The organism is Streptococcus sp. Marseille-Q8145 (genome assembly GCF_965112035.1).
The window spans coordinates 114,291-228,908 of sequence record NZ_CBCOPQ010000004.1 but is presented as its reverse complement, the minus strand read 5'-3'; the positions used below and the strand labels follow the sequence as shown (position 1 = coordinate 228,908).

The 114,618-nt window shown below is 42.5% G+C and carries 119 protein-coding genes, 1 tRNA gene, 3 pseudogenes and 1 riboswitch (2 of these 124 running past the window's edge); of the genes and pseudogenes, 20 read left to right on the top strand and 103 right to left on the bottom strand.

Going from position 1 to position 114,618, the window contains the following annotated elements:
* Window positions 1-680: the 3' portion of an amino acid ABC transporter ATP-binding protein gene (locus ACWPVL_RS09470; RefSeq protein ID WP_454388501.1), read on the top strand. 61 nt of this gene lie to the left of the window's left edge; only the last 680 of its 741 coding nucleotides appear in the window; its start codon lies beyond the left edge, outside the window; it ends in the stop codon at window positions 678-680.
* A gap of 93 nt (window positions 681-773) precedes the next feature.
* On the opposite strand, the gene ACWPVL_RS09465 is transcribed toward ACWPVL_RS09470, so the two are convergent.
* From ACWPVL_RS09465 to ACWPVL_RS09385, 17 genes are all read right to left on the bottom strand, one after another.
* A complete protein-coding gene (locus ACWPVL_RS09465) occupies window positions 774-989 on the bottom strand; it encodes a capsule biosynthesis transcriptional regulator (RefSeq protein ID WP_001130035.1) in 216 nt (71 codons plus the stop codon).
* A 110-nt stretch (window positions 990-1,099) separates the two neighbouring features.
* On the bottom strand, window positions 1,100-1,996 hold the full coding sequence (locus tag ACWPVL_RS09460) for an SPFH domain-containing protein (RefSeq protein ID WP_005591760.1): 897 nt from the start codon (window positions 1,994-1,996) through the stop codon (window positions 1,100-1,102).
* A gap of 93 nt (window positions 1,997-2,089) precedes the next feature.
* A complete protein-coding gene (ilvA, locus tag ACWPVL_RS09455; protein ID WP_062005023.1) occupies window positions 2,090-3,340 on the bottom strand; it encodes a threonine ammonia-lyase IlvA in 1,251 nt (416 codons plus the stop codon).
* A gap of 66 nt (window positions 3,341-3,406) precedes the next feature.
* Complete coding sequence (ilvC, locus tag ACWPVL_RS09450; protein WP_005591758.1) at window positions 3,407-4,429, bottom strand: ketol-acid reductoisomerase; 1,023 nt, start codon at window positions 4,427-4,429, stop codon at window positions 3,407-3,409.
* Window positions 4,430-4,493: 64 nt separating this feature from the next.
* On the bottom strand, window positions 4,494-4,970 hold the full coding sequence (gene ilvN / locus ACWPVL_RS09445; protein WP_005591757.1) for an acetolactate synthase small subunit: 477 nt from the start codon (window positions 4,968-4,970) through the stop codon (window positions 4,494-4,496).
* Entirely contained in the window at window positions 4,963-6,663 is a 1,701-nt protein-coding gene (locus ACWPVL_RS09440) for an acetolactate synthase large subunit (RefSeq protein ID WP_048766450.1), read from the bottom strand. The genes ilvN and ACWPVL_RS09440 overlap by 8 nt, the downstream gene beginning before the upstream one ends.
* A 161-nt stretch (window positions 6,664-6,824) precedes the next feature.
* On the bottom strand, window positions 6,825-7,424 hold the full coding sequence (locus ACWPVL_RS09435; protein ID WP_454388497.1) for a response regulator: 600 nt from the start codon (window positions 7,422-7,424) through the stop codon (window positions 6,825-6,827).
* Window positions 7,421-8,527, bottom strand: coding sequence for a sensor histidine kinase (locus ACWPVL_RS09430; protein ID WP_454388495.1), 1,107 nt, complete (start codon window positions 8,525-8,527; stop codon window positions 7,421-7,423). The genes ACWPVL_RS09435 and ACWPVL_RS09430 overlap by 4 nt, the downstream gene beginning before the upstream one ends.
* Before the next feature lie 4 nt (window positions 8,528-8,531).
* Window positions 8,532-9,266: an ABC transporter permease gene (locus ACWPVL_RS09425; protein WP_454388493.1), complete on the bottom strand. Its 735-nt coding sequence runs from the start codon at window positions 9,264-9,266 to the stop codon at window positions 8,532-8,534.
* Window positions 9,267-9,278: 12 nt separating this feature from the next.
* Complete coding sequence (locus tag ACWPVL_RS09420) at window positions 9,279-10,154, bottom strand: ABC transporter ATP-binding protein (protein WP_454388491.1); 876 nt, start codon at window positions 10,152-10,154, stop codon at window positions 9,279-9,281.
* A 183-nt stretch (window positions 10,155-10,337) separates the two neighbouring features.
* On the bottom strand, window positions 10,338-10,514 hold the full coding sequence (locus ACWPVL_RS09415) for a hypothetical protein (RefSeq protein WP_454388489.1): 177 nt from the start codon (window positions 10,512-10,514) through the stop codon (window positions 10,338-10,340).
* A 147-nt stretch (window positions 10,515-10,661) separates the two neighbouring features.
* Window positions 10,662-11,252, bottom strand: a complete 591-nt coding sequence (locus tag ACWPVL_RS09410; RefSeq protein ID WP_454388487.1) for an SP0191 family lipoprotein — start codon at window positions 11,250-11,252, stop codon at window positions 10,662-10,664.
* 264 nt (window positions 11,253-11,516) lie between these two features.
* Entirely contained in the window at window positions 11,517-13,181 is a 1,665-nt protein-coding gene (locus ACWPVL_RS09405) for a DAK2 domain-containing protein (protein ID WP_125372506.1), read from the bottom strand.
* 2 nt (window positions 13,182-13,183) lie between these two features.
* Window positions 13,184-13,549 (bottom strand): Asp23/Gls24 family envelope stress response protein, encoded by a 366-nt coding sequence (locus ACWPVL_RS09400; RefSeq protein WP_005591747.1) that lies wholly within the window; start codon window positions 13,547-13,549, stop codon window positions 13,184-13,186.
* A 145-nt stretch (window positions 13,550-13,694) separates the two neighbouring features.
* On the bottom strand, window positions 13,695-13,883 hold the full coding sequence (gene rpmB, locus ACWPVL_RS09395) for a 50S ribosomal protein L28 (protein ID WP_001140948.1): 189 nt from the start codon (window positions 13,881-13,883) through the stop codon (window positions 13,695-13,697).
* Window positions 13,884-14,018: 135 nt separating this feature from the next.
* Window positions 14,019-14,684, bottom strand: a complete 666-nt coding sequence (locus ACWPVL_RS09390) for a LiaF transmembrane domain-containing protein (RefSeq protein WP_062123570.1) — start codon at window positions 14,682-14,684, stop codon at window positions 14,019-14,021.
* A 5-nt stretch (window positions 14,685-14,689) separates the two neighbouring features.
* A complete protein-coding gene (locus tag ACWPVL_RS09385; RefSeq protein ID WP_015605723.1) occupies window positions 14,690-15,136 on the bottom strand; it encodes a LytTR family DNA-binding domain-containing protein in 447 nt (148 codons plus the stop codon).
* A 404-nt stretch (window positions 15,137-15,540) separates the two neighbouring features.
* Between ACWPVL_RS09385 and ACWPVL_RS09380 the strand changes: the two genes are divergently transcribed.
* Window positions 15,541-15,804 (top strand): SemiSWEET family transporter, encoded by a 264-nt coding sequence (locus tag ACWPVL_RS09380; protein ID WP_005591744.1) that lies wholly within the window; start codon window positions 15,541-15,543, stop codon window positions 15,802-15,804.
* Between the two features lie 53 nt (window positions 15,805-15,857).
* Here the strand turns inward: ACWPVL_RS09380 and ACWPVL_RS09375 are convergent.
* Window positions 15,858-15,930: transfer RNA gene (locus tag ACWPVL_RS09375), tRNA-Thr, on the bottom strand.
* Between the two features lie 213 nt (window positions 15,931-16,143).
* Here ACWPVL_RS09375 and ACWPVL_RS09370 point away from each other — a divergent pair.
* The 3 genes from ACWPVL_RS09370 (at window position 16,144) to ACWPVL_RS09360 (ending at window position 17,565) form a co-directional block, all read left to right on the top strand.
* A complete protein-coding gene (locus tag ACWPVL_RS09370) occupies window positions 16,144-16,596 on the top strand; it encodes a DUF3290 family protein (RefSeq protein ID WP_061910633.1) in 453 nt (150 codons plus the stop codon).
* Window positions 16,596-17,225: a DUF421 domain-containing protein gene (locus ACWPVL_RS09365; RefSeq protein ID WP_454388483.1), complete on the top strand. Its 630-nt coding sequence runs from the start codon at window positions 16,596-16,598 to the stop codon at window positions 17,223-17,225. The genes ACWPVL_RS09370 and ACWPVL_RS09365 overlap by 1 nt, the downstream gene beginning before the upstream one ends.
* Before the next feature lie 136 nt (window positions 17,226-17,361).
* On the top strand, window positions 17,362-17,565 hold the full coding sequence (locus ACWPVL_RS09360) for a CsbD family protein (RefSeq protein WP_148877744.1): 204 nt from the start codon (window positions 17,362-17,364) through the stop codon (window positions 17,563-17,565).
* Between the two features lie 338 nt (window positions 17,566-17,903).
* Here ACWPVL_RS09360 and ACWPVL_RS09355 read toward each other — a convergent pair whose 3' ends face one another.
* The 21 genes and pseudogenes from ACWPVL_RS09355 to ACWPVL_RS09255 all read right to left on the bottom strand — a co-directional run bounded on the left by ACWPVL_RS09355 (window position 17,904) and on the right by ACWPVL_RS09255 (window position 34,523).
* Window positions 17,904-18,416 (bottom strand): GNAT family N-acetyltransferase, encoded by a 513-nt coding sequence (locus ACWPVL_RS09355; protein ID WP_454388481.1) that lies wholly within the window; start codon window positions 18,414-18,416, stop codon window positions 17,904-17,906.
* 777 nt (window positions 18,417-19,193) lie between these two features.
* A complete protein-coding gene (locus tag ACWPVL_RS09350) occupies window positions 19,194-20,243 on the bottom strand; it encodes a DUF389 domain-containing protein (protein ID WP_454388479.1) in 1,050 nt (349 codons plus the stop codon).
* Window positions 20,244-20,519: 276 nt separating this feature from the next.
* Window positions 20,520-20,825 (bottom strand): annotated as a pseudogene (locus ACWPVL_RS09345) (DUF898 family protein).
* A gap of 58 nt (window positions 20,826-20,883) precedes the next feature.
* Window positions 20,884-21,324: pseudogene (locus ACWPVL_RS09340) on the bottom strand (FtsX-like permease family protein); the annotation flags it as partial.
* A gap of 558 nt (window positions 21,325-21,882) precedes the next feature.
* Window positions 21,883-22,464 carry a TMEM175 family protein gene (locus tag ACWPVL_RS09335; protein ID WP_014633791.1) on the bottom strand — a complete coding sequence of 194 codons (582 nt, stop codon included), beginning with the start codon at window positions 22,462-22,464 and terminating at the stop codon, window positions 21,883-21,885.
* A gap of 219 nt (window positions 22,465-22,683) precedes the next feature.
* Complete coding sequence (locus tag ACWPVL_RS09330) at window positions 22,684-22,818, bottom strand: hypothetical protein (RefSeq protein ID WP_000667627.1); 135 nt, start codon at window positions 22,816-22,818, stop codon at window positions 22,684-22,686.
* A 43-nt stretch (window positions 22,819-22,861) separates the two neighbouring features.
* A complete protein-coding gene (gene cadX / locus ACWPVL_RS09325) occupies window positions 22,862-23,200 on the bottom strand; it encodes a Cd(II)/Zn(II)-sensing metalloregulatory transcriptional regulator CadX (RefSeq protein WP_002889640.1) in 339 nt (112 codons plus the stop codon).
* An 11-nt stretch (window positions 23,201-23,211) separates the two neighbouring features.
* Entirely contained in the window at window positions 23,212-23,826 is a 615-nt protein-coding gene (locus tag ACWPVL_RS09320) for a CadD family cadmium resistance transporter (protein ID WP_002911684.1), read from the bottom strand.
* Window positions 23,827-24,125: 299 nt separating this feature from the next.
* Complete coding sequence (locus ACWPVL_RS09315; protein ID WP_002893754.1) at window positions 24,126-26,189, bottom strand: heavy metal translocating P-type ATPase; 2,064 nt, start codon at window positions 26,187-26,189, stop codon at window positions 24,126-24,128.
* 1 nt (window position 26,190) lies between these two features.
* Window positions 26,191-26,469, bottom strand: coding sequence for a DUF6110 family protein (locus tag ACWPVL_RS09310; RefSeq protein ID WP_002902306.1), 279 nt, complete (start codon window positions 26,467-26,469; stop codon window positions 26,191-26,193).
* Between the two features lie 180 nt (window positions 26,470-26,649).
* Window positions 26,650-27,240, bottom strand: a pseudogene (locus ACWPVL_RS09305) (IS256 family transposase); the annotation flags it as partial.
* A gap of 489 nt (window positions 27,241-27,729) precedes the next feature.
* On the bottom strand, window positions 27,730-28,779 hold the full coding sequence (locus ACWPVL_RS09300) for a DUF389 domain-containing protein (RefSeq protein ID WP_000126416.1): 1,050 nt from the start codon (window positions 28,777-28,779) through the stop codon (window positions 27,730-27,732).
* Window positions 28,776-29,099, bottom strand: coding sequence for a potassium channel family protein (locus ACWPVL_RS09295; protein ID WP_000825751.1), 324 nt, complete (start codon window positions 29,097-29,099; stop codon window positions 28,776-28,778). The genes ACWPVL_RS09300 and ACWPVL_RS09295 overlap by 4 nt, the downstream gene beginning before the upstream one ends.
* Window positions 29,096-29,455 carry a hypothetical protein gene (locus ACWPVL_RS09290; RefSeq protein WP_000397555.1) on the bottom strand — a complete coding sequence of 120 codons (360 nt, stop codon included), beginning with the start codon at window positions 29,453-29,455 and terminating at the stop codon, window positions 29,096-29,098. Before ACWPVL_RS09290 ends, ACWPVL_RS09295 begins: the two co-directional genes overlap by 4 nt.
* A complete protein-coding gene (locus tag ACWPVL_RS09285; RefSeq protein WP_006151097.1) occupies window positions 29,380-29,682 on the bottom strand; it encodes a TMEM175 family protein in 303 nt (100 codons plus the stop codon). Before ACWPVL_RS09285 ends, ACWPVL_RS09290 begins: the two co-directional genes overlap by 76 nt.
* A 353-nt stretch (window positions 29,683-30,035) precedes the next feature.
* Window positions 30,036-30,428, bottom strand: coding sequence for a 30S ribosomal protein S9 (gene rpsI / locus ACWPVL_RS09280; protein WP_002902303.1), 393 nt, complete (start codon window positions 30,426-30,428; stop codon window positions 30,036-30,038).
* A gap of 18 nt (window positions 30,429-30,446) precedes the next feature.
* The gene (gene rplM / locus ACWPVL_RS09275; protein WP_048763282.1) at window positions 30,447-30,893 is read right to left on the bottom strand and encodes a 50S ribosomal protein L13; all 447 of its coding nucleotides are present in this window, start codon (window positions 30,891-30,893) and stop codon (window positions 30,447-30,449) included.
* Window positions 30,894-31,076: 183 nt separating this feature from the next.
* Window positions 31,077-31,940, bottom strand: coding sequence for a DegV family protein (locus tag ACWPVL_RS09270; protein WP_454388475.1), 864 nt, complete (start codon window positions 31,938-31,940; stop codon window positions 31,077-31,079).
* Window positions 31,941-32,082: 142 nt separating this feature from the next.
* Complete coding sequence (locus ACWPVL_RS09265; protein WP_454388473.1) at window positions 32,083-32,727, bottom strand: hypothetical protein; 645 nt, start codon at window positions 32,725-32,727, stop codon at window positions 32,083-32,085.
* Entirely contained in the window at window positions 32,727-33,458 is a 732-nt protein-coding gene (rlmB, locus tag ACWPVL_RS09260) for a 23S rRNA (guanosine(2251)-2'-O)-methyltransferase RlmB (RefSeq protein ID WP_454388471.1), read from the bottom strand. Before rlmB ends, ACWPVL_RS09265 begins: the two co-directional genes overlap by 1 nt.
* 696 nt (window positions 33,459-34,154) lie before the next feature.
* The gene (locus tag ACWPVL_RS09255) at window positions 34,155-34,523 is read right to left on the bottom strand and encodes a hypothetical protein (RefSeq protein WP_454388469.1); all 369 of its coding nucleotides are present in this window, start codon (window positions 34,521-34,523) and stop codon (window positions 34,155-34,157) included.
* 212 nt (window positions 34,524-34,735) lie between these two features.
* On the opposite strand from ACWPVL_RS09255, the gene ACWPVL_RS09250 reads away from it, so the two are divergent.
* A complete protein-coding gene (locus ACWPVL_RS09250; RefSeq protein WP_454388467.1) occupies window positions 34,736-35,626 on the top strand; it encodes a helix-turn-helix domain-containing protein in 891 nt (296 codons plus the stop codon).
* Window positions 35,627-35,799: 173 nt separating this feature from the next.
* Here ACWPVL_RS09250 and tig read toward each other — a convergent pair whose 3' ends face one another.
* The 5 genes from tig to truA form a co-directional block, all read right to left on the bottom strand.
* On the bottom strand, window positions 35,800-37,083 hold the full coding sequence (gene tig, locus ACWPVL_RS09245) for a trigger factor (RefSeq protein ID WP_125371121.1): 1,284 nt from the start codon (window positions 37,081-37,083) through the stop codon (window positions 35,800-35,802).
* Window positions 37,084-37,508: 425 nt separating this feature from the next.
* Window positions 37,509-38,072: a TIGR01440 family protein gene (locus ACWPVL_RS09240; protein ID WP_454388465.1), complete on the bottom strand. Its 564-nt coding sequence runs from the start codon at window positions 38,070-38,072 to the stop codon at window positions 37,509-37,511.
* Window positions 38,073-38,084: 12 nt separating this feature from the next.
* Window positions 38,085-38,567 (bottom strand): ECF transporter S component, encoded by a 483-nt coding sequence (locus tag ACWPVL_RS09235; RefSeq protein ID WP_454388463.1) that lies wholly within the window; start codon window positions 38,565-38,567, stop codon window positions 38,085-38,087.
* Window positions 38,557-39,318: a bifunctional hydroxymethylpyrimidine kinase/phosphomethylpyrimidine kinase gene (locus ACWPVL_RS09230; protein ID WP_454388461.1), complete on the bottom strand. Its 762-nt coding sequence runs from the start codon at window positions 39,316-39,318 to the stop codon at window positions 38,557-38,559. Before ACWPVL_RS09230 ends, ACWPVL_RS09235 begins: the two co-directional genes overlap by 11 nt.
* A complete protein-coding gene (gene truA / locus ACWPVL_RS09225) occupies window positions 39,308-40,057 on the bottom strand; it encodes a tRNA pseudouridine(38-40) synthase TruA (RefSeq protein WP_454388459.1) in 750 nt (249 codons plus the stop codon). The genes ACWPVL_RS09230 and truA overlap by 11 nt, the downstream gene beginning before the upstream one ends.
* A gap of 121 nt (window positions 40,058-40,178) precedes the next feature.
* On the opposite strand from truA, the gene ACWPVL_RS09220 reads away from it, so the two are divergent.
* Window positions 40,179-40,706 carry an NUDIX hydrolase gene (locus ACWPVL_RS09220; RefSeq protein WP_454388457.1) on the top strand — a complete coding sequence of 176 codons (528 nt, stop codon included), beginning with the start codon at window positions 40,179-40,181 and terminating at the stop codon, window positions 40,704-40,706.
* Window positions 40,707-40,817: 111 nt separating this feature from the next.
* Here the strand turns inward: ACWPVL_RS09220 and ACWPVL_RS09215 are convergent, their stop codons facing one another.
* The 7 genes from ACWPVL_RS09215 to ACWPVL_RS09185 form a co-directional block, all read right to left on the bottom strand.
* A complete protein-coding gene (locus tag ACWPVL_RS09215; protein ID WP_454388455.1) occupies window positions 40,818-41,969 on the bottom strand; it encodes an FtsX-like permease family protein in 1,152 nt (383 codons plus the stop codon).
* Between the two features lie 3 nt (window positions 41,970-41,972).
* Window positions 41,973-42,653: an ABC transporter ATP-binding protein gene (locus ACWPVL_RS09210; RefSeq protein ID WP_454388453.1), complete on the bottom strand. Its 681-nt coding sequence runs from the start codon at window positions 42,651-42,653 to the stop codon at window positions 41,973-41,975.
* Window positions 42,650-43,228, bottom strand: coding sequence for a TetR/AcrR family transcriptional regulator (locus ACWPVL_RS09205; RefSeq protein WP_454388451.1), 579 nt, complete (start codon window positions 43,226-43,228; stop codon window positions 42,650-42,652). The genes ACWPVL_RS09210 and ACWPVL_RS09205 overlap by 4 nt, the downstream gene beginning before the upstream one ends.
* A gap of 227 nt (window positions 43,229-43,455) precedes the next feature.
* Window positions 43,456-44,811, bottom strand: a complete 1,356-nt coding sequence (locus ACWPVL_RS09200) for a bacteriocin secretion accessory protein (protein WP_454388449.1) — start codon at window positions 44,809-44,811, stop codon at window positions 43,456-43,458.
* A gap of 14 nt (window positions 44,812-44,825) precedes the next feature.
* Window positions 44,826-46,979, bottom strand: a complete 2,154-nt coding sequence (comA, locus tag ACWPVL_RS09195; RefSeq protein WP_005591091.1) for a peptide cleavage/export ABC transporter ComA — start codon at window positions 46,977-46,979, stop codon at window positions 44,826-44,828.
* Window positions 46,980-47,346: 367 nt separating this feature from the next.
* Window positions 47,347-47,607 (bottom strand): hypothetical protein, encoded by a 261-nt coding sequence (locus ACWPVL_RS09190; RefSeq protein WP_062122586.1) that lies wholly within the window; start codon window positions 47,605-47,607, stop codon window positions 47,347-47,349.
* A gap of 32 nt (window positions 47,608-47,639) precedes the next feature.
* Window positions 47,640-47,813, bottom strand: a complete 174-nt coding sequence (locus ACWPVL_RS09185; protein ID WP_454388446.1) for a Blp family class II bacteriocin — start codon at window positions 47,811-47,813, stop codon at window positions 47,640-47,642.
* A 226-nt stretch (window positions 47,814-48,039) separates the two neighbouring features.
* On the opposite strand from ACWPVL_RS09185, the gene rnhC reads away from it, so the two are divergent.
* From rnhC to ACWPVL_RS09165, 4 genes are all read left to right on the top strand, one after another.
* Complete coding sequence (gene rnhC / locus ACWPVL_RS09180; protein ID WP_454388444.1) at window positions 48,040-48,924, top strand: ribonuclease HIII; 885 nt, start codon at window positions 48,040-48,042, stop codon at window positions 48,922-48,924.
* A 3-nt stretch (window positions 48,925-48,927) separates the two neighbouring features.
* A complete protein-coding gene (lepB, locus tag ACWPVL_RS09175; RefSeq protein WP_454388442.1) occupies window positions 48,928-49,557 on the top strand; it encodes a signal peptidase I in 630 nt (209 codons plus the stop codon).
* Window positions 49,558-49,632: 75 nt separating this feature from the next.
* Entirely contained in the window at window positions 49,633-51,990 is a 2,358-nt protein-coding gene (gene recD2 / locus ACWPVL_RS09170) for an SF1B family DNA helicase RecD2 (protein WP_454388440.1), read from the top strand.
* Window positions 51,991-52,082: 92 nt separating this feature from the next.
* Window positions 52,083-52,685 (top strand): hypothetical protein, encoded by a 603-nt coding sequence (locus ACWPVL_RS09165; RefSeq protein WP_454388438.1) that lies wholly within the window; start codon window positions 52,083-52,085, stop codon window positions 52,683-52,685.
* 441 nt (window positions 52,686-53,126) lie between these two features.
* On the opposite strand, the gene dinB is transcribed toward ACWPVL_RS09165, so the two are convergent.
* On the bottom strand, window positions 53,127-54,191 hold the full coding sequence (gene dinB, locus ACWPVL_RS09160; protein WP_454388436.1) for a DNA polymerase IV: 1,065 nt from the start codon (window positions 54,189-54,191) through the stop codon (window positions 53,127-53,129).
* 393 nt (window positions 54,192-54,584) lie between these two features.
* On the opposite strand from dinB, the gene pflB reads away from it, so the two are divergent.
* From pflB to ACWPVL_RS09145, 3 genes are all read left to right on the top strand, one after another.
* Window positions 54,585-56,900, top strand: a complete 2,316-nt coding sequence (gene pflB, locus ACWPVL_RS09155) for a formate C-acetyltransferase (protein ID WP_045498517.1) — start codon at window positions 54,585-54,587, stop codon at window positions 56,898-56,900.
* A gap of 117 nt (window positions 56,901-57,017) precedes the next feature.
* Window positions 57,018-57,791 (top strand): threonine/serine exporter family protein, encoded by a 774-nt coding sequence (locus ACWPVL_RS09150; protein WP_045498516.1) that lies wholly within the window; start codon window positions 57,018-57,020, stop codon window positions 57,789-57,791.
* A 4-nt stretch (window positions 57,792-57,795) separates the two neighbouring features.
* Window positions 57,796-58,254 (top strand): threonine/serine exporter family protein, encoded by a 459-nt coding sequence (locus ACWPVL_RS09145; protein ID WP_045498515.1) that lies wholly within the window; start codon window positions 57,796-57,798, stop codon window positions 58,252-58,254.
* A 171-nt stretch (window positions 58,255-58,425) separates the two neighbouring features.
* On the opposite strand, the gene ACWPVL_RS09140 is transcribed toward ACWPVL_RS09145, so the two are convergent.
* From ACWPVL_RS09140 to fabM, 22 genes are all read right to left on the bottom strand, one after another.
* Window positions 58,426-59,706 carry a hydroxymethylglutaryl-CoA reductase, degradative gene (locus ACWPVL_RS09140; RefSeq protein WP_454388433.1) on the bottom strand — a complete coding sequence of 427 codons (1,281 nt, stop codon included), beginning with the start codon at window positions 59,704-59,706 and terminating at the stop codon, window positions 58,426-58,428.
* Window positions 59,703-60,881, bottom strand: coding sequence for a hydroxymethylglutaryl-CoA synthase (locus tag ACWPVL_RS09135; protein WP_454388622.1), 1,179 nt, complete (start codon window positions 60,879-60,881; stop codon window positions 59,703-59,705). The genes ACWPVL_RS09140 and ACWPVL_RS09135 overlap by 4 nt, the downstream gene beginning before the upstream one ends.
* Window positions 60,882-61,170: 289 nt before the next feature.
* A complete protein-coding gene (der, locus tag ACWPVL_RS09130; RefSeq protein ID WP_048765864.1) occupies window positions 61,171-62,481 on the bottom strand; it encodes a ribosome biogenesis GTPase Der in 1,311 nt (436 codons plus the stop codon).
* Window positions 62,482-62,523: 42 nt separating this feature from the next.
* The gene (locus tag ACWPVL_RS09125; protein ID WP_454388431.1) at window positions 62,524-63,240 is read right to left on the bottom strand and encodes an NADPH-dependent oxidoreductase; all 717 of its coding nucleotides are present in this window, start codon (window positions 63,238-63,240) and stop codon (window positions 62,524-62,526) included.
* The gene (gene dnaI / locus ACWPVL_RS09120) at window positions 63,237-64,136 is read right to left on the bottom strand and encodes a primosomal protein DnaI (RefSeq protein WP_454388429.1); all 900 of its coding nucleotides are present in this window, start codon (window positions 64,134-64,136) and stop codon (window positions 63,237-63,239) included. Before dnaI ends, ACWPVL_RS09125 begins: the two co-directional genes overlap by 4 nt.
* Window positions 64,137-65,291: a DNA helicase gene (locus ACWPVL_RS09115; protein WP_454388427.1), complete on the bottom strand. Its 1,155-nt coding sequence runs from the start codon at window positions 65,289-65,291 to the stop codon at window positions 64,137-64,139. It lies immediately after the preceding gene.
* Window positions 65,292-65,297: 6 nt separating this feature from the next.
* The gene (gene nrdR / locus ACWPVL_RS09110) at window positions 65,298-65,771 is read right to left on the bottom strand and encodes a transcriptional regulator NrdR (RefSeq protein ID WP_005591110.1); all 474 of its coding nucleotides are present in this window, start codon (window positions 65,769-65,771) and stop codon (window positions 65,298-65,300) included.
* 148 nt (window positions 65,772-65,919) lie between these two features.
* Window positions 65,920-67,251: an alanine/glycine:cation symporter family protein gene (locus ACWPVL_RS09105; RefSeq protein ID WP_454388424.1), complete on the bottom strand. Its 1,332-nt coding sequence runs from the start codon at window positions 67,249-67,251 to the stop codon at window positions 65,920-65,922.
* Between the two features lie 90 nt (window positions 67,252-67,341).
* Window positions 67,342-67,431, bottom strand: a riboswitch (glycine riboswitch).
* A 429-nt stretch (window positions 67,432-67,860) separates the two neighbouring features.
* Entirely contained in the window at window positions 67,861-68,409 is a 549-nt protein-coding gene (locus ACWPVL_RS09100; RefSeq protein ID WP_032911848.1) for a carboxymuconolactone decarboxylase family protein, read from the bottom strand.
* A 182-nt stretch (window positions 68,410-68,591) separates the two neighbouring features.
* On the bottom strand, window positions 68,592-69,362 hold the full coding sequence (locus ACWPVL_RS09095) for an acetyl-CoA carboxylase carboxyl transferase subunit alpha (protein ID WP_045500627.1): 771 nt from the start codon (window positions 69,360-69,362) through the stop codon (window positions 68,592-68,594).
* Window positions 69,359-70,222: an acetyl-CoA carboxylase, carboxyltransferase subunit beta gene (accD, locus tag ACWPVL_RS09090; RefSeq protein ID WP_454388422.1), complete on the bottom strand. Its 864-nt coding sequence runs from the start codon at window positions 70,220-70,222 to the stop codon at window positions 69,359-69,361. Before accD ends, ACWPVL_RS09095 begins: the two co-directional genes overlap by 4 nt.
* 65 nt (window positions 70,223-70,287) lie before the next feature.
* On the bottom strand, window positions 70,288-71,655 hold the full coding sequence (locus ACWPVL_RS09085) for an acetyl-CoA carboxylase biotin carboxylase subunit (RefSeq protein ID WP_061908780.1): 1,368 nt from the start codon (window positions 71,653-71,655) through the stop codon (window positions 70,288-70,290).
* A gap of 18 nt (window positions 71,656-71,673) precedes the next feature.
* The gene (gene fabZ / locus ACWPVL_RS09080) at window positions 71,674-72,096 is read right to left on the bottom strand and encodes a 3-hydroxyacyl-ACP dehydratase FabZ (RefSeq protein ID WP_008809611.1); all 423 of its coding nucleotides are present in this window, start codon (window positions 72,094-72,096) and stop codon (window positions 71,674-71,676) included.
* Complete coding sequence (gene accB, locus ACWPVL_RS09075) at window positions 72,093-72,590, bottom strand: acetyl-CoA carboxylase biotin carboxyl carrier protein (protein ID WP_454388419.1); 498 nt, start codon at window positions 72,588-72,590, stop codon at window positions 72,093-72,095. Before accB ends, fabZ begins: the two co-directional genes overlap by 4 nt.
* Complete coding sequence (gene fabF, locus ACWPVL_RS09070; RefSeq protein ID WP_454388417.1) at window positions 72,591-73,823, bottom strand: beta-ketoacyl-ACP synthase II; 1,233 nt, start codon at window positions 73,821-73,823, stop codon at window positions 72,591-72,593.
* 51 nt (window positions 73,824-73,874) lie between these two features.
* Window positions 73,875-74,609 carry a 3-oxoacyl-[acyl-carrier-protein] reductase gene (fabG, locus tag ACWPVL_RS09065; RefSeq protein WP_454388415.1) on the bottom strand — a complete coding sequence of 245 codons (735 nt, stop codon included), beginning with the start codon at window positions 74,607-74,609 and terminating at the stop codon, window positions 73,875-73,877.
* 12 nt (window positions 74,610-74,621) lie between these two features.
* Window positions 74,622-75,542: an ACP S-malonyltransferase gene (gene fabD, locus ACWPVL_RS09060; protein ID WP_454388413.1), complete on the bottom strand. Its 921-nt coding sequence runs from the start codon at window positions 75,540-75,542 to the stop codon at window positions 74,622-74,624.
* Window positions 75,535-76,509: an enoyl-[acyl-carrier-protein] reductase FabK gene (gene fabK / locus ACWPVL_RS09055; protein ID WP_005591707.1), complete on the bottom strand. Its 975-nt coding sequence runs from the start codon at window positions 76,507-76,509 to the stop codon at window positions 75,535-75,537. Before fabK ends, fabD begins: the two co-directional genes overlap by 8 nt.
* Before the next feature lie 130 nt (window positions 76,510-76,639).
* Window positions 76,640-76,864 carry an acyl carrier protein gene (locus ACWPVL_RS09050; protein ID WP_005591706.1) on the bottom strand — a complete coding sequence of 75 codons (225 nt, stop codon included), beginning with the start codon at window positions 76,862-76,864 and terminating at the stop codon, window positions 76,640-76,642.
* A 54-nt stretch (window positions 76,865-76,918) separates the two neighbouring features.
* Window positions 76,919-77,893 (bottom strand): beta-ketoacyl-ACP synthase III, encoded by a 975-nt coding sequence (locus tag ACWPVL_RS09045; protein WP_454388410.1) that lies wholly within the window; start codon window positions 77,891-77,893, stop codon window positions 76,919-76,921.
* Window positions 77,893-78,327 (bottom strand): fatty acid biosynthesis transcriptional regulator FabT, encoded by a 435-nt coding sequence (gene fabT / locus ACWPVL_RS09040; RefSeq protein ID WP_005591704.1) that lies wholly within the window; start codon window positions 78,325-78,327, stop codon window positions 77,893-77,895. The genes ACWPVL_RS09045 and fabT overlap by 1 nt, the downstream gene beginning before the upstream one ends.
* A gap of 122 nt (window positions 78,328-78,449) precedes the next feature.
* Entirely contained in the window at window positions 78,450-79,241 is a 792-nt protein-coding gene (gene fabM, locus ACWPVL_RS09035) for a trans-2-decenoyl-ACP isomerase (protein ID WP_454388408.1), read from the bottom strand.
* A gap of 246 nt (window positions 79,242-79,487) precedes the next feature.
* Between fabM and ACWPVL_RS09030 the strand changes: the two genes are divergently transcribed.
* The gene (locus ACWPVL_RS09030) at window positions 79,488-80,855 is read left to right on the top strand and encodes an aspartate kinase (protein WP_454388406.1); all 1,368 of its coding nucleotides are present in this window, start codon (window positions 79,488-79,490) and stop codon (window positions 80,853-80,855) included.
* 66 nt (window positions 80,856-80,921) lie between these two features.
* On the opposite strand, the gene ACWPVL_RS09025 is transcribed toward ACWPVL_RS09030, so the two are convergent.
* From ACWPVL_RS09025 to ACWPVL_RS08980, 10 genes are all read right to left on the bottom strand, one after another.
* Window positions 80,922-81,833, bottom strand: coding sequence for a DMT family transporter (locus tag ACWPVL_RS09025; protein WP_454388404.1), 912 nt, complete (start codon window positions 81,831-81,833; stop codon window positions 80,922-80,924).
* 103 nt (window positions 81,834-81,936) lie between these two features.
* Window positions 81,937-82,230, bottom strand: coding sequence for a hypothetical protein (locus tag ACWPVL_RS09020; RefSeq protein ID WP_454388402.1), 294 nt, complete (start codon window positions 82,228-82,230; stop codon window positions 81,937-81,939).
* Window positions 82,231-82,278: 48 nt separating this feature from the next.
* Window positions 82,279-82,635 (bottom strand): hypothetical protein, encoded by a 357-nt coding sequence (locus tag ACWPVL_RS09015; RefSeq protein WP_148877780.1) that lies wholly within the window; start codon window positions 82,633-82,635, stop codon window positions 82,279-82,281.
* A 90-nt stretch (window positions 82,636-82,725) separates the two neighbouring features.
* Complete coding sequence (gene gatB, locus ACWPVL_RS09010; protein WP_125371155.1) at window positions 82,726-84,159, bottom strand: Asp-tRNA(Asn)/Glu-tRNA(Gln) amidotransferase subunit GatB; 1,434 nt, start codon at window positions 84,157-84,159, stop codon at window positions 82,726-82,728.
* A complete protein-coding gene (gene gatA / locus ACWPVL_RS09005) occupies window positions 84,159-85,625 on the bottom strand; it encodes an Asp-tRNA(Asn)/Glu-tRNA(Gln) amidotransferase subunit GatA (RefSeq protein ID WP_061908755.1) in 1,467 nt (488 codons plus the stop codon). Before gatA ends, gatB begins: the two co-directional genes overlap by 1 nt.
* Window positions 85,625-85,927 carry an Asp-tRNA(Asn)/Glu-tRNA(Gln) amidotransferase subunit GatC gene (gene gatC / locus ACWPVL_RS09000; protein ID WP_048763476.1) on the bottom strand — a complete coding sequence of 101 codons (303 nt, stop codon included), beginning with the start codon at window positions 85,925-85,927 and terminating at the stop codon, window positions 85,625-85,627. The genes gatA and gatC overlap by 1 nt, the downstream gene beginning before the upstream one ends.
* 202 nt (window positions 85,928-86,129) lie before the next feature.
* Window positions 86,130-87,866 carry an aspartate--tRNA ligase gene (gene aspS, locus ACWPVL_RS08995; RefSeq protein ID WP_454388399.1) on the bottom strand — a complete coding sequence of 579 codons (1,737 nt, stop codon included), beginning with the start codon at window positions 87,864-87,866 and terminating at the stop codon, window positions 86,130-86,132.
* Between the two features lie 310 nt (window positions 87,867-88,176).
* Window positions 88,177-88,734 carry a cysteine hydrolase family protein gene (locus ACWPVL_RS08990; RefSeq protein ID WP_454388397.1) on the bottom strand — a complete coding sequence of 186 codons (558 nt, stop codon included), beginning with the start codon at window positions 88,732-88,734 and terminating at the stop codon, window positions 88,177-88,179.
* Window positions 88,734-89,522: a GTP-sensing pleiotropic transcriptional regulator CodY gene (gene codY / locus ACWPVL_RS08985; protein WP_005591692.1), complete on the bottom strand. Its 789-nt coding sequence runs from the start codon at window positions 89,520-89,522 to the stop codon at window positions 88,734-88,736. The genes ACWPVL_RS08990 and codY overlap by 1 nt, the downstream gene beginning before the upstream one ends.
* Window positions 89,523-89,734: 212 nt before the next feature.
* Window positions 89,735-90,949 carry a pyridoxal phosphate-dependent aminotransferase gene (locus ACWPVL_RS08980; RefSeq protein ID WP_048763466.1) on the bottom strand — a complete coding sequence of 405 codons (1,215 nt, stop codon included), beginning with the start codon at window positions 90,947-90,949 and terminating at the stop codon, window positions 89,735-89,737.
* A 257-nt stretch (window positions 90,950-91,206) separates the two neighbouring features.
* Here ACWPVL_RS08980 and ACWPVL_RS08975 point away from each other — a divergent pair, with 257 nt between their 5' ends.
* A complete protein-coding gene (locus tag ACWPVL_RS08975) occupies window positions 91,207-91,662 on the top strand; it encodes a universal stress protein (RefSeq protein WP_005591690.1) in 456 nt (151 codons plus the stop codon).
* Window positions 91,663-91,776: 114 nt separating this feature from the next.
* Here the strand turns inward: ACWPVL_RS08975 and uvrA are convergent, their stop codons facing one another.
* The gene (uvrA, locus tag ACWPVL_RS08970) at window positions 91,777-94,602 is read right to left on the bottom strand and encodes an excinuclease ABC subunit UvrA (RefSeq protein WP_454388394.1); all 2,826 of its coding nucleotides are present in this window, start codon (window positions 94,600-94,602) and stop codon (window positions 91,777-91,779) included.
* 122 nt (window positions 94,603-94,724) lie between these two features.
* On the opposite strand from uvrA, the gene ACWPVL_RS08965 reads away from it, so the two are divergent.
* Together ACWPVL_RS08965 and ACWPVL_RS08960 are read left to right on the top strand one after the other, a co-directional pair.
* Window positions 94,725-95,669 carry a magnesium transporter CorA family protein gene (locus tag ACWPVL_RS08965; RefSeq protein WP_045500579.1) on the top strand — a complete coding sequence of 315 codons (945 nt, stop codon included), beginning with the start codon at window positions 94,725-94,727 and terminating at the stop codon, window positions 95,667-95,669.
* An 18-nt stretch (window positions 95,670-95,687) separates the two neighbouring features.
* Window positions 95,688-96,362 carry a DUF1129 domain-containing protein gene (locus ACWPVL_RS08960; protein ID WP_149555887.1) on the top strand — a complete coding sequence of 225 codons (675 nt, stop codon included), beginning with the start codon at window positions 95,688-95,690 and terminating at the stop codon, window positions 96,360-96,362.
* Between the two features lie 32 nt (window positions 96,363-96,394).
* Here ACWPVL_RS08960 and ACWPVL_RS08955 read toward each other — a convergent pair whose 3' ends face one another.
* The 11 genes from ACWPVL_RS08955 to gla all read right to left on the bottom strand — a co-directional run bounded on the left by ACWPVL_RS08955 (window position 96,395) and on the right by gla (window position 104,994).
* On the bottom strand, window positions 96,395-96,904 hold the full coding sequence (locus ACWPVL_RS08955; RefSeq protein WP_454388391.1) for a GNAT family N-acetyltransferase: 510 nt from the start codon (window positions 96,902-96,904) through the stop codon (window positions 96,395-96,397).
* 97 nt (window positions 96,905-97,001) lie between these two features.
* Window positions 97,002-97,241 (bottom strand): 30S ribosomal protein S18, encoded by a 240-nt coding sequence (rpsR, locus tag ACWPVL_RS08950; protein WP_000068664.1) that lies wholly within the window; start codon window positions 97,239-97,241, stop codon window positions 97,002-97,004.
* Between the two features lie 40 nt (window positions 97,242-97,281).
* Window positions 97,282-97,776, bottom strand: coding sequence for a single-stranded DNA-binding protein (locus ACWPVL_RS08945; protein WP_005591685.1), 495 nt, complete (start codon window positions 97,774-97,776; stop codon window positions 97,282-97,284).
* A gap of 11 nt (window positions 97,777-97,787) precedes the next feature.
* Window positions 97,788-98,078: a 30S ribosomal protein S6 gene (gene rpsF / locus ACWPVL_RS08940; RefSeq protein ID WP_454388388.1), complete on the bottom strand. Its 291-nt coding sequence runs from the start codon at window positions 98,076-98,078 to the stop codon at window positions 97,788-97,790.
* 176 nt (window positions 98,079-98,254) lie between these two features.
* Complete coding sequence (gene fni / locus ACWPVL_RS08935; protein ID WP_454388386.1) at window positions 98,255-99,259, bottom strand: type 2 isopentenyl-diphosphate Delta-isomerase; 1,005 nt, start codon at window positions 99,257-99,259, stop codon at window positions 98,255-98,257.
* On the bottom strand, window positions 99,243-100,262 hold the full coding sequence (locus ACWPVL_RS08930) for a phosphomevalonate kinase (RefSeq protein ID WP_454388384.1): 1,020 nt from the start codon (window positions 100,260-100,262) through the stop codon (window positions 99,243-99,245). The genes fni and ACWPVL_RS08930 overlap by 17 nt, the downstream gene beginning before the upstream one ends.
* On the bottom strand, window positions 100,252-101,199 hold the full coding sequence (gene mvaD / locus ACWPVL_RS08925; RefSeq protein ID WP_454388382.1) for a diphosphomevalonate decarboxylase: 948 nt from the start codon (window positions 101,197-101,199) through the stop codon (window positions 100,252-100,254). Before mvaD ends, ACWPVL_RS08930 begins: the two co-directional genes overlap by 11 nt.
* Entirely contained in the window at window positions 101,181-102,059 is an 879-nt protein-coding gene (gene mvk, locus ACWPVL_RS08920) for a mevalonate kinase (RefSeq protein ID WP_005591680.1), read from the bottom strand. Before mvk ends, mvaD begins: the two co-directional genes overlap by 19 nt.
* 179 nt (window positions 102,060-102,238) lie before the next feature.
* Window positions 102,239-103,171, bottom strand: coding sequence for a serine hydrolase domain-containing protein (locus tag ACWPVL_RS08915; RefSeq protein ID WP_454388380.1), 933 nt, complete (start codon window positions 103,169-103,171; stop codon window positions 102,239-102,241).
* Window positions 103,168-103,905, bottom strand: a complete 738-nt coding sequence (locus ACWPVL_RS08910) for a CppA N-terminal domain-containing protein (RefSeq protein WP_454388378.1) — start codon at window positions 103,903-103,905, stop codon at window positions 103,168-103,170. Before ACWPVL_RS08910 ends, ACWPVL_RS08915 begins: the two co-directional genes overlap by 4 nt.
* A 192-nt stretch (window positions 103,906-104,097) precedes the next feature.
* Window positions 104,098-104,994: an aquaglyceroporin Gla gene (gene gla / locus ACWPVL_RS08905; protein ID WP_045500550.1), complete on the bottom strand. Its 897-nt coding sequence runs from the start codon at window positions 104,992-104,994 to the stop codon at window positions 104,098-104,100.
* 102 nt (window positions 104,995-105,096) lie between these two features.
* Here gla and ACWPVL_RS08900 point away from each other — a divergent pair, with 102 nt between their 5' ends.
* Complete coding sequence (locus tag ACWPVL_RS08900; protein ID WP_454388376.1) at window positions 105,097-107,388, top strand: Xaa-Pro dipeptidyl-peptidase; 2,292 nt, start codon at window positions 105,097-105,099, stop codon at window positions 107,386-107,388.
* A 36-nt stretch (window positions 107,389-107,424) separates the two neighbouring features.
* On the opposite strand, the gene ACWPVL_RS08895 is transcribed toward ACWPVL_RS08900, so the two are convergent.
* The gene (locus tag ACWPVL_RS08895) at window positions 107,425-107,838 is read right to left on the bottom strand and encodes a glycosyltransferase (RefSeq protein WP_454388374.1); all 414 of its coding nucleotides are present in this window, start codon (window positions 107,836-107,838) and stop codon (window positions 107,425-107,427) included.
* 168 nt (window positions 107,839-108,006) lie between these two features.
* On the opposite strand from ACWPVL_RS08895, the gene ACWPVL_RS08890 reads away from it, so the two are divergent.
* Window positions 108,007-108,306, top strand: a complete 300-nt coding sequence (locus tag ACWPVL_RS08890; RefSeq protein WP_045500544.1) for a YbaB/EbfC family nucleoid-associated protein — start codon at window positions 108,007-108,009, stop codon at window positions 108,304-108,306.
* 118 nt (window positions 108,307-108,424) lie between these two features.
* Here ACWPVL_RS08890 and purH read toward each other — a convergent pair whose 3' ends face one another.
* From purH to ACWPVL_RS08860, 6 genes are all read right to left on the bottom strand, one after another.
* Window positions 108,425-109,972: a bifunctional phosphoribosylaminoimidazolecarboxamide formyltransferase/IMP cyclohydrolase gene (gene purH / locus ACWPVL_RS08885; protein ID WP_454388372.1), complete on the bottom strand. Its 1,548-nt coding sequence runs from the start codon at window positions 109,970-109,972 to the stop codon at window positions 108,425-108,427.
* Window positions 109,965-110,711, bottom strand: coding sequence for a hypothetical protein (locus ACWPVL_RS08880; protein ID WP_454388370.1), 747 nt, complete (start codon window positions 110,709-110,711; stop codon window positions 109,965-109,967). The genes purH and ACWPVL_RS08880 overlap by 8 nt, the downstream gene beginning before the upstream one ends.
* Window positions 110,711-111,265, bottom strand: coding sequence for a phosphoribosylglycinamide formyltransferase (purN, locus tag ACWPVL_RS08875; protein ID WP_454388368.1), 555 nt, complete (start codon window positions 111,263-111,265; stop codon window positions 110,711-110,713). The genes ACWPVL_RS08880 and purN overlap by 1 nt, the downstream gene beginning before the upstream one ends.
* The gene (gene purM, locus ACWPVL_RS08870; RefSeq protein WP_454388366.1) at window positions 111,262-112,284 is read right to left on the bottom strand and encodes a phosphoribosylformylglycinamidine cyclo-ligase; all 1,023 of its coding nucleotides are present in this window, start codon (window positions 112,282-112,284) and stop codon (window positions 111,262-111,264) included. Before purM ends, purN begins: the two co-directional genes overlap by 4 nt.
* A 39-nt stretch (window positions 112,285-112,323) precedes the next feature.
* The gene (purF, locus tag ACWPVL_RS08865) at window positions 112,324-113,766 is read right to left on the bottom strand and encodes an amidophosphoribosyltransferase (RefSeq protein WP_454388364.1); all 1,443 of its coding nucleotides are present in this window, start codon (window positions 113,764-113,766) and stop codon (window positions 112,324-112,326) included.
* A 93-nt stretch (window positions 113,767-113,859) separates the two neighbouring features.
* Window positions 113,860-114,618: the final stretch of a phosphoribosylformylglycinamidine synthase gene (locus ACWPVL_RS08860; protein WP_454388362.1), read on the bottom strand. The gene runs 2,967 nt beyond the window's last position; only the last 759 of its 3,726 coding nucleotides appear in the window; its start codon lies beyond the right edge, outside the window; the stop codon is at window positions 113,860-113,862.

The window sequence follows — 114,618 nt, the reverse complement described above, 5'->3', positions numbered from 1 at the left end:
TAAAAGACATTTCTCTGACTGTCCACAAAGGCGAAGTTATCTCCATTATCGGAAGTTCAGGTAGCGGAAAATCAACCTTTCTCCGCTCCATCAACCTCCTAGAAACACCTACTGCTGGCGAAATTCTCTACCGTGGAAAAAATGTCTTGGACGAAAACTACGACCTGACTCACTACCGCGAAAAATTGGGTATGGTGTTCCAAAGTTTCAATCTTTTTGAAAATCTCAATGTGCTGGAAAACACCATCGTAGCTCAGACAACCGTGCTCAAAAGAGAGCGCGCTGAAGCAGAAAAGATTGCCAAAGAAAATCTGGAAAAGGTCGGTATGGGTGAGCTCTACTGGCAAGCCAAGCCTAAACAACTCTCAGGTGGACAGAAGCAGCGGGTTGCTATTGCGCGTGCGCTTTCTATGAACCCTGATGCCATCCTTTTCGATGAACCAACTTCAGCTCTTGACCCAGAAATGGTCGGCGAAGTCCTGAAAATCATGAGGGAATTGGCTAAAGAAGGCCTGACCATGATTGTCGTGACCCATGAAATGGAATTTGCCCGTGATGTTTCCAGCCGTGTTATCTTTATGGATAAGGGCGTCATCGCAGAAGAAGGCACTCCACAAGAATTCTTTACCAATCCTAAAGAAGAACGAACCAAGGAATTCCTACATCGCTTCTTGAAATAAACAACCAAGCAAACAAACAAGACGGAAAAAGATACATCCGCCTTGTTTTTTTATTCGCAAAATAAAAAAGCGGGTTTCCCCACTTTCCGAAGATTAGTCTTCAAACTTTTCATGATTCTTATCGTAGAAATCAATCAAGCCAAGAGCTGTTTCAAAAGAAATATTCTTTACTTTTGCACGTCCTTGAGCAAGAGCAATAATTGACATTTCACGCGCGTTTGTTTCTTTACTAATACGGTAACCTGTAATTTTTTTGTCACGAACCCATCCAACGACTGACTCTACTTTTTCAAAATTTGATTTAGCCATTTCTTACTCCTCTCTAACTTATTTCGAATACTAATATAATGGTTTTTATACAGTTTGTCAACTTAGAAAAACCAAAACAAACAAATTAAATAATTCTGAATATTCTATATTTATTTAGCTTTGAGGGCTGAAAGGATCTGGGTGCGAATACTCTCCACTCCATCAGGATTTGCTGGAAGGAAGATTGTGTTATTTCCTTGCTTATCTGCAAAATTATTCAAGGTATCTAAATACTGGTTAGTCAAGAGGATGGACATAATCTGTTCTTCTGTCAACTCAACATTGGCGCCTTTAAGCTCCTTAATTGAATCTGCTAAGCCGTCTACGATTGCCTTCCGCTGCTCTGCAATACCAACCCCATGAAGACGGTCTTTCTCAGCTTCGGCCTCTGCAGCAGTTACAATTTTAATCTTATCTGCTTCTGCCAATTCCTGAGCTGCCACGCGCTTTCGTTGAGCGGCATTGATTTCGTTCATAGACTGTTTAACTTCTGCATCTGGCTCAACCTTGGTAATCAAGGTCTTGACAATGATGTAGCCATAAGTCGACATTTCTTCAGCTACCTGCTTTTGAACTTCTAGGGCGATCTCATCTTTCTTTTCAAAGAGCTCGTCCAAGGTCAGTTTTGGAACAGAGGAACGCAGGGCATCTTCGATATAAGACTTAATCTGCGCTTCTGGCCGCATGAGTTTATAGTAAGCATCTGTAACATTGTGTTCATTTACCCGATACTGGGTCGCCACATTCATGGTCACAAAGACATTATCCTGAGTCTTGGTCTCAACAATAATGTCGCTTTGTAGCAAACGCAACTGAACACGAGCGGCGATTTTGTCAATTCCCAAAGGCAAACGAACATTCATCCCACTTGTACTAGTCTTGTGGTAACGACCAAAACGCTCAATGATGGCAACAGACTGCTGGCGCACAACATAAAGCGAGCTAAATGCCAATAGACCACAAAGAAGAAGAAAAATGAGAAAGAAGAAAAAGAAATTCAGTAACATAAGCGCATCTCCTTAATTTAATATAGTATATTCTAGCACAGTCCTCACTCACTTGCAATTAAAAAGTGGGATTTTGCTAAAATATTTTTAGGATCAGACTAACATGTTATAAAGCGTTTCATTTCCGTTTAGATTGATGAAGGAAGGATCAAAATGCTCGATTCGATTGATCAGACCCGCATAGTCATGCTTATTGGCCAAGGCAATCCCAATCAAGACCGGACCTGTTCCCTTGCTGGCCCGCTTGATATATTCAAATCGAGTGATGTCATCATTTGGCCCTAAGATATCATTTACAAATTCACGTAAGGCGCCAGGCCGCTGCGGGAAATTTACTACAAAATAATGCTTAATTCCATCATAGATGAGAGCGCGCTCTTCCATTTCAGGCATACGGTTAATGTCATTATTTCCGCCCGAAATGATACAGCAAACAGTTTTTCCTTTGATATATTCTCGCAACACTTCTAAGGCCGCCACACTAGCTGCACCAGCAGGCTCTGCGATGATTCCTTGTTTAGAATAGAGATCAATCAAGGTTTCTGAAATCAAGCCTTCATCAACCCCGATAAGTGTTTCTACATTCTTCTTCGTCGCTTCATAAGTAGAAGCCCCTACCTTTTGAACTGCGATACCGTCCGCAAATTTGTCAATTTCATTGAGTTTGACAGGACCGCCTGCTTCAAAAGCTGCTCTCATACTGCGGGCTCCATTCGCCTCTACCCCGATCACTTCAATTTGTGGCTGGCTTTCCTTGATGTAAGTGGATACTCCTGCGATGAGACCGCCGCCTCCTACTGGTACCAAGACCAAGTCTAAATTGATGGACTCCCGAGCTGTATCTTCTAGGATTTCATAAGCGACCGTCCCCTGACCTGCTTGAACATGAGCATCATCAAAAGGATCGATGAAAGTCCGATTTTCCATCCGTGTGAATTCCATAGCCGCCCGAGCAGAAGCATCAAAAGTATCTCCTACTAGCTTAATCGTAACAAAGTCGCCACCAAAGAAACGAACCTGTCCAATTTTTTGCTGAGGAGTTGTGATAGGCATAAAAATAGTAGCTGGAATTTTCATTTCATTACAAGTGTATGCGACACCCTGTGCGTGATTGCCCGCAGAAGCGCAGACAACCCCACGTTCTCGCTCTTCTTTACTCAACTGAGAAATGGCATAATAGGCACCACGGATTTTGAAAGAACGGACACGTTGGGCATTTTCCTTTTTAAGATAAATCTTTGCCCCGTACTTCTCTGACAAGTAATGATCATAATCAAGCGGTGTATTGACGACAACATCTTTTAATACCTTATGAGCACGGACGATATCTTTTGCTGTTAACATTCCTTTTCCTTTCCAAATGAGGTAAACAAACTCAGCTGGGATACCAGCTGAGTTTTCCACACAATCTTAGTTGTAGATCTTGAAAGCATCGTCGTCATTTTTACCAACGAATGGCATTGCTTTACGCAATTCTGCACCGACTTTTTCAATTTCAAGGTTAGCTGCTTGTTCACGGTAAGCAGTGAGTTTTGGACGTCCAGCCTTGTAGTCATTTACAAAGTCATTTGCAAATTTACCATTTTGGATGTCTGCAAGAACTGCTTTCATGTTTTCTTTGACTTGCTCAGTAATCACACGTGGACCTGATACATAGTCACCGTATTCAGCAGTGTTTGAAATAGATTGGCGCATTTTCTTGAATCCACCTTCATAGATCAAATCCACAATCAGTTTCATTTCGTGCAGCACTTCAAAGTAAGCTAATTCTGGTGCATAGCCTGCTTCTGTCAAGACTTCAAAACCTGCTTCGATAAGGGCAGTCAAACCACCACAAAGTACAGCCTGTTCACCAAACAAATCTTCTTCAGTTTCTTCTTTGTAAGTTGTTTCAAGCAAACCAACACGAGCTGCACCAACACCTTTACACCAGTCCATAGCGATATCTTTGGCATTTCCAGTCGCATCTTGATATACCGCGTAAAGAGCTGGAACACCGAAGCCTTCTTCAAAAGTACGGCGAACCAAGTGACCAGGACCTTTTGGTGCACACATGAAGACATCTACATCTGCAGGAACTTTGATAAATTCAAAGTGGATATTGAAACCATGAGCAAATCCAACGGCATTTCCAGCTTCCAAGTTAGGAGCGATTTCTGTTTCGTAAAGTTCTTGTTGGATTTCATCTGGAGCCAAGATCATGATAACATCAGCCAATTTAGCTGCTTCTGCTACTGTGTATGTGTCGAAGCCATCTTCTTTAGCCTTGTCAAATGACTTACCAGGACGAACACCGATAATCACATCATGACCTGTATCACGCAAGTTTTGTGCATGAGCATGACCTTGTGAACCATAACCGATAACGGCGATCTTTTTACCGTCAAGTGCTGCTACTTTTACATCTTTTTCGTATTCCATTGTTACTGCCATAATGTTTACTCTCTTTTCTATTTTTATTGCCTCTTAGGCTGGTTTAACAAATTAAAGGTTTGATTTAATCTCGGGTAAAGCCAGTTGCCCCAGTCCGTGCGATATTGCGAATGCCGTAAGGACGGATGACTCGTAAGAGCGCTTCGCTCTTTTCTGCATCGCCCGTCATCTGGATAGTGATCGAGCTTGGCGCCACATCGACTACCGTTGCCCGGAAAGGCTGGATAATGGCCAAGATTTCTGCACGCTTAGCAACTGGTGCTGATACCTTGATCAAAATAACTTCTCGCTCTAGGTGAGGATGATCTGTAATATCTCGCACCCGAATCACATCAATCTGGCGATTAAGCTGCTTGATAATCTGCTCCACTTCATTGAGGGAATTTACATCAATGATAATGGTGATCCGAGAAACATTTTCATCCTCGGTCGCACCGACGGAGATACTTTCGATATTGACCTGACGTCTGGAAAGCACACCAGTGAAGCGGTTCAGAACACCCGAACGATTTTGGAGTTTAGCTGTCAACATTCTACGCATGGAACTTCACCCCCAACATCTCATGATTGCTCTTGCCAGCTGGCACCATTGGAAGCACGTGCTCCTTGCGAGAAATATCTACCTCGATAAACATCGGTATGTCTTCCTTTAGGACTTCCAAATCTTGAGCAATGGTCTCTGGATTATCAAATTTATAGGATTTGACACCATAAGCCTGAGCCATCAGCTGAAAATCTGGCAAACTGTCAAAGACTGACTCGGAGGTACGACCATCATAGAAGGCTTCCTGCCACTGGCGAACCATACCTAGCGAATGATTATTGAGCATGATGACCTTAATCGGAATCTTGTAGATATTTAGGATGGCCATTTCTTGATTGGTCATCTGGTAGCCGCCGTCTCCAACGAAGAGAACCACTTCTTTATCTGGATTGGCAATCTTTGCTCCAATCGCTGCTGGAACACCAAAGCCCATGGTTCCAAGACCACCAGACGTAACTAGCTGACGCTCGTTGCGATAAGGATAGTACTGGGCTGTCCACATTTGGTGCTGGCCGACGTCCGTTACCACAATGGCATCGCCCTTGGTCAACTCACCCACGCGCTCAATAACAGCCTGAGGTTGGACAACTCGTTCCTTCTTATCATAGGAGCGGACCCGCTCCTTGTCTCGTGTCACCTTTTCTATCCACTTGCTGGTATTGTTGTGCACCTGCTCTTCTTCAAGCAACATTTGCAAAGCTTTCTTGGCATCTCCTACAATAGGAATATCCACGCTGATGATTTTACCGATCTCTGCTGGATCGATATCAATGTGGGCCACCTTAGCGCTTTTAGCAAAGGTTTTAGGATTACCAGTCAGACGGTCATCAAAACGACATCCAATGCTAATCATGAAGTCTGCTTCCGTCATCGCAATATTAGCCGCGAAAGAACCATGCATACCACCCATACCCAAGAACAAAGGATGATCTGTCGCAATCGTTCCCTGACCCAACAATGAGGTCACTACTGGAATCTGATACCGCTCTGCAAAAGCAACCATCTCCGCTGCTGCCCCTGCATAGCTAATACCACCACCAGAAAGAAGAACAGGTTTTTTAGCCTTGGAAAGCTGTTTAAGAATCTTCTTAATCTGTAATTCATTAGGCTCAATTGTTGGTTGATAGCTTGGCAGATGCAACTGAGTGTCATAGATAAAGTCTGTATCCAGAGCTGAGACATCCTTTGGCAAATCAATAACGACTGGCCCTGGACGACCTGTGGTCGCAATATGAATAGCCTCCGTAATGATTCTTGGTATGTCTGCCGTCTCCCGTACCTGATAATTGTACTTAGTGATAGGAGTAGTAATACCGACAATGTCGGCTTCTTGAAAGGCATCCTTACCAATGCCTGGTGTCGCTACCTGCCCAGTAAAAACCAAAAGGGGAACGCTGTCACTCATAGCGTCGGCGATCCCAGTAATGGCATTGGTTGCCCCCGGACCACTGGTTACAACAGCCACACCAATTTTCCCAGTAGACTTGGCGTAGCCTTCTGCTTCATGAACACACCCCTGCTCATGGCGACCAAGAATATGGCGGATACCTTTAAAGCTATAAATAGCATCATAGAGGGGCAAGACTGCACCACCAGGATAGCCAAAAATAGTATCAACACCAAGATTTTTCAAGGTTTCCAAGACCAGCTGCGAGCCGGACTTAGGAGTTTCTAATTGGATTCTTTCCATATTTCCCCTTTCATTTATTTACAATTTTCTAAAAATTCAAAAAGCTTTCTACTATGATAACATTTTTGAAAAAAATTGCAAGTATCGCGGATGTTTTTTTTCATTCTGATTGAAAAAGATAAGAAAATCCCGCTAAATCCGAATGTAGCGAGATAGTTATCTTATATCCATCCTTGATCTTGAGCAATTCGGACAGCTTCCGTACGATTGTCTGCTGCTAGCTTAGTCAGGATGGTCGACATATAGTTGCGAATAGTTCCATTTGATAAATAGAGTTTTTCAGCAATTTCTTTATTAGAAAGCCCAGTTGCTGCTGCTTCTAAGACTAGAAGCTCCTGATGAGAGAGGGGATTTTTATGAGTCATCAGCACTTCCATAAGTTCAGGCGAGTATTCTTTTTGTCCAGCCAAGACAGTATGAATGGTTTTCATCAGATCCGCAATGCTACGCTCCTTGAGTACATAGGCATCAACATCCGCCTTAACCGCTCGCTCAAAATAGCCTGGCCGCTTAAATGTCGTCACAATGATGACCTTGACAGTTGGCTGATGCTCTTTCACCCATTCTAGAACATCCAGCCCTGTCTGATAGGGCATCTCTACATCCAAGATGGCCACATCGACTGGATTGGTCTTGAGTAGCTCCATAGCTTCATGACCATCTGCCGCTTGAGAAACACTAGCAACATCCGGCTGCAACTGCAAGAGCTGGCTAAGGGCATCCCGCAGCATGCTCTGATCTTCTGCTAATAATAACTTCATCGCTCGTCTCCTTTAATCCTATACGGCAAACGCACGCGAATAATGGTAGGCTTCTGGCTGCTGATGACCTCCACTCTACCATCAAGCCCCTCCAAGCGCTCACGTACCGAATGCAAGTCTTGGCCCGTCACTTGCTTAAAGCCTCGGCCGTCATCTTCAACTTCCAAGATCAAATCTCGATCCTGACTATACAAATCAATTCTGGACTTCTCGGCCTCCGCATGCTTGATAATATTGGTTGCTAATTCCAATAAAATCATACTAATTGTAAACTGCATTTCCGTAGGGATACTGGCTACATTGAGCTGATTATGAAGCTCCAAGTCAATATCGCTCATTTCCAGCATGTTTCGGATTGTATTTAATTCTTCATCCAGCGTCCGCGTCTTGAGATTGTCTACAATCCGTCGAACATCAGCCATGGCCTGCTTACTGATCCGTCGCACTTCCTCCATCTCTTTCTCCGCCTGCTCATAAGCCTTCATTTGTAGGAATTGCTGGGCCAGCTCCGTCTTGACACTAAGCATGGCAAAGGTATGTCCCAGACTATCGTGTAAATCCCGTCCGATTCGATTGCGCTCATTTTCCGCTAGGAAGAGATTGAGCTGAGCGTTCTGCTTGCTTTTTTCTTCCTTGAGCTGTTCAGCGACTTGGATGCGATGCAGACCCAAGGTCAAGAAATCCGAAAAGAGAAAAGTCGTCGAGAAAAAGACCAGATAGCCAGTGCTCAATTGATTTTGCAGATACACCCCGACCAGAATAGCCGGTTGGATAGCTAAGAAACTCCAGAAGCGCCAAGATGTAAAGGAAATTTCCTTATAATGATAAATTAGAAGATTTGATAAATAAAAAATATACCAAACGAAGCCCACATTCAGCCAAATGGAAGTATAAAAAATGTAGGCAAGCATGATCCACCAGGACAGCGCCTGATAGAAAGGCTTTTTCTCTGTGAGGATGGTATAGTAAGCCCCTATAAACAATGCTGTCCAAAGCAAAGTCAAAAGCGGGTATTCACCACTGATAACACCCGCTATTGGAAAGATGATAAAGACCAGAGAAATATGAAACATATGATGTATGTTTTTGAACTTTTCCCACATAGAATTATTTAACCTCAATCCGTTTTTTGAGCTGAAGGACCAAAATGCTAAAGAAAATGGTGTAGGCTAGGACGATTAGCATGGCAGAGACATTCCAGTCATGGTGTTCCAAATAGGCAGAAACCACCTGCATGAGCTGGTAACTCGGAGTTAGCTTGCCGATAGATTGCAACCAGTCTGGAAACATAGTCAGCGGAAACCAAAGCCCACCCAAGACTGCTAAAGCCATATAAACGATATTGCCCACAACAGACATGAGCTGGGCACTGGGCAGGAGACTAACCAAGACGCCCATGGCGATAAAGACCATACTGCCAACCAAAAGAATTAGGGCAATCACGAGCCAGTCCATCATGGGCATATTGACTCCACGAACGAAATGTCCAACAGAGAAGACTACGATGATGGAAAGCAGAAAGGTCAGCAAAGTACTGAAAAGCTTGGATATATAATATTCTACCATAGAAACGGGCGAATGCTGAATCATTTTTTGCCAGTTATTGGTCTTGTCCGACTGCAAGGTGCTGGGAATGCTGAAAAAAGCACTGGACATGATGCTAAAAACTGTCATAGAAAAGAGATAGGTCTGGAGCGCAAGCGTCGGTACATCAGAACCTGACATCATTCCTGAAAAGATCAGATAGAACACGCTGGGCAGGCCGATAGAGAGCAGGTAGTAAGCCGCCTGCCGCTTCATCAAAATCAACTCCATTTTCATTAAACTAACCATATTTTTCATAATGCTGCTCCTTTACTCTTGTGTCGTCTCAAAAATACTATCCAGTAGGGTGCGATTGCGGACTTCGATTTCTTCAATCGTACAGCCATGCTCCTGCAGAATTTGCCAGACTTGACTGGCATCCTTGGTCGCAAAGGACAGGGCCTTTTGCTTGATTTCAATCTCTGTCACACCAGCTATCTTTTCCACAACTTCTTTATAGGAAAGGGGCAGGGTGAAGTGTTTTTCCTGCTCTTCCTTGCGCATGGCATAAGGCGTGGTATCGCGGATTAGCTCTCCCTTATGAAGCACCAAAATCCTGTCAGCCGTATGCTCCACTTCTTCAATGTAGTGGGAAGAATAGACAATAGTCACGCCTTGCTTCTTGAGCTGATCCACAATTTCCCAGAAATGCTGGCGGGTCGAGGTATCCATGGCCGAAGTCGGCTCATCCAAGAAGAGAATCTTTGGACGGCCAATCAAGGCTAAAATAAAGGAGAAGAGGCGTTTTTGACCACCAGAGAGCTTGGAAGCCAGCTGGTTCTTTTGCTTGTCAGAAAAGCCCAACAAGGCATCGATTTCCTCCTCAGACAGGCCATTGGGATAGATGGATCGAAAGAAAGCAAGGAGTTCCTTGACTTTCAAATCTCCCACTACTGTATTTTCCTGTGGCAAAATGGCAACCATCTCTTTTAAACGATTATCCGTTGGCTTTAGCCCCTGAACTAGTGCTTGACCAGAAGTCAGGAATTTATCGCCTAGGAGACAGTCCATCAGAGTTGTTTTGCCAGCTCCGTTGGGGCCAATTAGAGCCACACAATCCCCTTCTTCAATGTCAAAGGAAATGTGGCGCAAAATCTCTTTCCCCCGAATGCTTTTAGATAGCTTTTTCACTTCAATCAATTTCATGATCTTCCTCCTTAATAAAATCATAGATGAGCGGCCAGATGACAAAGACAACTAGAATCACTCCCCCTACTCCTATATAAAATTGCCGGGGTAGAAATTCCAACAGAAAACCCGGTATCATCTGAAAACACCATACACCCATTGCAACTCCAATGAATAAGAGGGTCAAGTGCTTTTTCATTTCTACTTTCCCCTTTTGCTTAACTTAGCCACTTCCTTTAGGACATAGCTAGCCATTCCCAAGCTAGCAAAAATCTCCCAAGGAAAGCGGTAAAGACTTGCTCCGCTCATTCCTGCCAACTGATAAAATATCATCCCAACAAGACTCAAGACTGCTACTTTTATCAACCATATTTTCATATAACTACTCCCTATTTCTTCATTTCTTACTTGTATTATAAAACTTCCTGCATCTTCCGACTAGATGATTTTGTCATTAGACTATATGACAAATGTCATGGTTTCTAGGCAGCAAAAAAAGACGAGATAACTCGCCTTTATACACTCTTATTCTTCTTTCAAGCCGCCTAATTTCATACCTAAAATAAACATTGAAGGAGAGGCGTCTTTTATGTCATTAAGTCCCAAGTCTTTAAAGAAAGATAGGCTTGCTACTTTCGCTATATCCATTTTCTCAAAATCCAGATCAACTATGGCCTGTAGTTTCTTATCAGCTGTTACGGAGTATTCAATCGTCACTCCTTCCATATTCCTAGCTTCCACGTAGTTTGGTTCCGATTCCATTCCTTCTCGAATGATAGCGGTCATTTCCTCTGGGCTCATAGTAGCTGCAGCACCACTGGCTTCTTCTGGCAAATTACTCAACAGCTCCATTCGAAGCTTCAAGAGTTTGTCTCCTCGATAGGTCACCGTATCACGATGATGGATGCCTTTGAGGTCTCCGACCAAGGTTTTAGAGACAATAGCTGTACTTTCAGAAGAAGCACTCGTAGAGGAGTCACTTGAGCTCGAGCTAGAACTTGTTTTAGCAACCTTTGATTCAGCTGGAACTTTCGGACGATGCTTGCCAGATTTTGGAAATACGCAACCTGTCAATAACACAGAAGCAGAAATAATTAGAATAAATAACTTTTTCATAGCACACCTTTTCTTTTTATTTTTTTCCAGTATACCATAATACCACTATCTTGTCTAAATCTTACATATAAAAAAATTAAAGAGGCTGGTGCAAAAGTCCTAGCCTCTCAATTGTCTTTGAATTGTCGAGCAAAGACGCAGTGGTTGAGCGGGCTCTACTACGCTGATTTCATCAACTTTTACAGCCCTACTCAACTGTGCGGAGGTGGGACGACGAAATCGAATTCTAACGAATGACCGATTTCTGTCCCACTCCCAAATAAATTATTCTACACTGAAAATATATGGATACACTGGCTGATTTCCTTGGTGGATCTCAACTTCTAGATCTTCATATTCTTCCATCAGATCTTGAGCCAGGCCATTTGCCAATTCCTCGTCACCATCTTCACCGATATAGATGGAAACAATCTCACTGTCTTCATCCAACATCTTCGCAAAGGTTGCTTTTAAAGTTGTTAACATATCTGGATTTGACACCAGGATTTTGCCATCAACCATACCCAAGTTATCATTTTCATGGATTTCGAGACCATCAATGGTCGTATCACGAACCGCTGTCGTAACACTACCACTAACCACATCGCTCAAGGCCGCTGTCATTCTCTCATGGTTCTCTTCGATTGTTTTTCCACTATCAAAGGCCAAAAGGCTTGTCAAACCTTGAGGAAGCGTGCGTGTTTCAATCACTGTCGTTGGTTGCTCAAGCACTTCTGCTGCAGATTGAGCCGCCATGAAGATATTTTTATTGTTTGGCAGGAAAATGATATTGCGCGCATTCACCTGGTCAACAGCCTTGATAAAGTCCTCTGTAGAAGGGTTCATAGTCTGACCACCAGAAATGATATAGTCCACACCCTGAGCTTTGAAGATTTCAGCAAGACCGTCACCAGCTACAACTGCGATAATAGCGTATTCTTTTTCTTCAGCTGGCTTGGTAGCTTTTTCTTCCTTCTCAAGCTGGGCTTCGTGCTGGTTACGCATGTTGTCCACTTTTACCTTGACAAGGCTACCATACTTCAGTCCTTCTTGCATAACAAGACCTGGATCTTCTGTATGAACGTGCACTTTCACGATTTCATCATCATTAACTACCAGCAAGGAATCCCCAAGCTCATTCAAATAATTACGGAATTCATCATAGTCAAAGTCCTTGACATAGGTTGGTCCTTGCTTCAAAGCCACCATGATTTCTGTACAATAACCAAAAGTGATGTCTTCTGTCGCCACATGGCCTGCTACAGATTTGTGGTGTTCAGCATTGATCATCTCAGTCATCGTAGCCGGAGTCGCTTGGAAATCTTCTGATGCGATATATTCACCAGTCAGGGCAGAAAGGAAGCCTTCATAGATAAAGACCAAACCTTGACCACCAGAGTCCACAACGCCAACTTCTTTGAGAACTGGTAACATATCTGGCGTTTTAGCAAGGGCAGCCTTTGCTCCTTCAAGAGCCGCTTTCATAACTTCGACAGCATCATTTGTCGCTTCAGCTTTCTTTTTAGCACCGATGGCCGCACCACGAGAAACGGTCAAAATTGTTCCCTCAACTGGCTTCATAACAGCCTTATAGGCTACTTCTACACCAGACTGGAAGGCAAGAGCCAAAGCTTGTCCGTCAAGCTCATCTTTTCCTTTTACGCTTTGTGAAAAACCACGGAAGAGCTGAGACGTGATAACACCAGAGTTCCCACGCGCACCCATCAAGAGTCCCTTAGCAAAGATAGCTGCCACTTCGCCAACTGTTGAAGCTGACTTATCAGCGACTTCTTTGGCACCATTTTCAATGGTCATGCCCATATTGGTTCCTGTATCACCATCTGGAACTGGGAAAACATTTAAAGAATTGACATATTCAGCCTGTTTATTTAAACGAGTTGATGCCGCCTGCACCATTTCTTGAAATAAACTAGTAGTAATATTTGACACGATTATTCTCCTACAACTTTAATATTTTGGATATAGACATTCACTGTATGGGCAGTGATCCCAAGTTGATTTTCCAAACTAAACTTAACGCGTTCTTGGATATTCTTGGAAACTTCACTGATTTTAATGCCGTAGCTCAAAACGGTATAAACATCAACTGCAATACCACCATCCTCAGACGTTTTTACTACCACACCCTTGGCATAGTTTTCTTTACCCAAAAGAGCTTGAAAGTTGTCTTTAATTGCATTTTTGCTGGCCATTCCAACCACACCAAAAATTTCGGTTGCTGCGCCGCCAACAATGGTTGCAATGACATCATCAGTCAGTTCAATTTGACCATCTTTTGTATTGATTTTTACAGTCATCATTTGTACCTCAAAAGTATTTTATAGTTTATTTTACCATATTTTAGACAGGGTGTAAAAGAGGAAGGGCAGAAATAAACTGTCTAGTCTGAAAATTCAACAACAAAAAAGGGAAGGAATAAATCTTTCCAATCCCTTTCATGTATTAAACGCGTTCAACTTTACCTGACTTAAGCGCGCGAGCTGAAGCCCAAACTTTTTTAGGTTTTCCGTCGATCAAAACAGTAACTTTTTGAAGATTTGGTTTAACAGCGCGTTTTGTTTGGTTCATCGCGTGAGAGCGGTTGTTTCCAGATACAGTCTTACGACCTGTAAAGTAACATACTTTAGCCATTAGTGTGTTTCCTCCTATTAGATCTAATATTACGGATGTGCTAGCACCACATACCGTACTATATTATCAAAAAACTTGGCGTTTGGCAAGTACATTTTCCCAAACTTTACAATTTCTAATCAATAATCCGTTTTCTTAGATGTAAACAATCTTCAAAGAGCCAAAGGCAACATTGCCGCGCACATATAAAGTCTTGTCTTTCTCATTGACATTATGCGGATTGACCACTGTACCGAAAGCATTGTCCACATTTAGCTCTACTTGCCAGTTACTTGGGATATAAAGCGTCGCACTACTGAAGGCTACTTCCACATCAAAACTAGCAGAATCACCTAAAATTCTGGCATTATCAAAATATACGGTCGCACTACCAAAAACACATTCTACTTTATCATGGACGAAATTCTCCGAATTGATATAGCGAGTGCCGCTGCCAAAAGAAATCTCTCCTTCCGTTGTAGACAAGCCCTTTCTAGACAAACAACGAACGCCCCAGATCCTTCTCGGTTTAAAAATCATGTTAAGCCCAATGCAGGCCAAAACACCACCCATTACCAAGGTGCCTGTAGAGATTGCCAAGAAGTGATAGACAGAATTAGCAATTACCAGAGCAATAATCGTCATGATCAGAGCAGCACCAAAATCTCGCTCCAAGAAATTTTCCAAGGCAAAATACGCAAACATGCCGACCAAAAGCAGAGGCCAGATATTAAAATTGAACATAGGAATACCAAAGTTTCCCTGAAGCAAAATCCAGCCGGCTAAAACCAAAAAACCGACGCCTAGAATTGTTTTTTTCATGATGATTACCTCACTTCACTTAACTTTTCTTTTAGTAATTGATAATAATGCCTTGAAACATGCACCTTTTTATGCGTTTCAGAAAACTGGACGGAACTGGTACCCGAGAAAGACTTTTCTAGAGAATAAATCGCCCTAGCATTAGCAATGGTTGACTTGGAAATTCTGCAAAAATAGCGGGGCAGCAATTCCTCTAGCTCGTAGAGCTTCAACTTGACCTCATAGGCATCATTGCGTGCGTGAGCAAAGATCTTGGCTCCATCGGTCTCGAAAAAGAGGATCTCCGCCAAGTCCACAAAATACTCACTATTTTCCTTATAAAAAAGAATAGCTGGAGCAGTCGCTTCATTCAAAGCATCTTGAATCTTCTGAATCCTCTCATCAATCCGCGATACTCGAATCACCAATTCTGTATCAGCTAAACGATCGTCTAGCTCAATCCGAACCTTCATAAGCACTCCTCCCCTCTTTCTATCTTCATTATAACAATTTCTTGAAAAGAAACAAGGGACTTTCAGTAAGTGGTCAATTTGGAGCAGTAAGTGGTTGTTTTAAAAGATTAAAATGAAATAAAAAATCTTGAATTTTCCAAACATAAGGCTTCAAAGAAATTGATCATTACCTATTTTTTCAACACGACAATACTGATTTACTACTATTTCTATGATCATAAGCTCTCTATCCAGCCTAACAATGGATAAATCGGGTATGAAGAATTCTAACGCTCCTTCTCAAACTACACTTGGCTCTTTCGCTTAGTTTTAGATAAAAACTAAAACTTATTCTCCATACTGGCTTACGTCTCATTTGACAATTTTTTTCCGTTTTGATATAATGGACGATCAGGAGGTATCGTATGTCAAAACAAAAAATTAATCGTTTTGTCGGATCTATTGGAGCTTTTATTGGAATTCTTGTATTCGTCGCTTATATTCCACAAATTATCGCAAACTTACAAGGATCCAAAGCTCAACCTTTCCAACCACTATTCGCAGCAGTTTCTTGCCTGATTTGGGTTATCTACGGTTGGACAAAAGAACCTAAAAAAGACTGGATCCTCATTATTCCCAATGCTGCGGGCGTGATATTAGGTGGCCTAACTTTTCTTACTTCTTTATAAGAATTATATAAACAAAACCAGCAACCCCATAAAAAAGGTGCTGGTTTTCTTTCTGCCGATTGCAGGGTTCGAACCTGTGACCTACGCGTTACGAGTGCGTTGCTCTACCAACTGAGCTAAATCGGCCTCTACCTGTCTCCTATTCTAGCACTCTGAATGATTTTGTCAAGTTCTATTGCAATTTTGAAACTCGGATGAAGTGAAATATTCTACTTAGGAATATACAGCTTCCATATTTCAAACAAGTTCTAGAAAACTTTATTTTTTCTATATAAAGCTATTGATGTAGGTGCTGAATTGTTTTATAATAGCTTGAATTCAAAAAAAGTGAGGAATCTTATGAAATTCTATTCATATGACTATGTACTGAGTCAGATTAGCCAGCAGAATTGGGTGATGGTGATTGTATCCGCCTGCTTGGTTTTGGTGACGGGATTTTTCGCCTTTAAGGCCTATAAAGATAAACGAGGAAGTAAATTCCGTGAACTGTCCATTATTTCTATTTTGACCTTAGTAGCCTTTGTTCTGATTAGCATTACGAATTTCCAAAACAATCAGTCAAATGACAATCAATTCCGTAGCTCCTTGCATTTTATTGAGGTTGTCTCAAAAGAATTAGGCGTTGAGAAGGAAGAGGTCTACGTCAATACTTCAGCTACGACAGATGGCGCAATCATCAAGGTTGGCAAACAATTCTACCGTGCTATTAGCGGAACCGACCAAGATAGCTATTTATTAGAAAAAATGGAACTGTACAAATCAGACGTTGAACTTGTGGAGGTTGAAAAATAATGAGTTTTTTTATTACAATTGCAATTAAGTTAGCTTTGGGACTTGTTTCCCTCGTTTTTGTCATCAATGTGACAGGTAAGGGAAATTTAGCTCCAAGCTCCGCAACAGACCAAGTACAAAACTTTGTTCTCGGTGGCATTATCGGCGGGGTCATCTACAATAGCTCCATTACTATCCTTCAATATGCAGTCATCCTAATCATCTGGACCATTCTGATCTTGCTCTTAAAATGGCTAAACACCAATGTTTCCTATATCAAACATCTGATTGACGGGAAGCCAACTATTATCATCAAAAACGGTAAACTGGATCCTGAAGCCTGCCGTTCAAAAGGACTATCCGCATCAGATATCGCTTTGAAATTACGCTCTCAAGGAGTCTTCCAACTGAAAGAAGTCAAAAGAGCTGTCATCGAGCAAAATGGCCAATTGATTATCGTAAGAATTGGCGACGAAAATCCGAAATATCCAATCATTACCGATGGAGTTGTCCAACTTGAAATCTTAGAAACTATCGGCAAGTCAGAAGAATGGTTGATGACCGAATTACAAAAAGAAGGCTTTGAAAATGTCTCCGATATCTTCATTGCAGAATATGACAAAGGCGAAATTAATGTCGTGACTTATTAAAAATTATTTGTCATTTCGTAGCAGTTATTTGCTTTTTCTTAGTAAAGAGTCTATACTTGTATGTATTATCTCGCTTGAATGAGTATCAAACCGCATCCAACTTAGATAATACATTTAATAAAGGGAGGAAATTTCCATGTCAATCGAAGAAAAATTCAACCAAGCTAAAGGTTCTCTCAAAGAAGGATTGGGAAAACTTACTGGCGATACAAAAACTCAAGCAGAAGGCACTGCTGAAAAACTAGCTTCAAAAGCGAAAGAAGTTGCTGAAGACGCAAAAGGCGCTGTTGAAGGTGCTATCGAAGGCGTTAAAAACATTATCAAAAAAGACGAAGAATAATCATCATCTGTCGTTCTTATAAAAAACACTCTTATCCAATGCTTTTAGTAAAACTATGGATAAGGGTGTTTTTCTATATTGCTAAGGCATTGATTTTTCAGAAGAGAATAAAACTATCTCATGAATGTCAAACTAAGATACACAGGAGCCAGGTTAACAAAACAAGCTGGAGTTTCACTACAGCCTGTTTCTGGAGCCTTAACTCATAGTGATAAACAGGTAACAAAAGCATATGTAATTACAGCTGATTCGCTAATCAAACAGTTGATGAAAATTCTTGAATGTCTGCAAAGGTTGATAACTCCATCTATCCTGTCAGTAAACCGGGAATGATGATGTTATCGATTCGTTATCTCAAATACTGCTGTATGAACCCACTCATTATGAATGTGTAAGTCATTTTCTATCATTCTACTAAAGATGAAACCATTTTTTAAAAGCACTCTCTGGGAGGCCAGATTATCCGTTGCTGTTCCTGCAATGATTCTATTGAAACCATAAGTAATAAAGGCTTTTTCTAAAACGAGCTTAACCGCTTCGCTTGCATAGCCTAAATTAGTAACATTTTCTCCAATCCTATATCCAAGTTCTGCTGTTTTTCTATCGCTCCCTAAAACACTTAAATTGATTCTTCCGACCATCCTGCCTTGCGAATCTCTAATAAGATGCATGTAGACATCATGATTTTCTTGTTCCGTTAACAATTCCCTTGTAATTTCTTTAAAACCTTCTGAATCAAAATAGTTAGCTGGTCTGGGAGGTAAATTCCGCTCAAAATATTCCCGATTTTCTTTTTCAAAAGCATATACATCTATACTATTTTCTTCAGACAGCAACTCTAAACTTATCATTTCCAACCATCTCCCACCATTATCTACATTCAAATTTTCTTATCTTTACGCAAAATAACATTTATAGAATTTAAACAAATACTTTTGTTTGTCATATCGTTTTTACATTATAACACAAAAGACCATTAACAAAATAATATTCAAGATTAAGGTGAAAATAAGGTAAACTTTGAGGTAAACTTTTCAAAAAAACACGAAAAAAGCACCCATGAGGTGCTTTGAAACGTTGATATAATCGTATTGATTAACGTTTTGAGAACTGGCTAGCTTTACGAGCTTTCTTAAGACCTGGTTGGAAACACTTTTATTTGAATAAGTTTCAATATCCGCTTAAAATCAATGTTTTCCCACATTTACAGAAAACAGAATTTCATCTAATTTGAATAAATTTCAGTTGAATGGTGTGAATTTTACCCTAAAAATACACGAATTGAGCTAGATTTTACCAAAAAGTTCACACCATTAGTTAAATTATTTTTTGTTACATACATTTTTTAGATGATAGATCTCCTAATTTATTTCTTATAGCATTTGAGCAAACCTCCGTTATCAGAAAACAACCAGAAAGAAAACCGCAAAATTAATATTTTCTTTCTGGTTGTTTTTATAAATTGAATTTGCAGTAAAATACTTTACTCATTTACACTATCCCTTTCTTCTATGTACTTTCTTTCATCTAAAGAAAAACCTCGTATTCATCAATTTTATTTTGTTATAGGTAAGAAAGAATAACAAACAAGAAAAACACGGCATAAAAACCTATTCAGTTCATCGTCCTCAATCCTTGTCTGCTTCATTTTCTTTTACGAGATCTTTTTGCGAATCCTTTTCAGAGAGTTTTTGATCGATATACTTGTCAATGGTTTCATAAAATTCCTTGGTCGCTTCACTATCTAATTTTGTCGAATTATGGACTTGATTGACTTTCAATTGAACAGATTGAATACCGTAAGAGGCTTGTTTTTGGTGAATTATTTCTAATTCTTCTTCTGAAATCGGGTCACCAACAATTGTCAAGACCAATTCATTGTCCCTTGACTTGTAGACTTGATTGATGACCGTATAATTGGCAAACTCTTTTCCTACAAACTGTTTGACACCTTCTTTTCGCGCTTGTTCTATAGTCAGAGTAACCGCCGAATAACCGGCTGGAACAACCAATAATACAATCAAGGAGATCAACCCAATTCTCATTTTAATATTTAGCTCTTTAAATGAACTTAAGGGAGATTTTCTCATCATAATTCTTGTTCCAACAATGTTGATTAGCATGATAAAGACACAGTTAATCAAGAAAAGATAGAGAGCCCCAAATAAAAATCGTACATTTCCATTAGCTAAACCATAGCCGGCAGTGCAGATAGGTGGCATCAGAGCTGTAGCAATGGCTACTCCTGGCACAATATTGTTTGCTTCTTTTTTCCTTGAACCGATCACACCAGCAATCCCACCGGCAATAGCAATGAGGACATCCCAAATCGTTGGAGAAGTTCGTGCAATCAACTCGCTACTTGCATAAGATAAGGGAGTAATCCAGAAATACAGAGTCGATACAAGTAAACTGACCAATACTTGAGTAAGTAAAACCCCTAGAGCTTGCTTAACTAAACGAGTGTCAAAAATAGCTAAACCTAATCCTAGTCCAACAATCGGTGTCATGAGAGGTGAAATTAACATGGCCCCTATAATAACAGCTGTTGAATTCATATTTAGTCCGATAGAGGCAATAAAAATTGCACACATCAAAATCGCTATATCTCTCGATCTAACATGAAGATCATCGTATAATTTTTCACGGTATTCCCGTGTTGAATAGTTTCTGGTCATTGGTTACTCCTTTTATTTCATATAATTTTTTCTGCCTGGATGATGGTAGAGAGACTTCTGTCCAATCTTACATATTTTTAATGCTCACCTGTCATTCTTTTGAAAATTATCCTTTAAATATCCATCAATCCATCCTTAACATTATATCAAAAATTTTACAGTCTTTCTCTGAAGAAATCAATTAATCTAAAAGATAGAGAAAGGAAGTAATTTTTGTTTCCTTATCCGAAGATGAAAAAACGTTATCTCCTCTGAAAGAAGATGCCGTTTTAATCTTTAAACATGATGAGTGTGTTTGACAATCCATTGCTCCATTTTTATGTTCAACCAGAAGCCATAGATTCCAAACATGATGATGGTTAGAAGAAACTACTTGATCCAGTTACCGAACAGTTGTGCTCCATTCCCGTCAAAGTATAGACGTTGCCCATCCACTACTGTGTGTTTGGTTTTCCAATTTTGCATCATGCAAACCGCCCAAGGTGTTGCGATCCCCAAGGTAAGCCCGCAAATTATGGCTACTAAGACAGAGTATCCAATATAATCTAGGATTCCTCCGTCAAAATAACTTTCAGATTTCATATTATCTCCTTTATTTTTATATGTTTATATTCTAGGCGCTCTATTGCATTATTATTTTTTACATTTGAACAATCTTACGATAACTTCTTGAAGTAATCATAAAGATTAAAACATAGATGAGTGCAAAGATTCCACAGATTGATAAGGTTATCGTCAACATCATGGTCGCATCGACTACTCCAATGACCTTTAGAATCAAGCTCAACATATGATAAGCAAAGGCCAGATGGAGGAAGGCAAAGATTGCAGGAAGAAAGAAAACGGTCAAGATTTGCTTGTTAATAGTTTGCTTGATCTGCTTTTGATCCAAACCAACCTTTTGCAAAATTACAAAGCGTTCGCGATCTTCATATCTTTCAGAGATTTGTTTGTAGTAGATGACTAATACAGTACCGACCATAAAGATAATGGATAGGAAGATACCGATTAAGAAGAAGCTACCAAACATTGCATTGCCTTCTTGGCTATTATTTGCTTTACTAGATCCGTAAACAAGGCTTTCCTGATTTTCAAAATGAAGCGATTGTTTATAAGGAGAGAACAAATCTTGTCCTCTCCAGAGTATGACTTTTTGGTAACCCACTACAGTTGACAAAAATGCCAGATGAGGTGTTTTTTAGCATTCCCTTTTATGGATCAAAAAGTGTTAAAAATAAGACAGTAACCTCAGAATAGCTACTGTCTTAACTCTTTTTTTACTTAAAGCCTTGATAGACTTAACAAATGGTAGAAAAGAGCCTGAATTTGGTGTGAAAAGTGGTGTGAATTTTGTTAAAAAACGTCAAAAAACACCCCATGGTGTGAACCATGAAGTGTTGTAAATGCTGTATTGTAGCCATTTCTTAATGTTTTGAGAACTGTGATGCTTTACGAGACTTTTCAAGCCTGGTTTGGAAAGTATGGGTTTCCGTTGGACTAAAAACAGCGTAATATCAAGGATTTTCAGAACGATATCTACTTTTTAATTTCATAAAATATGAATCAATAAATTATAAATAGGGGAATAGTTTAGGTCTGTAAGCATTAAAATAATACACCTAACTTTGGTCACCGTTTTCTAGTTATTCACTCTTTTTTCAGATAGTGTTTTTAAAGTTATGATGTAAAATGCCGCAATTAAAACACTATACATCATAATCGGAGGATAGAGAATTAAGGATAGAATCAATCCCACTCCTTTAATTATTAGGTCAGGTATCAATAACTTTCTATATTGTGCGGTAGCTTCAAGTAATTCTTTCTGATCTATATTGGGTTTATCAATTACTTTATGTAAAAACCAGTTTGCTACCGTTGAAACAATAACGATCAGTCCATAAAAGAGCTGTGCCGTATGATTCATGAAATGACTACTAACTATTCCAGTAGCATAGGGCATAAATGAAACAAAAAATAAAAGAAACAAATTCCACCAAACAATTTGTTGAGAAATTTTCTCAACCTTTTCCCACAATGTATTTAGTGCCATCCATAACGATCCCAACCAGAAAAAGGAAAGAAAATAAGCAAAGAAATTTTGCCGTAAATCCCAAAAAGCTTGAAGACTTGGTGTCGTTGGTTTTTCTAACTCTAAAATCAAAATGGTCATAATAATTGCTAGAACAGCATCTGTCAATGCAATTAATCTATCTTTCTTCATCGGATTACATCGCCTTTCATTTTGTAGCATTCTATCTCATTGTATAATATTTATTAATTTTAAATATTGGATATTCATTGAATACTTTGAGTACAAACAAGATAGACCAAAAAGCATGTATCGGTCATATTTTATTTAACTTTAGAAATATTCATCCATCTAATCAATAAATATATCATATTTCACAATAAATGACTACTATCAAAGATACATTTTCTTTCAGATTTCTTCCTTTTCAACTTGGCTAACTTGACCTGCATTACCTAGGTCGCTTTGCTTTAAATTATACTTTTTTCTTAAACATTTGATACGAGTAGGTATTTCTTGTGAGTAATTTTCATCAAAAAATTTCATATATAATCTCCCTATAATCATGGTAAAGTAGTAAAAATAGTTGTTATCCTAGTTGATTAAAAAAGTCTTTGATTTCCTCATCCTTTATAAAATAATATATAATTTTCCCCTCTCTTCTAGTGTCCAAGATGTTTTGATTGGCTAGTTTACGAAGATGGTGGGAGGCAGATGCCATACTGAGATTTAATAAACAGGCTATATCGCAGACACAGAGTTCTTCGACGGCAAGGAGATAAAAGATGATATTTATCTGTTTATTATCGGTAAATTTTGATAAAATGCGAAGTGATTTTTGGACTTTTTCCTTTTCAAGGTAGTTCGTTGCGGTTGTAACATTTTGTTGATTTATAACATCCACTTGACAGATACTATCTTTTTTCATAATTTTTTCTCCTAGCCTAACACAGCCCATAGCATGTCAAAGCTGTTGTTTTCAATCAGGATATACATCCCCAATCCTAAATAGACAACGGCAATAAACCATCTGCTATATTTTTCCAAAGTTTCTCCAACAGAAGGGACTTGTGCTAATTTTTGGGCAGAAAAAACCAAGAGATAAATCATGACTAGAAAAGTAAGTAAAGTCACTATCAAATTCGCTAAATTTAAGGTGGTAAAATATGGGACAAAGACACCAATATTGTCAGCGCCACAACTTGCAAAAGTAATCATAGCGACTAGAAAAATCAGGTTTTTATTGTCTTTTCGCAAACCATCTTTTGCAATAGCTTCTCCATCAGAATCTCCTAAAAGCAAAACTTTGAGGCCTAGGAAAATTGGAATCAAACCGAGTAAACCTAAAATCTCTTTACTAGGAATATAATTTAAGACAAATGCAAAAAGCAAACTTAGGAATATTAGACTAACAGAGCCTAGAAATTGTCCTAAATAGATGTTAATGATGTCCTTTCTGCTTTTTCTTTTGGCAAAAAATAACATTAGGATAATAAGTAAGTCTACGGCTGTCCCAGAATACAGGATTATTGAAGTAACAATATTTTGAATCATAAAACACCTCATTCAAATATATTTTTGAATGTATTCTAACATTAACCTTTGTAGATGTCAACTTAAAATCCACCAATTAATAATTGCATGTCAATATTTGTATTGTGAAACTAGTTTCAGAAATATATAGTCTTAAAGTATGTCCACTGCCAATGGTTTTTTCAATATTTAAAAGGAGAGAACCAATTTGGTCCTCTCCAGGGTATAATTTTCCACCAACCCACTACAGTTGACAAAGAACCGTTATTCTCAAATGAGACAACTCCTTTTAGTTTTTATAACCTCAGCTTCTCGGTCTCTTACCTACTTTTAATAGAAAGACTACGAAGGACGATTCTTAAAGTAGTCAGATTGTGCAATATCGAAAGATTAGATGGGCTTAACCAATTTAACAACCCAAATCCAATTAAACTTCCATTTATTACAACTGTTTCTTGAATATTTCTTTGAATTAATTTCTGCAACGATTCAGATAAAGAATTCAATTCCTCGAAGAAATCTAAACGATTATCTAATAATAAAATATCACTCATCTGCTTAGAAATATCAGCACTTTCATTCATCACAACCCCAATATCTGCAAGCGTCAAGGCAGCAGAGTCGTTTAACCCGTCTCCAACCATCAAAATAGTTCGGCCAGCTTTCTGTAATTCCTGAACCAACTGAAACTTACCATCTGGTTTTAAATCAGTATAAACGTTGTCAAATGGCAGATCTTTAACCAACTCTTCTGTTCTAGCCAACGTATCACCAGTTGCCAGAATCAGTTTTTTCCCTTGGCGCTTTAGCTTTTTCAATGCAACTTTCGCCTCGCTTCTCAAGGGAGTGTGGATACAAAACATCCCAATTAATTCTTTCTTATAAGCCAAAAACAATAAATTGTAATGAGTCTTATATTGCTCAATCAAGGCCAGCTGCTCAGAACTAATTCTTACCTGTTCGTCTTGCATTAGTACATAATTTCCAATGACAACCGATTGACCATCAATTTGCGATTTAATCCCTTTGCTTGCAACATACTGAAGCTTGCCATGCATTTCTTCGTGTTCAATGCCTTCAATTTCAGCTTGTTTAACAATTGCATTGGCAATAGGATGATAGATATGTTCCTCCAAACATGCACTTATTCTTAAAATATCTTTCTCAGTATAATCTCCGAAAGGAAGAACCTTTTCAACCAAAGGATAACTCGTCGTGATGGTACCCGTTTTATCAAACAAGAAAGTATCCACTTCCAGATATTTTTCTAATACATCACCATCTTTAATAACCATTTCTCGATTTAGACCTTCCTTTATGGCCGTAAGGTAGGCTACAGGTGTGGATATTTTTAGAGCACATGAAAAATCCACCAATAAAAAGGAAATGGCTTTTGAAAACGAACCTGTTAACAGATAAGTCAAACCAGCACCTAAGAAGTTATATTTTACAACCTTGTCTGCCATCCTAATAAAATGACGTTGTTTTGTCTTCTTACTCTCTTCAGATTTTTTCATCAGATTGATGAGTTGCAAAATACGACTGTTTATCTGATTATCAGTCACACGAATTCTTAACTCTCCTGTTTCCAAAACAGTATTCGCACATACAGAATCTCCCTCTTTCTTTTCAACAGGGAAGCTCTCTCCAGTCAAGGAACTCTCATTGACCATGCCTAATCCTGAAACCACTTGGCCGTCAAACAAGATTTCATTACCTTGGGAGACAACTAATACATCACCTACTTGAACATCAGAACTCTTGATGCTGATGACCATGTCTCCCCGCACTAAGAAAACATCACTTTCTTTAGCAAGAAGGCTTTGTTCCAAATCTGTTGCTGTTTTTTTTAAAGACCACTGATCCAGATGATTACCCAAATCAAGCATAAACATGATGTTGCTAGCTGTCTTGGATTGGTTCATAAACAAGGACAACAAAATGGCCGAACAGTCCAAGACCTCCATGGTTAGTTCCTTGCGCGCTAAAGTTTGATAGGCTTCTTTGACATAACCCAAAGCCTGATAACAAGTCCAAATATAACGAATAGGGTAGGGTACAAAACTTCGAAACAGCAAACGCTTAATCGCTGCACCCGATACAATTGAATAAGCACTCTCTTCTCTACGAATGGGAAGAGTCATCAAGTCCGAAACTTTCCCCTTGTCAATTTTTTTTAAAAAGGCCTCTGCATTTTCTAATACAGAGAAGCCTTCTTTCATACGTAGAGTAAAGTGCTGCTGATCCATATAAAACTGAATAGAGTCGATCCCTTTTTCATCTTTAGCCAAGGAACGAAGATAATCTTGAATATCCAAGGTCAGTGAAAACGAGGACGATAATCGGATATGTTGATATCCTCTGTGTAGCACTTTAAAAGACATATTATTCACCTGTCAGGCTATCTAATTGTTCTTCTTTCTTTTCCTGTTCGTATAAATATTTAGCGTCTTGTAAAACATCATCACCGTGTTGTTTTACAACAGAAACAGATGCATCCAGTCCATCTTTCAATTTGTAAGCTTTAGCCAAGGCCTTAGAATAGCCTTTCTTAGCTTCTTTACTTGCTAAGACTTTCAAGCCAAGCGTCCCAAATGCTACCCCTCCTAAGAAGAGAGATGATTTTTTCGCAACTTTTACGACGTTTAATACTTCTTTTAACATGTTTATTTCCTCCTTGTAACTATTGTAGCGAAAAATGACAGCAAAAGCAATTGCTGATATCTGATATATAGATAAAATTCTCTATACTGATATTTAATTATATTATGATGAAAACAATATACTTTATTTTTTGATACTGTCAATAATTATGTGTAAACACTTAAGTAGAGTTACGGAGTGTTAATTAAATAAGCTTTCAAGTGTATCAGAACATTGACCAAACCCTTTATGGATTCGTTGACTTTGCTTGAAATTATAATCTTCAAACAACGTAACTAAGTAACGTTCCAGAGCCTCCTCATTAGGAAAAAGAACCTTCTTTTTCGTTTGATGTTTGATTTCTTTGTTAAGAGACTCAATGAGGTTTGTCGAATACATGCTGTGCCAAATCTGGTAGGGAAACTGATAAAAAGTTAAAAGATTATCCGTCTTCTCCAGACTTTCCATGACTTTCCTATACTTTGGTTTCCATTCGGCGAGAAAGTCCTCTAAAGCTTGTCCTGCCATTTCTAAATTTTCAGCACGATAAATCATTATAAATTGCCCCAGAATAACCGCTCTATCTGCTCGTTTCACTTTACTAGCTAGATTTCGACTAATATGAATTAAGCAACATTGTTGTTTAGCTAATGGGTGAGCCTGACTGATAATCTGCTCAAGCCCCTTAAAGCCATCTGTAACTACAAGAGAAATCTGTTGGATTCCTTGGTTTTGAAGCTTGTCTAACAGGGTGGACCAAGAAGCATTGTTTTCTTGAGGCAACTGTGCATAGCATATCTCTATGCGACTAAAGTCGCTAGAGCTATCCTAATTGCGCACCGCCAGTTCTCATAGAAAAAAACACCTTGCAAGATGCAAAGTGTTTTCGTTTGTATTCTGCTGTCCAGTAACGAATTAACGTTTACTAAATTGTGATGCTTTACGGGCCTTTTTCAAGCCTGGTTTGGAAAGTATGAATTTCAGTTGGACTAAAAACAGCGTAATATCAAGACTTTTCTCCGCTTTTATAAAAGCTTTTTTCCAATCAAATTCAACTAATTTTATCCGAATGGTGTGGATTTTACCCCCAAAATTACAGAGAATGGAGCTGATAAACACTAAACGTTCACACCATTAGTTAAATGATTTTTTGTTCATCATTTTTCTTAGATGATAGAACTTCTAATTTATTTCTTATTCAAGCAAAAACAACCTGCTATAAGTAAGAAAGAGGAAGATACAAGAAAAACACGGCGTAAAAACCGATTCAGTTCATTGTCCTCAATCCTTGTCTGCTTCATTTTCTTTTACGAGATCGTTTTGTGAATCTTTTTCAGAGAGTTTTTGATCAATATACTTGTCAATGTTTTCATAAAATTCCTTGGTCGCTTCACTATCTAATGTTGGCGAGTTCTGAACTTGATTCACTTTCAATTGAACAGATTGAATACCGTAAGAGGCTTGTTTTTGGTGGAGTGTTTCTAATTCTTCTTCTGAAATCGGATCTCCAACAACCGTCAAGACCAATTCATTGTTACTTGACTTGTAGACTTGATTAATAACCGTATAATTGGCGAACTCTTTTCCTACAAACTGTTTGATCCCTTCTTTGCGCGCTTGTTCTATTGTCAGAGTAACTGCCGAATAGCTAGCTGGAAGAATCAACAATACAATCAAAGATATCAAGCCAATTCTCATTTTAATGCTCAGCTCTTTAAATGAAGTTAAAGGAGATTTTCTCATCAAAATTCTTGTTCCAACAATGTTGGCTAGCATGATAAAGACACAGTTGATCAAGAAAAGATAGAGAGCCCCCAATAAAAATCGTACATTCCCATTAGCTAAACCATAGCCAGCAGTACAGATAGGCGGCATCAGAGCTGTAGCAATGGCTACTCCTGGCACGATATTGTTTGCTTCTTTTTTCCTTGAACCGATCACACCAGCAATCCCACCAGCAATAGCAATGAGGACATCCCAAATGGTTGGAGAGGTTCGTGCAATCAACTCGCTACTTGCATAAGACAAGGGAGAAATCCAGAAATACAGAGTCGAGACAAGCAAACTGACCAACACTTGAGTCAATAAAACCTCTAGAGATTGCTTGATTAAACGCGTATCAAAAATAGCTAAACCGAATCCCAGTCCAACAATCGGTGTCATGAGAGGTGAAATCAACATGGCTCCTATAATGACAGCTGTTGAATTCATATTTAGTCCGATAGAGGCAATAAAAATTGCACACATCAAAATCGCTGTATCTCTCAATCGAACATGAAGGTCATCGTATAATTTCTCACGGTATTCCCGTGTTGAATAATTGGCAGTCATTTGTCCTCTCCTCTTTCCTTATTTAAATTGGTATAATAATTAAAAATAACAGCTGATAAACAGCCAAAAAATATGAGCCCATAAATCGTCAAGAAGACACTGGTAATCCTTCCAATCAAGGTCACAGCTAGGAGATCCCCGTAGCCGACAGTCGTCGAAGTCACAAAAGCATACCAAAGACCGTCTCCGTAATTTGTGATAGCAGGTTCAACTAGGAAAAGCACGCCTCCTGACCCAAAAACAAAGGTCACAAAACTCAGAGCAAACCGAGTAAAACCCGTAACCTGCATAATATGCCATAACATTTTTAAACGTTTCATTTGTTCTCCTTATTCATACTAGCTCCTGACCGAGCCGTTTTTTTCCAATAATCAAAGTGAAGATAGGACATGATCTCCATCAGAGAAAGATAGACAAACTGATAGATCTGATTTAAGCTGATTATCAACTGATATTGTTTGAAAAATGACTGGAAGAAAGACCAGATATGACTGTCTTGAATCAGTCCCTTCTTAATATCAGACAGGATATTAGCTAAAGCTCCCAAGGACTGAAACGGTAAATCCTTGACATTTATATAGATCCGGTCCACCACATCATTCAGACTGGTATCTTGGATGGCATGAAATTCTCCAAAGAGAACTCCTGCCGCTCCAAGAGTAGAAACAAATTCCACCAAATAATTTCTGAGGAAATTTTCTCAACCTTTTCCCATAATGTGTTTAGTGCCATCCATAACGATCCCAACCAGAAAAAGGAAAGAAAACAAGCAAAGAAATTTTGCCGTAAATCCCAAAAAGCTTCAAGACTTGGTGTTGTTGGTTTTTCTAACTCTAAAACCAAGATGGTCATAATAATTGCTAGAACAGCATCTGTCAATACAATTAATCTGTCTTTCTTCATCGGATTGCATCCCCTTTCTTTTTTGTAACATTCTATCTTATCGCATAATATTGGATATTCTTTCATAATCCGACTACAAACAAAAATAAACCAAAAAGTATGTCCCTATTATACTATATTTAACTCTAGAAGTATTCATCCATCTAATTAATAAATATATCATATTTCACAATAAGTGAATACTATCAAAGATTCATCCCCTTTCACTTCATCATGTAGTGTTGCTTAGATTTATCAAAAACAACCAAATTTGTATTAATTTCAAGTATCACCTAGTTACAAAAATTTGGGGTGAACAGAAAAAGCATCCCGTATTTTTGATACGAAATGCTTTCAATAAGTTTAAATAAGTTTTAACGTTTACTAAATTGTGATGCTTTACGAGCTTTTTTCAAGCCTGGTTTCTTACGTTCTACCATACGGGCATCACGAGTAAGAAGGCCTGCGCGTTTCAATGAATCGCGGAAGTCTGGGTCTACTTGAAGAAGGGCACGAGCGATACCGTGACGGATAGCGCCTGATTGACCAGCGTAGCCACCACCATCAACGTTTACGAAAACGTCGTATTGACCAACAGTTGAAGTAACTGCGAATGGTTGGTTGATAACCAAACGAAGGTCAGCGTGTGGGATGTACTCTTCAACATCTTTTTTGTTTACAGTGATTTTACCAGTTCCTGGAACAAGGCGAACGCGTGCAACAGCGTTTTTACGACGTCCAGTACCTGCATATTGTGCTTGTGACATACTTTATTGTTCCTTTCCTTAGATAAGTCCTGAAATATCAAGAACTTCTGGTTGTTGTGCAGCGTGAGTGTGCTCAGCGCCTACAAATACTTTCAACTTCATACCTTGAGCACGGCCAAGAGTATTGTGTGGAAGCATACCTTTAACTGATTTTTCGATCAAACGAACAGCGTTCTTAGAGCGAAGTTCACCAGCAGTGATAGACTTCAAACCACCTGGGTACATTGAGTGAGTGTAGTAAACTTTATCAGTTGCTTTTTTACCAGTCAATTTAACTTTTTCAGCGTTGATAACGATTACGAAGTCACCTGTATCAGTGTGTGGTGTGAATGTTGGTTTGTTTTTTCCACGAAGTACGCTTGATACAACTGCAGAAAGGCGTCCAAGAGGTACATCAGTAGCGTCTACTACATACCATTTGCGTTCAACTTCACCTGGCTTAGCCATGTATGTTGTTTTGTTCATGATTTCTCCTATATGAATATCGTTTTTGTTTACAGGGCGGATGTTCCGGTCCGCGAGTTATTTGAAAGGTTCCGGGGCCTTACAAATGGGGTAAACAATACCGCCTACTATCATACCAAATTTTCTAACCAAAAGTCAATATATTTGATGCAATTATTTATAAAATAACGATTTCATTTCCATTTAGTCTGAAAGTTCACTGCCAATGCTAAAGAGTCCTAGAGTACCTGGACCAGTATGCGTCGAAATAACCGGGCCGAGAGGCAGAATCAGGACTTCTGTAACCTGTCCAGAAGCCAACAGCTGCTCCTTGACATTTTCAGCGACTTCTTTTTCACCTGCATAGGCGACTACAACCCGTGGATCAGAAATCGTCTCTAAGGTCATCCGAACCACCTCAGCCTGCGCCTTCTTCTTGCCCCGCACCTTAGCGACCGAATCCAGACTTCCGTCAGCTGTCACTGCGATGATGGGCTTGATATTGACCAAGCTTCCCATAAGAGCCGCTGCCTTGGAAATGCGGCCACCCCGCATGAGGTGATTGAGGTCATCTACTAAGAAATAGGTCTTTACTCTAGGCACTAGACTTTGAAGCAAAGCTGCCGTCTGCTCTAGGCTTTGACCTGCTGCTCTCGCTTCTACAGCCTTCATGACCAAGAGCCCTTCACCCATCGAAGCTGCCTTGGTATCAAGGATAGTGATGATTGCCTCAGGATAGTCCTCTAAAACCATCTCCCGCGCCATGACTGCACTTTGGTAGGTACCAGACAGAGCGGAAGCAAAAGCCACATAGAGAACCGCTGTACCCTCCTGAGCATACTGGCGGAAAACATCTTCAAATTGGCCAACATTGATCTGGCTGGTAGTCGGCTTGCTGCCAGACTCCATCTTGGCTAAAAGCTGCTCACTGGTCAGCTTATCCGGTCCGACAGTCTCGTAGGTTTGAGCATCCAACTGAATGGTCAAGCCCAGAACCTGCACATCATGTTCTTGTGTCCAGCTTTCTGGCAGGTCTGCCGTCGAATCCGTTAAAATTTTAAAGGTCATCTTTTTTCTCCATCATTTTTTAGTTGCCACAGAGAAGGCTTCTCCATGGACATAAGCGGGTTAGTAGTGGTGATTTGACTGCCACCATATCGGGACTAGCTATTAGAAATTTCTTGCTTTTTAGGAAAGCTATTTCGCTCGGTCAGTCTAGAACAGGACTGACACCTTGAAAACCGTTCAAATCAAAAATATATTGGAAATATTCATCTTGTGAATTGTTTAAAATAAGGTTTGCCTTACCATCAAGTAATTCAATACAGGTCCATTCCCCATCTAAACACTCAACTTCATATTTTTTATCTTCTAAAAATAAATTTGTTAATTGTCCCTCTGGATATATATTTTGAAAAGAAACCATCCCAGAGTTGTCACTTCGGTAAGCAAGGACAGGAACTTCCACTTTTTGGTTCCCCATATAAAAGGAACTCATACATCTCTTTTCAGCAAGGCACTCATATTTTCCTTTTACATAATTCACAATCTCTTTATTTAAAATTGTAGAAAAATTGAGAATACTGATGAAATCCGCCTTATCACTAGATAAGGTTTCGACCTCAATGAGGTATTTCAAAGCGCCATTTACCTGACTTCCTTGACCGTATGAATCCGTGCAATTCAAGGAATACTGGGTCAATAAGTCCTCTAAGGGATACTGATCTGCTTCCTCAGTGATTTCAAAGCAAAAGCAATAATTATCTTCTCTTTTATTATGGTAGATAGCATAAATGATCGGCTCAAACGTTTCTGTTTGATATTTTTCTAACAGATAGCTTCCTAGTACTTGCATTAGCCCACCCGATTTCTAAAGACTTCATACATGAGAATGGCTGCTGCGACGCTGGCGTTGAGGCTTTGGACATGACCATTCATGGGAATGGTCAGCATTTCGTCCACCTGCTTCTTGATGTTGCTGGAAATCCCCTTGCCTTCGTTGCCGATGATGAGGGCCAACTTTCCTGCCGTATTCCACTTATGAACAGGCGTCCCCTGCATATCCGTCCCAAAAATCCAGAAGCCAGCTTCCTTGAGCTTGTCCAGAGTCTGGCTGAGATTGGTCACTTTGGCAATAGGAATGTGCTCAATAGCCCCCGTAGAGGTCTTGGCCACAACTGGTGTCACGCCAACCGCTCGGTGCTTGGGAATGATCACTCCCGTGACATTGGTAGCGTCAGCCGTGCGCAAGATAGAGCCTAGATTATGCGGGTCTGTCAAGCCATCTAAAATCAATAGCAGAGGATTCTCTTCCTGCTCTGCTTTTTTCAAAACATCCGCCAAATCTGCATAGGCAAACTCCGATACCCGCAAGACAAAGCCTTGGTGAACGGCTCCATCCGTCATCTCCTGCAAGGTTTTCTTGGGTGTCCAAGAGATGGAGACCTTCTTTTCTGCTGCCAGATCTTTCAGCTTGCTCACGTTTTTGCCACGCAAGTCGTCCTGAATGTAAAGTTTATTTCCCGTATTGGCCATCAAGGCCTCGGTCACAGCATGCACGCCGTAGACAATATCATTTTTTTCCATACTAACAGTATATCATAAGCTCCCCCAAAAAATCTGTCTAAAAGCTAAATATCTCTCTATGACAGCCTCGCATTTCTCAGAAATCAGCTAAAAACTGCTTTTCGTTATCCTATTTATTTTTGAAATAATTCCGCATTTGAAACCTAGAAACTAGCCAGACTAGCTAGTTCCGCTAGCTATTTTCAAAACAAGAGACATCCCCTATCGTCAGACACTTACTTTTGGTCAATAATTATCAAAAAGCATCATTTACCTTAAAAACTAAAGGAAAGTGACCAGCCGAGGTCTAGATTGCCAAGGAACTATAGGAAAAGTGACTAGCCGAGGGCTAGAATGCCATGAATCTATAGGAAAAGTAGCCAGCCTAGGCCTAGATTGCTATGAAACTATAGGAAAAGTGACCAGCCGAGACCTAGATTGCTATGAAACTATAGGAAAAGTGACCAGCCGAGACCTAGATTACCATGAATCTATAGGAAAAGGGACCAGCCGAGGTCTAGATTGCTAGGAATCTATAGGAAAAGTAGCCAGCCGAGGTCTAAGCTAGACTCACTTCCTCTAAGCAGTCACACCAAGAGGTTAAAGTTCTTATCATAGAGCCACATAACTAAACCTGCGACAAAAAAGTTCCACTTTTCAGTGGAACATTTCTCTATAATTCAGCGACTAGCAATTAACAGCACCAAGCTGTATGATTTAGTTATTCTTAAGTGCTTCTTTGATTTCACCAACTGTTGCAGCAACACTTTTATCTTGGAAAGATTTTAGTTCTTTATTGCCATTCTCATCGAATGTCTCTACTGGATTACTGTAGTCATCTGTAGAGCTAGTTGTAAAACCACCTGATTTGTCTGCAATGATCAGTTTACTGTCTGATAAACCTGAAAAGTAGTCATTAATTTCTTTTTCAGATTTACCTTTTAGTAAATTCTTATAAATTGAAATCGTCTGATTTTCGTTTGTTTTACCGATTGTTGTTTCTGCAATAACTGGTTTCAGCAAAGCATATGAAGCAATTCCTAATGCTACGACTGATAAAGTTAACAGCATCTTTTTCTTAGCCATTTTTTGACCTACTTTCTTATTTCTAAGTTCTATATTCTACACAATTCTCTAGCCTAATATAGAGTTTAGTAAGAATATATAAGAAAATGACACAACATAATTTACGACTTGAATTTTTATATTTCTTTGCATTCCTCCTTACTAAATTATATAATGTAGTCAGAATCATGTAGTATTGTTTTAACTATTTTCAAGTTTTTGGAGATTATGATATGAGATATGATTTTGGAAAAGTTTATAAAGAAATTAGAAAGTCTAAAAACCTCACTCAGTCAGATGTGTGTGGCAATGTACTGTCTCCTACAACACTCTCTAAGATAGAGAATGGACTTGTCGTTCCAAAGTATGAGAACATGGCTTTTTTACTTCAGCAAATTAATATGAGCTTTGATGAATTTGATTATGTTTGTAATCTTTACCATCCTAGTGAGCATACTGAACTATTAAATCAAATCAGCAATATTCATTCAATTAGTGGAGCAGGAGAACTTGAAACTATTTACAAAAAATGTGAATCTTATCTAAAAACTCATTGGGATATCTCTATCCAAAAACTGCACCAATCCTTGACAGTTATACTTCAAATTAGAAAGAATGGAATTTCAAACAGAGATAAGGTGACACAAGATATCGTTGACATTTTATGGAACGATCTAAAACACCATGACACATGGTACGCATCAGACTTCAACATTTTAAACTCCATTCTTTTTGTCCTTCCTACGGAGACTATTCTAGATACCACTCAATTAGTTCTTCACAGACTAGAAAAATACTCTGACTTCCAAAATATCCTTCCTATAAAGTTAGCCCTTCTATCAAATTTGTCTACCTTTTATTTTTATTATAAACACTTTCCGATGTGCAGTCATATTTGTTCGATTGTTATTAAAACAGCAAAATTACTTAAACGATATGATGCAATTGCATTTCATTCGGCCAGAATCGGAATTTGTGATGCTGATGAAGAGCTAATACAAAAGAACCTTGAAATATTACGTTTACTAGAGGAAGATGAATTATTAAAAATTATTGAAAATGAAATAGCTGCATTTCATGCTACTAAAGCATCAAACGAAATGGGCATTCCATGGATGTTGTGATATGAGCTCTATAATTCCTACAGTGGTTAACTCCCTGTAGGAATTATAGAGCTTATTTTAATGTAGAGATTAGTTTTCCTATTTTTAAACTATCCCTCCAACATCAAAAAAGAGAGAACAAATCGTTCTCTCCTGTGCTTACATTGTCATCCACTAGGGCTGACTAGAAGCTATTATTTTACTTTAGCAGTGCTTGTGATAACTTCAACTGCTTTTTTAACAGCGATATCATGTTTAAGCATTTCTTCTGAAAGCAATTGGCGAACGCGGTCTGCTTCCATGTTGTAGTCTGTTGCCAATGAAGTGATTTCTGCTTCAACTTCTTCAGCGCTAGCTTCAAAGCCTTCTGCTTTCGCAACTGCTTCTACAACAAGGTTAGTCTTAGTACGTGCTGCAGCATCTGCTTCATATTGTTTGTGAAGGTCTTCTTGAGTTGTACCAGTGATTTGGAAGTACATATCAGGAGAGATACCTTGACGTTGCATGTTGCCGAGGAATTCGTTCACAGCGCGATGAACTTCTTCGTGAATCATTTCTTCTGGAAGGTCAACGATTTCTGCATTTTCTACTGCAAGGTCAATCGCTGCTGCTTCAACTGCATCGTTGTAAGCTGCTTCTTTGGCTTCTGCTAATTCTTTACGGTATTTTTCTTTCAATTCAGCAAGAGTTTCAACTTCTTCGTCGATGTCTTTTGCAAGTTCATCATCAAGAGCTGGAACTTCTTTTTCTTTAACTTCATGGATTGTTGTAACGAATTTTGCTTCTTTACCAGCAAGGTCAGCTGCTTGGTAGTCTTCTGGGAAGGTTACAACAACGTCTACTGTTTCACCAGCTGAGTGACCAACCAATTGGTCTTCGAAGCCTGGGATGAATTGACCTGAACCAAGTCCAAGTGAGAAGTTATCGCCTTTTCCGCCGTCAAATTCAACACCGTCAACAGAACCAACAAAGTCGATGACAACTGTATCACCTTCAGCTGCTGCTCCATCTTTCAGAACCAATTCAGCCAAGTTGTTGCGTTCACGCTCAATGCGCTCATCAACTTCAGCATCAGTAACTTCCTTAGAAACGTCTACAGATACTTCAAGGTCTTTGTAAGCACCCAATTTCACTTCAGGTTTTGTCACAACTTCAGCAGTGATCACCCATTCTTGACCTTTTTCCATTGAAGTCACATCAATTTTTGGTTGTGCAACTACTTCAAGACCAGCTTCTTTCACAGCTGCTTCATAAGCTGCTGGAAGCAATGCATTCAAGACATCTTGATAAAGTGACTCTTCACCAAAACGTTGGTTGAAGACTGGACGAGGAATATGACCTTTACGGAAACCTGGTACAGCGATATTTTTCTTAACTGCATTAAAAGCACGATCCAAAGCAGGTTTGATTTGGTCTTGACCGATAGTAAAAGTCAATACTCCACGATTTGTTTCTTTGTTTTCAAATGATACAGACATTCTGTCAGTTCTCCTTCAAATTTTTTGCATACAATCCATTATAACATAAGTAGCAGTTTTTTCAAGCGACACCTTTTATTTTTCGCCTTTTTCCCCTTTCATACGCTGAAATCCAAGCTACTTTTACTCTTTTTTGACCATTGCCCAGCTCTCAGCAGATAATATTTTCCTATCACTGTGGGATTATTTCCCTCACCAGCACGAGAATCGACTGGCAAAGTCTGCCATTTGGGAAAAGAGAGTGGGACAGAAATCGGTAATTGGTTAGAATTCGATTTCGTCGTCCCACCTCCGCATAGTTGAGTAGGGTTGTAAAAGCTGATGAAATCAGCGTAGTAGAGTCCACTCAACCACTGCGTCTTGCTCGACAATCCAAAGACAATTGAGAGGCTAGGACTTTTGTCCCAGCCTCTTCTCCTATTCTACTAGGCTTTTCGAATCCTATCTTCAATATAAGACGCTCTAGCTCCACCAATCAACTTAGGACGACTGGCAAGGGCGGTAACGTGAGCCTGACCCAAACTGCGTAGCTGAGGGCGAATCGGAACCTGAACATGCTTGACATGCATTCCGATTGACGTATCTCCCACATCCAAGCCAGCATGGGCTGTGATGAACTCAACTTCCACAGGATCTTTCATATAGTCAAAAGCCGCTAGCTGGCCACTCCCGCCTGCATGTAGGCTAGGTAGGACATTGACAATCTCTAGGTCTTTCTTTTCTGCCAATTCTCGTTCCACGACTAGGGCACGATTGAGGTGCTCACAACCTTGAACGGCCAAGTAAATCCCCCGAGCTTGCAGAATATCTAACAAGGTCTTGACAATGACCTGACCGACTTCCCTACTGGAATGCTGGCCAATGTGCCCCCCCATGACTTCACTAGAAGATAGACCTAGGACAAAAATATTTCCCTTGACCAAACCCGCCTTGTCCAAGACATCTGTAGCAATCTGTCTGGTCTCCTTTTCAAGCTTCTCTAAATCCATCTCTTACCTCACTTACTCTGGCTGAACGGTTCTTTTCAAGACAAGGGGAAAAGCTCTGTAAAGGGCATAGCCGACCACCAAGCCAAAAATATTTTGCATGACATTGCCCCAAATCGCTGCGATAGCTGCACCAGGGCCACTCAAAATGCTACCAAAGAGAGCATAGCCACCGACCATGGCAAGTCCAGACAAGAGCAAACCGATGTAACGCTGCTTGCCAGTGAAGCCAGCAAAGTAGCCTTGAAGACCATGACAGATGAGACTAAAGACCATCCACTGAGGATATCCCGCCACCAAGTCAATCAAGAGACCGGACAAGCCACCAACCAAGGCTCCTTCCTTACGACCAAAATAAAATGCGGTAAAGTAAATCCCTGCATCTAGCAAGGTTAGAAAACCAGTTGGCGTAGGGATTTTGAAAAAATTCCCTAAAACAATGGATAGGGCTGTAATGACAGCCAGCAAAGCGATTTTTCTTGTCTGATTATTTTTCATATTGAATAACTCCATACTGATCTGAGCGCTGAATGGCGCGGTAAACAAAATCTTTTGAATAGTTGACGGCTTCAAGAGGGGATTGGCCTGCCAAAAGCTGACTAGCTATGCTAGAAGCAAAGGTACAGCCGGCTCCTGTATTATTATTTGGTAAAACAGGACTTTCTAGTAGCTGAAAGTCTTTGCCATCGTAAAACAAGTCTATAGCCCGATTTTGGCTGAAACGATTTCCTCCCTTGATTACGACATTTTGAGCTCCTAGTTCATGGAGGGTCACAGCCGCAGCCTTGAGGTCATCCAGACTCTTGATCTCCGACTGGATCAGAATCTCTGCTTCTGGTAGATTGGGCGTGATAATGGTCGTATAAGGGAAAAATTTGATCAATTCATCTCGGAGGACCGACACTTCCACATCGTGGGTTTCCTTACAGACTAGGACAGGGTCTAGCACGACTGGTGTGCCCGCTTGCTTTTTGATAAAGTCCAGAGCCTGATCTGCAATGGCAACCGTTGGTAACAAGCCCAACTTGATAGCCGAAAACGGCACATCTTTGAGCGAAGAGAGTTGCTGCGCAAAGACCTGCTCGTCGGTCGGAAGAACTTCAAATCCCTTGTCCGTCATCGCCGTCAAGCAAGTCACCGCTACAAAACCATGCAGGCCATGGACCGTATAAGTAGCCAGATCCGCATGAAGACCGCCACCACTAAAAATATCATTGCCAGAGAGGGCTAAAATCAACTTATTCTTCATAAATAATCTCCTTTAGATAAAGACCATTAGGCGCTGCGGTTGGCCCAGCTAGCTGCCGATCCTTTTCTTCTAAAATCCGTTCGATTTGGTTGACTGGCATCCGCTTATTTCCAATCTTAAGCAAGGTTCCCACCATGTTGCGGATTTGCTTATAGAGAAAGCCATTGCCCGAAAAAGTAAAGACTAGAAAATTACGCTGCGCATCAAAAGTCAGGCTGGCCTTTGTAATCGTGCGAACCTTATTTTCCACACTGGTACCTGAGGCTGTAAAGCCTGTAAAATCGTGCGTTCCCTCCAAGGCTTTGATGGCCTGCTCCATTAGAGGAATCTCCAAAGGATAGGGATAGTGGGTCGCATAGTGGCGCATCATCGGATTTTTTGGCCGACCAATATCCACCAGAAACTCATAGGTCTTGCTGTGCGGCTTGTAACGGGCATGAAAATCTTCCGTCACTTCCTCCACAGAAATGACATCAATATCTTCTGGCGTCTGGGTATCCAAGGCAAAACGCAGCTTTTCTTCATCCCTAGCTGACGGGAGGTCAAAGTGAATGACCTGCCCAAGCGCATGAACGCCGCTGTCGGTCCGACCAGCTCCGTGGATGACAATGGGCTGGCCTTTGTTAATACGAGTTAAGGTTTTTTCAATTTCTTCCTGAACGCTCCGAGCATGAGGCTGGCGCTGAAAGCCAGCAAAGTCATGCCCGTCGTAGGAAATAAGGGCTTTATAACGAGGCATGTCCTTATTTTAACAGGAAAAAAAGCCTGTCGCAAGAGAGAAAGAATATAACTGTCTGGGTACAGAAAGCATTGACAGAAAGAGCGAAATCAAGTAAACTAAAAAACGCAAGGAGGACACTATGGCAAAGGATATTTCTTATACCCAAGGGCAGGAGCGCTTTCGCTATCGGGCTGCTGCAGTCATCATTGAGGAGGAAGCCCTCTGTGTCATATCCTCTCCTAGCGAAGACTATTTCTATTCAGTAGGAGGGGCAGTCAGATTTGGAGAGACCTCCGAAGAAGCTGTCCAGCGAGAAGTTTTCGAAGAGACAGGACAAAAGTATGAGATTGAAAAGCTGGCTTTTGTCCATGAAAATTTATTTTCAAACTCAACCGGCATCCTCAAGGGACTAGATTGTCATGAGATTTGCTTCTATTATTTGATGAAGCCTCACGGCAAGCAATTTGACTATCAACATAAGCAAGAACAAGTCTATTGGATTCCCCTTACAGACTTGGAAAACTATAAAGTATTTCCAAAAGAAATCACACACATCCTCAAGCACCTCCAGACAGGCATCCAGCATATCATCAGCAAAAAAGAGAGTGGGACAGAAATCGGTCATTCGTTAGAATTCGATTTCGTCGTCCCACCTCCGCACAGTTGAGTAGGGCTGTAAAAGCTGATGAAATCAGCGTAGTAGAGCCCACTCAACCACTGCGTCTTGCTCGACATTCCAAAGACAATTGAGAGGCTAGGACTTTTGTCCCAGCCTCTTTTATTCTCCTAACATGACTTGCTTAATAGTCAGTTGATCTATCCTCCTGCTGGATAAATGGATTAAACCTTCATAAACCAAGACAAAGACTAGTAAAATCATCAGGCAGACTCCAAAATCAAAATCATAGTCAACTTTCTGAGCTATGGATTTTTCCATCAATCTGAGTAAAAGCTGCATAATCCCGTATTGATAGCCCGTTCCTAAGACAAAGCCCAAAAAAGCAAGAATACGATAAGGAGCAAATAAACTCTTATGGCACTCATTTCTGCTATAACCAAAAACCTTCATAATAGCTAGGGTTTCTTGATTTTCCTGCAGGAGTACTCCCAGAGACAGATAGAGGATTGCCACTGACAGGACAGTACCGATTGACATCATCATGATCTGAATGGTCTCATCTGTCAATTCTTTCATACCAAATGATAGTTGAATCATAGCTGAAAAGCACATGGAACCGAAAATGACAAAGAATATTAATAATTTTCTAGACCAGAGCAGACTGGCAGAAAGGTCTTTTAAAAAGGGGCGGTCTTTCCTTATTTTCTTTCCTGTTTTCCTTTTTGGTGACTTTCGACTAAGGCTGACCCGCTTGAGCAAGTCTAAAGCAGGCAAACGTAGACAATAACTAGCGTAGAGAACGGCTAAAGCAGCAAAGGCAAGAGTCGGCAAGACAACGAGAAACAGGAAAAGGGACCAATGTTGCCGAATGGTAATTTCAGGCAAAACTCCGCTTTGATTACGCAAGTGATAAAAATGCGGCATCATGGCAAAAGAAGAGAAATAGCCAGTGCCTGTTCCCAAACCAATTGGAAGACTAAAAAGCCAAAACTTTCGAGCAATTTCCCAGTTTTTATAGCCCAGAGCTTTTAAAACTCCTAATTCTGGCTTATGCTGGTCAATAAATTGCCGAATGTAAAAGAAGAGAAGGAGTATCGATGTTAGGGATAAAACAGCTCCGCTAATGGATGCAATCAACCAAGAAATCGCAACTTGAGCATCGTAAGCAGCTCGAATCTCAGGCAACCAATTTGTTTGATCTAGTAAACGGATATCCAGATAAAAATTTAAGAAGAGATTGGTCACAAAGACCGCACAAAAGCTGATAATTGATACAACGACTAATCTATACAAATCTTTTATTGAAAACATAGCTTACCATCCAATCTCATAGGCCGTCTTGGGCTGGCTATTTGTCTCTAAGCTTTGAATCTGACCGCTATTGATATGAACCACAGTCTTAGCCATCTGAGCAATATTTGCATTGTGGGTCACCATGACCAGCGTAAAACCTAGCTCCTCTTGAAGACTTGAAATATAGGCCAGAATCTGACGACCTGTTGCTTCGTCCAAAGCTCCAGTCGGCTCATCCAAAAATAGGACATTCGGTCTTTTAGCTAGGGCTCGTGCAATAGCCACCCGCTGCTGCTCACCACCTGACAGCTGACTTGGATAATGCTGAAGTTTATCACCTAAACCTAAAGCCTCTAAAATACGGACGTAATCTTGATTGCCTGCTAGGTTGGCACCCATTTTGACATTTTGCTCCACTGTAAGATTTGGAAGTAAGAAATACTGCTGAAAAATAAAGGCAATCTTCGCTCGACGAAAAGCCGTCAATTGAGCTTCTGTCAGCTGGGATAGATCTTCTTCATCGTAATAAACATGACCACTGTCTGGTTTTTCTAGGCCCGATAAAACGTTGAGCAAGGTTGACTTTCCAGATCCAGAAGCTCCCAAAATGACCAAGTAATCTTGGTCGGCAATCTCCAAGTCGATCCCTTTTAAAACTTCTCTTCCACTGTAAGACTTACGAATTCCCTTTAATCTAATCATTCTTGCTTTCCTTTCATTTCCTTTAGGAGGGCAGTAAATACTTGCGTTAAGCGTTCTGTCACTTCCTCCTGACTAAAAGAATAAATACCCGATGCTATCATGCTAGCCAAACCATGAGAATAGATAAATAAATGCTGATAAACGAACTCTGCACTCTCTATGGACATGGGATAATCCTCCACAATCGACTCTAATATCTGCTGATAACTATGGTCTTTCTGAGGTAAAAAGTCCTTGAAAGACTCAATGGGGTGCTTGTGAGGATTTAGATAGAGAATTTTAAAGAGCTGAGGCTCCTGACTGGCAAAAAGGATATGGGCCATGCCAACTGCTCTGAAAGGCTTGGCTCGCTCCAAAGCCGAACGAATATATTGAACCAGAACGAACTCAGCCGCCCGAACAACCGAATGACTTAGATCCTCCATATTTTCAAACTGACCGAAAATAACCTTGGGGCTAGACTGTAATCGTTCCGCTAGAGAACGAGCGGTCAAACCAGCTAAACCGTCTTCCCTGACAATCCCTAGAGCTGCTTGGATAATTTCATCACGAGTAAATTTATTTTTAGGTGGCATCAAAACTCCTTTTGGATACAATTGTTGTGCAACATTTGTTTCTTAAAATATAATATCACACAGAACATTAAAAAACAAGTATAAAAAGAAGCCTTTCGGCTTCGATTTTTATTTGATAAATCGCCAAATAAAACGGGATCCTCATTTAGTCAACAAAGGGGTAACAATTCCTCTATCTTTTAGGGATCTGTAAAAACTTCAATCAAAACTTATCGACTATTTTTCCTTTAGTCCTTTCTCAAGAATTGATCCAAGTAATAGTCAAAGTAGGTTTTGCTTCCTGTGATGACTACTGCACGACCTTCAATACCGTAACGTATCTTCTTGGCTTGGGCATCCGTTAAGCTTATTTCAGCCTCCACCTTAAAGAAGTTGCCTTTTTCCGTTTTCGTCGCATTGTTGTCAATGTTTGAAATTTTAGATTTGAGAACAAATTCTTTATTATTTCCATCCATTGCAGTGAAACGCAGAGTCTCACCTTTTTTCAGACTAGCAACATCTTTTGAGGTCACATAGGTTGTAATGACGACCTTTTTTTCCTTAGTCAAAACAGGATACAACTGAGCGAGCAACTTTCCTTCAGGAACCAAATTCGCTCCTGCTGTTTCAGGATTCAGGTGGAGAATACCATCTTCAGTTGCTGTGATCATGCCCTTTTGAGTGATGCCACCTTGCACCTTGAGATTATTTTCAACTTCTAAAATCTTTTGATTCAAGGCCGTCAATTCTTGACCAACTTTAGTCAACTGCTGAGCTTTCAAAGACTCAAGCTGACTATCCAAGCTCCCAGAATAGGCTTGCTGAGCACCAGAACCCGCATACTGCACTCGATAACCTGCAAGAGCTGATTCAAACTGAGAAATCTGACTATCAATTTGCGAAAGAACCTGACTCTTTAGCTGACCTTGACTATCTGCAGCGGCTTGTGCCTCATAAGCCTGATAGATGCTATAGCCGGCATTAGTCGAAGGGACACTTGTCCCATTTTGGATAGCATTTCTAAGAGTCTGATAATCTGATAATTTGGCATTTGTTTCATTGATCAAATTCCCCAGCTCTGCCTGTGAATTACTAGCTGCTGAGTTTTGAGAAGCAATGGTCGAATTTTGCTGCTCGGTATTACTACGGATACTCGCAGCTTGGTTCTTATAATCATTAAATGCTTGCTCATAACCGAAGCGATCCTCTCCTGAAAACTGGCTAGTCCCCGTCTTCAGACTTTCTTGCAGCAGCTCCAACTGACGTTTTTGCTCCTTCAAGCTTTCTACTTGAGAGGAGAAGGTTTCTTTTTGAGTATTTTCGCTATCAGACTTATACTGAACTAAAAGATCCCCTGTTTTAACAACCTTGTTTTCCTTCAAATTATTCGTGACAATGGCATTGTTACTGGTTGATTGGATGTTAGCCAGAATCTTGCTAGGTTCAATAGAAGCACCTGAAGTAATAGTGATTTCTTTTTTAGCAAATAGGGAGAATAAGACCACAAAAATCAACAAGAAGAAAGTCGGTAAAATCACGCGCACAGAAAAGCTAGAATATCTACGGTTATAAAATTCGGCACTCTCTAAGTAATGTTCTTCCATCTTCTTTCTCCTTTCTAACTATTCACCAGATGAGCATAGAAGCCATCCTGAGCAACCAACTCTTCATGCGTTCCTTGCTCCACGATTTCACCCTTGTCCAGAACAACCACTTTTTCAGATCGCTCGGCAATGGTCAATCGATGGGCAATAAAAATGATGGTCTTGTCCAACTCCAAAAGGTTGTCAATGATCTTTTTCTCTGTCAAGATATCCAGATTGCTGGTCGCCTCATCAAGGATCAAAACAGGAGCATCAGTCAAAAGAGCTCGAGCCAAGGCCAAGCGCTGACGCTGACCACCTGAAATTCCTGAACCATCCGATGTCAATTCTGTTTGGTAATTCAAAGGCATCCGTTCAATATCTTCACGAATTTCTGCAATTTCCAACGCCCGAATGATTTCTTTCTGAGTCGTTCCGGGCTTGGCACCCAAGAGAACATTCTCCAAGATGGTACCATTAAAAACATAAGGTTGTTGCGGCAAGTAATTGATATGACGACGCAAGACATGCTTGTCAATCTGATTGAGGTTGATATTATTAACCAGAATTTCTCCCTCGTTTGGATCGTAAAAGTTCACGATCATCTTGGCAAGAGTCGTCTTTCCAGAACCAGAAATTCCCACAAAGGCTACCTTACTGCCTCTTTCAATGGTCAAATTAATATCTGATAGAACGTTTCGTCCATAGCCATACTTATAGCTGACATTTCTCAACTCAATGTCGCCCTTGGTCATGCTCAAATCACGGATCGCTTTTTTATCCATAAATTCAGAGTCAACCAGATAAACCTCGTTCAAGCGATTATTGGCAACTTGTGCTGTCTGAAGCTTAGTCTGTAGGTTGATAATGTTTTCTAGTGGATTTGTGAAATAAACCAGCAAAGTATTATAAGTAATCAGCTGCCCCAAGGTCATTTTATTGTCCATAACCAAAAGGGCTCCCATCCAAAGGATTGCAACATTCAGCAAGAGCTGAGCCGTCTTCTTCAAGCCGATTTGGATGTTTTCCATCCGACTATAGGCAAATGATTTCTTCAGATAGTCAACAAATTCTCTATCAATCTTTTGATAGCGGAAATCCTCACTGGTCAAGGATTTGATCGTCTCAATACCATTGATATCTTCGATAATGGAAGAAGACAGAATAGCATTGGATTCCATGGTATCGCGATTCATTTTTTCAAATGGCTTCATGAAAGCAAAAATCACGACGATATAGATTGGCAGCGAGAGCAAACTGATAAAGAACAAATAGAAGTTTTGTGAGAACAAAACAATTGCCATAACGACAACGATAGAGACATCCAAAAAGATTGACAGAATGGTACTAGCCAAGGCATCAATGATACTATTAGCATCGTTGAAGCGCGATACGATTTCCCCTGTCCTTCTTGTCGCAAAAAAAGACATGGGTAGATGAAAGACATGCTTAATATAGGACAAAATCACATCAATCGAAAGGCGTTGGCCTAAAATAAGAAGCAGATAGCTCTGAGCATAAGTTAGGACCTGTTGCAAAATGTAGACAACTATTAGACCGAGAGAAATAATTCCTAAGGTATTCCTCATCTGATTCGGTACGTAAGTATCAATAATCCCCTGCATGTAGTAAGAGCCCACGATGTTGATGATCGTCACTAGCATCGTTGCAATAACGATATTGGCAATCAGTCCCTTTTGTTTCATTAAAATCGGAACAAAAGACCAGAGACCGTTTTTCTTTTCCTTGTGTGGTCTATATTCTGGCGCTGGGGCGATGAAAATAGAGACACCTGTCCACTCTTGCGCAAACTGTTCCTTAGAAAGCTTGGTCATTTTAACAGCCGGATCTGGATCCGCAATATAAACCGAATGTTTATCGTGCCCAGTCACAACATAATAGTGAAGCAATTTCTTGTCTTTGATAACATGGGCGATAAAAGGATAAACGATGCCCTTCATGTCAAATAAAGACATATCCGCTTTAAAGGCTCGTGTTTCAAAACCTAACTCTTCCGAAACCTTCACTAGCCCAAAAGCAGTTGTTCCTCTTAAAGTTGTCTTGGCCATTTCACGCAAACTAGCCAAAGAATAATAGGAACCATAATAACCATATATCATGGCTAGCGCTGCTACACCACAATCTCTCGCGTCAACTTGAGCTCTATAATGACGCTTTGTAAATCTCATACAAACTCCTTTATTCACAAAAGTGTAAATTTACTTTTTATGGAGAGCGACCCTCACATAAAAACTCCTAATTAGTAAACATACTATTCAACACAAACTGCTTGTCAACTTTATCCATAGCGGTTCTCCCCCTATTAAAAAAACAAGTATAAATTAGGGACAAAACTTTCATAACAAGCAAAAAATAGATATCTCTATCATACACTAATGTGGCGTATTTTTCCAATGGTATCAGTCGTTTTACTCCATGTAAACATAAAATTACTTAAAAAACAGACATAAAGTAACTTTATCAGACCATTCTACACTAAAAAGCCTCTTGTCCCAATCAAGACGAACAAGAGGCTCTATGTCGAAACAAAAAATATTAGTTAAAAACGTCTGGACTTGCAGCACCACCGTTGTTAGCACCGCCACGATTGCTAGAACCAGATCCTGATCCAATTCTAGAACGAATACGACCGTATGCACGAATAGCAAGTCCACGTACAGTGCGACCAACTTCACGACCGATATCAAATACGGCACGTACAAGGTCACCACCGACCCATCCACCTTCTACTTCAACCAATTCAGCTTCAGTAAGTGGCATAAATTTTTGATCTAATGATTTAAAATCTTTGTTCATAAAATTCACCTTCTTCTATTTGAAATATTAAATTAGTTGAAAAGTCCTACTAAGAAACCTGAAACCAATGAGCCACCCAAAATAGCCAATGATACTGTGAAAATATCAACAGGGACACCGTAGAATGACCATCCACCGTCGATCATCATCATTTCTTCTTCAGTCAACGCAGCAAATTGGTTGTCCATCATAGCAAAGTTTTCCATATGTGTTCTCCTTTTTTTACAAGGCTTCCTTAACCTTGTTAATATATTGTTTGTGGTCAGTTTTATTCAAACATCGCTTCAACACCTATATTATACAACAACCCTATCGGGTTCAACATGACATTGATGTCATGTTTGGAAGAAAAATGTGTAATTTTTTCATAATCTTTTAAATATCCTATTTTTCCCATTTTCCCTAGTTTCATTTTGTGGTACAATAGGGGCTATGGAAAGTATTACTTTGAGTCCTAAACGAGGAGAAATTCAGGCTTTTGTCCAGAAATATCAAGACAAGCTTGTGCCTAGTAAAAATCAGTATATCCAATATCTACTGAAATTGAACCAGGCAACTGTCAGTATCTATACTTCTGGCAAGGTTCTTTTCCAAGGAGAAAAAGCTGGTCACTATGCTGCTTTTTTCGGCCATCAAGCCGAGGAAGCCAGCAAGACTTCTCAGAAGATCTCCCTTATAGGTACGGATGAGGTCGGAAATGGCTCTTACTTTGGTGGTTTAGCAGTTGTTGCTTCCTTTGTCAGTCCAGAACAGCACGCTTTCTTGCGTAAGTTGGGCGTGGGCGATTCGAAGGCCTTGACCGACCTTAAGATTCGGCAACTGGCACCGATTTTGAAAAAGGAAATCCAACATCAGGCTCTGCTCCTGTCTCCAGAAAAATATAACGAAGTGGTTGCCTCTGGTTACAATGCCGTATCTGTCAAGGTAGCTCTTCACAATCAAGCCATTTATCTGCTGTTACAAAAAGGTTTGACGCCAGAAAAAATCGTCATCGATGCCTTTACCAGTCAGCAGAATTATGACAAATACCTACAAAATGAAAAGAATCATTTCCCTAATCCTGTTAGTCTCATTGAGAAAGCGGAAGGAAAGTTTCTAGCTGTCGCTGTTAGCTCCATTATCGCTCGCGACCTCTTTCTGGAAAATCTGGAAAATCTGAGTCAAGAGCTTGGCTACACCCTTCCGAGTGGAGCTGGAAGCAAGAGTGACCAGGTTGCTAGCCAAATCCTCCAAGCCTATGGAATAGCTGGCCTCCAGCATACCGCTAAACTTCATTTTAAAAATACAGAAAAAGCTAAAAAGCTCTTAGAAAGGTAGACTATGAAAAACAAACGCTTTGACTTCCGTGCCTTCCTCAAGGAGTGGGGAGTCTTTACCCTGATTATCTCTATCATCTTACTCACTCGCTGGCTGCTCTGGGCACCTGTCAAGGTAGACGGTCACTCTATGGACCCAACCTTAGCCAATGGGGAATATTTGATGGTTTTGAAACACCAGTCCATTGATCGTTTTGATATTGTTGTAGCCACTGAGACAGATGCTGGCAAAGATAAAGAAGTTATCAAGCGAGTGATTGGCCTTCCAGGTGATACCATCCAGTACGAAAACGATACCCTTTATATCAATGGTAAAAAAACTGATGAAGCTTACTTAACAGAATACATCAAGAAATTCAAAAAGGACAAGCTCCAATCCACTTATGTAGGCAAGGATTATAAGGACAACGGAACTTCCTTCCGCAAGCTAGCCTCTCAAGCCCAAGCCTTTACCGTGGACAAGGAAGGTAGCCCCGTCTTTACCATTAAACTTCTAGATGATGAGTACCTCCTTCTAGGTGACGACCGAATTATTTCCAAAGATAGTCGCCAAGTCGGTACCTTCCAAAAGGAACAGATTCAAGGCGAAGCTAAATTCCGTATCTGGCCAATCCTACCTTTCAAGACTTACTAATACTTAAGAGTATACCCCCTCCAAACTCAGTTGACTACTCAGCTGGGTTTGCTTTTTAAAGAGCATATATAAACAATGACAGAATTTTATTTTTCAGGCACTATTGAGCGCATCATTTTTGAAAATCCCAGCAATTTCTTTCGGATCCTCCTCTTGGATATCCAAGACACGGATTGTGAAGATTTTGATGATTTTGAGATTATCGTGACCGGAACCATGGCCGATATTATCGAAGGCGAGGATTATACATTTTGGGGAAACCTAGTTCAACATCCAAAGTACGGACAGCAGTTAAAAATTTCCCGCTACGAGAGGGCAAAACCAACTAGCAAGGGGCTGGTTAAATATTTTTCCAGTGACCACTTTAAAGGTATCGGGGTCAAGACAGCTCAAAAAATCGTGGAACTCTATGGGGAGAAAACCATTGACAAGATTTTAGCTGAGCCAGAAAAACTTAAAGAAATCACTGGCCTTTCCGCCAAGAACCGAGAATCCTTTGTGGCCAAACTGCAACTCAACTATGGAACAGAGCTGGTCTTAGCTAAGCTGGCTGCCTACGGCATTCCCAACAAACTAGCCTTTCAGATTCAGGAAACCTACAAGGAAGAAACGCTGGAAATCGTCGAGCAGTATCCCTACCGACTGGTTGAAGATATCCAAGGTATCGGCTTTAAAATCGCCGATCAGCTGGCCCAGCAGTTGGGAATTGAAAGTGATGCTCCTGAGCGTTTTCGGGCTGGCTTGATTCATACCCTCCTGACCCAGTCCATGGAAACCGGAGATACCTATTTGGAAGCTAGAGACCTAATGGCTCATACGATTGAGCTTCTGGAGAGTTCGCGCCAAGTAGAGCTAGACCCTAGTCTGGTAGCCGATGAATTGGCTCACCTGATTGAGGAAGACAAGGTTCAGAATGTCGAAACTAAGATTTTTGAAAACAGTCTCTTCTTTGCCGAGGAAGGCATCCGCAGCAATCTAATTCGCCTCTTGGAAAAAGGCCATCAGGATCGCTTTGAAGAAGAGAAAATCCTCGATGCCATCAGCCAGGCTGAAGATGACCTAGGCATCCACTATGATCAGATTCAGAAGCAAGCCATTTTCGACGCTATCACACAAAAAGTCTTTATCCTGACGGGTGGACCAGGAACAGGAAAAACAACCGTCATCAATGGTATCATTTCCGTCTATAGCCAGCTTCGAGACTTAAATCTAAAAAAGAAGGCAGATTTGCCCATTCTTTTGGCTGCACCGACTGGTCGAGCTGCTCGCCGTATGAATGAGCTGACTGGACTACCCAGCGCTACGATTCACCGGCATCTCGGTATGACTGGAGATGATGATACCAGTCATTTGGATGATTATCTGGATGCTGATTTTATCATCGTGGACGAGTTCTCCATGGTAGACACTTGGCTGGCCAATCAGCTCCTCAGTAATATCTCCTCCAATACCAAACTGCTCCTGGTTGGGGATGCAGAGCAATTGCCTTCTGTCAGCCCTGGGCAGGTATTAGCTGACCTACTGCAAATACCGAGCATTCCCCAGACCAAGCTGGAAAAAATTTACCGTCAGAGCCAAGATTCGACCATTGTCACTCTGGCTAGCCAGATCCAAAAGGGACTGTTGCCAGAAGATTTTACTGAAAAAAAAGCGGATCGTTCTTATTTTGAAGCTCGAAATGAGCACATCCCGCCCATGATTGAACGAATTGCCAGCGCAGCTATTCGCAGCGGTATCCCAGCTCACGATGTTCAGGTATTAGCACCTATGTATCGGGGGCCAGCCGGCATTGACCAGATTAACAATCTTATGCAAAATCTCATCAATCCTGTGGAAAAAGACCAGCTGACCTTTGAAGCACCTGATTTCCAATATCGACAGGGAGATCGGGTCATCCACCTCGTCAATGACGCTGAGAGTAATGTCTTTAACGGTGACTTAGGCTACATCGTCGACCTGCTGCCAGCTAAGTACACCGAGTCCAAGCAGGACGAATTAACCATCAACTTTGACGGCAATGAAATTAGCTACCAGCGCAGCGAATGGTACAAAATTCGCCTAGCCTATGCCATGAGCATCCACAAGTCTCAAGGTAGCGAGTTTCCCGTGGTTATCCTTCCCATTACCCGAAGCAGCCACCGCATGCTCCAGCGCAATCTGGTCTACACTGCTATTACCCGAGCCAAGAGCAAACTGATCCTACTTGGGGAAAAGTCAGCCTTTGACTACGCCGTAAAAAATACCGGTACCGCCCGCAAAACCTATCTGATTGAACGTTTTGGAGATGTAGAATCCCCTCAAGAAATTATCCACATCCCTGTGGATAACAGCAAATATCCTGTGGAAAACTATATCCTGACGGAGGAAAATATCCTAACAATCAATCCTCTAATCGGACTGACTGAGGAAGATTTAAAGGGAATTTTTAAATAAGCCTTGACTCCCTTCACTGTTCTGTGTATAATGCTAAAATATGGCTATATGATTAGCCCAAATAACAACTAACTTTCTTCAAAGGAGATTGTATGAAATACAATAAATATTCTACTCTAATAAAGTGGGTGCTTGTAGGATGCAGTCTCATTTTATTTGGCACCTTTTCATCAACAAAATCTAGAAATATCAGTGTGGAAACCTTGCGAAAAGAAGGAAAAATTCTTTCTGCAAAAATCTCTGACACCTTCTACAACCAAGCAATAAAAATTACTCATATTGATGGACCAGTTGCAGAGTTAAAAGAAGATCATGACTCAACCTATTTCTACAAAGTATCTTATATAGATAAAAATGGTAGGGAAAGCGATATTGGCCTGCGCAATGATTCTTCAACTAGCCGCTTCGTAGATGAACTAGAAAAAGCGGATAATTTAGAAGGAGAACCAAAATGGTTGATTGCCTCAGTACACTCAGCTTCAGGTATTCCTGATTACGCTAAAATCATGAACTCGTATCTATTTAATGATGGAAATAACCAACAACTGAAATACTACATCACTCTCTCTAATGATAAAGAATTTCAAAAAGGTGGAGACGCTTCTTTCGCTTTCTTCACCTATATTGGTATATTATGCATTTTGATCGGATTCATCCGTTATTACTTAAACCACAAAAAATTGACTGATTTTTAGAGTCTATATCCCGAATTAAATGGAACGTTGGATCAAATTGAAAACAATGGTGGCTATATTGATACAGATATTCGTATCTTCTCATACAAGAATCATTTGGTCAGTTATAAATCTATTTTCAAATCATGTGACATGCACGAGGCACTAACAATGTATCACCATAGGTATTCATTCTGGTTTTATATCTTTCCAATCATCAGAAAAAACGAGATTCGGGTTGTGCTTTCAGATGGAAACGAAAAGAAACTACCTCTCAGACACCGAAATGTCCCTAAAACAGACCTTGCTTTAACTCGTTTAAAAAATCACATACATGCCAAATTTCCAAATCTTGAATTATAAAGAGGACAGCTTACTGAACAGAACCGCACTGCCCCCCAAAAAGTTAGACAGAAAAAACTAACTTTTGGGGGGCAATTCACGAACCAAGCCTTTATCTTTTTATCCAAACCCCGTTACTGTCAGTCCTAATAAGCGAACGCCTCGCGGCTGCTCTTCCAGGCTGTCATAGATTTCATGACTAACCCGCTCAATCACTTCTCCTTCTCTCGTTTCTCGCTCCAAGGTCCTCCTTTTGGTTAGGGTTGAAAAGTCAGCATAGCGGATTTTTAGGACAACCGTCTTGCCAGCTTTCTGGTGTTTCTCTAAGCTGAGAGCGACCTTAGCTGCCAAGCGAGATAGTTCTTTTTTTATATCCTCCTCGCCATGGAGCAATTTAGCATAGGTTCGCTCCTTACCGATAGACTTGCGAATACGATTGGACTTGACCGGACTATTGCTGATACCACGCGCTTTCCGGTAGAGATCAAAGCCAAAGCGACCAAACTTATCAATCAAGGTCATTTCCGGTATCTTGAGCAGATCTGCACCAGTATAAACTCCCATTTCATGCAGTTTTTCAACGCTCTTCTTACCAACTCCATGAAACTTAGCAATATCCATGGGCGCTAGAAAGGCCTCTGCCTCCTCGGGTAAAATAACCGTCAGACCGTGCGGCTTCTCATAATCACTAGCAATCTTGGCCAGAAACTTATTATAAGAAACGCCTGCCGAAGCCGTCAGTTGCAGCTCATTCCAGATATCATGCTGGATCAGCTTGGCAATTTTGACCGCAGATTTGATACCCAACTTATTTTCCGTCACATCCAGATAAGCCTCGTCGATGCTCATGGGCTCAATTTTATCCGTGTAGCGCTTGAAAATCTCTCGAATCTGCAAACCAACCGTTTGGTATTTCTCATAATTTCCCGAGATAAAAATTCCCTGCGGGCAACGCTCGTAGGCTTCCTTGGAACTCATAGCTGAATGAACTCCGAACTTTCTGGCTTCATAATTACAAGTCGAAACCACACCACGTCCACCCGTCTGACGCGGATCACTACCGATAATCACAGGCTTTCCATTGAGCTTAGGATTGTCCCGCTCTTCGACCGAAGCAAAAAAAGCATCCATATCAATATGAATGATCTTTCGCGATGTGTCATTAATTAGCGGAAAAATTAGCATACCGTCTCCTATAAATTAGATTAGCTCTTTAGCAAATTTTATCATTTTTAAAGCAAGTTTCAAAGGATTTTTATTCCAAAAGCAAGACCGGAAAATGTAAGACACTTTCTGAAGTGCATAGACAAAGTATTAAAATAGGAATTTCAGTATTGGACAAATTTCTACATAGTAACGTTCAAAGCAAGTACAAAATAATTCAACTTATCAGCTTCTTTCTACTATTTTCATTTACCATTTTCAAAGTTATAAAACAGTTTGCAATAAAATATCAATCTGTATTATAAAAGAAAGCCTCTTTTAGCACTGAAATTCGTTTGTGAAACCGATTACCTTATGATATACTTTAATTATAAATGTAACAGTTTATGTTGCTAGAATAAAGAGGAAAATCTAATGGTTGTTAAAACAGTTGTGGAAGCTCAAGATATTTTTGACAAAGCTTGGGAAGGCTTCAAAGGTGAAGACTGGAAAGAGAAAGCAAGTGTTTCTCGCTTCGTTCAAGCTAACTACACACCTTATGATGGAGATGAAAGCTTCTTGGCAGGTCCTACTGAGCGCTCACTCCACATTAAGAAAATCGTAGAAGAAACAAAAGCTCACTACGAAGAAACTCGTTTCCCAATGGACACTCGTCCAACATCTATTGCAGATATCCCTGCTGGTTATATTGACAGAGATAACGAACTAATTTACGGTATTCAAAACGATGAACTCTTCAAATTGAACTTCATGCCAAAAGGTGGTATCCGTATGGCTGAAACTACTTTGAAGGAAAATGGTTATGAACCTGATCCAGCTGTTCACGAAATTTTCACAAAATATGTGACAACAGTTAACGACGGTATTTTCCGTGCTTATACTTCTAACATCCGCCGCGCTCGTCACGCCCACACTGTAACAGGTCTTCCAGATGCCTACTCACGTGGACGTATCATCGGTGTTTACGCACGTCTTGCTCTTTACGGTGCAGACTACTTGATGCAAGAAAAAGTAAACGACTGGAATGCGATCAAAGAAATCGACGAAGAAACAATCCGCCTTCGTGAAGAAGTAAACCTTCAATACCAAGCATTGCAACAAGTTGTTCGCTTGGGTGATCTTTACGGAGTTGATGTCCGCAAACCAGCGATGAACGTCAAAGAAGCGATCCAATGGGTTAACATCGCCTTTATGGCTGTCTGCCGTGTGATCAACGGTGCTGCTACATCCCTAGGTCGTGTGCCAATCGTATTGGATATCTTTGCAGAACGTGACCTTGCTCGTGGTACATTTACTGAATCAGAAATCCAAGAGTTCGTAGATGATTTCGTTATGAAACTTCGTACAGTGAAGTTTGCTCGTACAAAAGCTTATGACCAATTGTACTCAGGCGACCCAACCTTCATCACAACTTCTATGGCTGGTATGGGTAACGACGGTCGTCACCGTGTTACGAAGATGGACTACCGTTTCTTGAACACTCTTGACAATATCGGTAACTCTCCAGAGCCAAACTTGACAGTTCTCTGGACTGACAAACTTCCATACTCATTCCGTCGCTACTGTATGCATATGAGCCACAAACACTCTTCTATCCAATACGAAGGTGTAACAACAATGGCTAAAGACGGATACGGAGAAATGAGCTGTATCTCATGCTGTGTGTCACCACTTGACCCAGAAAACGAAGATCAACGTCACAACATCCAGTACTTCGGTGCTCGTGTGAACGTTCTTAAAGCCCTTCTTACTGGTTTGAACGGTGGTTACGACGATGTTCACAAAGACTACAAAGTATTTGACATCGATCCTATCCGTGACGAAGTTCTTGAATTTGAATCAGTTAAAGCGAACTTTGAAAAATCTCTTGACTGGTTGACTGACACTTATGTAGATGCTTTGAACATCATCCACTACATGACTGACAAATACAACTACGAAGCTGTTCAAATGGCCTTCTTGCCAACTAAACAACGTGCTAACATGGGATTCGGTATCTGCGGATTCGCTAACACTGTTGACACATTGTCAGCTATCAAGTACGCTACAGTTAAACCACTCCGTGACGAAAATGGCTACATCTACGATTACGAAACAATCGGTGAATACCCACGTTGGGGTGAAGATGACCCACGTTCAAACGAATTGGCAGAATGGTTGATCGAAGCTTATACAACTCGTCTACGTAGCCACAAACTTTACAAAGACGCGGAAGCTACTGTATCACTTTTGACCATCACATCTAACGTTGCTTACTCTAAACAAACTGGTAACTCACCAGTCCATAAAGGTGTCTACCTTAACGAAGATGGTTCTGTGAACTTGTCTAAACTTGAGTTCTTCTCACCAGGTGCTAACCCATCTAACAAAGCGAAAGGTGGCTGGTTGCAAAACTTGAACTCACTTGCGAGCCTTGACTTTGGTTACGCAGCTGACGGTATCTCATTGACAACTCAAGTTTCACCACGTGCTCTTGGTAAGACTCGTGACGAACAAGTGGACAACTTGGTAACAATTCTTGATGGTTACTTCGAAAACGGTGGACAACACGTTAACTTGAACGTTATGGACTTGCAAGATGTTTACGACAAGATCATGTCAGGTGAAGACGTTATCGTACGTATCTCTGGATACTGTGTAAACACTAAATACCTCACTCCAGAACAAAAAACTGAATTGACACAACGTGTCTTCCACGAAGTTCTTTCTATGGATGATGCACTTAGCTAAGCCTCTTTCCTAATTGCAAAACCAGCTGAAAATCAGCTGGTTTTCTTTTACTTTGGAGAGATAGCTTTGAGCATTTGTGTTATAATAGAGGTATTGTGAAATGAAAAAGGGGATATAATGGCTGAGAAAATGTCTACAGATGAAAAAAATCTTAATCTGGCCGTTGATGTTATCATGCTAGCTGGGACCTTGCTATTACAAAGTGGCTCAGAGATTTATCGGGTCGAAGACACCATGATCCGGATTGCCCATTCGCAAGGCATCCTGGACTGCAATGCCTTAGCCATGCCCGTTGCCATATTCTTTTCAATTGAAAACACTAATATTTCTCGAATGAAGCGAAATATCCATATGAACTACAATATCGAGAAAGTCTGCGATGTCAATCAAGTCTCTCGGCAATTAGTCAGTGGAGCAATCAATTTGGAAGAAGCTCTTGAACAACTAAGGGCACTTAAAACAAAAGGGGTTCCCTATAGCAAAAGAGAACTCATTACAGCAGCCACACTCAGTGCTCCTTTCTTTTCTATCATGTTCGGTGGAAATTTTTACGATGCTCTTGGAGCCGGTATCGCAACTCTATTTGGCTTCTCTTTCTCCCTTTATGTCGATAAATATATTCGAATTCCTTTTGTTTCAGCCTTTGCTGGAGCTTTTGTCTTCGGATTATTAGCCCAGATTTGGGCTTACTATTCGGGATTCGATTCAACAGCAGACTTGATCATCGCAGGAGCTGTCATGCCCTTCGTCCCAGGAATCGCTCTGACCAACTCAGTTAGAGATATCATGACCAACCATATCAATTCTGGGATGAGCAAACTCTTTGAATCGCTCCTCATTACCCTTGCTCTCGGCGCCGGCACCTCTGTCGCCCTCATTCTTATGAAATAAGCCTATGACAATCTTGACTTTCTTACTGCAAGCCCTTGCCAGCCTACTGGCTATCATCACTTTTCTAATCGTTCTAAATGTCCAGCGTAGTATGCTGATTCCCGGCGGAGTTTTAGGTATGGCTACTTGGCTACTCTATCTCCTACTCAAGGGACCGACCAATGTTATCATTGCAACCTTTGTGGCTGCTATCATTGGTTCCTGCGCCAGCCAAATCCTCAGCATCATCTACAGAACGCCAGCTGTCGTCTTTATTTTGGCTATTCTAGCGCCTCTAGTACCTGGATATATTTCCTATCGGACAACTGCCTTCTTTGTGACAGGTGATTACAGTCATGCTATGGTCAATGCTACCTTGGTCGTCATCCTAGCCTTGGTCATCTCTATCGGCATGGCTAGCGGGACGGTTGTCTTAAAGATTTACAGCTACCTGAAGAAGCATCCTCTTCACTATAAAAAATGAGAGTGGGACAGAAATCGGTAATTCGTTAGAATTCGATTTCGTCGTCCCACCTCCGCACAGTTGAGTAGGGCTGTAAAAACTGATGAAATCAGCCTAGTAGAGCCCACTCAACCACTGCGGCTTGCTCGAAAATCCAAAGACAATTGAGAGGCTAGGGCTTTTGTCCCAGCCTCATTTTTCTTTACGCATTTTGGTTAGAATTTCCTTAGCTTTTGCCTGATTAAATTGCTTTTCTTTGAGAAGTGCTGCAACAACAGCAGCAACCTCATCTTCCTGAGCACCGGCCAATAAAGCTAGGGATTTAGCTTGGAGCTTCATGTGGCCAGCCTGGATTCCCGTGGTCACCAGTGCTCTTAAAGCCGCAAAATTTTGCGCTAAACCGACAGAAGCGATAATCGAAGCTAATTCTTTGGCTGTCGGTTGCCCCAATAAATCAAAACTGGCGACGACCATTGGATTAAGACCGATGGAGCCTCCCTTAGCCGCAACCGGCATGGGTAGAGTCAACTGGCCATAGAGTTTTCTTTCCTCTAGATTGGCCTCCCAGTTACTCAATCCTTGATAACGGCCATCGCGAGTAGCATAGGCATGGGCCCCTGCTTCAATAGCGCGCCAGTCATTACCTGTCGCCAAAAGAACTGCATCAATTCCGTTGAAAATGCCTTTATTATGCGTGCTGGCCCGATAAGGATCCTGCTTTGCAAATTGACTGGCTAAAGCGATTCTTTGAGCAGTTCGTTCAGCTTCTGCCTTGTCTCGACTGAGTGAGTGGAAATCAATTTCACAAGAGGCTGTTACGAGCGCCTCAGTCGCATAGTTAGACAGGATGGCCATCAAGCTCTGTCCACCTGTTAGCTCCTCTAACCGTTCTTTTAGGGCTTCTAGCATTGTATTAAGGATATTGGCACCCATGGCTTCCTGAGTGTCCACGACAAGGTAGACAACTAGAAAGTCCGTCTCTCCCTCTAGGAAGTCCATTCGTAAATCACGCGCCCCACCTCCTCGCTTGACGATGGAAGGATGGGCTTGATTTGCCAATTCTAATAAAGCTGACTTCTCATTTTGGATTTGCTCTAAGGCTTTAGCTACATCGGGCACATCATAAAGTGCGACCTGCCCAACCATCTGCCGATTATGAATTTTGGTTTTGAAACCGCCGTTGCGCTTAATGATTTTTGCTGCAAAACTAGCAGCAGCAACAACAGAAGGCTCCTCTGTTACAAAGGGTACCTGATAAACCTGCCCATCTATAAGAAAGTCTGGTGCAATCGAATAAGGCAAAGCCAAAACAGAAAGCACATTTTCACTCATTTGATTGGCAGTCTTCAGCGGCAGATGGTATTGATTAGCAAGATTTTGCCAATTCTCAGTCTGGAGTAGCTCATGGGCTTTCAGAAACTCTAGCCGCTCTGCAGGCGTTTTTTTAGAAAATCCGGTCCAATTTATTTTCATGATGATTTCTCAACTTTGATATACTTGCGCTGGTGTTGATCGATTTGAACTAAGGCGTAAACTTGGTCATCGTAGTCAGAAAAAACAGCTGATCCGTTTTCATCCAGCTGAGCCTCTGAAAAGAAAAGCTCTTCATAAGCAGCAACCGTCAGTTCTTGACGTTGATTCAATTGCTCTAAACGATGAGTCGTCAGCTGTTTTTCATAACCTTCTACCAGATTGGCACTAAAAATCTCAGCCACAGCACCACTACCATAACTAAAGAGAGCAATCTTATCACCAGCCTTAAGATTCTCAGAGTTTTCTAAGAGAGACAAGAGCCCCAAGAAGAGGGAGCCTGTATAGATGTTTCCGACCTTTTGGCTATAGAGAATAGACTTGTCAAAGTTTTCTTGCAGGCCTTTTTGCTCCTCCTGAGACAAGCTTTTATCCATAATTTTATTCAGCCCCTTAAGCGCCAATTTTGGATAGGGAAGATGGAAACAAACCGCTGCAAAGTCCCCCAAAGCTAAACCATGACGCTTTTGGTATTCGTTCCAAGTCGTCTTGAGGCAATCTAGGTACTGCTGGGTTGAGTAAACACCATTGACGTAAGGAGTCGTAGAGTAATTTGGGCGCCAGAAATCCATAATATCACGAGTCTGAGCCACATTATCTTCATTGAATTCAAGGATGCGTGGATTTTGACTGATCAACATAGCGACAGCGCCTGCCCCTTGAGTCGGCTCGCCTGGCGTCTCTACCCCGTATTTGGCAATGTCACTAGCGATGACCAAGACCTTGCTTTCTGGATATTGTCTGATATGCAGTTTGGCATAGTCTAGAGCAGCAGTTGCGCCATAGCAGGCCTCTTTAATTTCAAAGCTACGAGCAAAGGGCTGAATGCCTAAAAGACCATGAATAAAGACCGAAGCCGCCTTGCTTTGGTCGATGCTAGACTCTGTTGCGACAATGACCATATCAATGACCTTCTTGTCCTCTACAGTCAAGATTTGATCGGCCGCTGCTGCGCCCAAAGTGACAATATCCTCAGTTAAAGGAGCAATGCTAATCTCCTTCATCAATAATCCCTTGCTGAGCTTGTTGGGATCAATACCCCGCTTCTCAGCTAGATGATCTAATTTTAAAACATAATTGCTAGTCGCAAAACCGATTTGATCGATTCCGATTTTCATCATAAAGACCTCATTCAATTCATTTGATAGCTAATAGTATTCAGACATTATTTTACCATAATTAAGGCTAAAACTCTTTTAAAAACCATTTTTTAAGCCCAAATCCGACTTGAGACGGAGAAAGCTCATCATCAAAAAATGAGAGAAACTTAATTTTCCAATTCAGTTTCCCTCATCAGTCTATTCCAAATTTTGAGCTGGCAAATTTATGGATTTAAGGATAAGCTTCCGCCCATGAATTCCCTGAAATCGCTCTTGTTTTTTCTTTATAAACAGTCCGAAGCAAGTCCTACTTCCGCTTCCTTGCAATCAAGTGAATCGGTGTTCCTTCAAAGACAAAGGCCTTGCGGATTTGATTTTCCAAGAAACGCAGGTAAGAGAAATGCATAAGCTCTTCTTCGTTGACAAAGATGACAAAGGTTGGCGGTTTTGTCGCTACCTGAGTCGCATAAAAAATCTTGAGACGCTTGCCCTTGTCAGTCGGCGTCGGATTAATCGCGATAGCATCCATGATGACATCATTGAGTACCGCTGATGGAATTCGGGTATTCTGACTCTGACTGATTTGCTTAATCATGTCCGGCAGCTTATGGAGACGCTGCTTGGTTAGGGCAGAGACGAAGATAATCGGCGCATAAGACAAGTACTGGAACTGGTCGCGGATATCTTCTTCCCAGTCTTTCATGGTATGGTTGTCTTTTTCCAGCGTATCCCACTTATTGACGACGATGATCATCCCTTTTCCTGCTTCATGGGCAAAGCCAGCGATTCGCTTGTCGTACTCACGAATTCCTTCTTCAGCATTCAGCACCATCAGAACGACATCTGAGCGATCAATCGCCCGCATAGCCCGCATAACAGAGTATTTCTCTGTATTTTCATAGACCTTGCCTGACTTGCGCATACCAGCCGTATCGATCATGGTAAATTCCTGACCTTCACTATCCGTAAAGACCGTATCAATAGCATCGCGCGTGGTACCAGCCACTGGACTGGCAATGACCCGATCCTCACCCAAGATGGCATTGATCAAGCTAGACTTGCCGACATTAGGACGGCCAATCAAGCTAAACTTAATCATATCAGGATTTTCGACGACTTCCTCATGTGGAAGATTTTCAACGATAGCATCTAGAACATCCCCTGTACCAATCCCGTGGACAGAAGATACTGGAAATGGATCGCCCAAGCCCAGTGCATAGAAATCATAGATTTCATTGCGCATTTCGGGATTATCCACCTTATTGACCGCCAAGATAATCGGCTTGTGAGTCTTGTACAGCATGCGAGCCACATACTCGTCCGCATCCGTGATACCTTCCTTGCCAGACACGACAAAAACGATAACATCAGCCTCGTCCATAGCGATCTCCGCTTGGTGCTTGATTTGCTCCATAAAAGGCGCATCAACATCGTCAATTCCACCCGTATCAATGATACTAAACTTACGATTCAGCCAATCTGCCGTCGCATAGATGCGGTCACGAGTAACCCCTTCCACGTCTTCCACAATGGAAATCCGCTCACCCGCAATCCGATTAAATAGCGTTGACTTGCCGACATTGGGACGGCCGACAATGGCAATAGTTGGTAAAGCCATGTTTTTCCTCTTTCATTCTTTAGGACAGAGCTGAGCTCCGCCTTATTTTTCTAATTTCTTTTCTTTGAACAATTGGTCAATTGCTTGATTCGGTTCCTGACCAAATTGGGCTGCCAAACGCTGGCTCCAAGTATCCTGTGCCCGATCACCAGCATACTCAGCCTGTACACGGTCATAAGTCTCAATGACAGAGCTGAGTTGTTCACGGTATTCTTCCTCAAAGACCACCGCTTCATAAGGCAGACGTGGCTTGACAGCATGGTTTTGATTAGGCTTTCCTAAAGCCATGCCGAAAACTGGATAAGTATAGTCTGGCAGATTAAAGAGCTGGGCAATTTTTGAAGCTTCATAGCGAACTAAACCAATAATAACGCCGCCATAACCCAGACTTTCAGCTGCTAAGAGGGTATTTTGCCCCGCCAAAGCAGCATCTACCGAGCTAATAAGAATATTTTCGATTCCTTCAGGGTAAAAATCATCCGTGTGCAATTGAACGCCCTTTTGAGCACGATTGAGGTCGCCAACAAAAAGTAGGAAGGCCGAAGACTGCCGAATGGCTTCTTGGGGAACCAACTCAAAAAGGGCTTCTTTTTTCTCTTTACTGCGCACCACAATGATCGAATAGGACTGGAAATTCTTCCAGCTGGAAGCAGCACGCCCAGCATCGATAATCGCGCGTAGTTCTTCATCTGAAATCTGCTCTTCCGTAAAGCGCCGAACAGACGTATGAGTTTTCATCAAGTTAATTGTTTCATTCATCGACGATTCTCTCCTTCTAGGTGTACTTCTTGAGCTAAAAACTTAATCCGCTCCATAACTCGCTTAGCCTGCCAAGTCTCATCGCCATTCTTAGAGTTGGCAAAGTGACGCTCCAAATCCGCAAAACTAAAGTTAGAAGTGAAGAAAGTTGGCAGATTTTCCTGCATACGGTGCTGGAGGATAACTTGTAAAATCTCATCTCTCATCCATGGGCTAGACTGCTCTGCACCGATATCGTCCAAAATCAGCACTTGAGCTGTCTTGACTTGGTCAATCTTTTCCTTTACCAAGCCAGAACTGATAGCATTCTTAACATCCAAAACAAAGCTCGGATAGTGGAGAAGAGTCGTTGACACACTGCGTTTTTCTGACAAATCATGTGCCAGCGCAGCCATCATGTAGCTCTTACCCACGCCGAAATCTCCGTAGAGATAGACAGCCTTCTGATAATGCGGAAATTCCGCAACAAAACTGGTCAAGAGCTCGAAAGCTTTGTAGCGACCGACATCGTCTAAATCCACTTTGGCCAAACTAGCCTCTTTTAAACTAGCTGGCAGATTGATAAGGTTGAGACGGCTTCTAATCGCTTCCTGTCTCTCCTGCTCAATCAACTCAGGCGTTTCCTCATATGCAACATCCGCATAGCCTTCATTTTTCACTAAAATCGGCTTATAGCCCTTGGCAATATAGTTCTGATCTTCTAGCAAGAAGCGATCTCGTTCGGTAATGTATTGATTGAACTTAGAAATACTCCGCTGAATTTCGGTTGGAGACAGTTGTTCTCGACTGATAAAGGCAGCGATATCTGGATCTGCTAAAATCTGCTGGACTAATTTTTGATAATCAAACTGCTTCACCTTATTCATATGAGGCATCGCCTGTCCTATTTTTTCCATTTAATCGCCTCCTTCTTCCAGTCTCGCTAAAAGTCTTCTTTTTTGTTCTTCTAGTTCCGCTTGTTTTTCTAAGCTAGTTTCATTTTTGTAATCTGGCTGACTCCAGTTCGGCACATTGCTTTTAGCAGAAGCTGGGCTGACTTGCGCAGGACGAGTATTCGTCTGCTGGTTGCGCTCACGGATTTTCAGGACTGCCTCTTCAGCCGAGGCCACCTTTTGATAAGAAAAGTCATTGGCCACCTTGAGGACATACTTCTCATTGAGATTGGCCGAATCCACCTTATTAAAAGTCAGTAGCAGGATGATATTGATAACTTCATCCAAAAGCCCCATCTCTGCCAAATCCTGAATCAACTTCCGTTCACTACGCGTAATGGCCGCTTGACGGGTTTTCTTGATCTCGGCCAAAAAGAGCAAGGGCTGCTTGCTTTTGGCCTCACGAATAATAGACTGCTCTTGCTGAGAAAAATCTCCCGAAACTGGTTTTTGCTGAATCTTTTGCTGCATCCGTTTCGTCGAAATCACATGTGACACAGCCGTTTCACGCGCTAAGACATAAGTCTCGTACCAAGTCCATTTCTTCTGCTCCGCAATCGCAAACAAGTCCAAGAGATCCGATTTTTCATCCGCAAAACGCAAGCCATCCTGGGCCATTCTCTGTTTAAAATGCGTCAAGTCAAAATCATTCTGGCGACTAGTTCTCGTCGGACTGATGTCATCCATGCCATAAATTTGGCTAAAAGATGGACTGATCTTTTGCCCAGCTGGATTTTCCGGTCGTAGCTTATCTACCGCCGCCTGACCAATCTTTTTCTCCAAAAGACTACTGTACACATGATGAGCAAAGAAGTCCTCAGCTGACAAGGTTGGATAAAGTCGGATGAAAAATCCCGTTTCCGTCTGGAAAAGCTCTAGCAAGCCAATAGCTGATAGGCGCTCCAAGCTCCTCTCCAACACTTCCATACCAAAATCAAGATGATTTAAAATATGGCTGAAAAGTCGCTGCTGAGCTCCGTTATCCCAAAAAGAAACCAGATAAAGATAAAGCGCGACTGCATCCTTGCCCACAATAGGTAGATAATAACGGGTCAGCCCGCTCATATCCTGACTGACCTGGTTATTAGACAAGAAAGAAAAATGATCATTTGGTTTCATAAGCCCTTATTTTTCCTTTTTCTTCTTAGAACCCTTGGTAATCTGCTTCAAAAGGCTTTCCAACTCGCCAACATCTTTGAAACTCCGATAAACACTGGCAAAACGGACATAGGTAATTTCATCCAGCTCGGCCAGCTCATCCATGACCAGAGAGCCAATATATTCGCTAGCAATTTCATTTTCGCTCTGACTGCGAAGTTTTTGCTCAATCCGATTGACCAATTCTTCGATCTCGTCACTTGATACCGGACGCTTCTGAGCGGAGCGGATGATTCCGTTAAATATCTTATCCCGAGAAAACTGCTCACGCGTTCCATCTTTTTTGACAACGACTAGGGTTCTTTCTTCCACGCGCTCATAAGTTGTAAAACGATGCTGGCATTCCTCGCATTCACGGCGACGACGGATTGTATTTCCGTCTTCTGCCTGCCGGCTGTCAACCACACTTGATTTGCTTCCGCCACATTTGGGACAACGCATGTCATTTCCTCCTAGAATCTTAATACTTCATTATACCATGTTTTGACCAATAACAAAAGACGAGAGATTTCTCTCCCATAAAAAAACTAAAGCTGGCAAAGCAGCTTTAGCAAGAAAATCTTCTTTCAAAAATCTAGCAAATGGAAACTCAGCCCTTCTTATCAAAATACTTTTTGGTCTCAGCAATAATAACCGGAGATAAGGCCAAAAGAGCAATCAGATTTGGCAAGGCCATCAAGGCATTGACAATATCGGCAATGACCCAAACTGCTTCTAGCTCAATAAAGCCACCTAAGAGCACCATAGCGACAAAGATGATTCGGTACAAGCGAATATATTTAACACCAAACAGGAACTCAAAGCAACGTTCACCGTAATAGTTCCAGCCTAAAATAGTGGTAAAAGCAAACAGAACTAGAAAAACGGATAGAAGGATTGGACCAAAATTAGCAAAAACACTCGCAAAGGCTGCCTGAGTCAAGGACACGCCGTTAAGATTGCCATCCCAGACCCCTGTGATTAAAATCGTCAATCCTGTCAAACTACAGATAATCAAGGTATCGATAAAGGTTCCGGTCATGGAAATCAAGCCTTGTTCTACCGGTTCCTTAGTCCGAGCTGCCGCCGCTGCAATAGGTGCAGACCCCAAACCAGATTCATTGGAGAATACCCCGCGCGCAACCCCATTTTGAATCGCCATCTGGATGGTTGCACCAGCAAAGCCACCGACAGCAGCCGTCTGACTAAATGCAGAACTAAAGACTAGCTGGAGAGTTGGCAGCAGACGATCTAGATTGACTGCTAACACAGTCACAGTCCCCAAGATATAAATAGCTGCCATAAAAGGCACAACCTTGGTTGACACTCGAGCAATCGACTGGATGCCACTAAAAATAACTAGAGCTACTAAAATAGCCAAAATTGAGGCTGTCACAGCTGGAGGCAACTGAATGGTATTCTGCATAGCTTCTGTAATGGAATTCACCTGTGTGAAGGTTCCAATCCCTAAAAGAGCTACCAAGACACCCGCTACAGCAAAGAAGATAGCCAGTGGACGCCATTTTTCGCCCATCCCCAGTAAGATATAATGCATAGGACCACCAGCAACGGCTCCGTGAGCATCCTTGGAACGATACTTGATTGCTAATAAACCTTCGGCATACTTGGTTGCCATTCCAAAGAAAGCTGCTAGCCACATCCAAAATAAGGCGCCTGGTCCACCAACTTTTATGGCAGTCGCTACACCGATAATATTCCCCGTTCCAACCGTGGCCGCCAAAGCTGTACAAAGAGCAGCAAAGCTTGACACGTCTCCATGATGATCCTCGCCGGAAACAAAAATTAAGCGAAAGGCGCGAGAAAGGCGCGAAATCTGTAGCAACCTCAGACGAAGTGTCAGATAAAGCCCCGTTCCAACTAATAAAATCAAGAGGGGAGGTCCCCAGACCAGAGAATCAATTTGATTCAGCAATTTCAACATAAATCTTCTGCTCCTTTTCCACACCGAGAAAAAGAAAAGTACATGTTTACACATGTACTCTGGATGCCTGAGAATGACCCTTTCCTGTCCTTCCCTTGCTCTGTCCTTTTACCTGAGAGTTTGAGCAGTTGCCTGCCTTGCCCCTTCGGTGCCAATCATGGTCTCTCCAGAGTTCCGTCCATTTCACAGTCATAAGGCTCAAACACTTATTTCTGAAAAACTTCATTCGGTGTTTATTCTAAATTTTCTATTATTTTAAAATAATATTCGGTTTTTGTCAATGTTTTATGAAAAATTTTGAATATTCTATTGACCCCAAAAGGTTAGATAGATAATTTATTCAAAGGTGAGATGATAGTAACTCATAGAAACTCCTTGGTTACCTGTTGATGTAGTTATTTATGGTTTACACTGCTTGAAGTTCTGTAAGTTTTTATTGCACTATATTTTACAATTTTCCATTTCTTAAAGTATGAATAACATTCTTCCAATAGTTAGTCAAGAGAAAACTTAGAAAGTTCTGCTAGTTCAGCACTGATTTCTTATTTAACTTGTAGTCAATGAAAAAGAATGGGGCGTTCTAAAAATCCCTTCTCACCACCTCAAAGACTAGGCATAAGGCTGTAATTCCGGATTAATTGGTGTGTTGGCCAGATTATTGGCATAATTGCAGAGGGTCGCAAGGCTGACACCTAGAACTACATCCAGAGCATTCTCATGTGTATAGCCCGCTTCTAGGAAGTCTGACAAAGCCTCATCTCCGACCCGTCCCTTGGTATTGATAACAGCAATGGTAAATTTAGCAAGTGTATCTAACTTCGGATCTGTATCAATCGGAGTACGATTGCGCAGAGCCTCCAAAAGATCATCATTCATTTGAATCTGCTTGATTGAAAAGGCTGTATGACCCGCTACACAGAAAGCACAGCCATTAGTAACTGCAGCCGTAATCTGCACTACCTCGCGCTCAGTCGGTGTCAGGCTGTTACGGCGATTGATAGCTCCAACCGTCCGATAAGTTTCCAAAGCCGTTGGCGCATTGGCCAAAAGACCGATAAGATTGGGAATGTAGCCACCGTTATCTTTTTGAACCGTTTCTAAAACCTCTTTCACCTCAGCTGGTGCGGACTCAATCGTATGGATAGTAAATTCTGACATATGAAACCTCATTTCTTTTGATTAGCAACTATCTTAACATAGGTCTGACAGCTTGTATAATATATATTTTATATGGCCTCTATAAAGAGAATATATTGCCACATGTCAAACCAAAATATATTACCACCTTAACTGCCTCCACACTTCTCTCAAGCAAGAAAAAGAAGCCCTGAGGCTTCTGACTAATATTTTCTAAAACGTTGATAGCGATCTTCCAAAAGTTGCTCGAGAGAAAGTTTGGAAAGTTCCGCTAGTTCAGTACTGATCTCTTGCTTGACTGCAGCTAAGAGCTCATTTTTATTAAAGCCACGTTCAGGGATGACCTTATCAACGACACCCATCTGCAAAAGCTCATGCGAGGTGATTTTCATCATCTCCGCCGCCTCCATTGCTCGGCTGCCATCCTTCCATAAAATCGAGGCAAAGCCTTCTGGACTGAGAATGGCATACATAGAGTTTTCCAGCATCCAGACCTTATCAGCAACTGCTAAGGCCAGTGCCCCGCCAGAGCCACCCTCGCCGATGATAATGGCAATAATGGGCACTTTCAAATCACTCATTTCCATGAGATTACGGGCAATGGCTTCACCCTGTCCGCGCTCCTCAGCACCGACACCAGGATAGGCACCAGCCGTATTGATAAAGGTCACGACTGGACGGCCAAATTTCTCAGCCTGCTTCATGAGACGTAGAGCCTTGCGATAGCCTTCAGGATGAGGTTGACCAAAGTTCCGTCGCAAATTATCCTGCAAATTGCGACCTTTTTGAATACCGACCACTGTGACAGGCTGACCATTTAAGGTTCCGATACCGCCAATGACAGCACCATCATCACGAAAACCACGATCTCCGTGCAATTCCACGAAATCATCAAAAATGCCTTGGGCAAAATCCAGAGCCGTCAAACGGGACTGATCACGCGCTGCTTTGATAATCTGACTGATTTTTGTCATTGGTCACCTCCATGAAATCTCAAGAGAGTAGCAATCCGATCCCGCAATTCACTACGCTTGACTATCGCATCAACAAAGCCATGCTCCAGCAAGAACTCTGCCTTTTGGAAGTCATCTGGCAATTTTTCCCGTACAGTAGACTCAATAACCCGACGACCGGCAAAGCCTACCAAAGCCTGCGCTTCTGCCAAGATAATATCCCCTTCCATAGCAAAAGAGGCTGTGACACCGCCTGTCGTCGGATCTGTCAAAACGGTCAGGTAAAAAAGACCAGCCTTTGAATGACGTTGCACAGCAGCAGAAGTTTTGGCCATCTGCATCAGGCTCATGATACCTTCCTGCATACGAGCACCACCAGAAGCCGTAAAGAGGACGACTGGCAGCTTATGCTCTGTCGCATACTCAAAAAGGCGGGTAATCTTCTCACCGACAACCGTCCCCATCGAAGCCATGATAAAGTTGGAATCCATGATCCCAAGGGCTAATTTTTGACCTTTTATCATAGCAGTTCCTGTCAAAACTGCCTCATCTAGACCAGTCTTTTCCCGCATCTTTGCCAGTTTTTCTTGATAATTTGGAAAATGTAAGGGATCTGTCGTCTCAATACCGGTGAACAATTCCTCAAAACTTCCTTCATCCACCGTCAAGCTCAGGCGTTCAAAAGCTGAAATCCGAAAAGTGTAGCCACAGCTTGGACAGACACGCTCTGCCCCCAAATCTTTTTGATAAATAATATGCTTACAACCAGGGCACTTGGAAAAAAGCTCATCTGGAACTTCTGGCTTTGGCTGAGGCAAGGCACGAGAGGAACGATTAGGATTGATTCGAATATATTTATCCTTTTTTGAAAACAAAGGCATTGCTTACTCCTTCATTAAATTTTAGAGTGATTCTGCTTCTTTCAAACAAAATCACTCCTTGTCATCTATTTTTTCTCTTGATAAGCTGGAAGGAACTTCTCCATGAGAAAGGCTGTATCATAATCACCAGCAATCACATTAGGATCTGAAATCAAATCCAGTTGGAAACTGCTATTGGTCACGACACCGTCGATTTCTAGCTCATAGAGAGCCCGCTGCATCTTCATCAGGGCATCAAAGCGATTTTCCCCGTGAACGATGATTTTGGCAATCATGCTGTCATAGTAAGGAGGAATGGTGTAGCCAGGATAGACCGCCGAATCCACGCGTAATCCCACTCCGCCACTTGGCAGATAAAGATTGGAAATTTTTCCTGGGCTCGGTGCAAAGTTAAAGGCTGGATTTTCAGCATTGATCCGACATTCAATCGCATGACCGCGGATTTCAACATCTTCTTGACTGAAGGATAGCTCTTGACCATCCGCAATCTTAATCTGCTCTTTAACAATATCCACACCAGTAACAAACTCAGTCACTGGGTGCTCAACCTGCACCCGAGTATTCATCTCCATAAAGTAGAATTCACCCTTGGCTTCATCCAGCAGAAACTCAATCGTCCCAGCATTTTCATAGCCGACAGACTCAGCTGCTCGAACAGCCGCTTCCCCAATCTGCTGGCGTAGGGTTTTCCCAATTGCCACAGATGGACTTTCTTCCAGTACCTTCTGATTATTCCGCTGCAAAGAGCAATCCCGCTCGCCCAAGTGGACCACATGCCCCTGCTGATCTGCTAAAATCTGGACTTCAATATGGCGCGCTGGATAGATGACGCGCTCCATATACATAGCACCATTACCAAAGGCTGCTTTGGCTTCGCTAGATGCAGACTCAAAGGCCGCTACTAAATCCTCAGCCTTTTCAACCTTACGAATACCCTTTCCGCCGCCGCCAGCAGAAGCTTTGAGCATGACTGGATAGCCAATCTTTTCGGCCACTTCCAAGGCTTCTTCAGAGGTATGGACTTCCCCGTCAGAACCTGGGATAACCGGCACTTTTGCCTTAATCATCTGAGCCCGAGCATTAATCTTGTCCCCCATCAAGTCCATAACAGCACCTGAAGGTCCAATAAACTTAATGCCGACTTCTTCGCACATAGTCGCAAATTTAGAGTTTTCACTCAAAAAACCAAAACCAGGGTGAATGGCTTCTGCACCTGTCAGAACAGCAGCAGATAAGACGGCATTCATGTTCAGATAAGAATCCGTAGACTTGGCTGGCCCGATGCAGACTGCCTCATCAGCCAGTAGGGTATGGAGCGCTTCCTTATCAGCTGTTGAATAAACAGCGACTGTATCAATTCCCAGCTCGCGAGCTGCACGAATAATTCTGACCGCAATTTCCCCACGGTTAGCAATTAAAATTTTACGAAACATGGTGAAATCTCCTCTTTCTTATTGACCAATCGCAAAGGTCAAGGTTCCGCTGGCTGCAAGTTTGCCATCAACTTCGGCCTTGGCCTCCACCACTGCAATGGTTCCGCGGCGCTTGACAAACTTAGCCGTCATAATCAGCTGGTCACCTGGCACAACTTGCTTCTTGAACTTGACCTTGTCCATGCCAGCATAGAAGACCAGCTTGCCCTTGTTTTCTTCTTTAGACAATTCCAGCACACCAGCTGTTTGAGCCAGTGCTTCCATGATCAAGACACCCGGCATAACTGGATACTGAGGGAAATGTCCGTTAAAGAATGGCTCGTTGATCGTCACATTTTTCAAAGCGACAATCTCATCTTCGCTGACTTCCAATACACGGTCCACCAACAACATAGGATAGCGGTGCGGAAGCGCCTCTTTTATTGCATTGATATCAATCATTTGATGCGTACCAGCCCTTTCCCAAACTCAACCATTTCTTCATTCTGAACCAGAATTTCTGTAATCAGACCATCTTTCGGTGCTGGCACTTCATTCATGACCTTCATAGCTTCAATAATCATCAGGGTTTGACCTTTTTTAACTTGGTCTCCTACACTGACAAAAGCTGGTTTATCTGGACCTGCTGCTAAGTAAGCCACGCCAACCAAGGGACTTTCCACGACATCACCCTCAGCAGCTGGTGCCGGAGCCTCTGGAGCCACCTCAGGTGCTGTAGTTGGAGCTGCTTGGGAAACTGTCTCAGATACAGGTGCACTTGCTGGCTGCACAGGAGCTACAACAGGAGCTGCACTGACTGATGGAGTTGCTGCGACTGCGGCAGAACTTTCATTCTTGCTGAAAGTCAATTCATCACTTTGATTTTTATAAGAAAATTCACGCAGGCTTGATTGGTCAAACTGAGCCATCAAGTCTTTAATTTCATTGATATTCATCTAGCCCTCCCAACGCTTGAATGCCAGAACAGCATTGTGACCGCCAAAACCAAATGTATTGGAAATCGCATAAGGAATTTCCTGCTCTAAGCCTTGTCCATAAACGACGTTCGCTTCAATATAATCTGACAATTCACTTGTTCCGGCTGTTTTTGGTACAAAATTATGGCGCATTGCTTCGATTGTAGCGATTGCTTCTACCGCTCCTGCAGCCCCAAGCAAGTGTCCTGTGAATGACTTGGTTGAAGATACAGGGACTTCTTTACCAAGAACAGCTACGATCGCTCCACTTTCTCCTTTTTCATTAGCAGGAGTTGAAGTTCCGTGAGCATTGACATAAGCCACTTGCTCTGGAGAAATTTCTGCTTCTTCCAAAGCCAATTTCATGGCCTTGATGGCACCTTGACCTTCTGGATGAGGTGAAGTCATATGATAAGCATCACAAGTATTTCCATAACCAACTACTTCAGCCAAGATAGTCGCTCCACGTTTTTCAGCGTGTTCCAGACTTTCAAGAACCAACATACCAGATCCTTCTCCCATGACAAAGCCGTTACGATCTTTGTCAAATGGAATAGAAGCACGAGTTGGATCTTCTGTCGTAGAAAGAGCGGTCAGGGCTTGGAAACCAGCAATGGCAAATGGAGTGATAGAAGCTTCTGAGCCACCAACTAACATGACATCTTGGAAGCCAAACTTGATAGAGCGGAAAGCATCTCCAATCGCATCATTTGATGAGGCACAGGCTGTATTGATTGATTTACAGATACCGTTTGCTCCGAAACGCATCGCAACATTACCTGAAGCCATATTTGGCAAGGCTTTTGGAAGTGTCATTGGTTTAACACGTTTTGGACCTTTTTCATGCAAACGGATAACTTGATCTTCGATTTCCTTGATACCACCGATACCAGAAGCCACGATGACACCAAAGCGATCTTTGTCAATTGCTTCTACATCAAGATTCGCATTTGTTACCGCTTCTTGAGCTGCATATAAGGCATACAGAGAATAATTGTCAAAACGATTGGTATCTTTCTTGATAAAGTATTTATCAAATGGAAAGTCTTGGACTTCAGCCGCATTATGAACAGCAAAATCGCTGTGATCAAACTTGGTGATGGGACCAATCCCAATCTTACCTTCTTTTAAACTATTCCAAAATTCTTCTGGAGTATTTCCGATGGGAGAGGTTAAGCCATAACCTGTTACAACAACTCGATTTAGTTTCATAGTGAACTCCTTTATGATAATTGGTAAACTGTCAAATCCAAATGCATGCAATTACTGCATGGTCAGCCCGCCATCAATCGCGATGACCTGACCAGTAAGGTATTCCTGACCTGCTAAGAATAGGGCAACATCCGCTACTTCTTCGGTATTGCCGAACCGTTTCATTGGGATTTGAGCCAGAGAAGCTTCTTTGATTTTTTCAGAAAGCCCGTCTGTCATATCCGATTCGATAAAGCCTGGGGCAATCACATTGACACGGATATTGCGCCCAGCTACCTCACGAGCAACCGACTTAGAAAATCCAATCAAGCCAGCTTTAGAAGCTGCATAGTTGGCCTGGCCGACATTACCAGTCAAGCCGACAACACTTGATAGGTTGATAATTGCTCCTTGGCGAGCCTTGGTCATTGGTTTCAAGACGGCTTGCGTCATATTAAAGGCTCCAGTCAGATTGACCTTCAGCACTTGCTCGAAGTCTTCCTCTGTCATCTTGAGCATAATCTTATCGCGGGTAATTCCAGCATTGTTGACCAAGACATCTACAGATCCCAAAGCCACAATCGCCTCATCGATCATTCGCTTAGCATCAGTACCATCAGACACATCGCCTAAAATAGCCACGACCTTGACCGGATAGCCAGCAAACTCAGACAAAACTTCGTCTGAAATTTGACCACGACCGTTCAAGACAATATTGGCACCTGCACTTGCAAACTTATGGGCAATAGCCAGACCAATCCCACGGCTAGAGCCAGTAATAAAAACATTTTTATTCTTTAATTCCATTGGTATTCCCCATTATTTTTCCAGTAGGGCTGTTAAAGTCTCCACACTTTCAACATGATAAACAACTGCTGATTTATCAATTTTTTTCAGAAAGCCAGACAATACTTTCCCTGGACCAATCTCGACAAACTCTGTCACACCTGCTTCCTGCATTTTAGCGATACTATCGTAGAAACGAACCGGTTCCATGACCTGACGAGTTAACAATTCCTTAATTCTGCCAGTTTCCATGATATCCGCCTCTGTATTGCCCACTAGCGGAAGCTGAAAATCAGCAAATTCTGTTTCAGCCAAAACCTGAGCTAATTGCTCACTGGCTGGTTTCAAGAGTGCTGTATGGAAAGGACCCGAAACATTCAGCGGAATCAAGCGTTTCACACCTGCTTCCTTGAGGAGTTCTACCGCCTTGTCCACCGCTGCCACATCTCCCCCAATGACGATTTGACCTGGAGTGTTGTAATTGGCAGGAGAGACGACTCCTAGCTGACTAGCCGTCTGGCAGGCTTCCTCAATAAGAGCCACTTCCGCATTTAGGACTGCAACCATCTTTCCAGAACCAGCAGGAGCCGCTTCCTCCATGAAAGCTCCACGTTTTGCGACTAGAGCTACCGCTGTTTTGAAGTCCAGCGCGCCAGCAGCTACCAAGGCAGAGTATTCACCTAGAGAGAGGCCAGCCACCATATCAGGACGGATTCCTTTTTCTGCCAACAGGCGATAAATAGCAAGAGAAGTTGTCAAAATTGCTGGTTGAGTATAGCGAGTTTGGTTGAGTTTTTCTTCATCTTGGTCAATCAATGCCCGAACATCATAGCCCAGAACTTGACTCGCTTCCTCAAAAGTTGCCTTAACCACATCATACTGCTCATAGAGGTCACGAGCCATTCCCAGATATTGGGCTCCCTGACCAGCAAATAGAAAGGCTGTCTTAGTCATTTCTAGTTACTCCTGCCCAACGTTTTGCTTCTTGCTGAATCTTCTCAGCAGCACCATAATAGATATCCTTGAGGATTTCTTCGACCGTTTCTTCCTTGCTGACCAAGCCGGCAATCTGACCAGACATGACGGAACCATTTTCCACATCGCCACGGACAACTGCATTAGCCAAGGCACCAGCACCCAGATTTTCAAAAACAGTCAAGTCTGGATTTTCTTGCTTGAAGGCTTCTTTTTCAGCCTTTTCAAAATCGCGAGTCAGCTTATTCTTGAGCGCACGAACCGCATGACCGAAGTGCTGAGCAGAAATTGTCGTATCGATATCACGAGCTTTCAAAATCATATCTTTATAATTTTGATGGGCATTAGATTCCTTAGCTACAACAAAGCGTGTGCCGACCTGAACCGCTTCTGCTCCTAACATAAAGCCAGCCGCAGCACCAGATCCATCCGCAATACCACCAGCCGCAATAACTGGAATGTTAACTGCTTCTACAACCTGACGAACCAGAGTCATGGTTGTTAACTTACCGATGTGACCACCAGCTTCCATTCCTTCAGCAATAACGGCATCTGCTCCGATTTTTTCCATCCGTTTAGCCAAAGCCACACTTGGTACAACAGGAATCACAGTAATACCTGCCTCATGGAAACGAGCCATGTACTTGCTTGGATTGCCCGCACCAGTCGTCACCACTTTTACACCCTCTTCGATCACCAAATCCACGATGTCATCTACAAAAGGCGACAAAAGCATGATGTTGACACCGAAAGGACGATCCGTCAAAGACTTAATCTTATCAATATTGGCTTTCACCACTTCCTTAGGAGCATTTCCGCCACCGATGATCCCAAGACCACCAGCCTTTGAAACAGCACCAGCCAAGTCCCCATCTGCAACCCAGGCCATACCACCTTGGAAAATAGGATATTTAATATCTAATAATTCTGTAATTCGTGTTTGCATAATACCTTCCTCATAATCATTGCTTAAGTAATAGCTTGAGCCCAAACCGCTAGATAGCAGCCTTTTTACTTTGAAATTCAAACTATTACCTAAACAAGAGAGAATATCTTGCGATACTCTCAAATCTTTATTATTTTGTTTTTTCTTCTACGTAGGCAACCAAGTCACCAACTGTTTTCAAGCCTTCTTCAGTTTCGATTTGGATGTCAAATGCATCTTCGATTTCTGAAATTACTTGGAACAAATCCAATGAATCTGCTTCAAGATCATCGAAAGTTGACTCAAGTGTAACTTCTGATGGCTCTTTACCAAGTTCCTCAACGATAATTTCTTGTACTTTTTCAAATACTGCCATGGATAGACTCCTTTAAAAAATATATTTTTTATCTATGTGTTTCCACATGATTAACTAAATTGTAACAATAAGCGTGCCCCATGTCAAACCTCCACCAAAACCTGACAATAAAATAGTCTGATCTCCGTTCAGCTTAATCAAGTCCTGTTGGACACACTCAGATAATAAAATCGGGATGCTAGCTGCACTAGTGTTGCCATATTCCATCATATTAGCAGGTAGTTTTTCCCGAGAAACTCCGAGTTTCTTAGCCATTTTATCTAAAATTCGGATATTGGCCTGATGCAAGAGCAGATAATCAAGCTCCTCCACTGAAAATGGACTCTCTTCAATGGTATTTTTGATAGACTGTGCCACATCACGAATAGCGAAATCAAAGATTGCTCGGCCTTCCATTTTCAAATAGCGGTCATCAACTTGCTTTTCCGAAAACGGAGAGGACAAACCAAGCCCACCACAGGTCAAACTCTGACCTCTCAAGCCATCAGTAAACTGACTTTCAGCCCAAAAATGTTGCTTCTCTGCCGCTTCAAGCAAGACTCCTCCAGCCCCATCACCAAATAAGACTGACGTCGAACGATCCGACCAATCAACGACTTTCGAAAGCGTTTCGCTACCGATGACCAAACCTCTTTGATAGCGACCAGAAGAAATGAACTTTTCTCCAGTTGACAAAGCAAAGATAAAGCCACTGCAAGCCGCCGTCAAGTCAAAAGCAAAAGCCTTGGTAGCTCCAATATTGGCCTGCACTCTAGCTGCAGTTGACGGCATCATAGAATCTGGAGTGATCGTCGCAATAATGATAAAATCAAGCTGATCAGCAGGCAGTTGAGCCTGTTCTAGCAATTGCGCAGCAACCTTTGTAGCTAAATCGCTTGTTGACTCAGCTCGAGATAAATGTCGCTGTTTGATACCTGTTCGACTTGAGATCCATTCATCACTTGTATCCATCATCTTAGCCAGATCATCATTTGTGACAATCTGCTCTGGAGCATAATGAGCTACTTGAGTAATTCTTGCATAGTTCATTATTTCAACTCCTCTAAAAAATTATACAAGTTCTGCAAACCTTTTTGCATTGCATTTTTTTCTTCTGGGGACATTCCTTCCACTACTTGCATGACCATGCGATTGTGGAATCGTTTATGAAGGCGATACAAGAGCCTCCCCTTCTTAGTCAAACTCAGATGAACTACACGACGGTCAATGGATGAACGGCGACGCTCGATATACCCTTTACGCTCCAAGTTATTCAAGCTAGTTGTGACAGTCCCCAAAGTGACTAACAATTCCTTTGAAATATCGCTTGGAGTCGCATTAGGCATGGTACCAATAACATCAATAGTGTGCATTTCTTTAATCGAGACGTCTTTAAATTGACTGCCTCGGAGGCTGGACTCTTCAATAACCAAAACATTATTAAAAATAGATGTTAAATAATCATTGACTAATTGATAATTCAAACCAACACCTCCTTCATAAATACTTTGACATTCAAATTTTATCAGATCTCAAAATAATTTGCAAGTCCTTTTGAAAATTTATTTGATTTTCAAACAATTTTCCTAATATGCAAACAAAATAGTTACTTGCCTGTAAATTGTGGACGACGCTTCTCAGTATAAGCTTGGACACCTTCTTTGAAGTCCTCAGTGAAAGCCAGGGATTTCTGCAAAGATAATTCCAGCTCCGTATATTCTTTCCAACCGCTGAAGAGGCTCTTCCAGACCATTTCTTTCATAGCTCTGTAAGAATTCAGCGAACCACGTTTTAGCTTCTTCAGCAACTGTTCCGTTGTTTTTTCTAGCTTCTCTACTTCACAGACCTTATAGAGCAAACCATAATCTAGAGCCTTTTCTGCTGTCAGGACCTCTCCCGTCATGACCAAATGAGTCGCCCGAGTCACACCAATTGCCCGAGTCAAAAGATAAAGTCCACCGGCATCTGGCGCTAAGCCCACTCCCACAAAAGCTTGGATGAAACGAGATTTCTCTGTCGCAATACAGAAATCGGCAGCCACGACCATATTGGCAGCTGCACCAGCAACAGGGCCATCCACACTCATAATAACTGGCTTGGGTAGCCGTTTCATAGCAAAAGAAATATCATTGACCAGCTCTGCAATTTTTACCAAGGATTGAATATCGTCAGCACTGACAGCCCTTTGCATCTCAGCTAGGTCGCCACCGACAGAAAATACCTTCCCATTGGCATTGATCACTAAAAACTTCACTGCCTCATCATTTGCGGCCAGCTCAATCGCTTCTAAAATCTCCTCACACATGGGAATATTGAAACCATTTGAAACTTCAGGACGATTGAAGGTAATAGTGGCCACTTCATCAACCACCTTATAAAGAATACCATTAAAAGTCATTCTAACTCCATTCCAGACTGGGTACTTACAGTCGTTTTATTTTATAATTAAATAATTTGATAGTCAAATTATATTTATTCTAGCATAAAAGATGTAAGAAAGAAAACAAAAACTGGAAAATTTGATTTTATATTCGTTTTTTGCTTATTTTTTGAAAAGAAGGTTGGATGAAAAAGCGCTTCTGATAGATTTGCAAAATTTTCAGAATTTTGTTATAATTTTCCTAAATTATGTTTAGGAGTCTCCATGAAAGTTGTTAAATTCGGTGGAAGTTCGCTCGCTTCTGCTTCACAGTTAGAAAAAGTCTTACATATCGTAAAATCTGACGCTGAGCGTCGCTTCGTTGTCGTTTCTGCACCAGGAAAAAGAGATGACCAGGATACAAAAGTCACCGATGCCCTGATTAAGTATTATCGCCAGTACATTGCAGGAAATGATGTCTCCAAGGAGCAAAATTGGATTATTAAGCGCTACTCCGATATGGTCTCTGAGCTAGGTCTAAAATCTACGATTATTGAAAAAATCTCTAAGAGCATCATCTCCCTAGCTACTCTGCCAATTGAAAACAATGAATTTCTTTACGATACTTTCCTAGCAGCTGGTGAAAACAACAATGCTAAGCTCATTGCAGCCTACTTTAACCACAATGGCATCCCAGCTCGCTACGTCCATCCTAGAGAAGCTGGACTAGTGGTTTCAAGCGAACCAGGAAATGCTCGGATCCTTCCTTCAAGCTATGATAAATTAGAAGAACTAATCCATTCCGATGAAGTCCTTGTCATCCCTGGCTTCTTCGGTGTCACTCAAGATGGACAGATCTGTACTTTCTCTCGTGGCGGGTCGGATATTACAGGATCAATTATTGCAGCTGGTGTCAAAGCTGATGTCTATGAAAACTTCACTGATGTGGACGGCATCTTTGCTGCCCACCCTGGGATTATTCATAAGCCACGCTCCATCGCTGAGCTTACTTACCGTGAAATGCGGGAATTAGCCTATGCAGGTTTTACTGTCCTTCACGATGAAGCCCTGCTTCCAGCCTATCGCGGAAAAATTCCACTCGTTATCAAAAATACCAACAATCCAGAGCACCCTGGTACGCGTATCGTCCATAAACATAGCGAAGATCATCCTCCTGTTGTAGGAATCGCTGGTGATTCTGGCTTCGTAAGTATTAACATGTCCAAGTATCTCATGAACCGAGAAGTTGGATTTGGTCGAAAGGCACTTCAGATTTTGGAAGATCTAAATATCGGTTGGGAGCATATGCCAACAGGAATTGATGATCTTTCCATCATCCTTCGTGAACGTGAATTAACTCCAATCAAAGAAGAAGAAATTCTGCGCCAACTTGTACAAAAGGCAGAAGTAGACTACGCTGAGATTGAGCATGATCTTTCTATCATCATGATTGTCGGCGAAAAAATGAAAAGTCATATCGGGGTGACGGCTACTGCGACTAGAGCTCTTTCTGACAATAAAATTAATATCCAAATGATGTCACAAGGTTCCAGTGAAGTTTCCATCATGTTTGTTGTCAATAAGAACCAAGAAAAAGAGGCCATCCGTGCTCTGTACAAAGCATTCTTTGGCAGCTCAGAAAGCGATGAATAAACCGAATAAGTAAACAACAAAGACCTAGCTCTATATGGAGCCAGGTCTTTCCTTATTCTTATTTGTTTATAATAATCCTTTTTTCTTTTCCAAGATTAGGTCCTTGACAGATATCAACAGGACAGCTAGCAAAATCATGCCCATACCTACAAAATCAAGCAGATAAAAGCGTTCATTCATAATGACAAAGGCAAAGAAGACCGCTGAAATAGGCTCAATCGAAGCTAAAAGACTAGATTTAACAGGACCGACCAAGCTTGTTCCCTTCAAAAAGACGGTGTAAGCAAAGATTGTTCCGATGACAATGATGCCGACCAAGGCTAGAAGGATATCTAAACGGAATTGCCACTGATGCTGGAAAATACCGCTGAAAGGAAGGAGCAAGACACCTGCAATGGTCATCCCAATCCCGATTACCAGCATGCTTCCCCACTTTTTAATGAGCCCAATCGGCAAAAGAATATAAAGTGCATAAGTAAAGGCTGAGAAAATACCTAAAAATAAGCCTTTTGGCGTCATCGAGAGCTGATTGATCTGACCGTGGGTCGCAATTAGAAAGGTTCCTCCGATAGCCAAAATCATAGAGCAGACCTGAGCCACAGTCGGTGCTACTCTATCTTTGATACAAGTGTATACCAAGACTCCCACTGGACAGAGATATTGTAAGACCGTTGCTGTTCCTGCATTCGTCTCATGAATGGCCGCTAAATATGCATATTGATTGATGAATAAGCCTAGAACTGCAAAAAGTGAAATGTGTAGAAGAGAGCTCTTGTCTTTCCAAATCTCTTTAAAAGAATCTTTATTTGTCGCATAAGCCAACATCATCAAAACCAAACCCGCTAGCAACAAGCGCACATTGGTCAAGCTCAGTGCCGAAAAACCATGCACCATCAGATATTGACCACTTGTTCCCGATAAGCCCCAAGCAATCCCCGCAGCCAAGGTATAAAGGGTTCCCCTTAAAACTTTTGACATCCCAAACCTCTTTCTGTTAGCTTTGATCATTATAACATAAACCATAAAGAAAAATCAGTCTGTTTTGACTGATTTTTTATGATTTAGCAGAGCCCCAAAATGGCTAATCCTCTATCTCAAGAAGTAAATAAGGCAAACCTAATATAAAGCCAATAATTCCTAGCATAGCTCGCATTCCAGAAGCTGTAACAAGTACCTTCTGGCCATCTTTCACTTGAATCTTATGCGATTTCATAAAGCTTTGTCCAACCTGTAGTTCGACACTGTCTCCCTCAAAAGTCAACGTTTTACTTTCATTATTCGCAAGTTTATCCACAAGTTCACCATTTAGATATACTGCAACATTTTGAGCTACTCCGACCATACCGGTAGCACGCGTAATGGTAAATTTTGGCATCAAAAACTCCTTTATTTCAAGCTAACCTATCAACAAAAACCCTTCAGTTTATTCTTCAATCCTAGCTGAGTAAAAAGGCAGAAGAAACATTAAAACAATATAAAGAATTAAGAGAATTGCACGCACTAGACCACCAAAGAACAGGCCGAGCAACAAAACTCCTAGACAGATAGAAAAATTAGTAAAATTTGTTTCAATCAGCAAGGTTTGCCCTGCTTTAACTGTCACTGGCTTGGTTCTCATAGGAGCTGCTCCTACACGAACAACAGCTTCTTCTCCCTCAATAGGAAAGGACGCTTCGTCGCCATTCTGGATTGTACCAACCTTTTGACCATTGATTAAAATTGGAAAATTCCCAATGATCCCTACAAAGCCTGTTCCGCGTTTTACTTTAATTTCTGACATAAGGACTCCTTTATTTTTTACCTATTTTACCATAAGTTCCCTTCAAATAAAAGGCGAAAACCAGCCTCACGACTGGTTTTCTACTTATTTCTATAATTTCTCCAACTCTTCATTGAGCAGTTTTTGTGCTACTTGCGGGTTGGCTTGGCCCTTGGTAGCCTTCATGAGCTGACCAATCAAGGACTTGGCTGCATTCTTGTTGCCGCCCTTATAGTCATTGATGGCTTTTTCATTATCCGCAAAGACTTGCTGAATGATTGGCAGAAGCTGCGCAGGATCTGAGATTTGGATCAAGCCTGCTTTTTGTACATATTCCTTAGCAGAGCCACCATTTTTAGCTAGATGGACAAAGACCTTCTTGGCAATCTTAGAGGAAATCGTACCGTCTGCAATCAGTGCAATCATTTCAGTCAGGTTCTCAGGTGTCAGCTCAATCTCAGAAATAGTCTTACCTTCTGCATTGAGGTATTGAGCCACTTCTCCTTGGAGCCAGTTAGAGACAGCCTTAGCGTCTCCACCTGCAGCAACAGCTGCTTCAAAGAAGTCTGACACAGCCTTCGTCGCTGTCAGCTGCTTGGCATCGTAGTCAGATAGGCCGTAATCGCCCACATACTTGGCACGGCGCTCTTTTGGAAAGGCTGGCAGACTGCTGCGTACTTGCTCAATCCAAGCATCCTCGATCTCAAAGATCGGCAGATCAGGCTCTGGGAAGTAACGGTAGTCCGCTGAACCTTCCTTGACCCGCATGAGTAGGGTTTCGCCAGTTGCTTCGTCATAACGGCGGGTTTCCTGACGGATTTGACCGCCACTGCGTAGGATTTCCGCTTGGCGTTTTTCCTCAAATGCTAGACCCTTCCGGACAAAGTTGAAGGAGTTGAGGTTTTTCAGCTCAGTCTTGGTGCCAAATTCTTCCTGACCGTAAGGACGTATAGAAATATTGGCGTCCACCCGCATGGAGCCCTCTTCCATCTTGACATCAGAAATGCCCGTGTACTGGATGATTTCCTTGAGAGCAGTCAGATATGCATAGGCCTCTTCTGGACTGCGCATATCCGCTTCAGATACAATCTCAATCAGCGGCACCCCTTGGCGGTTGAGGTCCACATAAGAGTAGCCGTCGCTGCCGTGGGTATTCTTTCCGGCATCTTCTTCCAAGTGGGCCCGCTCGATACGGATTTTCTTGGTCGTACCATCTTCTAGTTCAATCTCAATCCAGCCATTGTAGCCAATCGGCTCATCAAACTGAGAAATTTGATAGGCTTTGGGATTGTCTGGATAGAAATAATTCTTGCGGTCAAAGTGCATCTTCTGGTGAATATCCATGTTCAAAGCCAGAGCAGCCTTGATACCATAGTCAATGACACCCTTGTTCATAACAGGCAGGACACCTGGGAAGGACCAGTCGATGATATTGGTGTTGGCATTGGGATCTTCACCGAAGTGAGCTGGAGCCGGTGAGAAAATTTTTGAATTGGTCTTCAATTCAACATGGACTTCCAGTCCGATAACTGTTTCAAAGTTCATTATTTTTCACCTCCAAAGATAACTGGCTGCTGTTTGTGATAGTCAGTCGTCGCTTCAAATGCTGCGGCTGCCTGATAGATGGTCGCTTCATCAAAGTGGTTCCCAATCAGCTGCAAGCCGACAGGAAGACCATCTGCAAAACCAGCTGGGATTGAAATACCTGGCAGGCCAGCCAGATTGACTGGAATGGTCAAAAGGTCAGCCAGATACATGGCCACTGGATCTTGGTTTTGACTGCCCAAGTCATAAGCAACCGTTGGTGCAGTTGGACCTAAGATCAAATCATATTTTTCAAATACCTTCGCAAAATCTTGCATAATCAAGGTACGAACCTGACCAGCTTTCTTGAAGTAGGCATCGTAGTAACCAGATGACAGACTGAAAGTTCCCAGCATAATCCGGCGTTTCACCTCTTCACCAAAGCCTTCGCTACGAGATTTAACATAGACATCTTCTAGATTTTCAATGCCTTCTGCGCGGTAGCCATAGCGAATACCGTCAAAGCGCTGCAGGTTAGAGCTAGCCTCAGAGGAAGCAATAATATAGTAGACTGCCACGCCGTACTTGCTGTGAGGCAGGCTAACCTCTTCAACGATAGCTCCTAGACTTTCCAAGTGCTTGGCTGCTGCCAGAATCGTTTCCTTGACCTTGCTGTCAATTCCCTCACCCATGTATTCCTTAGGCAGGGCAATCTTCATGCCCTTGATATCTTGGCCAATCTTGCTTGTAAAGTCTGGCACAGCTTCTTGTGACGATGTCGAATCCTTAGGATCATTACCAGAAATAACATTCAAAAGCTGTGCATTTTCCTTAACCGTTTGAGAGAAAGGCCCAATCTGGTCTAAAGAAGAACCAAAAGCAATGAGACCAAAACGGGAAACACGTCCGTAGGTTGGCTTGAGGCCGACTACACCGTTAAAGGAAGCAGGCTGGCGAATAGAACCACCCGTATCTGAACCCAGTGATAGACGAACCTGACCAGAAGCAACAGCTGTCGCTGAACCACCAGATGATCCACCAGGAACCTTGCTGCTGTCCCAAGCATTCTTAGTCGTCTTAAAGTAAGAGTTTTCGCTGGAACCACCCATGGCAAACTCGTCCATGTTGGTCTTCCCGACGATAATCATATCCTTACCATAGAGCTTTTCTACACTGGTTGCATCGAAAATCGGCTTGTAGTTGTAGAGCATTTTAGAGGCAGCTGTCGTCAAAATCCCCTTGGTTGAGATATTATCCTTGACTGCCAGCGGAATCCCGCTCATGAGATTGTCAGCATCAATGCCCTTGGCATCTAGAGCCGCAGCCTGAGCCAATGCTTCCTCTTCGCTGACAGTAATAAAACTGTCCACGGCAGCTTCACGTTCTTTGATGTCTGCCAAAGTCGCCTGAGTTAACTCTACTGCAGAAATTTCTTTCTTGACCAGCAAATCATGCAACTCTTCAATGGTCTTGTGATTAAAAGTCATTAGGCATCTCCTCCGTCATCTAGGATGGCAGGCACTTTGATGTAGCCCCGCTCTTTTTCAGGTACATTTTGGAAAAGCTCGTCCCGGTTCCAGCCTGGCTGAGCCACATCTTCTCGCATATAGTTGATGTTAGCTGCCACATTGGAAGTGAAAGGCACACCCTCCGTATCCACTTCATTGAGCAATTCGACCATGTCGACAATTTTAGACAAGGTTGTCGCAAACTCAGCTGTCTCTTCTGGTGAAAAAGCCAGTTTTGACAGTTTTGCAACGTGACTTACTTCTTCTTGAGTAATCTTCATCTCTGATTCCTTTCATAAGATAGGCGAGCCTGAATACCAGTCGAAAATGATAAGTCTAAGAAAGATCTTTGTTTTCGAGGTATTTAACTCGCATTGTTTTGCTAAGATAGAGGCGCTAAGCTCTCGTAGCTACGACCTCTTTCTTTGGCTTCTTCCTGATTTCTTCAGGAAATCGCATCATTTCATTTTACCATATTTCTGGCTAATTCTTCAATTCCAAATGCAGTTCTTTGAGCTGTCTTTGGTCAACCAAACTTGGACTTTCCAGCATAGGGTCAAAACCAGTACCATTTTTCGGAAAGGCAATGACTTGGCGGATATTTTCTTCCCCAGCCAAAATCATAACCAAGCGATCCAAGCCCAGAGCCAAGCCGCCGTGTGGTGGGAAGCCGTACTCCAAAGCTTCTAGGAAGAAACCAAAGTCCCGCTCATAGTCTTCTCGGCTCATGCCCAATAGCTCAAACATCGCTTCCTGAGCCTTCCGATCATGAATCCGCAGACTCCCTCCACCAATTTCATAGCCATTTAAAACGATGTCATAAGCGTGACTACGGAATTGGTCTGGATCCTGACCTTCTTCAAAAATACCTTGTGTGAAAGGATGGTGCATGGCTTGATAGCGGTTTTGGTCTTCATTCCACTCCAGCAGCGGCCAATCCACAACCCAGAGGAAATGAAGCAGACTCGGGTCAATCAAATCCAAAGCTTTTGCGACTTCTAGGCGCAGGTGTCCCAAAGCTTCCTGAGCCCGACGCTTCTTAGCCATGACTAGCAGAATGAGATCTCCATCCTTGGCCTCAAAACGTGCTAGTAAATCCTGACTCTCAGCCTCAAAGGTGCTAGCCAAATCTCCAACTAACTGGCCATCTTCAACCTTTAGACTGGCGAAACGACTGCAGCCAAATTCCTTCATTTCCTGATAGTAGTGACTCAGCTGTTTCTTACTAAAAGCACTAGCTGCATCTGGCACACAGATTCCCATCACTTCCTCTTGGTTATCCAAGGCTTTCTTGATAAGAAGGGATTCATTGGACTGGCATAAATCCGTCAAATTCTTCAGCTCTAAACCAAAGCGTGTATCTGGCTTATCAGAACCGAAGCGGCTCATAGCCTCATCATAGCTGATAGTCGGAAAATCTTCTGTTAACTCTAAACCATGAGTTTTCTTGACAACAGCCTTGAGCATAGCTTCAACCAGAGCTCGGATTTCTTCCTCGCTGGCAAAACTCAGCTCTAAGTCCACCTGGGTAAACTCTGGCTGACGGTCTCCCCGCAAATCTTCGTCACGGAAGCAACGGACAATCTGATAATAACGCTCGAGGCCAGCTCCCATCAGCAACTGCTTGAGCATCTGCGGGCTCTGCGGCAGCGCGTAGAATTGATTTTTAAAGACCCGACTAGGAACCAAGAAGTCTCTAGCCCCTTCAGGTGTTGACTTGGTCAGATAAGGCGTCTCCACTTCCAAAAAGTCCAAACTGTTCAAATATTCTCGAATAGTTGAGGTGACCTGATGGCGCAGTTTGAGGTTATGTGTCATCTTCTCACGGCGCAAGTCCAGGTAGCGGTATTTCTGACGCAGATCTTCCCCTGTATGGGCATGCTGGTCCAACTCAAAAGGCAGAGGCTTACTGCTAGCAATGACCTCAATCTTCTCTGCCCTTAGCTCAACCTGACCAGACTTGATGGCCTTGTTGACAAAACGCTCTTCCCGCTGAACAACTTGCCCTGTCACTGTAATGACATCTTCTTTGCCAATGTCTTCCAGCTTAGCAAAATCTTCAATATCACCGCTAACAAAGACCTGAAGCAAGCCCTCGCGGTCCCGTAATTCAATAAAGGCCAGCTTACCATGATTGCGGATATTGGCCACCCAGCCAGTTGCGGTCATGGTCTGTCCGACCTGCTCTAAACCGTAGTTTCCGATAAAAATTTCTTTCATGTTCTTTCCCTCTCAAATCCATTTGCAAGCCGCCCTGTCCTTAGGCATATTAGCAACTTTCTTACAGCATATCCACTTTCCCTTTTGCAAAACAAAAAGCCTCCGTCTCTGAAACAGACGAAAGCCGTGGTACCACTGTTATTCGCCACCCTAAAAGGCAGCCTCTACGCTCGTAACGTGAGCGACGTTTGTGCTTAATCACACAAAAGATTACGAAACATGTTCTTCGGTTTTTGCTTTCTTGGTGCTGCTCTCAGCCATCAGCACTCTCTGTGCAAGTCAGCAAGCCTACTCTGCTTCTCTTTTACTCTTAAATTGTATCTATTATAGTCGAACCCAGAACATTTTGCAAGTGGTTTAAGGCAAATTTGTGATTTTCCTCTGAAATCGAAGCCACAGCCGTTTCTACAACCTGAATCTGATAACCAAGATTATAGGCATCAATCGCTGTATGCAGGACGCAAATATCCGTCAAGACTCCTGTCAAAATAACCGTATCTACCTTTCTTTCCCGCAACCGAATATCTAAATCCGTGCCAGAAAAAGCAGAATAATGGCGCTTATCCATCCAAAAGACCCGAGAATCCGCTTGATGCTTGTCATAAAAATCAGCCAAAGGACCATAAAGATTGCGACCACTGGTCCCTTTGATATTATGAGGTGGAAACAGCTTGCTCTCAGGATGAAAGGCATCATTTTCATCGTGGGCATCAATAGTAAAGAAGATATAGTCGCCTCGATCAAATGCCGCCTCGGTCACTTGAGCAATGGCTTCAGAAATTGCCTGAGCTGGCGCTCCTGCTGTTAATTTCCCCTCATCTGCGACAAAATCAAACGTATAATCAATGGAAATCAGCGCTTTTGCCATTAGTAGTCCCTCTTTTTAATTTCCTCAAAAACATCTGGAATCAGTACTTTCAGATAAGTTCCCTTCATCCCCAGCGAGCGGCTTTCAATAATCCCCGCACTTTCCAGCTTGCGCAAGGCATTGACAATCACTGAACGGGTAATCCCGATGCGGTCAGCAATGACAGAAGCCGTCAGTTGCCCTTCATTGCCATTGAGCTCGCCCAGAATAGCTGAAACGGCTCTTAGCTCTGAGTAAGACAGGGTATTAACCGCCATGGTCACAGCTGTCCGGCGACGGATGTTCTTCTCGTCCTCTTCACGCTGGAAGTTAAGCAGCTGGATACCGACCACTGTGCTGGCAATCTCGACCAAAATCAAATCGTCATCCAAAAATTCCTTGTCATTGCGCCAGATAATCAGCGAGCCCAAGCGAATTCCTGAAACATGAATCGGTGCGATAGTAGTCAAACCATCTGGAAATTCATCCTTGGTTTCCACTGGGAAAATGGTCAAATCGTGAGTTACAGGCAGATTAGCCTCCGTCTCATACACCATGTTTGCTTCTTGGACATATTCTTTGGGGAAAGTCTTGTCTTGGAAAAAGGCTTCTACACGATCATTATTTGTCTTGTAGCGCATGAAATAGCCCAAGAGACGGCCCTTGCTGTTGATGATACAGGCATTGCAATGAATAATGTCAGCAAGCTGGCGAGTGATCGCATTGTAAGGAAGTTCCTCCTGAAGCTGCTCTTCTGAACGTTTCAAGATAGAAGTAATCTTCCTTGTTTTTTCTAATAGTTTTGCCATACATTTACCTCGTATTTAGTCCCCTTGATTGTATCATAATCGACCGAAATTTTCAATAATTATCTGAAAATTGTGTATTGAAAAAAAATTCGCTACAATTCTGAAAGATTCAGAATTTGGCGATTGTTAAAAAAATCACTTCATCAAAAAAACCATTTAAAACAATTCTTAGACGAATTTGTTTTAAACGGTTTATGACTTGTATTTTATGCTTATCTGCGGTATTGGCGCAGGAAGCGCGTCATTTTTTCTTGGATCTGAGCTAGCTCATCTACCCGAGGCAGATAAACGATTCGGAAATGATCTGGATCCTTCCAGTTAAAGCCTCGTCCATGGACAAGAAGGACTTTTTCCTGCTTGAGGAAATCCAAGACAAACTGCTCATCATCATCGATACGGTACATTTCTCGATCAATTTTCGGGAAGATGTAAAGACCCGCCTTAGGTTTGACTGCAGACAAACCTGGAATATCTTGAATGGCATTGTAGATGAAGTTTCTCTGTTCATAGATACGGCCACCTGGCAAAAGCAATTCATCCACCGACTGGTGACCTCCAAGCGATGTTTGCACAACCTGCTGGGCCAAGACGTTAGAGCACAAGCGCATATTGGAAAGCATATTGAGGCCTTCAATATACCCTTTAACGTGCCGCTTAGGACCAGATAGCACCATCCAGCCAACTCGGAAACCAGCGATACGGTGGGACTTAGACAGACCATTCATACTAACACAGAAAACATCAGGAGCCAGACTAGCTACAGGCGTATGCACATGCCCATCCATCACCATGCGGTCATAAATTTCATCCGCAAAGATGATAAGATTGTTCTGGCGAGCAATTTCTACGATCTCTAGCAAAAGTTCCTTAGGATAAAGTGCTCCCGTTGGATTGTTAGGATTGATGATAATAATAGCCTTAGTATTAGAAGTGATTTTTGACTTGATGTCGTCAATATCTGGATACCATTCTGCCTGCTCATCACAGACATAATGAACCGCATTCCCACCAGCCAGACTAACTGCAGCCGTCCAGAGCGGGTAGTCCGGCATCGGTACTAAGACCTCATCTCCATCATCCAAGAGTCCCTGCATAGACATAACAATCAGCTCGCTGACTCCATTTCCAAGATAAATATCATCGATATCAACATTAGGGAAATTTCTGAGCTGACAATACTGCATAATGGCCTTACGGGCTGAGAAAATTCCCTTAGAATCAGAGTACCCCTCACTATCACGCGCATTCATAATCAAATCATGAATAACCTCGTCTGGAGCGGTAAAGCCAAATTCAGCTGGATTTCCCGTGTTCAGGCGGAGAATTTTCTCTCCATTGGCCCGCATCCGCATCGCTTCATCCAAAACTGGCCCACGAATATCATAGGCTACATGCTCCAGCTTGCTGGACTTATTAAATTCTTTCATCCTATTTTCCTCAATTCATCTGAATGATTTTATTATACCATCAGAAAAAAAGATTGACAATCAGGAAGAATTTGGGAAAGCTCCATTCAACTAAAATAAAGCTTTTAATTTAGGAAAATACACGTATCCATCACAATAATTTCACTTGATTTCTGAATTTCATTTGCAGCTTTACTTTTTTTCTGAAAAGGTTTACAATATAAGTGAAGATATAAGAAGCTCGAATCTAGTATTCGACAAAAGATGGAGGTAGCTTTATGACTCAACAAAAATATGAAAATATCATGGTCGCTGTTGACGGCTCTCGCGAAGCAGAACTCGCTTTTGAAAAAGGGGTCAATGTGGCGCTGAGAAACGCTTCTCGTTTGACAATTGCTCATGTGATTGATACACGGGCTCTCCAAAGCGTCTCAACCTTTGACGCTGAGGTCTACGAAGATCTCCAAGAAGAGGCACAAAAGTTGATGACAGAGTACAAGGAAAAGGCGCAAAAAGCAGGGGTCAAATACGTTGATGTCGTCATTGAATTGGGCAATCCCAAAACCCTCCTGTCAACTGATATTCCTGACGAACACAAGGTTGATTTGATTATGGTCGGAGCTACTGGTCTCAATGCCTTTGAACGCCTCCTAGTCGGCTCATCATCCGAATATATCCTCCGCCACGCGAAAGTGGACTTACTGGTCGTTCGTGACAAAGAGAAAACATTCTAAAAGTCTCGAGTAGGCAGCTGCGATAGCTGTGCCCCACTTCTCTCATAACTGTAAGTTAAAATCCCTCATTAGGTTAGCCTAGTGAGGGATTTGTGTTTTAGCAGGATAAAAATCTTATTTCAGTTTACCTTTCAAATACTGACCGGTATAGCTGGCTGGATTGGCTGCAACCTCTTCTGGTGTACCCGTTGCAATAATTGTACCGCCACCGACACCGCCTTCCGGTCCTAGGTCGATGATATGATCAGCTGTCTTGATAACGTCCAGATTGTGCTCAATGACGAGGACCGTATTGCCATCGTCCACGAAGCGGGCTAAAACCTTAAGCAAACGAGCAATGTCCTCTGTATGAAGCCCTGTCGTCGGCTCGTCCAAGATATAGAAGGACTTACCAGTCGAGCGCTTGTGAAGTTCGCTAGCCAGCTTCATCCGCTGAGCTTCACCACCTGACAAGGTTGTGGCTGGCTGCCCTAGAGTCACATAGCCTAGTCCCACATCCTTGATAGTCTGAAGTTTGCGGGCAATCTTGGGAATATGCTGGAAGAACTCTACCGCATCATTGACCGTCATGTCCAGAACCTGAGCGATATTCTTCTCCTTGTAGTGAACCTCTAGAGTCTCGCTATTATAACGGGTACCGTGGCAGACCTCGCAGGCCACATAGACGTCAGGCAGGAAGTGCATCTCAATCTTGATAATCCCATCACCCGAGCAAGCCTCACAGCGGCCGCCCTTGACGTTAAAGCTGAAACGGCCTTTCTTGTAGCCGCGAATCTTGGCTTCGTTGGTCTTGGCAAACAGATCGCGAATATCGTCAAAGACTCCAGTATAAGTAGCCGGATTAGAGCGTGGTGTCCGGCCAATCGGACTTTGGTCGATATCAATCAAGCGGTCCACATGCTCAATGCCGCTGATTTTCTTGAACTTACCTGGTTTGGCAGAATTGCGGTTGAGTTTTTGGGCAATGGCCTTTTTAAGGATAGAGTTGACCAGCGTTGACTTACCGGATCCAGAAACTCCTGTCACAGCGATAAATTTGCCCAAGGGGAATTTAGCTGAGATATTCTGCAAGTTATTCTCCTGAGCCCCTGTCACTTCAATAAAGCGGCCATTGCCTACACGGCGGTCCAATGGTACGGGGATCTCGCGCTTACCTGACAAGTATTGGCCAGTAATAGACTTCTTATTCTTAGCCACTTGTGCAGGAGTGCCGGCTGCGACGATTTCACCGCCGAAAACACCGGCTCCTGGTCCCACATCAATCAGCCAGTCCGCCTCTCTCATGGTGTCCTCGTCGTGCTCAACAACGATGAGGGTATTGCCTAGGTCGCGCATCTTCTTGAGGCTGGCAATCAGGCGGTCATTGTCACGCTGGTGCAAGCCAATAGAGGGCTCGTCCAGAATATAAAGGACGCCACTTAGATTGGAACCAATCTGAGTTGCCAAGCGAATCCGCTGACTCTCCCCTCCTGATAGAGTCCCAGCCGAGCGAGACAAAGTCAGGTAATTGAGGCCAACGTTATTGAGGAAGGTCAGGCGGTCATGAATTTCTTTAAGAATAGGCCGCGCAATCGTAGCTTCATTGTCAGTCAAGCTAAGCTTGTCCAACTGGACCAAATGATCTGAAATAGACAAGTCTGAAATCTCACCGATATGCAAGCCATCTTCGCCACCAACCTTGACAGACAAGGCCTGAGGGCTGAGTCGATAACCGTGGCAAGCCGCACAAGTCAGCTCATTCATATATGTCCGCATCTGTGTCCGAGTAAAATCACTATTGGTTTCATGGTAGCGACGGTTGATATTGGTGACAACTCCCTCAAAAGGAATGTCAATATCGCGCACGCCGCCAAACTCATTTTCATAATGGAAATGGAACTCTCGTCCATCTGAGCCAAAGAAAATCAGCTGTTTTTCTTCCTCAGTCAGCTCCTCAAAAGGCTTGTCCATATCAATGCCAAAGGCTGCCATAGCCTGCTCCAGCATCTGTGGATAGTAGTTGGAGGAGATGGGATTCCAAGGCGCTAGCGCTCCTTCGCGCAAAGTCTTGCTAGAATCTGGCACGACCACATCTAGATCCACTTCCAGCTTAACTCCTAGACCATCACAGTCCGGACAGGAGCCAAAAGGCGCATTGAAAGAAAAGAGGCGCGGCTCTAACTCTGGCACCGTAAAGCCACAGACTGGGCAGGCATAGTGCTCAGAAAAGAGCAGCTCTTGACCGTCCATAGTGTCAATCACCACATAGCCTTCAGCAATCCGCAGAGCTGCTTCAACCGAGTCAAAGAGGCGGCTGCGCACTCCTTCCTTGATGACAATTCTGTCTACCACAACTTCAATATCATGCTGCTTGCTCTTAGAAAGCTCTGGCACTTCTGTTACATCGTAGACATCGCCATCCACGCGCACCCGAACATAGCCGTCTTTCTGAATTTTGTCAAAAACGGTCTTATGCTGGCCCTTTTTCTTGCGGATGACTGGCGCTAAAATCTGCAGCCGCTGACGCTCTGGCAATTCTAAAACCTTGTCGACAATCTGCTCAACAGACGAGGCCTTAATCGCTCCATGTCCATTGACACAGTAGGGCGTTCCAACACGGGCGTAGAGCAGCCGTAGATAGTCATTAATTTCGGTAGCTGTTCCCACTGTTGAGCGCGGATTTTTGCTGGTCGTCTTCTGGTCGATGGAAATAGCCGGGCTAAGACCATCGATCGAATCAACATCCGGTTTTTCCATATTGCCCAAAAACTGACGAGCATAGGCCGACAGACTCTCCACATAGCGGCGCTGCCCTTCTGCATAGAGGGTATCAAAAGCCAGACTAGACTTACCTGAACCAGACAGACCAGTCACCACGACCAGCTTGTCTCGGGGTATTTCTACATCAATATTTTTTAAATTATGAGCTCGCGCTCCATGAATCACAATTTTATCTTGCATCTCTTCCACACTTTACCTTTAAACTTCTTCTATTATAGCAAATTTTTCTGCAAACTTTTTCCCAAAAGACTAGAATTTGTAGTATAATAAGACGGTGCTTATAAACGATTCTAGGAGGAGATATGAAGCAAGTATTTTTATCAACAACAACCGAGTTCAAGGAGATTGATACACTTGAATCGGGAACTTGGATAAATATGGTCAATCCTTCCCAAAATGAATCTTTAGAAATCGCAAACGCCTTTGGCATTGACATAGCTGACCTACGAGCACCACTCGATGCCGAGGAAATGTCTCGGGTCACCATTGAGGATGAATACACACTGATCATCGTAGACGTACCCATCACTGAGGAGCGGAATAACCAGACTTACTATGTTACTATCCCGCTTGGTATTATCATCACAGAAGAAGCTATCATCACGACCTGTTTGGAAAAATTGCCCCTACTGGATATCTTTATCCACCGTCGCTTGCGTAACTTTTATACTTTCATGCGGTCACGTTTTATCTTTCAGATTCTCTACCGCAATGCCGAGCTATATCTGACAGCACTGCGTTCCATTGACCGCAAGAGTGAGCAGATTGAAAGCCAGCTGCACCAATCAACTCGAAATGAAGAACTGATTGAGCTCATGGAGCTGGAAAAGACCATCGTCTATTTCAAAGCCTCCCTCAAAACCAATGAACGCGTAATTAAAAAACTAACCAGCTCTACCAGCAATATCAAGAAATACTTGGAAGATGAAGATTTGCTGGAAGACACCCTGATTGAGACCCAGCAGGCCATCGAGATGGCTGATATTTATGGAAATATCCTCCACAGCATGACAGATACTTTTGCTTCCATTATTTCCAACAACCAGAATAATGTCATGAAGACACTTGCTTTGGTAACCGTTGTTATGTCCATCCCGACCATGCTCTTCTCAGCCTATGGGATGAACTTCAAAGATAATGAACTACCTCTAAATGGCGAGCCACATGCCTTCTGGATTATCATGTTTATCGCCTTTGCTCTGAGTGGCTCTCTGACCCTCTACCTCTTCCATAAAAAATTATTCTAACCAGCAGAAAGGACTCACATGTCACAAGTAGTATCAGACAAACTAACTAAGAAAAACAAGGAATTTCTCCACATCGCCACTCACCAACTCCTCAAAGATGGCAAATCCGATGAAGAAGTAAAAGCAATCTTAGAAGAAATCATTCCAAACATTTTAGAAAATCAAGCCAAGGGTATCCCTGCCCGTGCTCTCTACGGGGCACCAACTTACTGGGCTTCTTCTCTCACTGCTAAGGAACGCTATGATGCTGAACATCCAAAACAAAACGATGATCCAAAATGGATGATGCTAGATTCTGTCCTTTTCATTTTCGGTTTCTTCACCGTTCTGACTTCCATCGTTAATTTGGCATCTTCTAAACCCTCTGTTTACGGCATGACGACACTTGTCTTTGGAAGTATTGTCGGCGGTCTCGCTTTCTACGCCCTCTACCATTTCGTTTACCGTTTTTACGGACCAGACACTGACCGTAGCCAGCGTCCACATCTACTCAAATCTATCCTTATCATGCTAATAGCCATTGGTCTTTGGACCCTTTCAATCATTGGTTCTAGCCTACTGCCCGACTCTCTCAACCCACATTTGTCAAACATTGTCGTTGCCATCATCGGAGGGATCACCCTAGCACTCCGTTTCTACCTCAAGAAGCGCTTCAATATCAAGAGTGCGACTATGGGACCAGCGAAATATTAAGCAGAATAGAAAAAGAGGTTTTGCAACCTCTTTTATTTTGCCCTTTTTGAAAAGTATAAAACCAAGTCATCGTTATTCTCGCACAAAGCATAGGGCGTGAGTGGCTGATTTTGAAACCAAACTCCTGACCCATCTGGCATATAACCATGACCCACATACAGTCGTTGTGCTGGACCATAGCCTTTATGCAGGCCAACTCCCAAGCTGACCACATCTGAATAATGCTGCGCTACTTGCTCTGCTTTGTCCAATAAAGCTGTCCCAATTCCTCGCTTTTGGAAACTTTCGAAAACATTAAAATCCGTTAACTCAGGATAAAGGCCAGCAAAGGGTCCATGCTTTGCCAGTGGGATGACTGTAATGTAACCAGCCAAAGATTCCCCAACAACCGCCACCAAAACTTGGCGCTCACCCACCTCTTGCTCCAGAAAGTAGTTTTTTAAAATCTCTCTCCGACCAGGCCAGCCCTGCTGGATAAAAGCATTCGATAAGCCTTCAATATCATCAAAAAGCATCTTTCTGATGACTAGTTCTTCTGTCATGGCAAGCCTCCCATATCTCGATAGTTGCTCCTATTATAGCACTATCCCTTCCTATCATCAAGACAGCAAAAATCCCTGCTAGAAGCAGGGATTCATATTAGTCTTCATTTACGAAAGGCATCAAAGCCATTACCCGAGCGCGTTTGATAGCTGTTGTTACTTTACGTTGGTTTTTAGCTGAAGTTCCTGTTACACGACGAGGAAGGATTTTCCCACGTTCTGAAACGAAACGGCTAAGAAGCTCAGTATCTTTGTAATCAACATATTCAATCTTGTTTGCTGCGATGTAATCAACTTTTTTACGGCGTTTGAATCCGCCACGACGTTGTTGAGCCATGTTATTCTCCTTTATATTATAGTTCTAGTTTTGTCCATTATTAGAATGGTAAATCATCGTCTGAGATGTCCATTGGGTTTGAATTGCCGAATGGGCTTTCATCACGAGAAAAATTCGGTACTTGGTTGAATGAGTCAGCATTACCATAGCTTGGTGCAGAATTTCCACCGAAGCCACCGCCACCAAAGCCAGCTGAAGGCTGCCCTTCACGGCTTGCACGACTTTCCAGAAGCTGGAAGTTGTCTGCAACGACTTCTGTGACATAGACACGCTGACCTTGCTGATTGTCGTAATTACGAGTCTGAATGCGACCAGTAATTCCGATTAGAGCGCCTTTTTTGGCCCAATTAGCAAGATTTTCTGCCTGCTGACGCCAGATAACAACATTGATAAAGTCCGCTTCACGCTCACCACTTTGATTTTTAAAGTTGCGATTAACAGCCAGAGTAAAGGTTGCGACCGCTTGGTTTTGCGGTGTATAGCGAAGTTCAGCATCACGGGTCATACGTCCCACAAGTACAACGTTATTAATCATAATTTACCTTCTTAAGCGTCAAGTTTGACGATCATGTGACGAAGAATGTCAGCGTTGATTTTTGAAAGACGGTCAAACTCTTTAAGAGCTGCATCGTCGTTTGCTTCAACGTCAACGATGTGGTAAAGTCCTTCACGGAAATCTTGGATTTCGTATGCAAGACGACGTTTTTCCCAGTCTTTTGATTCAACAACAGTTGCACCGTTGTCAGTCAAGATAGAGTCAAAGCGTGCTACCAAAGCGTTTTTAGCTTCTTCTTCAATGTTTGGACGAATAATATAAAGAATTTCGTATTTAGCCATTGATATGTTCCTCCTTTTGGTCTAATGACCCCAAGACGCTGCAAGGGGTAAGTGAGGTTCACTCACAAATAATAATTATACTAGATTTTCCAGCAAATAGCAAGAATAAATTTCGCTTTTCTTTGAATGATCTGCTAAAGCATTTTATCAGCTAGACAAAGCATACCAGCAAGTGATTATTGCACCTGTTCGGCTCCTTCTTTTAAGCGACCGTAAAGCAGATAGGGGACGGATGTTAATTCTTCAAGGTTGCGACAGGATAGGGCACACATCAGCAGACGTAAATCTTCTTTCCAGCCATGTACAATAGCAATGACCTCTTCGACTGAGTGTTTTTCGACCAAGTCTAACATAGTCCGAGAAAGGCCGACTGCCTTGGCACCCAGAACTAAGGCTTTAACCATATCTAAAGGATGGCGAATACCACCGCTAGCTAGCAGGTCCACCTTGTCCACCCAATCTTGCGCTGCTAGTAAGGCCTGGGCTGTGCTCTGCCCCCAACCGTTGAGATAGTCTCGCTGACCGCTCCGCTGATTTTCAATATAGGCAAAGCTCGTTCCACCACGACCAGAAATATCAAAGGTTGAAATCCCTAGTGCCTGAGCTTCCTCAATCGTTTTCCGATCCATGCCAAAGCCTACTTCCTTGAGGACAAGGGGGACTGGAAAATCTTTTCCATAGGCTTCCAGATGCTGCTTCCAAGTTCTGAAAGTCCGTTCTCCCTCAGGCATTAGCAATTCTTGCATGACATTGACGTGTAGCTGAAGAAACAGAGGTTTCAAATCCGACACCGCCTGCAAGCCTGCCGCTACTGGTTTATCAAGACCGATATTGCTGGCCAAGAGTAGGCTAGGCTTATCCTTTGCCACAGCGTACGAATCATCATCTGGATTTTTCAGAGCGGCACTGTAAGAACCTGTCACAAAGAGGATGCCACAGGCCTCTGCCACTTTAGCCAGTTTTTCATTGATTTCTCGCCCTTTTGGACTTCCACCTGTCATAGCATTGATATAAAAGGGAAAATCCCAATCACGACCAGCGAAATGAGTTGATAAATCAATCTCGGCCAAATCATAGGCTGGCAAAGAGCGATGAATCAATTCTATATCATCAAAGCTATTGTAGCCAAGGGGCTGTTCTAGGGCGTAGTTGATATGATCATCTTTACGACTTTGGCTCATGGGCACCCATCCTTTCTTGGTAGAGTAATTCCAGACCAGCTTCTTGCCAGCGTTGGATCAAGGTTTGGCTATCTTCGGCAGCAAAAGACAAGGCGAAGCCACAGTCTCCACCACCAGCTCCACTGCTTTTAGCGACACAATCCAAGCCCTGACTCGCCTCTCTTAAGGCCTGTAATTTCTTCGTATAAATCAGCGGACTGAGCTTATCTAAAAGCTGGCTGGCAGTCGATATACTATCTTTTACAGCTGTCTTATCAGCAGACTCAAGGGCTTCTTTCAGACAATCCACCTGAAGCTGGGTTTGATTCAGGAAGTCTTCGTTCAATCTCGACTTAACCTGCCTGACAAGGTCACTCGAAATAGCCGGTTCTCTCGTCCAACCAACCATAAAATCACAGGCTAAAGCAGGCTGGATGGGCTTGATTTCATAGCCCCAATCTTGCTCCAAAATCTCTAATAGACTTGTGTCAACCAATCGCTGGCGGATTGCCATCCGGTCAAAAGAACGATAATAAACCAGTTGCTCATAAGCAATACAGGCCAGATCTCCCATGGAGCCATTATCCCCCCGCTTGAGAAGTACTACTGCAGCTAGTCTAAAGAGGAGGTCAGAGCTTAGTTTCAGCTGATAAAAGGCAGCCATAGCCTTGATAGTCAAGACAACCACGCTGCCACTAGAACCCAGCCCAAACTTACGACCGCCTTTCTCCATTTTTCCCCTGATGGTCAGAGCAAAGGGATGCAATGGGCGTTGCAGCAAGCTGAGATAGTCATGCATCAGCTGAATAGTCTCCTGAATCAAGGCATAGTCCGCATCTGGTGCTAGACTGGCTTTGTGGCTAAAGAGATCCGAATCCAGCTCATAGCTGTCCGCCGCCTCAATCTCTGCCCGCATGTAGATGGGAATATTCTTAATCAAAGCCGCATGACCAGGACTCAGAACAGCGTATTCTCCAGCTAGATAAAGCTTTCCGCAGGTCTGGACTTGCATTTTAGTTTTCATCAGGCAATTCCTTAGTTTTGGAGACAATCAGGCGGTACTGATTCTCAAAGAGGGGCACCAAGTCTTCCAAGTCCTCTTCAAGACAGAGAACCTTTACATTAGGTCCAGCGTCCATGGTGAAATAGCAACGATGACCCTGACCTCGGAGCTGGCGAACAAAGTCCATCGCAGCATAGCTTTCCTCTGTCAGATAAGTAAATGGAGGCGTAGCTGTCTCTGTCGTTGCATGCATCCGCAGGGCATTCTCCTCGGTCAACTGCCCAATTTTCTCAAAATCATTATCCTTTAAGTAGGACAGCATATCCTGATAGTCCTGAACTGACTGATCAATCCAGTCTTGAAAATTTTTGGAAGTTTCAGCACAAAGTTGCATGCCAAGCCGACTAGAAATTGGCTTTTTCTCATCATGAAGCACCAACATAATCATGGCTAGCTTCAGGTCGGTTTGCACAGGATAAATTGCTCCGCTATCCTTGTCCCATGCTGCCAAAGGGCCAAAAAAGGAGCGTGCTGACGAACCTGAAGCAAATTTAGCCAACTGGGCCAGCTCCTCGGTACTGTAATGAGTTTCAAAATAAGCATCACAGGCCTTGACTAAGGCAGATAAGCCGCTAGAGCTAGAGGATAAGCCTGCTGCTGTCGGCATATTGTTACTGGTGTCAATCCGCACCCAGTCACTTGGCTCCGTCCGAAAGCGATCAATAATCCGACTGACTTTAGCATGCTCTTCTGGGCTTTGCAATTGCCCATCGATATAAAATTCATCGCCAGCAGCCTCAGCAGAAAGTGGACTTAACTGGGTTTGGGTGTACATATTCTCTAAAGTCAAGGAAATACTACTAGTAGCAGGAATCATCCGCTCGGCATCCGCCTTGCCCCAATACTTGACAATGGCAATATTGGCGTAAGACTTGACACTTACAGGCTTTCTATCCATATATTGCTGGCTCCTTTCTCTCTCAAAAGACGGGCTAGGTCTTCCGCCTCTTTCTTTTCTTTGATTAGCACAATCACGCAGCCGCCTAGGCCACCGCCGCTCATTTTGGCTCCAAGAGCCCCATTTTCAAGCGCCAGCTCGACCAAGTCATCAGATAGCTGGCAAGAAACTCCCAACTGGGCTAGTTTGCCGTGAGCCTTGGTCATGGCCTGTCCCATGGTTAGCAAATCCTTGAGATGGATCGCCTTTTCAACGATTTTTGTCAGATTTCCCAGCTCCTGTAAGAGGGGCAGAGCCTCCTGACCTAAGCTTTCCACCTTTTTGATAGCTTCCCGCGTATGTCCGTGAATACCCGTATCCGCAATCAGCAGATGAGCATCCAAATCTAACTCGATTTCTGAAAATCCGACATTACGGATAAACTTGATGGCTACATCACTAAGACAGGTCTTGGCATCCAGACCACTTGGATTCATATGGGCAATCATCTCTGCTCGATTGGCCAGAATTTCCAGAGTTTCATGATCCAAGGCCTCTTCGAAGTAGTCAAAAACCGCACGAATGGCTGCAATGCTGACAGCTGCAGACGAACCCATGCCCCGCTTTTCTGGCACCATGGAATTCACCTGACAGCGAATCTGAGCACCTTGCTTCCCTAAGTGCTCCAGACAGGCAAACACAGCCATGGACAAGGTATCTTCCTCATAGAGAGTCCAAGGCTTCTCAGAAGGAAATACCTGACAAGTCACTTCGATATTATTGAGAGGCAAAGCCAAGGCTGGATAGCCATAGACCACCGAATGCTCTCCCATCAGAATAATCTTGCTATGTGCCTTGCCGACACCCTTCTCTTTTGTCATACTTTCTCTCTATTTCTTCCTTCTATCTTCTATATTTTAATATACTTTTGGAAAAAAAGCGATCTTTTCCTATCTTGACTGACAAAGTCACGTTAAGCAGTCAAAAACTCCAAGCAAAAGCCGGAGTTCTATCCTATTTTATCATCAGTGACGGGCCTTTGGCTTCGGTTGGGAGGAGGCTACCACTCTCTTCTGATTAGATCCATCAGTTCATTGCGGTCTGAAATCCACTGGGCTCGTTCATCCTTTTCATAGGTGCGATTGGAAAGAAAGATTGCGGCTTTCTGTTCTGCCCGATTATACATGATAAAAGTACCCGTATAGCCAGTATGATCCAGCCATTCCCCTTCCAAATTCCAAGCTAGACTGCGTGTCTTGCCAGGCTCTAGAACAAAGTTTTGGCTCAATTTCTCTGCAAATTCATCCCGCAAATAATGCTCTAAAAAGATCTGCAAATCCTCAAGCCTTGAAAAAAGCCCGGCACTTCCAGCATGATGGCCTAAGACACGCGCTTTGGGATCATGAACCACTCCCGCTTTCACGCCACGAACAGTCGGCACCGCAGAAGCTACTGGCCCAAAGCTAGTGTTCTTCATCGCCCACGGCTTAAAAATCTTGTCTTCAAATAAACGGTCCAAAGCTTCCCCGTACAGCTCCTCCAGCATAAAGCCCAGCAGGAGAAAATTAACATCTGTATAATGGAAGGTTTTGTCATCCAGCACTGTCAAGCTATTGAGGGCCGCCTTTAATTCTTGAGCATTGAGCCTATCCCGATTGGGAATAAAGGGATCGAGCCCAGAGGTATGGGTCAACAGCTGGCGCAGGGTCACCCGATCATCATGAAAAGCTGGATAATATCGCCGCAAAGGCGCATCTATATCCAAGTCGCCACTCTGAAGCAGAAATGCCACCAAGGTCCCTACGCCAACCACCTTGCTGACACTGGCCAGGTCATAAACCAGACCAGCTCGCGTTGCTGATTGATTGGCCGGGTCTGCCAAGCCCAGATAAAAACTCTGCCAGTGTCCATTACGATAAAGAGACAAACTAGCCCCAGGATAGAGACCCGCAGCAAGCTGCTGATCGATCTTTTCTAAAATCCGCTGGGTCATAGTTGCTCAAACCATAGTTCAATATTACTTTGGTCTTGGCTGACTAAGAATTTTTTAGATTTAGGGACAAAAAACTCCTGTGTCGCAAAAATCGATGACAATTTTTCCATATCAAAATCCGTCACCAAACATTTGAGCATGGCCAAATCCCAAGTTTTTGTATTATCAGCTTGCAAATCTTGTCCTTGGGCTTCCTGCACATCTAGGAAATCCAAGACATTGCTCACTGGCTGATAGAAAGTCTTGACAGCCTGTAAATCTGGGACACGAAGCTCAATCTTTTCCACATCAAATTGACTCAAGCCGATAAAATCGTCCTGCCCTTCAAATGCAGGAGTTTCTTGAACTGGTTGTAAGCTACTCAGATCCTCTTCCGCATGGAGTAAGATACGATCACCTTCCGGGGAAGTCGCTTCAAAAGCATAACCGTTCTCCCCACGATATAAACTGTCAACTTCAATCCCTCGAGCCAACAAAGCCTCAATTTCTGACGCTTGTACCACCTTGATCACTAAGCGAGCCAATTTCTTTGCCCCTTTTACTCGGCGAGAGCGCATGCTTGGAGATTCTTCTAAAATCAATCTTTCTGTTTTAGTTTGATCGCCCAAAGACAACTGGGCTCCTTCTTCTAATAGGGATTTCATCCCTAGCGTTTTACTATAGAAATCTTGATTTAGGTTCCGATTATTTACTTTTATTACTGGAACAATTCTTGCAACATGATTCACACTCATAACTTCCTCCAAACTATTTTATTGTAATAAATTTTCATTTTTTTGACAAGAAATTATGCGCAAACCAACAATTTTCAGAACATTTCCACTATCCTAATCTAACAGACCAAAAATATAAACCAAATCGCATTTTTCTATTAGTCAGAAACCAACAAAAAAAGACCGAGATTTCTCTCAGCCTTTCGATGGATATTATCCGTAAATCGCTTTAAACAAAGCTACTGCTGCAATACCAGCTGCAATTGGTGCCACAACCGGTACCCAAGAATACCACCATTTTGAATCACCCTTGTGTTCACCAAGGATTGATTTTGGCAAGATAAAGTGCAAGATACGAGGTCCGAGGTCACGGGCTGGGTTAAGACCTGGTCCAGTAGGACCTCCAAGTGAAGTTACCAAAGCCATGACAAGGAAACCAAGCGCCAAGTGAGCGACAGCAGATGAACCATTTGTTGCTTGTGCAAATGTATTGTGAATAAGACTTTGAACATCTGATTCTGCTACTTTTTGGCCAGCTTGAGCTGCTTGAAGAGCTTGTTGTTGCACATTCTTCTCGATAAGAACCTTCAATTCCGCACCGAAGTGAAGTTTAGTCAAGCCCATCGCTGCAAAGAAAAGAACAAATGAACCAACAAACTCATTGATAAAGCCATTGATTGTTGCTGCTTTACGAGATTCAGGTGTTCCGTGATCTAAACTTGAAATAGTTGAGAAAGTACCCAAGATATTGTTTGGATTTTCTGTCTTCAAGTAGTAAGGGCGGTGTGTTGCTACGACCAAAGCCTGTCCGAAGATAGCACCCAAAACTTGAGCAAGAATGTAAGGTGCTACATGCGCCCATGGGAAGTAACCACTAATCGCAAGTGCTAAAGTGAAGGCAGGGTTGATGTGGTTACCTGAGGTATTTCCAAACATCAAAGCTGGAATCATAACCCCCATACCGTAACCAACAGCAATGACCAACCAGCCACTTTGATGACCTTTAGTTCCTTTTAATTCAACATTGGCAACAGCACCATTCCCCAAAATGATAAGGATAGCTGTTCCTAAAAATTCCGTGGCATATTTAATAGCCCAACTGAAATCCATCTAATTTCTCCTTTTAAATTTTTTAGACAATCTATATTTTATCAAGTATAATGGATAATGTAAAGGTCATTTTAAATAAAAACCAGAAAAAGAGGGAAAAATATGCGCTTTAATCAGTATAGTTATAGCAAGACAAATCCAGACACTATGCGCCAAGAATTAGCCGAGTTGGGCTTCATCTATGAGCCGCACCTTTCTGACAAAGACAATCTCCAAAGCTTCCTACGACGCTGTTTCTTTCTCTATCAGGATACAGACTACTTGCTTCGAGCTTGGGCAGCTGATAACGAAACTGACTTGTTGACCTTCTTCGAGTCAGACCGTGAACTGACAGCTGAGGTCTTCTATATAGCCGCCCTTCAGCTCTTGGATTTTGTACCTTTTGTTGATTTCACCGATCTTGAGAAATTCCGAACAGAAAGTAACTTCCCTATCGTTTACGGCGATCTGCTAGAAAACCTCTACCAGTTGCTCAACACTCGAACAAAAAATGGCAATTTGCTGGTTGATAAGCTGGTCAGCGAGGGATTGATTCCTGAGGACAATACCCATCACTACTTCAACGGTAAGAGTTTGGCAACTTTTACCAGCTACGATGCCATCCGTGAGGTAGTTTATGTGGAATCATGTGTGGATACTGATGGAGATGGCCTGCCAGATCTGGTCAAAGTTAGCATTATCCGTCCCCGTTACCAAGGGCAAATCCCTGCTGTCATGACCGCTTCTCCTTATCATCAGGGAACCAACGACCCTGCCAGCGACAAGGCTCTCCATAATATGAATGTGGACTTAGTAAAAAAAGAGCCACATCAAATCACTGTACAAGATCCTGAGTTTAAATTGCTCCAGTTGGATTCGCCAGCTCTTGTCCAAGAAGTCTCTGAAGCTGAGGAAAAATTGGGTCATATTGGCACCTACACGCTCAACGACTACTTGCTGCCCCGCGGCTTTGCCAATCTCTATGTGTCTGGCGTGGGAACTAAAGACTCTGAAGGACTGATGACCAGCGGTGACTATCAGCAAATCGAAGCCTATAAGAACGTTATTGATTGGCTCAACGGCCGCTGCCGAGCCTTCACCGACCACACTCGCCAACGGGAAATCAAGGCTACTTGGTCCAACGGAAAAGTGGCTACGACCGGTATCTCCTATCTGGGCACCATGTCCAACGGGCTGGCAACGACTGGCGTAGATGGGTTGGAAGTCATTATCGCCGAAGCTGGGATTTCTTCTTGGTACAACTACTACCGCGAAAACGGCCTTGTCACTAGTCCTGGCGGCTATCCAGGAGAGGATTTTGAATCCCTGACCGAACTGACCTACTCCCGCAACCTGAGGGCTGGTGACTACCTGCGCAATAACGACGCTTATCAGCAAAGCCTAGAGCAACAGCGCAAAGACCTAGACCGGCAAACTGGAGATTACAATCAATTTTGGCATGACCGCAACTACCTACTCCATGCAGATAAGGTCAAGGCCGAAGTCGTCTTCACCCATGGATCTCAAGACTGGAATGTCAAGCCCTTCCATGTTTATAATATGTTCCGAGCTCTGCCAGCTCACATCAAAAAGCACCTCTTTTTCCATAACGGTGCCCATGTTTACATGAACAACTGGCAGTCCATCGACTTCCGCGAAGCCATGAATGCCCTTTTATCTAAAAAATTACTTGGGCATGCTTCAGACTTCGAACTGCCATCAGTCATCTGGCAGGACAACAGCCAAGCTCAAAATTGGCTGACCTTGGAAGACTTCGGTGGACAAAAGAACTACGCTCATTTCCAACTAGGTGAAGGCGCTCAAGAGATTCAAAACCAGTATTCAGAAGAAGATTACAATCGTTTTGCTAAAAACTACCAAAGCTTTAAAAACGATCTCTTTGACGGCAAGGTTAACCAGATTACTCTGGATTGGACTTTGGAAGACGACCTCTTCCTCAACGGAGCCACCCAGCTCAAACTGCGCCTTAAATCCAGCACGGACAAGGGGTTGATTTCTGCCCAGCTACTGGACTTTGGACCAGCTAAACGCCTCACACCGATTCCGACACCGCTTGAGCCTCGAGTCATGGACAATGGCCGCTACTATATGCTGGACAATCTAGTTGAGTTGCCTTTTGCCGAAACGCCACACCGTGTCATCACCAAAGGCTTCCTCAACCTGCAAAATCGGACAGATTTGCTGACGGTCGAGGAAGTTGCCCCTGACAAATGGATGGAATGTACATTTGATCTGCAACCAACCATCTACAAGATGAAAAAAGGCGACCAGCTCCGCCTCGTCCTCTACACCACTGACTTCGAGCATACCGTTCGTGATAAGACCGATTATCAGTTGACGGTAGATCTAGAGCAGTCTAGTCTAGACTTGCCGACCATGACATCACTTTCATAAAACCTAAAAGACGCTGAAATTCAGCGCCTTTTTCTTTTATTGTAGATTGAAATATTTCTCTGCATATTTTTTATAATCTGGCTTTTCCTTGCGGTTCATAGCAAAGAGCATACTGCCTGTGAGATAATCATCGTCTGAATCAGGAATTAGCATAATAGCAACATTTTTATCTTTCTCAGGAAAGACGATAGAAAATTTTTTGCCATTATCTTTCCGAGTCAGGCCATAATAACTCACCCCATTTTTAAAACCAACAGCATTTTGAGTATATTTATACTCTTCTTCATTGATAATGATGGTCTTCTCTTTTATCTCAATGGTCGTTTCTTCACCTCTAACATCCTGAACATTCCATTTCCCCTGAATTTTAGGGCTACCACTACAGCCGACTAGGATGAAGAGGGATGAGAGCACTACCAACAGCAAAGCTTTTATCTTCTTATTTTTCAAGTTGTTTCTCCTTAGTATATAGATTCATGATTATTCTACTATAAGTGCTAAATCTTTGTCAAACCTTCTAGAAATGTTCTTCTTGCCACTTTTCCAAAAAATGATATAATTGAAGAGTGAAGATTACCAAAGGGCCCAGCCCTTGCGAGAGAAAGGAAAGAAAATCTTATGATGAATATGCAAAACATGATGAAGCAAGCCCAAAAACTTAAAAAAGAGATGGACATTGCTCAAGCAGAATTAGCCGCAACCGAATTTGTTGGAAAATCTAGCCAAGATTTAGTTGTAGCAACGCTTACTGGTGATAAAAAGGTTGTCAAAATTGACTTTCAGCCTGCTATCGTAGACCCAGAAGATACAGAAACTCTGTCTGATCTGACTAGCCAAGCTATCAATGCTGCTATCGATCAAATCAACGAAGTAGCTAAGCAAAAACTCAGCGCTTTCCAAAGTGGACTTTCTTTCTAATTCTGTTAAGCCCTTTTAAACATCAACTCCCAAAAGATGATATATTCATTCTTTTGGGAGTTTTTTTGCGCAAAAAATTGGAGAAAAGATCTAAGCATTTTCTCCAATATAAATCTTCTTAATGTCTAAAATGTCTCACGCCTGTGAAGACCATGGTCAAGCCATATTTGTCCGCTGCTTCGATAGATTCTTGGTCACGGACAGAGCCACCCGGCTGGATGATGGCCTTGATACCTGCTTTGGCAATTTCTTCCACGTTATCGGCAAATGGGAAGAAGGCATCCGAAGCAAGTACAGCACCGTCAAGGCGGTCTTTAGCTTGGTCAATGGCGATGCGGACAGAAGCCACACGGTTGGTTTGACCAGGGCCAACACCAAGTGTCATGTGGTCGTTGGTCACGATGATTCCGTTTGATTTGACGTACTTGATAGCTTTCCAAGCAAACTCAAGAGCTGTCGCTTCTGTCTCGGTTGGTTGGCGCTTGGTCACCACTTGCCAGTCAGCTGGGCTCTCTTTGACCACGTCTTGGTTTTGCACGAGGAGTCCACCGACCACGCCTGTGTACTCAGCTTCCACTTCACTGGTCTCTTGAGCGTCGAATGGCAAGGCAAGGATACGCAAGTTTTTCTTTTTGTTGGTCAAAATGGCTAGCGCTTCATCCGTATAGCTCGGTGCGATGATGATCTCGAGGAAAACGCCGTGCATCTTCTCAGCTGTCGCAGCATCCACCTCACGGTTAAGGACGACAATTCCACCAAAGATGGACACTGGGTCAGACTCATAAGCGTAGTCCCAAGCAGTCTCGATATCATCTGCCTGACCGATACCGCATGGATTCATGTGTTTCAAAGCCACAACGGTTGGACGGCCTTTGAAATCACGGATAATACGGATAGCTGCATCCGCATCACGGATATTGTTAAAGGACAATTCTTTACCGTTGAGCTGTTTCGCTGATGCAATCGAATAGTCAGTCGGCAAAGCTTTTTGGTAGAAGTCCGCATCCTGTTGAGGATTTTCCCCGTAACGCATTGATTGTTTGAGGTCATAGGTCAAAGTGAGCTTTTCAGGTTTACTTTCTCCGACTTGAGCTGTGAAATACTCTGCAATCAAGGCGTCATAAGCCGCTGTGTGACGGAAAACCTTAGCTGCTAAACGTTGGCGAGTTTCGTAACTTGTTTCGCCGTTAGCTGCCAATTGTTCCAAAACCACAGCATAGTCAGCAGGGTCTACCACAACCGTTACACTGGCATGGTTTTTAGCCGCAGAGCGAAGCATAGATGGCCCACCGATATCAATATTTTCAACTGCATCAGCATAAGTCACGTCTGGTTTGAGAATCGTTTCCTTGAAAGGATAGAGATTGACTACAACAAGGTCAATCAATTCGATCTTATTGTCCTTAGCCGCTTCCAAGTGACTATCCAAGTCACGACGAGCCAAGAGCCCACCGTGGATATTTGGGTGAAGGGTCTTGACACGACCGTCCATCATTTCTGGGAAACCAGTCACATCATCGATCGCAATGGTCTCCACCCCAGCATTATCAAGGGCAACCTTGGTCCCACCTGTCGAGATAATCCCCCAACCAAGTTTTTTAAGTTCTTGGGCAAATTCGACAATGCCCGCTTTGTCTGAGACGCTGATTAAGGCGCGTTTAGTCATTGGTATCCCCCAAAATTTTATCTATATCTATAGGCTCAAATTCTTTCTTCATTGCTTTAATAAAACGGTTAACTTCTTTTATGTCCTTCTCCACCTCCGAAAGGTATTCTCTTAACTTTTCCTCTTTTTTGAGAATCTCTTGATATAAGGTCATTTTAGAATTAAAATCCCTAATCAGAGAGGTATATTTATTACAAAAATATCTATGTAAATACTTTTCAAACCGTATTTTAATCTCACCCTTAGCCTCATGTCCTGTAAAAGGGTCTAATATTTTAGGTAAATATACAAGATTCCAAGGAGCAGTAAAAGCAAAACAATTTTTGGTTCTAGCAAAAACATGAGAAGTTTGAAAATTATTTAACTTATTTTTACCTATTTCATTTTTAACTGAGTAACCTGTAAATTCACTCAACATTTCCTTTGGCCGGTCGTTATTATCCCAATCAATATTAATTTCAAATGATTCTTCAAATAAATATTTATAAAAAGCTTTCAATAGGGGCTGGTCATTTTGAGACTTTCTTCCATATTTTCGTACAAACACATTAGACTTTTTCTCTTCAATCGATCGACATAAAATCTCCCATGATTTTTTAGCGTTTTGACTATTAACAGATTTCATATTATTTTCAGCAAAATGCCACAACTTTAAGGATATCACTTTACTATCTGTTTCATTTAGAAATTCTTTAAAGAATAAAACATAACCATCCATAGATTCATTACCTACCTTCATTATTTCCTCCTCTCCACTCCCAAACTATCCAACACCTCTGGATACAGCTTATACTCTGCTTCATGAATGCAAGCTTCAAAGCTTTCGATGGTATCATCAGCCAGCCGCGGCACGCGCACCTGTTTGATAACCTTACCTGTGTCCACACCCGAGTCCACCCAGTGAATGGTAACGCCGCTCTCAGCAACACCAGCATTCCAAGCGTCCTCAATCCCATGAGCTCCTGGAAATTCTGGCAGGTAGGCTGGATGAATGTTGATGATTCGGCCTTCATAAGCTGCCAACAAGGTTGGCCCAACGATTTTCATGTAGCCGGCGAGGCAGACCAAGTCAATCTGGTGCTCTTCCAAGAGTTCGACTAGGGCTGCTTCGTAGTCTGCCTTGTTCTCAAATTCCTTGAGTTCAAAAGCATAGGACAGAATGCCAAGCTTGTCTGCACGTTCGAGCATATAGGCGTCGCGATGGTCTGAAAAGACAAACTCCACTGGAAACTCTTCAGCAATCACCTGAAAATTTGAGCCATTACCAGAGGCAAAAACCGCTATTTTTTTCATTTGATGATGACACTTTCGTTTTCTTTCTTGACGATACGACCAATTTCATAGACTGGTTCATCCAACAATTCCTTGACACGATCTACATTTTCAGGCTTGACTGCCAGCATAAGTCCCACACCCATATTGAAGATTTCAAACATTTCTTCGTGTTTGATTTGACCGTATTTTTCAAGAGCCTTGAAAATCGGAAGCACTGGGACTTTGTCTTCTTCAATCTCTGCAGCCAAGTCATCTGCAAACATACGAGGAACATTCTCGATAAAGCCCCCACCTGTGATGTGGGCAATTCCATTGACCAACTCTTCCTTGATGAGTGGTAAGACAGCCTTGACATAGATGCGAGTCGGCTCAAGAAGGACTTCCTTGAGTTTCTTGCCTTCCAATTCTGGCAAGACTTCCTCACCTGTGTAGTCCGCAAAGACACGACGCACGAGTGAGTAACCATTTGAGTGAATCCCACTTGAAGCAAGTCCGAGAAGAACATCGCCTTCTTCCACCTTTGAGCCGTCAATGATTTGAGATTTTTCAGCCACACCGACCGCAAATCCAGCCAAGTCGTAGTCATCTGGACCATACATACCAGGCATTTCAGCCGTTTCCCCACCGATAAGGGCTGCACCAGCTTGCACACAGCCCTCCGCCACACCAGCGACCACTTGTTCTAGCTTGGCTGGTTCATTCTTCCCTGTCGCCACGTAGTCGAGGAAATAGAGAGGCTCCGCACCTGCAGCGATGATGTCGTTGACACACATAGCTACACAGTCCTGCCCGATGGTATCGTGCTTGTCGTATTTGATAGCCAACATGAGCTTGGTCCCGACACCATCAGTTCCTGAAATCAAGACTGGCTCTTTGACCCCAGTCTTTGAAAGGTCAAACATACCACCAAAGCCACCCAGAGCCCCCATGACACCTGCGCGTTCCGTACGAGCCACGTGCTTTTTGATCCGCTCAACAACTTCATAACCCGCTTCAACATCCACACCCGACTGGGCATAAGCATTCTTATTTGTCATTTGTTTATTCCTTTTCTTTAATGGAAAATCGTCATCCGCCTATTTATAAAAACTGGTCTTTTCTTCCAAACTTCTTTGATAGTCTTCCTCATAGTCGTAGAGAGGAGTTGGGTAGTCGCCGTCAAAGTAAGCGACACAGAGACCACCGTTTGGCGCATCTGTTTCGATGCCGATAGAATTAATCAAGCCATCAATCGAAAGATAGGTCAGGCTATCCGCACCAATGATTTGACGAGTTTCCTCGACCGTATGATTGGCCGCAATCAGCTCCTGACGCGTCTGGATATCAATCCCGTAAAAACATGGATAAGCTAGCGCAGGACTGCCAATAGCAACGTGAACCTCGGACGCACCCGCTTCTTTCAAAAGCTGAACGATACGGCGAGAGGTCGTCCCACGAACAATGGAATCATCAATCATGACCACACGTTTACCTTTGACAACGCCTGAAACAGCAGACAGTTTCATCCGCACCCCTTGCTCCCGCAATTCCTGAGTCGGTTGAATGAAAGTGCGTTGAGTGTATTGGTTTTTGATCAGACCCATTTCATTTGGCAAACCAGATTCTTCCGCAAATCCCATAGCTGCACTGAGTGATGAATTTGGCACACCGACCACGATATCCGCTTCGTGCTTAAATTCACGCGCCAATTGTGCCCCCATTCTCTTACGAGCTGTATGGACATTAACACCATGGATATTAGAATCAGGGCGAGCAAAGTAGATATACTCCATAGAACAAATCGCCAACTGGGTATCATTCGTATAGCTATCATACTGGATGCCCTTATCATCAATGATAACAATCTCTCCAGGCTTCAAATCTCGAATCCACTCAGCACCAATAACCTCAAAAGCACAGGTTTCAGAGGATACAACCACCGCTCCGTTTGCCATTTTCCCAATAGAAAGAGGGCGGAAGCCATTAGGGTCAAGGGCCGCAACCAACTTGTCCTCAAATAGCAGGATATAAGCAAAGCCACCTTTGACGAGACTGAGTGCTTCCTTGATTTTACCCATCAAGTTCGGATTGTGACTCCGACGAATGAGGTGGGCTAAGATTTCTGAATCAGAGGTTGAGCTAAAAATAGCACCTCTTTGTTCCAATTCTTTCTTAAGAGATTCTGCATTGGTCAGGTTCCCATTGTGAGCCAGCCCAAACTGCATATCATGAAAGCGAAAGAGGAAGGGCTGAATGTTATCCACAGAAGCTTCGCCAGCAGTCGCATAACGCACATGCCCAATCGCGCTCGTTCCAGTTAGTTTATCCAAATTAGCTGGATTTCTGAACACTTCTGATAAAAGCCCCATATCACGATGACGCTTCAATTGTCCTTGATCATTGGAGAGGATTCCTGCCCCCTCCTGACCACGGTGCTGAAGACTGTGGAGCCCAAAATAGGTCATTTTAGCAGCATCTGGATGCCCCCAGATACCGAAAACACCACATTCTTCATTAAGAGATTTTACTTCGTATGTCATTTTTTATACCTAATTTTTATTTGTGTAGCATCAAGAGCTAAATCCACATGACTTTTACATTACTGATATTGTCTATCGAAAAAACCGCAAATCTTATTTCCCAGTAAAGTATTTAACAGCTGACGCAAACAGGTGCTGGTCTTTATTTCCTGGGATATTTTGGAAGAGACCGTCTTCATAACGTTCTGAGTGTCCCATCTTACCGATGATTTGACCGTTCTTGCTAGTAATTCCTTCGATGGCATTTACAGAACCATTCGGATTGTAGTTAGAATCCATGCTTGGTTTGCCGTCAAAGTCAACGTATTGGCTAAAGATTTGACCGTTGTCACGGAGCTCTGCAAATTCCTCAGCCGTCACAACAAACTTCCCTTCACCGTGCGAAACAGGAATGGCATGAATATCGCCCACTTGCACCCCAGCCAACCATGGCGAGTTGGTATTGGCAATCCGAGTTTCCACCATCTTGGCCACGTGCTGGTTGGCATCATTGTAGAAAAGGGTTGGACTCGTACTGCCGGCATCCTCAAAGTTCCCGTATGGAAGAAGACCTGATTTGACCAGGGCCTGGAATCCATTACAGATACCGATAATCAAGCCACCACGAGCGATAAAGCTATCAATGGCTGCACGCACTTTTTCATTGAGCAAGATGTTGACAATAAACTTAGCTGATCCATCTGGTTCGTCCGCAGCTGAGAAGCCACCTGCAAAGAAGAGGATATTAGCCTTGCCGATGTTGTCAACCATAGTTTCAACTGACTTGACAATAGCTTCTTCATTCAAAGTCACAAATGGCACCAAGTTGACCTCTGCACCTTCTTTTTCGAAGGCCTTAGCTGAGTCATATTC

Coding starts and splice junctions, on each gene's coding strand:
- ACWPVL_RS09465 (WP_001130035.1), bottom strand. CDS start 989: ATGGCTAAATCAAATTTTGAAAAAGTAGAGTCAGTCGTTGGATGGGTT.
- ACWPVL_RS09460 (WP_005591760.1), bottom strand. CDS start 1,996: ATGTTACTGAATTTCTTTTTCTTCTTTCTCATTTTTCTTCTTCTTTGT.
- ilvA (WP_062005023.1), bottom strand. CDS start 3,340: ATGTTAACAGCAAAAGATATCGTCCGTGCTCATAAGGTATTAAAAGAT.
- ilvC (WP_005591758.1), bottom strand. CDS start 4,429: ATGGCAGTAACAATGGAATACGAAAAAGATGTAAAAGTAGCAGCACTT.
- ilvN (WP_005591757.1), bottom strand. CDS start 4,970: ATGCGTAGAATGTTGACAGCTAAACTCCAAAATCGTTCGGGTGTTCTG.
- ACWPVL_RS09440 (WP_048766450.1), bottom strand. CDS start 6,663: ATGGAAAGAATCCAATTAGAAACTCCTAAGTCCGGCTCGCAGCTGGTC.
- ACWPVL_RS09435 (WP_454388497.1), bottom strand. CDS start 7,424: ATGAAGTTATTATTAGCAGAAGATCAGAGCATGCTGCGGGATGCCCTT.
- ACWPVL_RS09430 (WP_454388495.1), bottom strand. CDS start 8,527: ATGTGGGAAAAGTTCAAAAACATACATCATATGTTTCATATTTCTCTG.
- ACWPVL_RS09425 (WP_454388493.1), bottom strand. CDS start 9,266: ATGAAAAATATGGTTAGTTTAATGAAAATGGAGTTGATTTTGATGAAG.
- ACWPVL_RS09420 (WP_454388491.1), bottom strand. CDS start 10,154: ATGAAATTGATTGAAGTGAAAAAGCTATCTAAAAGCATTCGGGGGAAA.
- ACWPVL_RS09415 (WP_454388489.1), bottom strand. CDS start 10,514: ATGAAAATATGGTTGATAAAAGTAGCAGTCTTGAGTCTTGTTGGGATG.
- ACWPVL_RS09410 (WP_454388487.1), bottom strand. CDS start 11,252: ATGAAAAAGTTATTTATTCTAATTATTTCTGCTTCTGTGTTATTGACA.
- ACWPVL_RS09400 (WP_005591747.1), bottom strand. CDS start 13,549: ATGACTGTAAAAATCAATACAAAAGATGGTCAAATTGAACTGACTGAT.
- rpmB (WP_001140948.1), bottom strand. CDS start 13,883: ATGGCTAAAGTATGTTACTTTACAGGTCGTAAGACTGTATCTGGAAAC.
- ACWPVL_RS09390 (WP_062123570.1), bottom strand. CDS start 14,684: ATGAAAAAAACAATTCTAGGCGTCGGTTTTTTGGTTTTAGCCGGCTGG.
- ACWPVL_RS09385 (WP_015605723.1), bottom strand. CDS start 15,136: ATGAAGGTTCGGATTGAGCTAGACGATCGTTTAGCTGATACAGAATTG.
- ACWPVL_RS09380 (WP_005591744.1), top strand. CDS start 15,541: ATGTCAAAACAAAAAATTAATCGTTTTGTCGGATCTATTGGAGCTTTT.
- ACWPVL_RS09370 (WP_061910633.1), top strand. CDS start 16,144: ATGAAATTCTATTCATATGACTATGTACTGAGTCAGATTAGCCAGCAG.
- ACWPVL_RS09365 (WP_454388483.1), top strand. CDS start 16,596: ATGAGTTTTTTTATTACAATTGCAATTAAGTTAGCTTTGGGACTTGTT.
- ACWPVL_RS09360 (WP_148877744.1), top strand. CDS start 17,362: ATGTCAATCGAAGAAAAATTCAACCAAGCTAAAGGTTCTCTCAAAGAA.
- ACWPVL_RS09355 (WP_454388481.1), bottom strand. CDS start 18,416: ATGATAAGTTTAGAGTTGCTGTCTGAAGAAAATAGTATAGATGTATAT.
- ACWPVL_RS09350 (WP_454388479.1), bottom strand. CDS start 20,243: ATGACCAGAAACTATTCAACACGGGAATACCGTGAAAAATTATACGAT.
- ACWPVL_RS09335 (WP_014633791.1), bottom strand. CDS start 22,464: ATGAAGAAAGATAGATTAATTGCATTGACAGATGCTGTTCTAGCAATT.
- ACWPVL_RS09330 (WP_000667627.1), bottom strand. CDS start 22,818: ATGAAATTTTTTGATGAAAATTACTCACAAGAAATACCTACTCGTATC.
- cadX (WP_002889640.1), bottom strand. CDS start 23,200: ATGAAAAAAGATAGTATCTGTCAAGTGGATGTTATAAATCAACAAAAT.
- ACWPVL_RS09320 (WP_002911684.1), bottom strand. CDS start 23,826: ATGATTCAAAATATTGTTACTTCAATAATCCTGTATTCTGGGACAGCC.
- ACWPVL_RS09315 (WP_002893754.1), bottom strand. CDS start 26,189: ATGTCTTTTAAAGTGCTACACAGAGGATATCAACATATCCGATTATCG.
- ACWPVL_RS09310 (WP_002902306.1), bottom strand. CDS start 26,469: ATGTTAAAAGAAGTATTAAACGTCGTAAAAGTTGCGAAAAAATCATCT.
- ACWPVL_RS09300 (WP_000126416.1), bottom strand. CDS start 28,779: ATGACTGCCAATTATTCAACACGGGAATACCGTGAGAAATTATACGAT.
- ACWPVL_RS09295 (WP_000825751.1), bottom strand. CDS start 29,099: ATGAAACGTTTAAAAATGTTATGGCATATTATGCAGGTTACGGGTTTT.
- ACWPVL_RS09285 (WP_006151097.1), bottom strand. CDS start 29,682: ATGAAGAAAGACAGATTAATTGTATTGACAGATGCTGTTCTAGCAATT.
- rpsI (WP_002902303.1), bottom strand. CDS start 30,428: ATGTCACAAGCACAATATGCAGGTACTGGACGTCGTAAAAACGCTGTT.
- rplM (WP_048763282.1), bottom strand. CDS start 30,893: ATGAACAAAACAACATACATGGCTAAGCCAGGTGAAGTTGAACGCAAA.
- ACWPVL_RS09270 (WP_454388475.1), bottom strand. CDS start 31,940: ATGACCTTTAAAATTTTAACGGATTCGACGGCAGACCTGCCAGAAAGC.
- ACWPVL_RS09265 (WP_454388473.1), bottom strand. CDS start 32,727: ATGCAAGTACTAGGAAGCTATCTGTTAGAAAAATATCAAACAGAAACG.
- rlmB (WP_454388471.1), bottom strand. CDS start 33,458: ATGGAAAAAAATGATATTGTCTACGGCGTGCATGCTGTGACCGAGGCC.
- ACWPVL_RS09255 (WP_454388469.1), bottom strand. CDS start 34,523: ATGGCTAAGAAAAAGATGCTGTTAACTTTATCAGTCGTAGCATTAGGA.
- ACWPVL_RS09250 (WP_454388467.1), top strand. CDS start 34,736: ATGAGATATGATTTTGGAAAAGTTTATAAAGAAATTAGAAAGTCTAAA.
- tig (WP_125371121.1), bottom strand. CDS start 37,083: ATGTCTGTATCATTTGAAAACAAAGAAACAAATCGTGGAGTATTGACT.
- ACWPVL_RS09240 (WP_454388465.1), bottom strand. CDS start 38,072: ATGGATTTAGAGAAGCTTGAAAAGGAGACCAGACAGATTGCTACAGAT.
- ACWPVL_RS09235 (WP_454388463.1), bottom strand. CDS start 38,567: ATGAAAAATAATCAGACAAGAAAAATCGCTTTGCTGGCTGTCATTACA.
- ACWPVL_RS09230 (WP_454388461.1), bottom strand. CDS start 39,318: ATGAAGAATAAGTTGATTTTAGCCCTCTCTGGCAATGATATTTTTAGT.
- truA (WP_454388459.1), bottom strand. CDS start 40,057: ATGCCTCGTTATAAAGCCCTTATTTCCTACGACGGGCATGACTTTGCT.
- ACWPVL_RS09220 (WP_454388457.1), top strand. CDS start 40,179: ATGGCAAAGGATATTTCTTATACCCAAGGGCAGGAGCGCTTTCGCTAT.
- ACWPVL_RS09215 (WP_454388455.1), bottom strand. CDS start 41,969: ATGTTTTCAATAAAAGATTTGTATAGATTAGTCGTTGTATCAATTATC.
- ACWPVL_RS09210 (WP_454388453.1), bottom strand. CDS start 42,653: ATGATTAGATTAAAGGGAATTCGTAAGTCTTACAGTGGAAGAGAAGTT.
- ACWPVL_RS09205 (WP_454388451.1), bottom strand. CDS start 43,228: ATGCCACCTAAAAATAAATTTACTCGTGATGAAATTATCCAAGCAGCT.
- ACWPVL_RS09200 (WP_454388449.1), bottom strand. CDS start 44,811: ATGGAAGAACATTACTTAGAGAGTGCCGAATTTTATAACCGTAGATAT.
- comA (WP_005591091.1), bottom strand. CDS start 46,979: ATGAGATTTACAAAGCGTCATTATAGAGCTCAAGTTGACGCGAGAGAT.
- ACWPVL_RS09190 (WP_062122586.1), bottom strand. CDS start 47,607: ATGAACAAAGATTTTAAATCATTAGATCAAAAATTTATGCCACTTACT.
- ACWPVL_RS09185 (WP_454388446.1), bottom strand. CDS start 47,813: ATGGAAAACTTTGCTATGATGGACAACCAATTTGCTGCGTTGACTGAA.
- rnhC (WP_454388444.1), top strand. CDS start 48,040: ATGGAAAGTATTACTTTGAGTCCTAAACGAGGAGAAATTCAGGCTTTT.
- lepB (WP_454388442.1), top strand. CDS start 48,928: ATGAAAAACAAACGCTTTGACTTCCGTGCCTTCCTCAAGGAGTGGGGA.
- recD2 (WP_454388440.1), top strand. CDS start 49,633: ATGACAGAATTTTATTTTTCAGGCACTATTGAGCGCATCATTTTTGAA.
- ACWPVL_RS09165 (WP_454388438.1), top strand. CDS start 52,083: ATGAAATACAATAAATATTCTACTCTAATAAAGTGGGTGCTTGTAGGA.
- dinB (WP_454388436.1), bottom strand. CDS start 54,191: ATGCTAATTTTTCCGCTAATTAATGACACATCGCGAAAGATCATTCAT.
- pflB (WP_045498517.1), top strand. CDS start 54,585: ATGGTTGTTAAAACAGTTGTGGAAGCTCAAGATATTTTTGACAAAGCT.
- ACWPVL_RS09150 (WP_045498516.1), top strand. CDS start 57,018: ATGGCTGAGAAAATGTCTACAGATGAAAAAAATCTTAATCTGGCCGTT.
- ACWPVL_RS09145 (WP_045498515.1), top strand. CDS start 57,796: ATGACAATCTTGACTTTCTTACTGCAAGCCCTTGCCAGCCTACTGGCT.
- ACWPVL_RS09140 (WP_454388433.1), bottom strand. CDS start 59,706: ATGAAAATAAATTGGACCGGATTTTCTAAAAAAACGCCTGCAGAGCGG.
- ACWPVL_RS09135 (WP_454388622.1), bottom strand. CDS start 60,881: ATGAAAATCGGAATCGATCAAATCGGTTTTGCGACTAGCAATTATGTT.
- der (WP_048765864.1), bottom strand. CDS start 62,481: ATGGCTTTACCAACTATTGCCATTGTCGGCCGTCCCAATGTCGGCAAG.
- ACWPVL_RS09125 (WP_454388431.1), bottom strand. CDS start 63,240: ATGAATGAAACAATTAACTTGATGAAAACTCATACGTCTGTTCGGCGC.
- dnaI (WP_454388429.1), bottom strand. CDS start 64,136: ATGGAAAAAATAGGACAGGCGATGCCTCATATGAATAAGGTGAAGCAG.
- ACWPVL_RS09115 (WP_454388427.1), bottom strand. CDS start 65,291: ATGAAACCAAATGATCATTTTTCTTTCTTGTCTAATAACCAGGTCAGT.
- nrdR (WP_005591110.1), bottom strand. CDS start 65,771: ATGCGTTGTCCCAAATGTGGCGGAAGCAAATCAAGTGTGGTTGACAGC.
- ACWPVL_RS09105 (WP_454388424.1), bottom strand. CDS start 67,251: ATGTTGAAATTGCTGAATCAAATTGATTCTCTGGTCTGGGGACCTCCC.
- ACWPVL_RS09100 (WP_032911848.1), bottom strand. CDS start 68,409: ATGTCAGAATTTACTATCCATACGATTGAGTCCGCACCAGCTGAGGTG.
- ACWPVL_RS09095 (WP_045500627.1), bottom strand. CDS start 69,362: ATGACAAAAATCAGTCAGATTATCAAAGCAGCGCGTGATCAGTCCCGT.
- accD (WP_454388422.1), bottom strand. CDS start 70,222: ATGCCTTTGTTTTCAAAAAAGGATAAATATATTCGAATCAATCCTAAT.
- ACWPVL_RS09085 (WP_061908780.1), bottom strand. CDS start 71,655: ATGTTTCGTAAAATTTTAATTGCTAACCGTGGGGAAATTGCGGTCAGA.
- fabZ (WP_008809611.1), bottom strand. CDS start 72,096: ATGATTGATATCAATGCAATAAAAGAGGCGCTTCCGCACCGCTATCCT.
- accB (WP_454388419.1), bottom strand. CDS start 72,590: ATGAATATCAATGAAATTAAAGACTTGATGGCTCAGTTTGACCAATCA.
- fabF (WP_454388417.1), bottom strand. CDS start 73,823: ATGAAACTAAATCGAGTTGTTGTAACAGGTTATGGCTTAACCTCTCCC.
- fabG (WP_454388415.1), bottom strand. CDS start 74,609: ATGGAATTAAAGAATAAAAATGTTTTTATTACTGGCTCTAGCCGTGGG.
- fabD (WP_454388413.1), bottom strand. CDS start 75,542: ATGACTAAGACAGCCTTTCTATTTGCTGGTCAGGGAGCCCAATATCTG.
- fabK (WP_005591707.1), bottom strand. CDS start 76,509: ATGCAAACACGAATTACAGAATTATTAGATATTAAATATCCTATTTTC.
- ACWPVL_RS09050 (WP_005591706.1), bottom strand. CDS start 76,864: ATGGCAGTATTTGAAAAAGTACAAGAAATTATCGTTGAGGAACTTGGT.
- ACWPVL_RS09045 (WP_454388410.1), bottom strand. CDS start 77,893: ATGAACTATGCAAGAATTACTCAAGTAGCTCATTATGCTCCAGAGCAG.
- fabM (WP_454388408.1), bottom strand. CDS start 79,241: ATGACTTTTAATGGTATTCTTTATAAGGTGGTTGATGAAGTGGCCACT.
- ACWPVL_RS09030 (WP_454388406.1), top strand. CDS start 79,488: ATGAAAGTTGTTAAATTCGGTGGAAGTTCGCTCGCTTCTGCTTCACAG.
- ACWPVL_RS09025 (WP_454388404.1), bottom strand. CDS start 81,833: ATGTCAAAAGTTTTAAGGGGAACCCTTTATACCTTGGCTGCGGGGATT.
- ACWPVL_RS09020 (WP_454388402.1), bottom strand. CDS start 82,230: ATGCCAAAATTTACCATTACGCGTGCTACCGGTATGGTCGGAGTAGCT.
- ACWPVL_RS09015 (WP_148877780.1), bottom strand. CDS start 82,635: ATGTCAGAAATTAAAGTAAAACGCGGAACAGGCTTTGTAGGGATCATT.
- gatB (WP_125371155.1), bottom strand. CDS start 84,159: ATGAACTTTGAAACAGTTATCGGACTGGAAGTCCATGTTGAATTGAAG.
- gatA (WP_061908755.1), bottom strand. CDS start 85,625: ATGACTTTTAATCACAAGACCATTGAAGAGTTGCATGATTTGCTGGTC.
- gatC (WP_048763476.1), bottom strand. CDS start 85,927: ATGAAGATTACTCAAGAAGAAGTAAGTCACGTTGCAAAACTGTCAAAA.
- aspS (WP_454388399.1), bottom strand. CDS start 87,866: ATGAAAGAAATTTTTATCGGAAACTACGGTTTAGAGCAGGTCGGACAG.
- ACWPVL_RS08990 (WP_454388397.1), bottom strand. CDS start 88,734: ATGGCAAAAGCGCTGATTTCCATTGATTATACGTTTGATTTTGTCGCA.
- codY (WP_005591692.1), bottom strand. CDS start 89,522: ATGGCAAAACTATTAGAAAAAACAAGGAAGATTACTTCTATCTTGAAA.
- ACWPVL_RS08980 (WP_048763466.1), bottom strand. CDS start 90,949: ATGAAAGAATTTAATAAGTCCAGCAAGCTGGAGCATGTAGCCTATGAT.
- ACWPVL_RS08975 (WP_005591690.1), top strand. CDS start 91,207: ATGACTCAACAAAAATATGAAAATATCATGGTCGCTGTTGACGGCTCT.
- uvrA (WP_454388394.1), bottom strand. CDS start 94,602: ATGCAAGATAAAATTGTGATTCATGGAGCGCGAGCTCATAATTTAAAA.
- ACWPVL_RS08965 (WP_045500579.1), top strand. CDS start 94,725: ATGAAGCAAGTATTTTTATCAACAACAACCGAGTTCAAGGAGATTGAT.
- ACWPVL_RS08960 (WP_149555887.1), top strand. CDS start 95,688: ATGTCACAAGTAGTATCAGACAAACTAACTAAGAAAAACAAGGAATTT.
- ACWPVL_RS08955 (WP_454388391.1), bottom strand. CDS start 96,904: ATGACAGAAGAACTAGTCATCAGAAAGATGCTTTTTGATGATATTGAA.
- rpsR (WP_000068664.1), bottom strand. CDS start 97,241: ATGGCTCAACAACGTCGTGGCGGATTCAAACGCCGTAAAAAAGTTGAT.
- ACWPVL_RS08945 (WP_005591685.1), bottom strand. CDS start 97,776: ATGATTAATAACGTTGTACTTGTGGGACGTATGACCCGTGATGCTGAA.
- rpsF (WP_454388388.1), bottom strand. CDS start 98,078: ATGGCTAAATACGAAATTCTTTATATTATTCGTCCAAACATTGAAGAA.
- fni (WP_454388386.1), bottom strand. CDS start 99,259: ATGAGCCAAAGTCGTAAAGATGATCATATCAACTACGCCCTAGAACAG.
- ACWPVL_RS08930 (WP_454388384.1), bottom strand. CDS start 100,262: ATGAAAACTAAAATGCAAGTCCAGACCTGCGGAAAGCTTTATCTAGCT.
- mvaD (WP_454388382.1), bottom strand. CDS start 101,199: ATGGATAGAAAGCCTGTAAGTGTCAAGTCTTACGCCAATATTGCCATT.
- mvk (WP_005591680.1), bottom strand. CDS start 102,059: ATGACAAAAGAGAAGGGTGTCGGCAAGGCACATAGCAAGATTATTCTG.
- ACWPVL_RS08915 (WP_454388380.1), bottom strand. CDS start 103,171: ATGACCCAGCGGATTTTAGAAAAGATCGATCAGCAGCTTGCTGCGGGT.
- ACWPVL_RS08910 (WP_454388378.1), bottom strand. CDS start 103,905: ATGAGTGTGAATCATGTTGCAAGAATTGTTCCAGTAATAAAAGTAAAT.
- gla (WP_045500550.1), bottom strand. CDS start 104,994: ATGGATTTCAGTTGGGCTATTAAATATGCCACGGAATTTTTAGGAACA.
- ACWPVL_RS08900 (WP_454388376.1), top strand. CDS start 105,097: ATGCGCTTTAATCAGTATAGTTATAGCAAGACAAATCCAGACACTATG.
- ACWPVL_RS08890 (WP_045500544.1), top strand. CDS start 108,007: ATGATGAATATGCAAAACATGATGAAGCAAGCCCAAAAACTTAAAAAA.
- purH (WP_454388372.1), bottom strand. CDS start 109,972: ATGACTAAACGCGCCTTAATCAGCGTCTCAGACAAAGCGGGCATTGTC.
- ACWPVL_RS08880 (WP_454388370.1), bottom strand. CDS start 110,711: ATGAAGGTAGGTAATGAATCTATGGATGGTTATGTTTTATTCTTTAAA.
- purN (WP_454388368.1), bottom strand. CDS start 111,265: ATGAAAAAAATAGCGGTTTTTGCCTCTGGTAATGGCTCAAATTTTCAG.
- purM (WP_454388366.1), bottom strand. CDS start 112,284: ATGACAAATAAGAATGCTTATGCCCAGTCGGGTGTGGATGTTGAAGCG.
- purF (WP_454388364.1), bottom strand. CDS start 113,766: ATGACATACGAAGTAAAATCTCTTAATGAAGAATGTGGTGTTTTCGGT.